We start from the raw sequence: 115,343 nt of genomic DNA, 5'->3' as shown, positions 1-115,343 counted from the left end.
TACTCTATTGTTAGATGCTGGTGCTGGATACGCCACTTATCTTTGGTCAACAGGCGATACTACCCGAACAATTAAAATTACTCAAAATGGGAAATATGCAGTAAAAGTTGTTGATTCGCTTGGTTTTATTGCCATCTCTGATACAATGAATATTTATTTTATGACATATCCTAAACCTCTCATCAATGGATTAAGCATTGTCAAACCTGGAATGGCTTACGAATATATTGTAGAAGGTTCACCTGGGAGTACTTTCAATTGGATAATTCAAGGTGGCGTCATTCTTTCTGGTCAAGGTAACGACACGATTTCAGTGCGATGGAATAATACACCAAATGGCTCACTTCTCGTCGAAGAAACTACTCGCGAGGGATGTGTGATTTTCTCTGATGTGTTCGATATAGACATTAGCGGCATTTTTAAACCAAAAATTCGTGTGCTTGGTTCGACTACTATTTGCGAAGGTGATTCCGTTCTTCTTGATGCTGGTTATGGCTTTTCTTATTATCGTTGGAACAACGGAAGCAACAAACGTTTTATTTTTGTCTCTTCTGCTGAAAATTTCTTCTGTTATGTACGCGATAATTATGGTTTCGAAGGGTATACTGATACCATTAAAACATCTATCATAGAAAGACCGCCAAAACCATCCGTGAGTGTATTCGGAAATCGATTTACTTGTTTAATTGATTCATTACCAATTCAATGGTATTTTAACAACCAGATAATTCCAAATGCAAACGGAACTTTATATATTGCAGATATACCTGGACTATACAAAGTTTGCGTTCGTGGGTATAATGGTTGCACAAATTGCTCAGATGTTATTTCTTATCTTGTTTCAGTTGAAGAACATAACAGTAGTATTTTGATATATCCAAATCCTTGTGATAATATTTTGTATGTAAATTTGGGCATTAATTCTTCAATACATTCAAAAATCAGTATTTATAATGTGATTTTTGAAAATGTGTTTATTCAAGAATTTTCTAATAACTCTATTTTGCAATTAGATGTCTCCTCTTTCCCGTCGGGTGTCTATTTGCTTGTTGTAGAAAATAATTTGGGTGTTAAACGATTTTTGTTCCTAAAAAATTAATTGAAACTTTTATTTCGGATAAACGTATAAAGACAAAACATCGAAAATGGAATATGAATTTATTAAGCAATATTAGTAAGCCTATTTATCTAAGTTTAGTTGCTATATTAATATTTTTGCGCTTTTCAGTTGATACAATTTTTTATTACATTTTGTCCCAAGATAGTTTTATTTTCTCCTATTGGACATTCTTTTCTTCTATTCTAATTTTATCTGCTTTCATTTATTACTTTTTTTCTGAACAGTTTGAAAAAAATAATATTGAGTATCCTAACGAAAAGTTTGTATATGATTTTACTCGTATTTTTTATTTACAGTTATTCTTATACTTATTAGTTATTTTTCTTCCCAATAATGATAAATTTTATAGTTTCGAACTACCATATTTTAAATTTTTAATCTCTGATGTTTCAACTATTTTCTTTGCCCTGGTGACAATTTATTTAGCCTGGTTTATGTTTATTTGGCTCATTCGGAAAAAACACAAAAGAACAAAATTATATTTGAAGATTATTGCAATTTTAATTACTTTTTTGCTTGTTGCTGAATTGGCAAACTATGTTTTTTTTAACTCTCTATTTTTGAATGATTTAATTTCTATATATTTAAATGATTTAATATCTATCTTTCTTTTAACAATTTACGTATTGACACTTTTAGTTACTAAAAAAAACAACTGGATTACTCAACTTGATCGCAAACCCAAAATACGCCTTCTATTGGTCTCCCTTGTTAACTTAATTCTATCTTTACTTTTAGCTGTTTCTGTAATTGATAGCGATGGATTTTTATCAAGAAATACAATAAATTTCCTATCTGGTGCCAATAATTTTTTGGGTGCTGTTGTTTTAGCTCTGAATGCTTTTTCTTTGAGAATATTTCTTGCTGTGATTGTTTCGCTTCCAACAGCTACAATTGTCGAACGAAAAACATCTGAAGTTTTTTCGCTTACATATCTAAACAAATTTATTGCTGAAACTACATCAAAGACTGCAAACGAAATTCTTAGGATGGTTACTCAACTTGCTCTGAATGCTTCCGGTAGCACCGCTGTGTGGCTCGAAGTTTATAATAATGGGACTATTGATATTGGTGCAACCGCTCAAATTTCCCCAGAGCTAATCAAAGACTTTCATTCCGACAAGCGAATTGGGAATATTTTTACTACTATCGAAAAACCTGTTTTAGTTGAATCTGTTCCAGAAAATGATGAAATTAAATCTTTTTTAAATTACTTTCCTTTTGCAAATACTTTAATTGCAATTCCACTATTTCAAGGTGCAAAAAGATTTGGAACTATTGTAGCAATTGATTCGGAAGAATATGGATTCGAACCCGAAGATGTTGCTGTTCTTTCGGCTTTTGCTGATAATGTTAATTTAGCACTCGAAAATCAACGACTTTTACAAGAATCCATAGAAAAAGAGCGTTACCGTAGCGAAATGCTTATTGCTAAACGCATTCAAAAAGAGCTACTGCCACAAAATCTTCCTGAATTTTCTAAATTTCAACTTGCTGCATATTCTTCTCCTGCCGAGGAAGTTGGAGGTGATTATTATGATGTTGCTCGTTTTGCCGATGGAGCACCTTGTGTTCTGGTTGGAGATGTATCTGGCAAAGGAATGAGTGCTGCTTTTTATATGGCTCAGCTCAAAGGTGCTGTTCATTCGATTACTCCACAAGTTAATTCTCCGAAAGATTTGTTGATAAAACTTAACAATATCCTTTTTGGTTTGATGGATAAACAAAGTTATATTACTCTTGTTTGCCTCAAACTCGATGAAAACAACGATTCCGTTACTTTTGCTCGAGCTGGTCATCCACCTCTTTTCTTGAAAAAATCCTCCAATCTCCAAACTATCAAGCCACAAGGATTAGGGATTGCTCTCGTTGGGAATGAATTGTTCAGTAATTATATAGAAGAAGTCGATATTAAGCTTTCTGATGGTGATATTATAATGTTGATAACTGATGGTGTAAATGAAATTCGTAATTCATCTGGCGAAGAATTCAATTTTCAACGTGTCTCTGATTTTCTTCTCTCTCATAATTCTTCGGCTCAAAAATTGCTTAAACAATTTTTACATAATATTGATGAGTTTAAAGATGGGGCATCTCAAATTGATGATTTAACTGTATTCACTATTTCATTTGGTTGTTACAATAATAAAAGAGGTTAATAAATGAATAATAGCAATTTCAAAATTGATAAAAAGAATATCGATGATTTTGTTATTCTATCAATTTCTGGTTATTTAGATGCTCATACCGCTCCTTTACTTGAACAGGAGTTAGAAAAATCAGTAAAAGATGAGTGTTACAAAATTATAGTTAATTTTTCTGATTTGGATTATATTTCAAGCGCGGGTCTTGGGGTGTTTATGGCTTTTATCGAGGATGTTCGTCAAAATGGTGGCGATATAAAGCTGACAAATATGAAAGAAAAAGTCTTTGCTGTATTTGATTTGCTTGGTTTTCCATTGCTTTTTGATATTCTTAACGAAGAAAACGAAGCTATTGCTAAATTTCAAGGAAACTAAATGCTTTTGAATGTTAGAAATAATAATTTCATTTGTATTAATGCTGATAGTGCTGAACTCGAACGAATTCGTAAATTTGTACTGAATTTTGCTGAAAAATTTGGTTTCGACGATATTACTGCTAACAAAATTGCTTTAGCTGTTGATGAAGTCTGCACAAATCTAATCAAACATTCTTATAAATATGATAGTTCTCGTGAGATTTGCCTGCAAATTTCAACCGATAATAATCAATTTTCCGTTCTCATTCTTGACGATGGGGCTTCGTTCAACCCAAGTTCTGAAATTTCATTGGATATGAGAGATTATCTTGCTAATTTTCGTCGAGGTGGTCTAGGACTGCATATAATTAATCTTGTTATGGATAAAATTCAATATATTCCACGTTCTGACGACTTTCCTAAAAATAGATTAATCCTTACAAAATATATCAAATAAATTTCTTTTGAAAGTTTCCTTTTTGCTTTCACAAAAAACAGATATTTTTGTATTTCGTTAATTGTTCATTTTCTTAACAATTTAAGGATTTTTAATGACTTCGAAAGAAATACGCAAATCATTTTTAGATTTTTTTGCTTCCAAAGCACATAAAATTGTTCCAAGTGCCCCAGTTATTCCTTATGGTGATCCAACCTTGCTTTTTACTAATGCGGGAATGAACCAGTTTAAAGACGTTTTTCTTGGGCAAAGCAGTCGCGATTTCTCTCGTGCTGCTGACACCCAAAAATGTATTCGTGTCAGTGGCAAGCACAACGACCTTGAAGAAGTTGGAGTAGATACCTATCATCATACTTTTTTCGAGATGCTTGGTAATTGGAGCTTCGGTGACTATTATAAAGAAGAAGCAATTGAATGGGCTTGGGAATTGCTTGTTAAAATCTGGGGACTTCCGCCAGATCGTCTTCACGCTACTGTTTTTCGTACCGACGATGAAGCATATGAAATATGGAAAAAATACCTGCCAACTGAACGCATCCACCGTTTCGACGAAAAAGACAATTTCTGGGAAATGGGGGAAACTGGTCCCTGCGGTCCTTGTAGCGAAATCCATTTCGACCGCACTTCCGACAAAAACGGTGCTCATCTTGTCAATGCAGGTTCGCCAGATGTTATTGAAATTTGGAACTTAGTTTTTATTCAATATAACCGTCTAATTGATGGCACTTTGCAACCACTCTTGAAAAAACACGTTGATACAGGTATGGGGTTTGAGCGTATTTGTGCCGTTCTTCAAGGAAAAAATTCTAATTATGATACTGATGTTTTTACTCCAATTATTTCAAAAATAGAAGAATTGTCCCACAGAAAGTATTCAACAGAATTATCGAATAAAGATGGAATAGCAATGCGCGTAATTGCAGACCATTTGCGTGCATTGTCTTTTGCTATTGCAGATGGTGCATTTCCCGGGAACGAAGGTAGGGGATATGTTCTTCGTCGTTTGTTACGTCGTGCTGCTCGCTTTGCTCGTGAACTTGGTTTTAAAGAACCTTTTATTTATAAGCTTTTGCCTACTTTAATTGATATTATGGGTGATGTTTTCCCAGAACTTAGTACTCATAAAAATACAATCGAAAGAGTGCTTCGTGCAGAAGAAGAAGGTTTCCTTCAAACGCTTGAACGTGGACTTGAAAAGTTTGAAGAAATCAAAAACGAACTTTTTCAAGCCAATTCTAAAGTTATTCCTGGAGATCAAGCTTTTCTTCTTTATGATACTTATGGTTTTCCACTGGATTTGACCGAATTGTTGGCTCGTGAAAATTCTTTGATTGTCGATACTAATGAATTCAATCAAAAGATGACCGAACAGCGTGAGCGTAGTCGTGCATCCCGCAAAGTTCATACTTACGAAAATGAACTCCCTTCTTTAGATTTTCAAACTACATTTGTTGGTTATAAGAATTTTGAAGTGCAGTCAAAAGTTCTATATGCAAAAGATAATTATTTAGTTTTGGAGCAAACTCCTTTCTATGCTGAAAGCGGTGGTCAGGTCCCCGATATTGGTGAAATTATTCTTGCAGGTGAAATTTACCAAGTCGTTGATGTCAAAAAATCAAATAATGCAATCATTCACATAACGGATAGGGAAGTAGAGCCTCTCGAAGGTGAAACTGCTCTTGCACGTGTTTCTCGATCTCGACGTCTTAAAACAATGCGAAATCACTCTGCTACTCATCTGATGCACGAAGCATTGCGACAAGTGTTGGGCGAACACGTTCAGCAAGCAGGTTCACTTGTTTCTCCCGATTATTTGCGTTTCGACTTCCATCATTTCGAAAAAGTTTCCGAAGAACAAATAAAAAACATTGAAGAAATTGTAAACCATAAAATTTATGAACAAATACCAGTCGATGAACAAATTCTTACACTTGAAGAGGCAAGGAAAAATCCAAATATTAAAATGTTTTTCGGTGATAAATACAGCGATACTGTTCGTTTGATCGTTATGGATAATAAATTTTCGCTCGAACTTTGCGGTGGAACTCACGTGCGTAATACTTCGGAAATTGGGATTTTCAAAATTATCTCTGAAAGCTCAATTGCTTCCGGTGTCCGACGAATTGAAGCAATTACAGGTGATGCTGTGTATCGTTATATTTGTCAGTTAAATGACACTATTTCTTTAAAAAATGATGAAATTGCAAAGCTTAAAGAAAATAATTTGCAACTCGAAAAGCAAATTAGTCAGTATAAACTACAATATTTGTATTCATCAATACCAGAATTAATTAATAACGCTGTAAAAATTGATGATATTTCTGTACTAATTCATCAAAGCGAGTTGAATAATATTGATGAACTACGACTTTTTGCTGAAAAACTAAGAGATACTTTTGGGAAAAACGGAATTTCTCTAATTATCTCTAAACAAGATGATAAAATTACTCTTGTTTGCTCTGTTACGGACGACTTAAAAGGTAAAATTCCCGCAGGCAAGCTTGTTGGTGATGTCGCTCGAATTCTTGGTGGCGGCGGTGGTGGAAAACCTCATCTTGCAACTGCTGGCGGTAAAGATATTGACAAACTTCCCGAACTAATAAACGGTGGTTTTATAGAAATCGTGAAAAAATATTTATAAAAGATATAATTTAAATTTTCTTGTTATTACTCGAAATGGCTGTTTCAATAATTGAGCCAGCCATTTTTTAATTGGCCAATATTCAACTTGAAATAAAAAGACTGTCCTTTTGAGACAGCCTTTCTTAAAGAAGCAATTTATTGTAAAATAATAATTTACAAATTAATAGCGGCGGTTTCCATTGAATCTTCTTTCCATTGGACGAGCATCTTCGCGTCTTTCTTTTGCTTCATTAACTTTAATTGTTCTGCCACCGAATTCGATTCCGTTCAAAGCTTCGATAGCTGCATTGCCATCTGCTTCATCCATTTCGACAAAACCGAACCCTTTGGGTCTGCCTGTTACACGGTCGCGAATCAATTTTACATTATGGACATCGCCATATTGGGAAAACAAGGTTGAAAGTTCCTCTTCTGTAGTTTGAAACTTGAGGTTTCCAACATAAATCGTAATCATAAAAAAACTCCAAAAAACAAAAAAATTAGTTAAAACTTAGTTCTCAGAAAACTCAACAAAATAGTTAAATTTTTCAATTTAACTCTTGATTGGATTTCTATCAAAACCTAACAACAAATATATGCTAATTATTTAACATAAACAAATAAAATTATATAATTTTCCCATCTTTCATTTTAAGAACTACATCTGATATGGAAGCAATTTCAGAACTGTGTGTTGCTATTATAAATGTGGTTGAAAATTCAAACTGAATTTGTTTTATCAAATCTACAAACGACATAGCGTTTTTAGCATCTAAATTTCCAGTAGGTTCATCTGCCAGTACAATTTCTGGCTTGTTTATTAGAGCACGTGCAATTGCAATACGTTGCTGTTCGCCGCCACTTAGTTCCATCGGTTTATTATTTTGTTTATCAGCAACGCCTGTTAATTCAAGTAATTTTATTGCTTCCTTTTTTGTATCACTTGGTTTACTCCCTGAAATAAGTTTTGGAAGCATAACATTTTCCAGGGCCGTAAATTCAGGCAATAAATAATGAAACTGAAATACAAATCCAATAGTTTTATTACGAAAAATATCTAACTCACTTCGGTTAAATTGAGACAATTTTTTTGGTATATTGTCAATGTTATATATTATTTCGCCGCTATCCGGCTCATCAATTGTTCCAATTATATGCAATAAAGTACTTTTCCCAACTCCAGAAGGTCCAACCAGTGCAATGATTTTTGAACGCTCAATCGAGGTGGAAACGCCTTTCAGCACAACATTTTTTTCTTTTTTGTTGTTTGAGTAACTTTTAGTTATGTTATTTATTTCAATTATCACACTCATTACATTTTTCGTAATTGTGCGTTGAATTTGTTTTCTATTGCTTTGATCATCTGATTAATTGTGTTATCAACTTCTTCATCAGTTAAAGTTCGCTCTGATGATAAAAAAATAAGGCTGAATGCAAGGCTTTTCTTGCCTTCTGGAATATTCCCTCCTGCATATACATCGAAAATAACAACGTTTGATAGCAATTTGCCGCCATTTGAAAGAATTTCGTCTAATATTTTTTTTGCGTCTGTATTTTCATCAACAATAAAAGCCAAATCTCTATCAACTGTAGGGAATGGACTTACGGGTATATACTTGCTTTCAACTGTATTGAAATGCGTAATTTGTGAAAAATCAATTTCAGCAAGCAATACATCTTCCTCAATATCATAATTTTTGAGTATACCTCTATTCAAATATCCACAACAACCAATGGTAGATTTGTCTAATTCAATTTTAACAGAATTTGGTGAATATATACTATTCTCCACAATTTTTGAGAAAGTGATTGGTAGGTTAAGGAAATCAGCTAAATCCTCAATAAATCCTTTTAAATCGTAGAAATCGAATTGTCGTTCTTTTTCGCTCCATTGCTTGGGAAATGTTTTGCCGACAAGGCTAATAGCAAGTATTTCTCTTTCTTCGTAGCCAGGAAGCACCACATTATTATCGTCGGAATGTTTGAAAACTTTACCAATTTCAAAAAGTTTCAGATTATTATTCCCGTGTCTAATATTTAAATTAATGGTTTTCAGAATTGATGGGACAATTGATGGTCGCATAATCGATAGTTCTTCTCCAAGTGGGTTCGCTATTTTAACAGGGTTTGAAGTGAAAAGTTCAGCTGAACGAGAATCAATCATATTTTGAGTTAGAATTTCTGTAAATCCATTCGAAACTAAATAATTACGGATTTTGTCTTTGAAAGGAAAGATTTGTAATTTTTTGTCGACTATATTTTCACTGAATGTGATTGAAGAAACATAATTAGGTTCAATATTGTCATAATTATAAAACCGAGCAACTTCTTCTATTAGATCAATTTCCTCAAAAATATCATTTCTTCGATGCGGTATTCTGTATTTAGCGTAATCATTCGTTTGTTCTATTTTTTCAAAACCAAGATTTTCAAATACTTGCAACATAAACTCATTTGAAATGTCGCAACCAATAATTTTTCGAGCACGGTCAAAACGTAAAGAAATCTCCTTCAATTTTATAGATTCAGGATAAACGTCGATCTCCGAACCAACAATTTCTCCACCGCATAGATCAGCAATTAGTGATGCAGCCCTGTTTAAAGCAGGTATGACATTTTCAATATCAACTCCACGTTCAAATCTATAAGATGAATCACTTGATAACCCCAATTTCTTTGATGTTTTGCGGATAAGTGAAGGATTAAAATATGCGGATTCTAATAAAATATCAGTTGTATCGCCTGCTATTTCTGAATTTGCTCCACCCATCACACCACCTAATGCAATAGGTTTTTTCTCATCAACAATAACTATCATATAATCATCAAGAATTCGGGTTTTACCATCGAGAGTAACAAACGTTTCATCTTTTTTTGCTCTACGAACAATGATTTTTTTACCTTCGATTCTGTTATAATCGAAAGCGTGAAGTGGTTGACCCATCTCATACAAAACATAGTTTGTTACATCAACCGCTGCATTGATAGGACGTATTCCAAGCTTTGTGAGAGCATTTCGCAACCAATTAGGAGATGGCTTGATCTTTAAATTTTTTATGATGCGAGCAGAATATCTTGGACAAATGTTTGTGTCTTCAATAGTAATACTTGCATAATCAGCAACGTTTTCATTATTTGAAACTATGTTGATTTCAGGGTAACGAACCTGTTTGTTCAATTTTGCGGCAATTTCTCTTGCTATTCCAAGATGGCTTAAACAATCAGCTTTGTTAGGGGTAATTCCAATTTCAAAGACTACATCATCTAAACCGTAATATTTTGCAAATTCCATTCCTACTGATGCATCTTCGGGAAGCACCCATATACCAGAGCTATCTTCCCCTAAATCTAATTCTACTTGGCTACAAATCATTCCGAATGATACTACATCTCGAATTTTTCTTTTTTCGAGTTTGAAACTACCATTAGGAACAACAGCACCAATAGTTCCAAATACTACTTTCTGTCCTTTTCTTACATTTGGTGCTCCGCACACGACTTGTACAGTTTCACTGCCAAAATTAACTTGACAAAGAGACAATTTATCTGTATTTGGATGCTTTTCACATTCCAATACTTCTGCCACGAAAAAACCGGAATATTTTTTATTGTAATCGACTATACCTTCAACCTCAAGGCCTAACATAGTCAAAGTATTATCGAGCTCTTCAATTGTCAATTCAAAATCAACAAACTCACGAATTTTCTTTAATGATACTAACATAAAGATTAATTATTTGAATAATTAGACTTACTATTTAAACTTTGCAATATAATATATTGGCAAGAGAAATAAAAATATTAGTTGTAATATCGAGCTTTGAGAATGCTCCAAGAAGGGTAAATAGTGTCATTTGATGTTTGAAAATCAGACCAACGAACAATTTTATATGTACCATCATTAGTTTGAGAGATTGTCAGTAGAATTTTACCATTATATTTTTCTAAATTTAAAGGCTGAACAACTGGCAAATTAATTTCATAGTTTGCAGTATAAATAATTGAATCAGGTGAGATATATTGATACTGACTTTTTTCAAAATTAAGAAATATTGTATTTTCTCCACTTACTGCTGAAATTATTGATTTAAAACTTCTTTGCTCATCAGTAAAAGACCAATTTTGGAAGATTGATTGATAAGTTGCAAAAGCATCTTGTGCTGGTATAAAATTGAATTTGCCATCACCGATGAAACATTCCGAATAATTTTGCAAACTCTTGTATTTAACAGAATTCAAAAAATTTTGCATTAATACTTCCACACTTGTTGCCGGAAGAAAGACAACAGGACTTTGGTCAGGTTCTTCGGGAGAGCGTGTTTCAAAAATGTCACAAGAATATAGAAAACAAAGTAATATTAGGAAATATTTTCTCAAAGCGCAATACGTCCCTCTAATGCTCTAGATAATGTTGCTTCATCAGTCCATTCGAGTGAAGAACCAACGGGCAAACCACTTGCAATTCGTGTAACTCTGATATTCAATGGTTTTATCAACTTTGCTATATATTGTGATGTAACTTCTCCTTCCACAGATGGACTTAGTGCAAGAATTACTTCTTCTGCAGAAGATACTCTTTCTATTAGCTCCCTGATTTTCAAATCTGAAGCATTGACGCCACCAATTGGATTAATTAGTCCGTGAAGAACGTGATAGACGCCTCTAAATTCATTGGTTTTTTCAATTGCAAAAACATCTTTAGGGTCTTCTACAACACAAATTATCTTTGAGTTTTTACTATTTGAAACACAAATTGGACAAATTTCGTCGTCAGAATAATTGTAGCAATACTTACATAGTTTTACATTGCTTTTCAAATTGCTCAATGCATAAATAAAATCATCTATATATTCTGGATTTTGTTTCAGAAGAAAATACACCAACCTTTGAGCAGATTTTCTACCAATAGAAGGGAGTTTAGCGAATGTAGCAATAGCTTTTTCTATTGTTTGAGATGTAGATATCATAAGCCCAAATTAAACCCTGGAATATTTGGAAGCATACCTGTGGCTTTACTCATTTCTGCTGCTGCTAATTCGGCAGCTTTCTCGCTTGCAATATTTATTGCAGCAACAATTAAATCTTCTAATATCTCTACTTCATTAGGATTTACCAACTCTTTTGCTATTCTTACTGATATAACTTTATTTGCACCATTCATTGTTACGCTTACCATTCCACCGCCACTTTCGCCTGTTACAGTTTTGTCAGCAAGCTCATTTTTGATTTTTTGAATTTCTTCCTGTATTTTTTGCGCTTGTCCAAGCAACGATTGTAAGTCAAATTTCATTTCTTCACCCAATTTTTTTTTTCAAATATAACATTTTTTAGTTTAATACGTATTAAATAATGATTTATTAATGTTTTTATTTTACAACATTATTCAAGAGGTAAAAATGAGCATATTCAAAAGAATCGCTGACATCTTCAAGGCAAACGTTAATGATGTTCTCGACAAAGCCGAAGACCCCGAAAAGATGCTCAAGCAAATGGTTATCGAGATGGAGCAATCAGTCAATAAAGCCACTTTGGCTGTTGCACAGGCTATTGCTAACGAAAAAAGTTTAGAGCGTAAATTAGAGAAAGCTCGTAAAGACAAAGAAGAATGGGAACACAAAGCTATGGTTGCTTTGCAAAACAATAGGGAGGACCTCGCTAAAGCTGCTTTGGAGAAAAAAGCAATTGCCGAACGTAACATCAATGACTTAGTGCCTATTTTAGAGCAAGCTCGCCAAACATCCAACAAACTTCGTCAGCAACTTGACCAATTGAAATCCAAACTTGATGAAGCTCGCACCCGTCAAAGTACGCTCATTGCTCGTTCACAAGCCGCCAAAGCTCAGAAGCAAATTGCTCAATCTTTCAGTGGTGTCGGAACTGACGCTTTCAGCAAGTTCGATAAATTCGAAGGTAAAATCGAGAAACTTGAAGCAGAAGCTTCTGCTTTTGAGCAACTTGCAGGCGAAAATACATCATTAGATGAAGAATTCAAAAAACTTACTTCTTCCAAAGATGTAGAAGATGAATTACTCGCTCTAAAAGCCAAAATGGGTATGCTGCCACCAAACCAAGAAAATCAATAAAAGGTGGAATATGGAAATATTAATTAATAAGGAGAAAATTGATATGATAGAAACTCCCGTGGAACTTATCCAATCCACAGTTAATAAAGTCGAAAATTATTTAAAAGATATTTTCCCTGATTATATCTCATTCGGTGATGGTTCTTTTACTGTGAATTATGGCTCTTCACAGATTATGATTATTGTTAGGCCATTTACTGAAACTGAAACTTGCGTTGAAATTGTTTCCAACGTGGTTACTAATGCAAACATTACTCCTGAACTGATGAAATTTTTGCTTAATAAAAATGCTGAAATTCATTTTGGTGCTTTTGGGCTATTGTTCGACAATACTATTACTTTTCAGCATTCAATAGCTGGAACAAATATGGACAAAAATGAATTTGAAACTTCTCTAAAAGCCGTTGCTCTAATTTCTGATTATTATGATGATGAGATTATTAAAATTGCTGGTGGAAAACGTGGAATAGATTTACTCGGAGAAGAAATCGAATAATCAGTTCCACTTAACGTTTATTTTTTGAAAAGTAGGAAAGGCTGAAATATAAATGGGGCTGTCGAATTAGAAAGCCCCATTTACATAATAAGTGTATTAGAAAAATGGTTATATGTCTAAATTTTTAACATATTGTGCATTTCGTTCAATAAATTCTCTACGAGGTTCAACTTTATCGCCCATAAGAGTTTGAAATATTATAGCTGCTTTTTCCGCATCTTCAATATTTACACGTAATAAAGTTCTTTTTTCGGGGTTCATTGTGGTTTCCCACAACTGTTCAGGGTTCATTTCTCCAAGCCCTTTAAAACGCGAAACAACAATTCCACCCTTTAATTTTACTTCTTCATTCCCCTCGTTTATTTCTTCTTGTTCCTCATTGGTTTGTATTTTTGAATTAGGACTATCTTTCATCAATCTTTGGATAATACTATCTCTTTCTTCTTCATTATTTGCATAGTATTCCAATTTCCCTTTTTTTATTTTGTAAAGCGGAGGTTGAGCAATGTAAAGCATTCCTTTGTTTATTAGATCACGCATATATGTAAAAAAGAAAGTCAGCAATAATGTTCTAATGTGAGAACCATCCACATCTGCATCCGCCATTAGTATTATTTTTCCATATCGAACTTTTGATACATCGAAATCTTTTTCTTTACCATTTCCATTGCCATTTGAACTGCCATTCTCTTCACTATTAGGCTTGTGAGAAAAACCAGCTCCAATTGCAGCGATAATAGTTTTAATTTCGTCATTTTCTAAAATTTTATGTGGAGTCGCTTTAATTACATTTAAAATTTTACCTTTCAGAGGGAGAATAGCCTGGAAACGTCTGTCTCTTCCTTGTTTTGCAGAACCACCAGCAGAATCGCCCTCAACAATAAATAATTCAGTATCTTCGGGAGAATTGAGTGAACAATCTGCAAGTTTCCCAGGCAAAGTTGAATTTTCGAGTGAATTTTTTCTGCGAACAAGTTCACGTGATTTACGTGCCGCAATGCGCGCCTCAGCTGCAGAATTAGCTTTTTCGATAATTTTTTTTGCTTCGGAAGGATTAGAATCTAAATATTCTCCTAATTTCTCATTTACAATTGACCTAACAATACCTTCAACTTCTGCGTTGCCTAGCTTGGTTTTGGTTTGTCCTTCGAACATTGGGCTCGAAACTTTTACAGATACAATAGCAGTCAAACCTTCCCGGAAATCTTCTCCCGTAAGTTCAAACTTATTCATCTTGTTGTTCTTTGCATAATCGTTCAGCGTGCGAGTAAGAGCTGAACGGAAACCACTAACGTGCGTACCACCTTCTATTGTATGAATATTATTTACGTAGCTCAAAAGAGTTTCACCATAAGAGGTGTTATATTGAAAACAAATTTCTACCTCAACATTTGGATTGTCGTTTTTTCCGTAAATGTACACTTGCTTTGTTATTGGAGTGTTGGTGCTATCGATATAACTAACAAAATCTTTTAAGCCGCCTTGGTATCGGTATTCTTCTTTAATTTCTTCTCTTTCATCTATTATTGAAATTTTTACTTCTGGATTTAGAAAAGCAAGTTCACGAAGCCTATCTGCAACGCGTTCAAATTTAAAGATTACAGTTTGAAATATTGACGGGTCTGGATAAAATTGTATTATTGTCCCAGTTGAATTAGTGTCGCCAATAATTTCCACATTTGTAACTGGAATACCTTTTTCATAGATTTGTTGAAAAATTTTTCCTTCTCTTTTTACTGTTGCAATCAATTTAGTTGATAAAGCGTTTACACAAGACACACCGACACCGTGCAAACCACCAGATACTTTATATGTATTATTATCAAACTTTCCACCTGCGTGCAAAGTGCACATTACGAGTTCTAATGTAGAAATGTTTTTTTCTGGGTGAATACCTGTAGGAATACCTCGTCCATCATCTTCTACTGAACAAGATCCATCTGAACGAAGAGTAACAAATATATTTTTACAAAATCCTGCAAGCGCTTCGTCAATCGAGTTGTCAACAACTTCATTAATTAAATGATGCAAGCCTCTTTCGCTAATATCGCCTATATACATTGCAGGACGTTGCCGAACAGCCTCTAATCCTTCTAAAACTCTGATGCTTTCTTCGGTATATTGAGAGTTTGAATTCTTGTTTTCTAATTCGAGTTCTTGGAAATCGTTTACCATATTTTCTCTAATTCACAATAATTTATTTACAAAAATACGAAAAATCAGCGAATTTTAATAGATTTAATAATGTTTTTTCCACAATAGGAATTGAGCTTGTCTATAAGCAGTTGTTTCCGAATAAGCATTTCCGTTCGCCAGGTGGACGAATCAGCTTTTAAATGAAGTACACCATCTTTAAGTTTCAGTGGTGCTATATGTTCAGCGAAGTTTTCACCAACAGTTTTTATCCATTCTTCCTTTATTTTAGCAAATGCGATACCTTCGCCCCAGTCGTTTAGTTCAATTAATTGATTAATAATTTCCTTTAATGAATGAATATTATCAGAATTCATTATTCATCAACGCTTTCGAAAAGATTAATTATTTCGTCGGGTGTTTTGCTATTCAAAATTTTTTCTCTGAATTCATCGTTGTTAAGAAATCTCGAAATTTTGCTAAGCAATCTCAAATGCATGCCAATATTATTTTCTTTTCCCAAAAGCAGAAAACAAATATTTACGGGTTCACCATCGAGAGAGTGAAAATCAATAGGAGCTTTCAGTGTTGCCATTGCAGCAACTGGTGCTTCGATATATTCAGTTTTAGCGTGTGGCAGGCAAATGTTTTTACCAATACCCGTAGACATTATTTTTTCACGTTCCATTATGCTTTTCAGCACAGCAGCTCTATTTGTGATTTTTCCTGAATTCATTGCCAAATCTGTAATTTTTTCAAGCAAATCTTGCTTGTCTTTTGCTTCAAGACCAACTTGAATACAACTCTTCGACAGCACTTCGTTGATTTTCATTTCACACCTCAATAGTGAGTTTTCGAATATACAAAAATCTGAATTTAATTTTGATTATCAAAAAAAATGTTACTATGTTTGTTAAATTTTTTTCAACATTTAATCCTTGCAATGAATACATTTGGTCGTATATTCAAAGTAACGATTTATGGCGAAAGTCATAGTTCTTATGTCGGAATTACAATCGATGGTGTGCCTGCCGGTATTTCGCTTGCACCAAATGATTTCACAACTGAGTTAAGTCGAAGAAAAAGTGGGGCTTTTGCTACAACTCAAAGAACTGAAAACGATATTTCAATTGTTACTTCCGGTGTATTCAATGATAAAACTACCGGGACACCTTTGAATATCGTTTTTGAAAATAACAATATAGATTCAGCAAATTACACTATCGAACAATATAATAAACCAAGACCGGGACATACCGATTTTGTATCATTACATAAGTATTTTGGGTTTGCAGATTACCGTGGAAGTGGCCATTTTTCTGGTCGACTCACAGTTGCTCTTGTTGCTGCTGGTGTTGTAGCAAGAAAAGTTTTTCCTTGTAGTGTCAACACAAAAATTATTGAGATTGGTGGTCAACAGGATTACCAGCATTTATTAAATCAAGCTGTTGAAGAAGGTGATTCATTGGGAGGAGTTCTCGAAACTGTTATTAATGACGTCCCTATCGGATTAGGAGAACCTTTTTTTGATAGCGTTGAGTCATTAATTAGTCACATTGTTTTTTCTATTCCTGGAGCGAAAGCAATTGAATTCGGTGCAGGATTTAATTCCGCAAAAATGTTTGGTTCAGAGTATGCTGATTCGATAATTAATTCTGATGGGACTACTAATACTAATAATTGTGGTGGAGTAATTGGTGGAATTACCAATGGAAATAATATTGTTTTTCGTACTGCATTTCATCCACCAGTCAGCATAAGAAAAAAATTACAAACTTACAATTTTGAAAATAAAGCGATAGATGAAATACAAACATCGGGACGCCACGATAGCTGCTATGTCTTACGTGTTCCGCCTATAATTGATGCTTGCGTTTCTATTGTTTTGGCTGATTTGTATTTAATTAGACAAACTCAAATTTTGCAGAAATAAATTTTTTATATTATCTTACAAGTATGAAATATTATAGATATATATTTATTCTACTGATTATTCTTATTTTTCAAAAATCATACTCTCAATTATTTAATTGGGAAAAACCTGAAAATATTTCTACAATTAATACAAGTAAAGATGAATTTGCACCTTTTTTCGATAATCGTTCTTTAACTTTGTTTTACAATTCCACTATAAGCGGTGTTTCTCAACTTTATTGGGTGCAAACAAAAGATAACTTTGCTTTTGGGAAACCTGTTTTACACAAAAGCAAACTCAACAATTCTAAAGAAAATCGTTCTTATTTCTATTTTAGCGATAATGGGACTATTTATTTGTCAAAATTTCGTCAAACTTCAAAGTTCCCAGTGCTGAATCTTGCTATTTCTGAAATATATCGAAATAACTACTCTGAACCAACATTCATAGAACAACTAAAATGTGATTGTTTTGTTTCTCATCCTACTTTATCAAAAGATGGAAGAATGCTTATTTTTTCATCTAATCGTAATAACAAAACAAATTTAGATCTCTTTATTTCCTTTAAAAACAACGATGCTTTATGGAGTGAACCAATAGAACTTTCAGAAATTAACTCTGATGGGAATGAAATCACACCTTTTCTGTATAACGATAGTCTTCTATTTTTTGCTTCCGATGGGTTGTACGGTATTGGAGGTTATGATATTTATTATAGTGAATTTTTGGAAGGAAGTTGGCAAAAACCTATTCCACTTAACGAGATAAACACCGAATTTGATGAGAGCGATTTCATTATGCTCGAAAATGGATTTGCTATTTTTGCATCAAATAGGCCATTCGGTGTGGGAGAATTAGATTTATATCTGCTAAGACCCAAAATTAATAAAGTAGATGAAAGTAAAAATCCTGCTTTACTTGTCAAATATAGTCCATTGGAAATAAAAGCTAAAAGAACTATATCTTATATTTCTCTTGATTTGTCTATGCCACTTACTTATTCAAATGATTACTTTAAATTTGATAATAGTATAAATTGTGTTGATAATGAAATTGAATTTAATTTTTCAAAATATTCACCAATTAGTTATTTATTTCAAATTGCTCTTCTTTATTCAAAATATCGAAATGATATTCTGAGTATTTATGTTTCAAAAGCTATACCTTATGAAAATTTCCAAAAAATACTAAATGATTTCTGCAATAAAATTGGGTTTAATGAAAATAAAATCCAATTTATTCAGGATAATAGTATTTGTGAAAATTGTTTTAAAATAGACGTCAAAGAGAAAATTACTTTACGAAATACTACTGTAGAGACTGAATTTTCAAAATTATACTTAGAATTCGAAATAGAAAATATTCCAATTAACAGTGAATTGATTGTTTCTTCAGATAACTTGAAAAAAGATATTCAAACTTTTAAATTAAATTCGTCCAAATTAACCAATGAAATAGACATCAAAGAACAAATAGAAGATTGTAAATTTGACGAATCACTCGACTTTAGTTGTTATGCTATTATTAATTCTGACACGCTATTATTATCAAATTTGAGCATTCCTGTTTTAATAAGTACTGCAAAAACTCCAATTATGATTAGAAAGAATGATAAAATATATTTCTATTATTTATTGAAATTTTCTGATGATTATGATAAATTTATTAAATCTAATGATAATGAATTAAATATGATTAAACAAAATTATCAAATTGCAAGTTCTATCGATATTCTTTTTGATGGTTTTAATAGCGAAAAAATAAAAAAGATTATGAATGAGAATAGATTGTTCCCTAACAAAATAAATTTTTTACAAATAGATAGAAACCGAGATGATGTATTTTTCGAATTCCCAAATCATTTTTGGATAAGAGTTGAGGTAAAAAATTAATAAACTTTTTAGGAGTTTTTATGAACTGGTATGTTGTAATTATTTTATTGTATTTAGTTGCTTTAACAATTTATAACTTTTCTCAATCTAAAAAAGTCAAAAGCAAAGACGATATGATGGTGGCAGGGCGTAGTTTAGGTGTAACCAAAATGGTTTTCACTCTGGTGTGTACGTGGATTGGTTCAGGCACATTTATAGCAGGAGCTGAATTTGCATATCGTGCAGGTTGGAGTTCGCTTTGGATGCCAGCTGGTGCTTGGGCAGGAATAGCTATTATTTACTTTTTAGCTGCAAAAATTAGAACATTTGGGCAATATACCATTGGTGACATTTTAGAAGAAAGATACGGCAAATTTGCTCGACTTTTTGGAGCAATTGCATTGATTATAGCTTTTACTACTATTGTATCATATCAATTTCGTGCTGGTGGTTACATTTTAAATGTCATTACAGATGGAGCTGTATCCGTCGAAGCTGGTCAGGCTATTGCAGCAGGGTTTGTTATTTTATTTACTGCTTTGGGTGGTATGATTGCTGTTGCTCATACAGACTTACCAAATGGAATAATTATCGTTTTAGCTTGTATTGTTAGCGTGCCGTTTGTTGTAGCTGCATCGGGTGGCTTGTCTGCACCAGCAGAAATATTACCACAATCTCATTTTGAAATTTTTTCTTCTGAATTTGGTCGTTTTCCCGCGTTGAAAGGGTTCTCATACTTTTTAGCTACAATGTTCTTATTACTTGGCGTTCAGAGTATGTATCAAAAGTTCTACAGTGCTAAAACTCCGGCTGATGCAAAAAAAGCAGTATCATTATGGATTATTGGGACCATTGTAGTTGAAACAGTGGTGATTGTGATTGCTATCTATGCTTCTTCATATTTTTGGGGGAAAAGCGATTTTGATCCGGCTTCAATAGTGCTCCAAGCTGCAAAGTTCTTAACGCCTGCTCCTGTTGGTTTGTTGTTACTTGCGGCAGCAGTTGTAGTTGTCATTTCTACCGGAATGAATTATTTATTAAGCCCTTCCACTAATATTATCCGTGATATTTATCAAAGATTTATAAATCCAAATGCTGAAGATAAAAAAATTGTGGCTTTACAAAAAATATTTATTGTCATTATCGGCTTTGTTGCATTTTTAATAATTTTTATTCCTACATATTATAAAATGAATTTGTCTGTGTTAAAATATGCATATTTTGCTTATACAGTATATGGTGTTGCTATTACTCCATCATTGATTGCTGCATTAAGCTGGAAACGTGCTACCAAGGCTGGTGGAGTTGCAAGTATTATTTCAGGAACTATTTCGGTGATTATTTTAGATATTGTTATTCCTGCTATCTTTCCATTTGTTATCTATGATGGTGATCCTTGGGGAATTCCAAGTATCTACCCCTCAATTATTATTTCGGTTGGGACTCTATTTATTGTTAGTCTCTTAACTCCAAAACCTTCACCTGAACAACTCGCGAAACTATTTACTGAAAAATAAACATGGATTAATTAGACAAAAAAATATAAGAGGCTGTCTAATTGCAGCCTCTTTCTTATTAATTTATGTTCTATATTAAATTATTTGTTAGTGAGTGTTAACTTAATTTATTTATTAATTGTCAATAAATTCACTAGCACCGTGGCATTTTTTATATTTTTTCCCGCTTCCGCACGGACAAGGGTCGTTTCTACCTACTTTTACTTGAGTATTACGAATAGTCTTTGTCGTAGATGCTTCTGGTGATTGTTGTGCTTGGGGAGCTCCCATAATAAATGATGGTACTGTTGATGAATGTTCATATTGAACGTTTCTTTGCGAATAAGTAGTATTTCTGTACGTCGGAACAGATTTGCGTCTGTCTTCTTCGTTAGAACGCACAATTTGAGGAAAATATCTAAATGCAAATTGAATAAATGATTTATTAATATCCTTAACTAATTCCAAAAACATATCGTGTGCTTCTTGTTTATATTCGAGTAATGGATCTTTTTGTCCGTAAGAACGCAAATGTATTCCTTCTTTTAAATCGTCCATACTCCTTAAATGATCACGCCATTTTTCGTCAATTGTTTGCAATATCGCAACTTGTTCCAAACGTGCCATAAATTCACTGCCAAGCATTTCTTCCTTTTTACTATAAAATTCCAGAGCAATAGATTTTGCACGTCGAACAAACTCATCAATTTTCATTTTTTCAAAGTCTTCCTCACTCATCGGAATATCACAAAGCAGAGTTGTGCGTAAAGAATTTCGTAATCCTTTCACATCCTTATTCGGATGATGAATTTCATACAAATCAATTAAGTAGTCTTCAACATATTCGAATATTTCACCTTTTAATCTATCACCTCTAAGTGCAGCACGTCTCCTTGAATAAATCACCTCTCTTTGATGATTCATTACATCATCATATTCTATTAATCGTTTTCTAATGGCAAAGTTGTTTTCTTCGACTTTTTTTTGAGCATTTTCCACTGCCTTTGTAATCATTGGATGTTGAATTGGTTCGCCTTCGGGTATTTTTATTTTTGACATAACACTGGCGATTCTATCGCTCTGGAATAATCTCATCAAATTATCTTCAAGAGAAATAAAGAATTGCGAACTTCCTGGGTCACCTTGACGACCTGCTCTTCCTCGTAGCTGCCTGTCAATTCGTCGAGCATCGTGGCGTTCTGAACCAATAATTGCCAAACCTCCGTTTTTCTTTACATCGTGGTCAAGCTTAATATCAGTTCCACGGCCTGCCATATTAGTTGCAATTGTAACTGCACCTTTTCTACCGGCTAAAGCAACGATTTCTGCTTCGCGAGCGTGATGTTTTGCATTCAAAACATTATGCTTAATTCCTTGACGAGTAAACATTTTGGAAAGTATCTCTGAAACTTCAACGGAAGTTGTTCCGACCAGTACAGCTCGACCTTCTTGAAGAATTTTTTTTGTTTCATCTAATATAGCGTTGTATTTTTCGCGTTTTGTCCTATAAACTAAGTCATCATGGTCAATTCTAATAACAGGTTTGTTTGTTGGAATAACAACTACTTCAAGGTTATATATTTTTTCAAATTCAGCAGCTTCGGTTTCAGCTGTTCCTGTCATGCCGGCTAATTTTTTGTAAAGACGAAAATAATTTTGAAGTGTGATAGTTGCAAGAGTTTGAGTATCTCGCTCTACTTTTACTCTCTCTTTGGCTTCAATTGCTTGATGAAGACCATCTGAATATCGGCGTCCTTCAAGAATTCTACCGGTGAATTCATCTACTATTAGAACTTTTCCATCTTGAACAACATATTCAACGTCTTTTTCATAAAGAGAATAAGCTCTAAGAAGCTGAGAAATTGTATGAATTCTATCGCTTCTTTCAGCAAACAGATAATACACTTGATCGATTTTTTGTTGCTTTTCTTCTGATGTAAGTGTTTCATTTCCTTCGATAGCGCTAAGTTCGGCAGCTATATCTGGAATTACAAACATATCGGGATCTTCTTGACTTTGGCAAAGAAGCTGTCGCCCTTTTTCCGTAATATCAATTTGATGATTTTTTTCATCAATTGTGTAATAGAGTTCTTCATCAATCTCTGGCATTCGAGCGCCTTTATCACGCAGGAAGAAAAGCTCGGTTTCCTGGCGCAATTTTAGATTTTCTGCATCTTGCATCAATTTTAATAATTTCTTGTGCTTTGGCAATCCTCGGTGAGCACGAAATAAAAGCACACCAGCAGCATCGCGATCCTCTTTTTTCCCAGTTGTTAGTAATCGTTCTGCTTCAGCTACAATTTCGTTTACCAACTTGTTCTGAGCTTCAACAAGTCTTTTAACTCTTGGGTTCATTTCTTCGAATTTTTGGTCAGCAGAAGGAACTGGTCCAGAAATAATAAGAGGGGTTCTTGCTTCGTCAATCAAAACTGAATCGACTTCATCAACAATTGCGTACCAATGTGGTCTTTGAACAATATGTTCAGGATCGACCACCATATTATCGCGCAGATAATCAAAACCAAATTCATTATTAGTGCCATAAGTAATATCACAATTGTAAATACGCTTTCTTTCCGAAGGTTCCATATTTGATTGGATTGCATCTACTGTAAGTCCCAAAAATTCATATACAGGTTTCATCCATTCACAGTCACGTTTTGCAAGATAATCATTGACTGTAACAAGGTGGGCACCTTTCCCAGCAAGAGCATTTAAATATAGTGGCATTATCGCAACAAGAGTTTTTCCTTCACCAGTTGCCATTTCAGCGATTTTACCCTGATGCAATACTATTCCACCAATTAACTGCACATCATAGGGAACCATATCCCATATATAGTGTTGCCCGGCGTAAGTATATGCATATCTCTGGTCAGCAAGACGCTTGCAAGCTTGTTTTACGACTGCATAAGCTTGCGGTAGTAATTCATCTAATTTTTCTTCAATTCTTTCAAAAATTTCTCTATCAAGCTTTTTAATCTTGTCATTAATTTCAATTACCTCATCAGCTGTTAATTCGGACGATTTGAGCTGATTTCCGAGTTCCAGCTTTTGATTTTCGAAATCAGATATGGCAAATTTAATGATTTCTTGAAATTCAAGCGTTTTTGCTTTAATTTGCTCATCAGTTAGACTGTTAAATTCATCATAATATCGATTGATTTCTTTGACAATTGGCATTATTTCTTTAATGTCTTTGTCGCTTTTACTTCCAAATATTTTTTTTAGTATACCAAGCATTTTCTTTAATTCCAATAATAAACAACTTACTTAAAACGAATAATAGAACATTATCATTTAATTATAAAAACAAAAATAACAGTTTTTTAATTAATACTATTATAATGTTTGTAAAAAAATCATAAAAGTATTATTTTACCAAAACTTTCGGCATAATTATTGCACTTGTTGATAATTAATAAGTATTTGAGGTTGAAATGAATAATGCTTTAAATAGGTTACAATTCGAAAATGATTTACCTTATGGTTTTTCAAATAAAAAAGCTACTGGCAGAATGCCAAATCCATTACCAGATAGAGTATTTTTGAATTTAGGGTGTGGCAAAGATATAAGAGATGGCTTTATTAATATAGATTTGTTCAGCGACGATCCACGTGTTGTCTATGGTGATGTTCGGAAACTCGAACTACCCGATAATTCTGCTGATTTGATATTAGCAAGTGATATTTTGGAGCATTTTTCGCACCGTGAAACGCAGAGCATTTTAAATGAATGGGCAAGAGTTTTGAAACCGGGCGGTGAACTGATTATTCGTTGTCCGTCTTTGAGATTGCAAGTAAATGCTTATGTCAATGGTATTTGGAACGCAGATGTTGCTTCATATATGATTTTTGGAGGACAAACTAATCCAGGTGATTATCATTGTGTTGCTTTCGACGAACAATCAATAAAAGATAAGTTGCATAAATCTGGATTAATTGTTACAGAATTTTACGAAGAAGACACTCCTCAAGACAGAGGATTTATTAATTTAAATATGACTGTTCGGGCAATTAAGAGGAAAATTGATCAGGAATTGTTTGAAAGCACTCCACTTCCTGAGGTAATTGCTAAGGAAGAAAAGCAAGAGAATACTACAAACGAAGATTTTTTTGATATTGACGACTTAATGAATTTATCAAATGATTTTTTAGTATCTGAAATTGATACTCATAATGTTCCAATAGAAGATGCCCAAGAAATTGCTACTACCAAACTACAATTAAACATAGTTTGGGAAGGTTCGCAATTTGTATATCATTCTCTTGCTTTAATTAATCGAGAACACTGCTTAAATATTATCGAAACAGAAGCTACAAACCTTACAATTGTCCCTTACGAGCCTGACGCTTTTTCGCCCGATTTATTCCCAAAATATAAAAAATTGAAAGAGAACGATATTCGATATAAACAAGATGTTCCTGATGAAGTTGCTCGGCTACCATATGTCTGGATTCGTCATCAATGGCCTCCAAAAGCTGAGCCTCCGAAAGGTGCAAAATGGATTATTATGCAACCTTGGGAATACACTGCTCATCTTATTGATTTTGTTGAAATTTTCAAACAGGCTGTCGAAATTTGGACACCTTCTAATTTTTCTCGTCAAAGTTTTATTAATTCAGGGATTGATTTTGATAAAGTCCAAGTTATTCCTAATGGTATTGACCCAGTACTATTTAAACCTTATGGTGAAAAGTATCAGCTTAATACCACAAAGCGAATCAAATTCCTATATCTTGGAGGGACAATTTATCGGAAGGGCTTTGATATCTTATTATCAGCATATATGCAAACTTTTACTGCTAATGATGACGTATGTTTGGTAGTGAAAGATATGGGAGGCGATAGCTTCTATCGTGGTCAAACTGCTAAAGATATGATATTAAGAGCGAAACAAAATCCAAATGCACCAGAAATCATCTACATTGATGATTCAATGAGTGAGGAAGAAATAGCTGCTCTTTATCGTGCGTGTGATGTATTTGTTAGTCCATATCGTGGTGAAGGTTTTTCACTACCTACTCTTGAAGCTATGGCGTGTGGTTTGCCAGTAGTAGTTACTCGTGGAGGTGCAACTGATGACTTTACCGATGAAAAATGTGCCTGGTATTTACCTGCTGAAAAAATAAATATTGGGAAAACACTTGATGGTAAATTATTTACAAATGAAGCATATCTCCTCGAACCAGACCGCGACCATCTATCTGCAACTCTAAAATATATTTTTGCTAATCCGACAGAAGTCTTTTCTGCTGGATTAATTGCTTCTGTAAAAGCAAGAAAATTCTGGACCTGGCGGAATTCTACCATTAAACTTCTATCAAGAATTGACTTCTTGCAAGGAACAAATTTAGCCCAAATTGCAGAGAAAAAATTGCCTGTCTTTGCTGATGATTACATTATCTTGGGTTTTGCAGAGAATGAATTTATTTCAGGTAATTACGAGAACGCTATTGGACTTTTCTCTTCCTTAATGGAGGAAAGTTCTATTCTTGATGAATTGGGCAAAACTCATGTATTAAATCGGATGGCACAATACCAATTGTTAAAGGGAAATATTGAAGAAGCCGAGAAAACAGTAAATACTATCAAACAAAACTATCGTCCAAATTTAGACACCGATTATCTATATGCTAAAATATTAAAAGCAAAAAGTAGAAATGATGAAGCTTTTGAACTGTTGACACAAATTTTTGATAGATGGACAAAAGAAAAATTCAACTGCACGCTTGGAGAAAAACTTGATGATATATTAACTTTTTGTGGCGAAATGTCACTTGAAGAAAATGATTTAGAAGGTGCACATCAATATTTCTCTGCTGCATTGAAATTAAATCCAGAAAATTCACTGGCCTGCCTGGGAGCTGGTAAGTGCTTTGAAAGGATTGGACACTACGATTCTGCGAAAACTATGTTTGAATGGGCAAAAAAACTTAATAAAAGCTATTAAGATTAAAATATGGAACGTCGGGAATTTGTTAAGTCAATTAGTAGTATTGGAGTATTTGCTTTAGCTCAGAACTATTATAATAGCGATATTCAAAGTGTATCAGATTCTACTTTGATTAAGCCTAAGTGTCTTAAAGGAGGGGACAAAGTTGCTATTGTTGCTCCAGCTACAAATGTTTGTGACTCTGATGATATACGGAAAGCCAAAGAAGTATGCAATCATTATAAATTACAATCTGTTTTTAGTTACTTGCTGTTTGATGGTTCCGGATATAGAACAAAATCAAGAAAAGAAAGAGCAAACGAACTTAATAAGTTTTTTGAAGATAAAAATATTAATGGTATCTTTTGTATTCGCGGCGGATATGGTTCTCCTGAAATATTAGATTTACTTGATTACGAGCTTATAAGAAACAATCCAAAAGTATTTACAGGTTATAGCGATATTACTGCAATTCACATTGCAATACAAAAATATTCACGTTTAGTTACTTTTCATTCGCCAGTTCTACTCTCTTCTTTTACTGATTTTACTGCGTCTTCCTTTGAAAAATTAATATTTAATAATGAACCAATTGGAGTTTTACAAAATCCCGCTCAAAAAAGTGGTATTCGCGAGCAATTCCCAATTAGAACCATTAAAAGTGGCACAGCGAAAGGCAAATTAACTGGTGGGAATTTATCAATTATTTCATCTTTAATGGGTACTCAATTTGAAATAGATACAAAAGACAAGATATTATTTCTGGAAGATGTTGCAGAAGAGCCATTTAGAATTGATAGAATGTTAAATCAATTGCGGCTTGCTGGCAAATTTGAGCAAGCAAAAGGCATAATTTTTGGCTTTTGCAGTGATTGTACAATTAAAACTTCACCATCAACCTGGGATCTGCAACTTGGAGAGGTATTGGATAAATATTTTTCATCACTTCCCATACCGTCTTTTTATGGGTTAATGTTTGGACATACTAACGAACAAATTACCATTCCATATTCTATTGATGCCACAATTGATGCAAATGCTGGCACATTGTCAATTAGTGATTCGGCAACTATCTAGCTATATAAAACCTAACAGTTTATTTATCAAATATTAACATTGAAAAAGTAATTTTGAAAATTGTTGGGATTTATTGACGTAATTTATGAAAATCAAAATGTCTCTTTTTGGCAAAATGATTCTTCTTAGCGGGTTTATTGAATTAATAATGTTACTTATAGTTATTTTTTCAATGTATGCTCTTTATCTAAATGAACGAAATTATAGGTATTTGCTTCTGGAATCTTTGATTATTGAATCCAGTAATAAAAGATTGGAGCTGTTGGTCAGAAGAGATACAAATTTCAAATCCTTATTCATACATAATAAAGATTTAGTATTACACAATTTACTCAAATATTATGAAGTTTCTCAAAAAATACCCAACAATAATGATAAAATTAAATTAGATAGTTTAAAGAATATTTATAGTAGATATTTTAAAAAATATACATCGTTGCTTGAAGAATTCGGTTTGGATGAAAATACAGGTATAGAAGGAGAGTTTCGGAGTAAAATTCACCAGATTGAGAGTTTTTTAAAATCTATCAATAATTATTATTTACTTGCACTTACTTTGGAAGCACGCCGAAGAGAAAAAGATTATATTATGAGAAAGCGTGACGAATACGTAAAAAAAGTTCACTTCACAGTTGATAAGATAAAAAGCGAACTCAAATATTTGAACCTTTCTGATGACGAAAAAACGAAAATGAGGATGCTGATAGATAATTACATAATTGCTTTTAATGATTTTGTTAGAATTTCGAAAGAGATAAAAGAATATGAAAGTAAAATGAACGAAATTGAATATCAAATGAAAAGAATAATAAACATACAAGTAGAAAAATCGAAGCATGAAGCCGAAAGCTATCACTCATTTATTGTGCCATTTTTTGTCGTTTCAATAGTTTTCAGTTTGGTTATGTCAATTTTGATTTCAAGAAGCATTACCAATCCTATTGTCAGGTTAAAACACGCAACTATTAAACTGGCAAGTGGCGACTATCGTATTAAAGTAAAAGTCGAATCAGAAGATGAAATTGGAGATCTTGCCAATTTCTTTAACAAAATGGTTGATAATCTATCTTATGCAAATGAAACTATTGTCGAGCAACAAAAAATTCTTCATCAACAAAATATTGAACTCAAAGAAAGTAATATTACAAAAGACAAATTCTTTTCTATCATAGCACATGATTTGAAAAATCCAGTTAGTGCTTTTATGGGTGTATCGAATTTCCTTTCACAAACATTTCACGAGTTATCCAAAGAAGAATTAAAAGAATTTTTAGATGATGTTAACAACTCTGCTAAGCAATTATATGAACTTCTTGAAAATTTACTTATGTGGTCACGTTGTGAACGTGGTCTTGTTCAATATCAACCAGCAGTCTACGAATTAAAACAATTTATCACAAGTAATATTAATCTGCTTAAAATGAATGCGAATAATAAGAACATTTCAATTGATTATGATATGGATCAAGAATACAAAGTGTTTACAGATGCAAATATGTTGAATACAATAATAAGAAACCTTTGTACAAACGCAATTAAGTTTACCCACGAAGGAGGTTCTATTAAAATAATTTGTCGAAAAGAAGATGAAAATTTCTGTCGTATTAGTGTGTCTGATAATGGAGTTGGCATACCAGAAGAAAATCTGAATAAATTATTTAGTTTGCAAAATAGTGTTTCAACTGCTGGTACGAAACAAGAAAGCGGGACAGGATTGGGGTTGATTTTGTGTCGCGAGTTTGTCGAAAAGCACAGTGGCAAAATATGGGTTGAAAGCACTGTTAATGTTGGCACTACTTTCCACTTTACTATTCCATTGCGCACAAACAATTCTGCATCAGGAGAACAAAATGGTTGAAAATCAAATACTTTCCACAATAAGTTTTGATGATTTTAAGGACTTTATTTTTAACAACTCTACTGATATATTTTGGATATTAGACGAAAATTTACAAACCACATTTATTAGTAGCTCAATTGAAAATTTTACTGAATATTCAGTGAGTGAGTATGTGAACCTTTCATTAGAACAGAAATTTTCAGAAAAATCCGTTGCTCAGTTATATGAACTTTTCGACAAATTCAAGTATATTGACGATTTCAAGAATGTAATTTTAGAGTATAGAACCAAAAATGGATCAATCAAACACGCAAATATTAGTGGCATCGTTGTAAAAGACGACTTTGGAAGGATAAAAAGCGTATATGGCATTAGCGTCGATTTAGAAGAAAAGATTATTCTTGAAAAAAACTTGATAATTGAAAAGCAAAAAAATGAAGAAGCCCAAAAATTCAAATCGATTATTTTGGATTTAATTGGTCATGAATTTCGCACTCCGCTAATTGGAATATTGGGTTTCATCAAAATCTTGCTAAATAATGCAAAAGATGAGGATGAAAAAGAAATATTAAATTATATATATCATTCATCTCAAAGATTGAATTCGTCTCTTAATTCAGTTATTACTCTTGCAGCAATAGAAAGCGGACAAATGGATATTAATTTTAAGAGCATAGACCTAATGGAATTGATTTTCAATATTTATAATTCATTTGAACCAATTGTTAAAGAAAAAAATATTACTTTTGATATAAATTTGAAGAATTATTCATCTAAAATTGTTTTCGATGAAAATTGCTTATATCTTATCCTATCGAATTTAATTGATAACGCTATAAAATTTACAGAAAAAGGTAGAATTTTTCTCGATTGTGGCATAATTAGAAAAGAAAATGGCAAACAAATTTTAAATATTACAATTCAAGATACAGGCATCGGAATGGATTCGAGTAAATTCGATATTATTTTTGAGCCATTTCGACAAATTAGTGAAGGGCATAAAAGAGTTTATGAAGGTTTAGGTCTGGGGCTTACTGTAACAAGAAAGTTAGTTGAAAGATTCAATGGTTCAATTCAAGTAGAAAGCAAATTAAACGAGGGGTCTATCTTTACAGTATTGCTTCCGCTGCCATAATTCATTTCATAAAAATACCAACTTTTATTAATTTACTTATTATTTTTTCATCAAAATGGAGAAATTATGAAGAATACTATTTTTTTCATTATTGCACTAACTTTGGGAACTAATATGTCTGCTCAAACATTACCAACGCGAGATGAAATCCCAGATAAATACAAATGGGATTTAACTCATATTTACAAAACCGATGCAGATTGGGAAAAAGATTTTCAAGTATTATCGAAGGACATTGCAATTATTTCTAAGCACAAAGGAAAAGTTACCAAATCATCAAAGAACTTATTAGATGCCTTCAATGATTATTATTTATTAGAAAAGCGTCTTACGAAACTTTATTTTTATAGCTCGATGGCAAGAGACTTGGATATTACAAATGGTAAATATCAAACAATGTATCAAAAAACACAGGAATTGTATAGCAATTTTGCTGCTGCTTCGTCATTTTTAATGCCAGAAGTTATGGAAGCCAACGAAGAGGCCATCAGACAATACATAAAACAAGAAAAAGGCTTGCAAATTTACTTCCAAACTCTCGACAATATGTTGAGAATGAAAAAGCACACATTGTCTGCAAAAGAAGAAGAACTATTGGCTAAACTTTCACCGATAATGAGTATTCCAAATGAAACTTATGGAATTTTGAATGATGCTGAGTTACCCTTTCCTACTGTGAAAGATTCGAAAGGTAACGATATTCAAATCTCACACGGAAGATTTCGTTCCGCTTTATATTCCAACGATAGAGACTATCGCAAACGTATTTACAAAGCATATTATGAGCCATATCGTCAATTGATTGGCACTTTTGCTTCATTATACAATGGTCGTCTGAAAACAAGAAAAATTAACGCTGAGATTAGAAACTTTTCCTCACCGCTTGAAGCCGCATTATTCGACGATAACGTTCCTGTTGCTGTCTATGAAAATCTAATCAAAGCTACTCATGATAATATTAAGCTATTGCACCGCTGGGGTGAAATCAAGAAAAAGGTTATGAAAATTGACGAACTTCACCCTTATGATACTTATGCTTCGTTATTTCCATCATTGACAAAAGAATATACTTTCGATGAAGCGAAGGAAATTATTTTGAAAGCACTTGCGCCATTAGGCGAAGAGTATCAGAAAGTGCTTAAAATGAGTTTCGATAATCGCTGGATTGACGTTTACGAAACAAAAGGTAAAAGAAGTGGTGCATATTCAAATGGTTGTGGATGTGGTGTCCATCCTTACATTTTACTTAACTGGAATAATACATTAGATGATGTATTCACATTAGCCCACGAATTAGGGCACAATATGCATTCATACTTTACAGAGCTTAAACAACCGTATCATTATGCAAATTACTCAATTTTTGTTGCTGAAGTTGCTTCGACAACTAACGAAGCGCTTCTGCTTGATTATCTTTTAGAAAATGCTAAAACAAAAGAAGAAAAAGCTGCTCTTATAGAAAAGTTCTTGCTTAATATTCAACAAACATTTTTTAGACAAACTCAATTTGCTGAATTTGAAAAAATCACTCACGAAAGAGCTCTTAAAGGCGAAATTATGACTGCTGATGATTTATCAAAAGTATTTGGTGATTTATATCAGCAATATTGGGGACCTTCAATGGTAACCGATGAAGAAGAATATATTTCCTGGGCAAGAATACATCATTTGACTAAATATAATTTCTATGTTTTTCAATATGCTACCGGCTTTGCAGCAGCCCAAACTTTTGCTGAAAATATTAAAAAGCAAGGGAAACCAGCTATAGATAAATACCTCGAATTCCTATCCTCGGGAAGCTCTATGTATGGAATTGACGTGCTGAAACGTGCCGGTGTCGATATGACAACCCCAGAACCAGTAAATAAAACATTGGAAAAAATGAATAAATATTTGAATGAGCTTGAAATGCTTCTTAAAAGCTAAATAATTTAAAAGCTAAATATGGGGGGACAGGTTGTTATACGACCTGTCTCTTTTAATTTTTTGCGGATAACAATAATTTGGCAATCATTTATTAATAAAAAATCTCAAATTGTTTTGATAAATTGCAGCAGGTAATGAATACAATATGAGAAAAAAATGAAAGTATTGGTTACTGGTGCTACTGGTTTTATTGGTAGTCACGTAGCTGATAAGCTTCTTCAAAAAGGATATGAAGTCCGTTGTATAGCTCGCAAATCTAGCAACTTACGTTGGTTGAAAGGTAAAAACTTTGAAATTGTTGAAGCAAACTTAGATAATCAAGATAGCTTAGTGAAGGCAGTAGAAGGTGTAGATTATATTTATCATGTTGCAGGGCTTACTTTTGCCCGCAATTATGAAGAATTTTTGCGTGGTAATAGGGATGCCACTGCAAATTTACTCAATGTAACCGAAAAATATGCTCCTAAGATAAAAAGATTTCTTTTGGTTAGTAGTCAAACAGTTACTGGACCAGCGAAATCATTGAATGAACCAGTTGACGAGACTACCCATTGTCACCCTATCACTTCTTATGGTAAAAGTAAGAAAGCAGCGGAAGAAGTTGTCTTTTCCTATTCGGGGAAAATACCTTTTACTATTGTCCGTGCTCCTGCTGTTTATGGACCACGCGACACAGCGATATACGACGTATTTCGCACTGTCAAAATGGGGCTGGGTGCAATGGTCGGATTTCGCGATAAATATATAAGTTTAATCCACTCCGAAGATCTCTCACGCGGAATTATCGAAGCAGCAGAAAGCGATAATACTTCTAATGAAATATATTTTGTGTCAAGCGATGAATTTTACACATGGAAGCAATTAATAAATCTGATTGCTGAAGAGATGGGTAAAAAGTTTGTCTTAAAATTAAGACTTCCACATTGGGTTGTTCTAACTGTTGCAGGTATTTCAGAGTTTTTAGGAAAATTCTCAGAAAAACCACCTGTATTCAATTACGAAAAAGGTATTGATTTTATTCAAGATTTCTGGATTTGTTCCACAGCAAAAGCAAAACGTGATTTTGGCTACAAGCAACTAATGTCAATTGAAGATGGAATGAAAAATACAATAGATTGGTACAAACAAAATAAATGGTTATGAAGAATACTTACAAAATAATTATAATTGCTTTTTGCTTAATAATTCTTGCTTTTTCATTTATTAGTTTTTTAGTTAATCTTAAAAATATCTCTATTAATCAAAAACTACAATTTACAAAAACTATTCAATTAATGGATACTGTAAAAATCTACGCTAATAATTATGGCATTCCATGTATAAAGGCTCACAGCGATAACGATTTGTTCTTTGCGGTTGGTTATTTTCACGCAAAAGAAAGGCTATGGCAAATGGATTTAGCGCGTCGTGCAGGGAAAGGGAAATTGTCTGAAATTTTTGGTGAAAAAACATTGAAATATGATGTATTTCTTCGTTCTCTCAACTTAGAAAGCACAATTAGAGAAACTAAAGATGTTCTAACTCGAAAATCTTTAGAAATACTCACTTCTTATTCAAATGGAATAAATTTTTACATTCAAGAAAATAAAAATAGATTAAGCTTTGAATTCGGGCTCCTTTCTTATGAACCAGAAAAATGGACAATTGATGATTGCATAATCATTAGCAAAATGATGGCATTTGAATTAAGTCTCGGTTTTTACTACGACGTCGCATTTGGAGAAATGACTAATTCATTCGGATACGAAAAAGCAAAAAAACTAATTCCCTCCTATCCTTCTAATAGTCCATTTGTTCTTGATGAAATAGTTAAAATAAGGAACTATTCAATTCCTCAAATTTCTATTGATACAACAAAGAGTGATAGTTCCAACATAAATTATTCTTCTCATATTAGATATGATAATGCTCAAAGTAAAGAGATAATGTCGATATTTAACGTTATTTCCGAAACAAGAGATTTTTTGGGGATGTGGGGAATGTCCATTGGAAGTAATTCCTGGGCAAGAAATAAAAGTTTTAATCATAAAACACCTGCAATATTAGCAAACGACACTCATCTGCCAATCGGGTTGCCTGCAAGATGGCTGCCAATGCATATTAAATCTGACGAATTGAATGTTTTTGGCTTTTCTATACCTGGAATACCATTGGTGATAATAGGGCGTAACGATAATATTGCTTGGGGAATTACTAATGTAATGCTCGACGATGTAGATTTTTTTGTTGAGAAAGTAGATGATTCTGGGAAATTCTATTACGCAAATGATTCTATAAAAAAAGAAATTACTTACGTTTTGGATACTATTAATATTCGGGGCAAAGAAAACTATGTTTATTACAAAAAATACACCGAAAGAGGTCAAATTATATCTGATTCGCATATTTTTTATGATGAAAATAAATCTCAAAATAAATATCTTAATAAATTTCATTTGACATTTCGTTGGATTGGTAATGTCGCGAATGATGATTTTATTAATATGTACAATATAAATAAAGCAAAGAATTGGCAACAATTCACCGAAGCATTAAATTTATGGAGCACACCAGCTCTGAATTTCACATATGCTGATAAGCAAGGTAATATTGGTATTGCTCCAAGTGGATTTATTCCAATACGTGATGTTAATTGCAATCCCAATTTCCCAAATAACGCTTTTGAAAATAAAACTGGTTGGTTGGGAATTGCTAAGGGAGGTGTTTTCGGTAAGCTATATAATCCTCAAAAACGTTTCGTTGCATCAGCCAACAACAAAACTGACGACGGAATTCCTTATCATATTACTTCGTTTTGGGAACCTTCTTCACGAATTGAAAGAATTGAAGAATTATTGTTGATTAGTGATGAATACACTGTAAGAGATGCCCAATATATGCAAATTGATTATTATTCGATGTATGCAAAACAAATGTTTATGTATGTTATCCCTGTACTTGAAAAATATAATAATTTGTTGGATTCCAATGAATCTAATATTTTTAACTATTTCAAAAAATGGGATTTCGTCTTGAATTCAGAAAGTTTCGAATCTACTATTTATAATCTTTTTATTGAGCGTTACTTATATAATACTTTTTTTGATGATCTTGGTGAAGGATATTTTAGAAAATATCTTTTGCTTAGTGGTATTCCTCTTAGAAAACTAATGGAAATAACCGCTGACAATTTTAATAAACTTTTTGATAATGTAAATACTTCAAATGTTGAAAGACGTGATTATCAAATTGTGAAGAGTTTCAAAGAGGCAGTAAAAAAAACTAAAGAAACATTCAATAGCGCAAATTATAAAAGCTGGAAATGGGGAAAACTTCATTCAATTAATCTCAAACACAAACTTTCAGAAGTTGATTTTGTTGGTTCAGTAGTAACAGTTGGGCCATTTCCAATCGGTGGGAATAGCACAACAATCAATAATACAGAATATAGAATATGCAGTAATTATGAGACAGTAATTGCCTCATCTGTGCGTTTTATTGCAGATATGGGAGATGATATTATCTATTTTTCACTACCAGGTGGCGTAAGTGGCGATCCGCTTAGCCCAAATTATTCCAATTTGGTTCAAATTTGGTTAAATGGTGGATACATTAAATATTATTTCAATAATTTTTATTCAAATGATTTAAATCTATCAATTGTAATTGAACCAATATTATCTGAAAATTGAATAAAATAAAAAAATATTATTTTCGATTTGTTATTTTTGTATTCATTAGAAATTTCATTATTTCATTTTATAAATGTGAGGTATAAGAATGTCGAAAGAAAAAAAATCAAAAACTAAAGCTCCAAAATATGTATATTATTTTGGTGGTGGCAAAGCCGAAGGCGATGCAAATATGAAAGAACTTCTTGGTGGTAAAGGTGCAAATCTTGCTGAAATGGTAAATATGGGGTTGCCTGTTCCAGCTGGTTTTACTATTACTACCGAAGTATGTACATATTACTATCAAAATGACAAAACTTATCCTAAAGAATTATACAAGCAGGTTGAAGAAGCCATAGAAAAATTAGAGAAGGAAATGGGTGCAAAATTTGCAGACCCAAAAAATCCTTTATTAGTTTCCGTTCGTTCGGGTGCTCGTGCATCAATGCCAGGGATGATGGATACAATTCTCAATTTAGGCTTAAATGATGTTACTGTTCAAGGATTAATAGAACGTTCCGGCAATCCTCGTTTTGCCTATGATTCATATCGCCGTTTTGTTGCGATGTATGGCGATGTTGTTCTTGAGATGAAACCAGAAAGCAAAGATGAAGAAGACCCATTTGAAGTGATTTTGGAAAGAAAAAAACACACTCGTGGAGTAAAACTTGATGTTGAACTTACAGCAGAAGATTTGAAAGAATTAGTTTCAGAATTTAAGCAAGCAATTAAGCAACGTACCGGTAAAGATTTCCCAGAGGACCCAAAAGAACAACTTTGGGGTGCAATCGGCGCTGTTTTCAATTCTTGGATGAACCCAAGAGCTATTGTTTATCGCAAACTTAATAATATCCCGGAATCTTGGGGAACTGCTGTAAATGTTCAGGCAATGGTCTTTGGTAATATGGGTGAAGATTCTGGTACTGGCGTTGCATTCACTCGTGATGCTGCAACTGGTGAAAATTATTTCTATGGTGAATTTTTAATGAATGCTCAGGGTGAAGACGTTGTAGCAGGTATTCGTACTCCACACAAGATTGAATTATTAAAAGAAATTGATCCCGCCTCATATAATCAACTTGAAAAGATTCGAAAAATTTTAGAGAAGCACTACCGCGATATGCTCGATATTGAGTTTACAATTCAGAATAAAAAGCTCTATATGTTGCAATGTCGCGTTGGGAAGCGCACAGCTATGGCTGCTATGAAAATAGCGGTTGATATGGTTAATGAAAAACTCATTAAGCCAAAAGAAGCATTAATGAGAATAGAACCCGACCAACTTAACCAATTGCTTAGACCTGTATTTGATCTTAACGAAAAGAAAAAAGCACTTCAAGAAAACCGCTTGTTAACAAAAGGACTTAATGCCGGACCTGGTGCTGCAACTGGTAAAATTGTATTTAATGCAGAAGATGCTGTTGCAGAAGCAAAAAAAGGTGAAAAAGTTATTTTAGTCCGTATTGAAACTTCACCAGAAGATATTGCAGGAATGAATGCTGCAGAAGGTATTCTCACTGCTCGTGGTGGTATGACTTCTCACGCTGCACTTGTTGCAAGACAAATGGGCAAAGTATGTGTTGCTGGCTGTGGGAGCTTAGTAATTGATTATAAAGCACGTACCTTGAAAGTAGAAGGGTCTGATGTTGTTTTGAAAGAAGGTGATTGGATTTCTATAGATGGCTCAACTGGTGAAGTTATAGCCGGCAAAGTTGAAACAAAACCAAGTGAAGTTATTGAAGTTTTATTGCAAAAGACTTTGAATCCACAAGATGCACCTACTTATAAAATTTACGAACAAATAATGAATTGGGCTGATGAATACCGTCATCTGAATGTGCGTACTAACGCAGACCAGCCTGATCAGGCTGCCAACGCAGTTGCATTTGGTGCCGAAGGTATTGGCTTGTGTCGTACCGAACATATGTTTTTCGGTGAAGGTAAAATTGGTCCGATGAGAGAAATGATTTTAGCTGATAATGTTGAAGACCGCAAAAAAGCTTTGGCAAAGCTTCTGCCATTCCAAAGAGCAGATTTCGAAGGAATATTTGAAGTGATGGACGGTCGTCCAGTTACTATTCGTACAATTGACCCACCACTTCACGAATTCTTGCCACACGACGAAGCTGGACAAAAACAAGTTGCCAAAGAAATGGGAATTGATTATAAGAAAGTAAAAGAAAGAGTTGAGGCACTTCACGAGTTCAACCCAATGCTTGGCTTTAGAGGCTGTCGTCTTGGTCTGATCTATCCAGAAATTACTGAAATGCAAGCACGCGCTATTTTTGAAGCAACTGTCAATGTTATGAAGCGCGGTAAGAAAGTTCTTCCAGAAGTGATGATCCCACTTGTTGGAAATGTTAAAGAATTGAAACATCAGGAAGAAATCGTTCGTAGTGTTGCAAATAAAGTAATGGAAGAAACAGGCGTTCAGTTTGAATATTTAGTCGGCACAATGATTGAAGTACCAAGAGGTGCAATTACTGCAAAACAAATTGCTGAAGTTGCAGAATTCTTTTCATTTGGAACAAACGACTTAACACAAACTACACTTGGTTTGAGCCGTGATGATTCTGGAAGATTCTTGCCTGAATATGTTAATCGTGAGATTTATGCAGTTGATCCATTCGTTTCAATAGACCGCGAAGGTGTTGGTTTCTTAATGAGACACGCAGTTTTAGAAGGACGCTTAGCTCGACCAAATATTAAGCTCGGTATATGCGGCGAACACGGTGGAGATCCTGCGTCTGTGGAATTCTGCCACGAAATTGGCTTGAATTATGTTTCTTGTTCACCGTTCAGAGTTCCTATCGCTCGTTTAGCCGCTGCTCGTGCCGCAATTCGTGAAGAATTAGCTAAAAAAGTTGAGAAAAAAGTTAAGAAAGAAGAAAAAAAATCTGATAAAAAGAAAGAGAAAAAAGAAAAGAAGTGAGAATTTGCAATATTATTGTGAATAAAGTTTAACTTGCTGTTTCATAACCTTCGAAAGGTTGCGCAACCTTTCGAAGGTTTTTATTTTAAAAATTCCATTTACATATAATCACCATTATTAAAGTGCTGTCTGAAAAGCAATGTCTTCTCTCTTTTCTCGGATTTTGCAAAAGCACGTTCTTAAAATATATAATGTAAACAAGATAATTTATTATCCTGAACAATCATTAAAATTATACAATTTTCTCTATTTTGAGATATTCACTTTTTTATTATACTCAAATTCAATTTTTTTTTGAATGAATGTTGAACTGATTTAAAATTATTATAAATACTATTCTTGCACTTTTCTATTCAAATTTTTTTATTAATTTTGAAAATTGTTCAAGCGTAAATTGTTTTGAAATGGCAATTTTTTTAAAAAAAATAGCATTTCCTTATAAGAACCTCATTGAAACTCATTGGAGTGACGGTTTTAGGTCAGTTACCAAACTCGAAATTTTACGTAATAATTGTCCTTGTGCAGATTGCCAGAAAAATAAAAGCCAAACTGGATTTATTAATTTGAATACTTTCAAACCAGGAAAATTCATTATAAAAAAGATAAATGTTGTTGGCAACTATGCGATTAATCCAATATGGGAAGATGGGCATGACACCGGAATTTATCCATTCGATTTTTTACGTAATTTATTTGAAAATTATAAACTTACTGATGAAGAAGTTGATAAAATAATAAAAATTAATAATCAATCGAAAAATAATTAAAGGAGTGTTATGAGAACAGTAAAAGTCCCCAAAGGAACTCAACTAACTTGTAAAAACTGGCAAATTGAAGCCGCATATAGAATGATACATCATAATTTAGACCCGGAAAATGCTGAAAAACCATCTGAATTAATTGTTTACGGTGGTTACGGCAAGGCTGCTCGCAACTGGGAGTGCTTCGATGCAATAGTCGATTGCTTAAAAAACTTGAATGAAGATGAAACTTTGCTTGTTCAATCAGGGAAACCAGTTGGTATTGCTAAAACTTACGCATCTGCACCAAAAGTAATTATTGCGAATTCTAATCTTGTTCCCAAATGGGCTAATTGGGACGAATTTCGTAGGCTTGATGAGCTTGGTTTGATAATGTACGGACAAATGACTGCTGGAAGCTGGATATACATTGGAACCCAAGGTATTTTGCAGGGTACTTACGAAACATTTGCAGAATGTGCCCGTCAGCACTTTGGTGGTGATTTAGCCGGTCGTTTCTTGCTTACCGGTGGAATGGGAGGAATGGGAGGAGCTCAACCTCTTGCTGCTACTTTTGCTGGCGCAGTTTCAATAACAGTTGAAATTGATGAATCTCGCGTCGATAAAAGAATTCACGATGGTTATTGTGACATAAAAGTAGAAAACCTGGACAAAGCTCTTGAACTTGTTGAGCAATATAAAAAAGAAAAAAAAGCAATTTCAATCGGATTAATTGGTAACACTGCTGAAATTCTTCCCGAAATATTACGTCGCGGAATTATTCCTGATGTTGTAACAGACCAGACAGCTGCTCACGACCCGCTCAACGGTTACTATCCTGCTGGATATTCGAAGCAGCAGGCTGATGAATTAAGAAAATCAAATCCGCAAAAGTATTTAGAAGAAGCCTATAAATCAATTGCAATTCACGTTCAGACAATGCTTGAATTCCAAAAACACGGTTCAATAGTTTTTGATTATGGCAATAATATTCGCGGTATTGCAAAAGATTATGGGAATGTTCAAAATGCATTTGATTTTCCAGGATTTGTTCCTGCTTATATTCGTCCACTCTTTTGTGATGGCAAGGGTCCTTTTCGTTGGGTTGCTCTTTCTGGAGATCCAAACGATATTAAGAAAACAGATGAAGCGATAATGGATTTATTCCCAAATGATACTGCCTTGCATAGATGGATCAAAAATGCTCAACAACGGGTTCGCTATCAGGCTTTGCCTGCAAGAATATGCTGGCTTGGCTATGGTGACAGAATGAAAGCTGGATTGCTTTTCAACGAACTGGTTAAAAATGGTGATGTAAGCGCACCAATAGTAATTGGTCGCGACCATTTAGATTGCGGTTCTGTTGCTTCTCCTTATCGTGAAACAGAAAGTATGAAAGATGGCTCAGATGCTATTGCTGATTGGGTCTATCTAAACTTTGCTTTAAATGCAATTGGTGGTGCTTCTTGGGTCTCCTTACATCACGGTGGTGGTGTTGGTATGGGACTTTCGCTTCACGCTGGAATGGTTGTGGTTGCAGATGGTACCAAAGAAGCAGATGGGAGGCTATCCCGCGTGCTTACTTACGACCCATTAATGGGTATTCTACGTCATTCTGACGCCGGTTACGAGCGTGCTATTGATAATGCAAAAAAACATAATATTGTAATCCCAATGTTAAAATGATATTAAAGTTTGTTCAAAAATTTACGATAAAAAAAATGTAACTTATTTGTTTTATATTAGTATATTGAAATAAAAGGAGGTGCAATTCTAAATAATTTTATTCTTTCATTATTGTAACTTTGAAGGTAATAGTTGTGGGAAGAAAAAAGAAAATAGATACGTTACAAATAACAGCGAATGGGAGCCATTCGGAGGATGTAAAAAATGGTAATGAAGTTGCAAACACAAGTTCAAATTTAACGGAACAAATCGAACAACTTTTTAAAACTGATAGAAAAAAGTTCTTAGGCTTCATTCGCCAAAGAGTTCGTAGCCAAGAAGAAGCGGAAGATATTTTGCAGGACGTTTTTACTAACGTTTTGGCAGCTTCAGCAAACGTTCAGAAGCCAATTGAAAATATTGCTTCGTGGGTGTTTACTGCTGTTCGTAATCGTATTATTGATTCTTACAGAAAAAAAAGAGCCGAAACCTTTACAGATATGCAAACACAAGGTCAAGCCGACGAAGGTGTGGATTCATTTGAAAACTTTTTAGGTGATTTATCTACAAGCCCGGAAAGCGATTTGATTAGGAAAACTATTTGGGAAGCAGTTCTTGAAGGTTTGAACGAACTTCCCGACGAGCAAAAAGATGTTTTTGTGAAAAATGAATTCGAAGGAATATCTTTCAGAGAAATGTCCGAAGAAACAGGTGTAAATATCAACACATTGCTTGCGCGTAAAAGATATGCTGTTTTGCATTTAAGAAAAAAACTTAAAGATTTGTATAAATCTGTAAATAATTCATAAAATATTCAATAATATATAGTACATTTCCCCAATATTGAATTTGTCTATATTGGGGATTTTTATTTGTTTTGATAAGTATTTACCGAGAAGTTCTGGATGTTAAATCATTTAATTCATTAATAAATAATGTATTTATGTAAAAGTACAGCATTATTATTAACTAATTTACGGATAAATTGGTAACGATAAAAAAATATCAATTAATTTTATTGTCATATATTTTTCATTTTAATATATATATTATTCATTTTATTTTAACTTAAAGTTCATAAATATGATAAATACTTATAAATTATAGGTTTAGGTTTGTCTAAATTTATTTTTTCTTTGTTTTATTCTTAAATATCTCTTTATTTTGTATTGATTAGAAGGTTACTTAATATAAATTTATTAAGGTAGTATATGGCAAATGTTCTTCAGAATTACGAAAATCTAAAGAAAGCTCTCGAATTTGCTTCAACCGACGCTGATAACACTGGAAAAATCATTATTCAGGTTGGTTCAGCAACTTGCGAAAAAGCTGCTGGCTCTGATGCTATTCGGGACGAATTCATCAAGCTTATTAAAGCTTCTGGTCGAGATGATATTGTTGTCAAGCAGACTGGTTGTACTGGTCGCTGTTCGCAAGAACCAATCGTTGGTGTGTTTATTCCCAAACAGTTCCCTGTAAAGTATTCACAGGTGAAAGTTGAAGAGGTACTAGAAATCTTCCAAACACACGTTCTTGGGCAGCAACCTGTTGCTAAATTTATGCTCGATAAAACTACAGACACACTTTACAAACACGTTGTTACCATTTGTTCATCGAGTCGATGCAATACTGATGACAAGTCTTGGATCGATGTGTTTAACAGACTTATCAAAGAAAAAAATCTTTCGCCAACAGAAGTAAAAGTGCTACAAGGGGGGTGCATTGGCTTGTGTACAGAAGAACCAAGCGAAATTAATCACGGCGTTATGATGGTATTTCCTGAAAACGTTATATATAAATTTCATAACGAAGATGAATTATCCAAAATCATTGATATTCATGTAGTTGAAAAAGGTCGTGCCCGTGATTTTATGGTTCATACAGATAATTTGACAGAAGTTTATTTCAAATTTTATGGTGATGTCTCTTTCTTTAATAAGCAAACAAGAATTACTTTAAGAAATTGTGGGATTATTGACCCCGAAAGCTTAACTGACTATATTCACGCCCAAGGCTTTGAAGCGCTTGCAAGAGTTCTTTATAAAAGTGACCCCGAATTTGTAATCAATGAGATTATTAAGTCTGGGTTAAGAGGTCGTGGGGGAGGAGGCTTCCCAACTGGTATAAAATGGCGTAATACACGTACAATGAATCCCGACCCTATTAAATATGTAGTTTGCAATGCCGACGAAGGCGATCCAGGTGCATTTATGGACAGAAGTGCTCTCGAAGGCGATCCATTCTCTATTATTGAAGGTATGATTATTGGCGCTTATGCTATTGGTGCAACAAAAGGCTATGTATATATTCGTGCTGAATATCCTCTTGCTATTCAACGTATAGAAAATGCTATCTGGAAATGCCACAAAATGAATTTGCTTGGCAAAAATATTCTTGGTTCTGGATTCGATTTTGATATTGAAATTAGATTAGGTGCTGGTGCTTTTGTCTGTGGTGAAGAAACTGCTCTATTGCAATCGATTGAAGGGAAACGCGGGCAACCCGTAATTAGACCGCCTTATCCGTCAGTCAAAGGTTTATGGGGACATCCTACTTGCATCAATAATGTAGAAACCTGGGCTAATGTTCCTGCTATTATGTTGTATGGTGCTGATTGGTTCTCCCGTATTGGTACAGAAGGAAGTAAAGGAACAAAAGTTTTTGCTCTTGCTGGCAAAGTTAAAAATACTGGCCTTATTGAAGTTCCTATGGGAACTACGCTTCGTGAAATTATTTTCGACATTGGAGGCGGAATTCCAAATGGTCGTCAATTGAAAGCTGTGCAAACAGGTGGTCCATCTGGTGGCTGTATTCCAATGAGTAAAATTGACACACCTGTTGATTATGAAACTCTTAAAAGTATTGGCTCAATGATGGGTTCCGGTGGTATGATTGTCCTTGATGATTCAGACTGTATTGTTTCTACCGCAAAATTCTTCCTTGAATTTACAAAAGATGAGTCCTGTGGAAAATGCTTACCTTGCCGTGAAGGTACTTTCAGAATGCTCGAAATCCTTGAAAAAATTACGTCCGGGCACGGTGAAATGGAAGATTTAGATAAATTGGAAAGACTTGGGCGAGTGATTCAAAAATCTTCTCTCTGTGGGTTAGGTATGTCTGCTCCAAATCCAGTTCTTTCAGCGTTAGAGCATTTTAGAGAAGAATTCGAAATTCATATCAAAGAAAAACGCTGCCCTACTCAAAGATGTTCTAAACTTATTACATACAAAATTATTCCTGAAAAATGTACTGGATGTACTCTTTGTGCAAGGCGTTGCCCTGTTTCTTGTATTCGTGGATTTGCTAAAAAACCACACGAAATTATGCAAGAGCATTGTATTAAGTGCGGTGAATGCTACAATGCTTGTAAGTTTGATGCAATAGAGAAAATTTAAGGAGGAAAATAAATGAAATATGTAAATGCAATTATAGATGATATTCCAGTTTCTGTAGTAGAGGGTACAACTATTATGGAAGCTGCGGATAAAATTAATGCTCATATTCCGCGATTGTGTTACCATCCATTCCTTTCTACAGAAGGTGCTTGCCGTATTTGTGTTGTTGAGGTTGAAGGTGCTCGCAATTATTTGCCAGCTTGTGCTACTGCTATTCAGGAAGGAATGGTTATTCGTACCAATTCACCACAAATTCGTCAAACTCGTAGAGATTTGGTTGAATTATTATTAGATAATCACCCACGTGCTTGTTTGACTTGCGTTAGGGATGGCAATTGCGAACTTCAAAACCTTGCTTATAAGCTTGGGGTGAGAGATAGACTTTACGCGGGAGAAAGAAAGCGTCATCCAATCGAGAATTCAAGTGTTTCAGTTATTCGCGATGCTGAAAAATGCATTCTTTGCCGCCGTTGTGTTCGTGTTTGTTCTGAAATTCAAGGTGTTCACAATCTTAGTCAAATGCATCGTGGTTTCCGAACAGTTGTTACTCCTGCTTTTGAAGCACCTATGGATGATTCCGTTTGTATCAAATGCGGGCAGTGTATCAATGTTTGTCCTACAGCTGCTTTTATTGAGCAAGATGCAACTGAAGTAGTATGGAAGGCATTAGAAAATCCAGATTTGCACGTTGTCGTTCAGACTGCACCCGCCATTCGTGCTGCTATTGGTGAAGGTTGGAATCTACCACCAGGAACTTATGTAACAGGTAAAATGGTAACTGCTTTACGTCGCCTTGGTTTTGATGCTGTATTTGATACTGATTTCGCTGCTGATCTAACTATAATGGAAGAATCTCACGAGCTCATCGAGAGAATTAAAAAAGGTGAAAACTTACCTTTAATTACCTCCTGCTCGCCGGGATGGATAAAGTTTTTAGAGCATTTTTATCCTGAGCTAATTCCAAATGCATCTTCTTGTAAATCTCCTATGCAAATGGAATCAACGCTTCTTAAAACTTACTACGCAGAAAAAATGGGCATAGACCCAGAAAAGATTTTCGTTGTTGCAATTATGCCTTGCGTTGCAAAAAAATATGAGGCTAAAAGACCAGAACATTATATGAAAGAAAATGTTCCATATACAGATGCTGTTCTGACAACTCGTGAACTTATCTGGATGATTAAAGCTTATGGTATTGACTTTGTCAATCTCCCCGATAGTGATTTTGATGCTCCATTAGGTTATTCGACTGGTGCAGGAGACATCTTTGGTTCTACTGGTGGTGTAATGGAAGCTGCCCTTCGCACGGCTTACGAAAAAATCACCGGTGAAAAAATTCAAGAACTTGAATTTACTAATGTCCGTGCAATTGAGGGATTGCGTGAAGCAAGTATTCAAATTGGTGATTTATCATTGAACGTAGCGGTTTCTAACGGATTAAATAATGCTAAAAAGATTTTAGAAAAAATCAAGTCAGGTGAAAAACAATATCATTTAGTTGAAATTATGGCTTGCCCTGGTGGTTGTGTTGCTGGTGGTGGGCAACCACTTGTAAATGCAGGTGAATATGTATATCCATTAGACCCAGAAACTGTTCGTAAACGTCAAATGGTTCTTTATCGAATTGACGAAAGCAAAGAATTGAGAAAATCTCACGAAAATCCTTTCATTATCAAATTGTATGAAGAATTTTTAGGTGAACCTGGAAGTGAAAAGGCTCATCATCTTCTTCATACTACTTATGAACCAAAATTACCAAGGGGGATTAAATAATGGAACAGCCAATTTATACATTAGATCAGGATATTCAGGATTTCATTGCAAATTGCCTGAATTTAGAACATCCCGAAAGTTATCTTATTGCAGTTCTGCATAAAGTGCAAGAACGCTATGGTTATCTTTCTGAAAAACATATGGACGAAGTGGCCCATTTGTTGCAAGTGCCTACTTCAATTGTTTATGGTGTTGCTACTTTTTATCATTTCTTCAAGCTCAAACCTGCTGGTAAATACAAAATTTCAATCTGCCTTGGAACTGCTTGCTTTGTAAAAGGTGCTGATTTAGTTTTGGATGCTTTTAAAACTGAACTTGGATGTGGAGTTGGCGAAACAACCGCTGATGGAATGTTCTCAATTGAAGGAACTCGTTGCCTTGGAGTTTGTGCATTAGCACCTGTCGTAACGATTAATGAGCAGGTCTTTGGCAATGTGAAACCTACTCAGGTTACTGAAATTTTGCATAAAATGAAAGAAGCAAAGCCAACAGGTGCAAAAACTTATTAATAAAAAGTCTTTTAAATTAAACGAGCCACGCCTTTCTATGTGGCTCGTTTTTTATTCTTGTTTTACAGTAAGGCTTTTTTTTTATAAATTAATGTTTTTAAATGTTGCAAATTTTAAAATGATTGATGTTAATTCTTCTATTGGTGTCTTTGATTCAGGGATTGGCGGGTTGACAGTTCTGAGGCAACTCATTCGTTTTATGCCAGATGAACACTATATTTATCTTGGTGATACAGCTCGTGTTCCTTATGGAAATAAATCGCAATCGATTGTTCGTACCTATGCCGAGCAATTTACTCGCTTTTTAATTGCAAAAAATGTAAAATTAATTGTTGTAGCTTGCAATACTGTTTCCTCAGTTGCTTTGGATACTGTAAGAAATATTGCAGGTGATATTGAAGTTATTGGTATGATAGAACATACATCTTATGCTGCTTTGCGAACGACTTTGAACAATAAAATTGGTATTATTGGCACTCGTGCTACTATTAATAGTAATGCTTACATGGAGGGAATTAAGTCAATCCCTGGGGGAGAAAATATGAAAATCATTTCTCAAGCTTGCCCTCTTTTTGTCCCAATTGTTGAGGAAGGATTAATTAATCACCAAATTGCATACCTTGCTGCACAAGAGTATTTATCAAATTTAATAAGCGAAAATGTAGATACAATAGTTCTTGGTTGCACTCACTATCCTCTGCTGTCTCGTGTGATTTCTGAAATTGTTCCTGGTGCTACATTAATTGATTGTGGTGAACATTCCTCTGTTGCAGCGTTGAGAATTTTAGCTGAGAAAAACTTATTGCGTAAACAATCTGCGTCAATAAATCAAAAGCCTGAAATTGAATTTTATGTTACCGATATACCTTCTATTTTTTACGAGCAAGCTCAAAGATTTTTAGGATTTCCCATTGATACACCTAAAACAATTGATTTCAAGGATTTAGTATAAATGGAGAAATTAATCTTAAAGAAAAATGCCGACGAAAGAATAAAACACGGTCATCCATGGGTTTTTAGTAATGAAGTGGCTCAACATCTTAATTGTAATGACGGTGAAATCGTAGAAATTTTATCTTCAACCGGGAAATCTTATGGATTAGCATTCTACAATTCACATAGTTTAGTTTCTGCTCGGTTGCTATACACCGAGAAATTTGACTATTCTATTATTTGTGAAAGAATTCACCGTTCGCTTGAATATCGTAAGTTTATATTTCCTGATGAAAATTCATATAGAGTTGTTTTTGGGGAATCTGATTTGTTACCTGGGCTGATTGTAGATAAATATTCAAATTACCTTTCTATCCAATTTCTTTCTGCTGGGGTGGATAAATTAAAAGATACAATCATTAAAGCACTTTTAGATGTTATTCCGAATGTTGAAGGTATAATCGAAAAGGATATTTCCACTCATAGAAAGTCTGAAAATTTACCAGAAGTCGAGACTGTTCTCTATGGCAATATCGCGGATAAAACTCGCTTTAGTGAAAATAATATATTTTTCGATGTTTCTCTCAAAGAAGGTCAAAAAACAGGTTATTTCTTAGACCAGAAAATAAATCGCAAGTTTCTTCAAGATATTGCAAAAGGGAAAACTGTACTCGATTGTTTTTGCAACCAAGGTGGATTTGCACTAAATGCGGCCAGATCTGATGCTGCTTATGTATTAGGAATTGATGTTTCTCAATCGGCTGTTGATGCATCGCAACATAACGCAAAAATAAATAACTTTCATAATGTAAATTTTATTAAGGACGATGTTTTTGATTTTCTGGAAAAAGAAAATTCAAAAGGGAAGAAATGGGACATTATTGTTCTTGATCCACCTGCATTTACTAAAAATCGTAAAACTTTACCGAAAGCAAAAGCTGGATACGCAAAAATTAATCGTTTAGCTTTGAAATTACTCAATCAAAACGGTTTCTTAGTTACTTCTTCTTGTTCTCATCACTTGAAAGAACAGGATTTTCTTGATATAATTCAACGTGAAGCGTCAAAGCCAAATATTAAATTAAGGCTTGTTTATCGTGGTATACAATCGCCAGATCATCCAATCCTTGTTTCAATGCCAGAAACTCAGTATCTTAAGTTCTTTGTTTTTCAATTGATTTGATGTTTCTAAACATATTAAAAAATAAAAAAATTAATCTAAACTAAAATAATATTAAAAAAAAATACTCTATATAATTTGTGTAATGTTGCGAAACACAAAAAGGATGTATTTATGGCAAAGAACGTGAAAAAAAATATAATTGCAAACAATAACTTCAAGCCTATCAATCCAGGGCTGAGGAAAGTAATAATCAATGGCAAAGAAACAACTGTTGAAATCACCTGTAAATTTGATATTTCTGGTTTTGATAGAGCCACAATCCTTGAATGGTATAGAATTATTAATTTAGGTAGACGTTTAGATGACAAAGCTGCTTTATATCTGAAAATGGCAAAGGGATGGTCCTACCACGCACCTTTTGGGGGACACGATGGCATACAACTTGCAATTGGATTATCTTTCCGTAAAAACAAAGATTTTTTATTTCCATATTATAGAGATATGCTTACTTCATTGGCGGCGGGTATTACGCCTGAGGAAATCATTTTAAATGGACTTAGCAAAGAAACAGATGTGGCTGGTGGCGGAAGACATATGAGCAATCATTTTGCAAAACCTTCTATTCGAATTCAAAATGTTTCTTCTTGTACAGGCAATCACTCCTTACACGCAGCTGGTGTTGCTCGTGCTATTAAGAAGCTTGGTTCAAGCGAAGTCGCGATTTGTTCAAACGGTGAGTCCGCTTGTTCCGAAGGCTACTATTGGGAAGCAATCAACGTTGCTACTTTGGAAAAATTACCTGTTGTGTTTGTTATTCAGAACAATAAATATGGTATTTCAGTGCCGTTAGTGGATCAAACAGCGAATCAAATTGTTTCTGAAAATTATAGAGGAATGAAGGATTTACTTATTATCAATTGCGATGGTCGCGATCCTTTTGATTCTTACCGTGCTATGCAAAAAGCAATTGAGTATGCTAAATCGGGCAATGGCCCCGCAATGGTTCATGCTGATTGCGATCGAATAGGTTCACATTCAAACTCTGATCGCCACGAAGCTTATCGTTCAGACGAAGAACTTGAAACTGTACGTCAGCGAGATCCTATGCTTCAATTAAGGACTTTTATTATAGAAAGTGGAATTGCAACAGAAGACGAAATTATCAAGATTGAGGAAGCAAACAAAAAAGAAGTTTTCGAGGCGGCAGACAAAGCGGAAGCAGCTCCTAACGCAAATGGTAAATCATACGACCAATTTGTATTGCCTGAACCATATTTCAAAAATGAATTAAATGTGGGCGAATTTATTGATCCTTCATCCACTCTAGTTAGCTTTCTTGAAGCTATCAATCTAACACTTAAAGAAGAATTTCGCCGTAACCCTAAAACTTTTCTTTGGGGACAGGATGTTGGAAAAGGCGGGGTATTTAATGTTGTAAAAGGTATGCCACAAGAATTTGGGAAAAAACGTGTATTTAATGCTCCTATTGCAGAAGATTGTATTGTAGGTACAGCCAACGGTTTTTGTCGTTTCGATAAAGATGTGCGTGTAGTGGTCGAAGGCGCTGAATTTGCAGACTATTTTTGGCCTGCTATGGAACAATTAGTTGAATGTTCACACGATTATTGGAGAACTAAGGGGCAATTTACGCCAAATATTGTAATTCGTTTGGCAAGTGGTGGTTATATTCAAGGTGGATTGTACCATTCTCAAAATTTAGAAGCCGTTTTTACCACTTTACCAGGAATTCGAGTTGTTTGCCCGTCGTTTGCCGATGATGCAGCTGGTTTGCTTCGTAATGCTATACGCTCAGAAGGTGTTACTCTATTTCTTGAACCGAAGTTCTTATATAACTATAAAGGTGCTTATTCTCATTTTCCTAATGAGAACTATTTCGTTCCTTTTGGTAAAGCAAGAACTATTAAAAGTGGTACTTCTCTGACAATTATTACTTATGGAAACGCAACCCACGTATCTCTGAATGCTCTGAAAGAACTCGAAAAGAATAATATTTTGCCAGAAATTATTGATTTGCGCTCTTTGGTTCCATGGGATAAGGAGACAGTTTCCAAATCAGTTAAAAAAACTGGTCGAGCACTTATTATCCACGAAGATAAAGTGTTCGGTGGATTTGGTGGTGAAATTGCTTCTACTATTTCTGATGAAATGTTTAAATATTTAGATGCTCCTGTAAAAAGAATAGGCTCTAAGAATACACCAGTTGGTTTTGCCAAATCTTATGAAAATGAAATACTATTGAGTGTAAAAGACGTTGTGGAGGCTGCTACAGCTTTGATGAGATATTAATTGAGTTATATTTATTTTGTATTATAGTTATTAAAAAATCTAAAAAATCAAATGAACTGAATAACCAGTCATTCGATTTTATTTATAAAATTTTGTATTTATATGCTTTCGTTTGTGAAAATCAACTGGTATGTATATGCGTCATCTAATTTTTGGCGCATTTTCAAAAAATTAGTAATATACTGTCCGCAATTGCTCCCAATCTTGTTTTCTTCCATTTCCCCAATGCTTAATATAACATTATATCCAGATACTTCAAATTGTCTAACTAAATTGAAAACATTGGAATTAGAAAAGACTTCTGAAACAATGTTGTTATTCTTTGAAGCAGCTGTTGGATTGACGGGGGTTAATTTAATTAAAAATATATCTGGACTAAAATACTTTCTAATAGTATTTACATCAACTTCAGCCTCTTTAAATAGAGCAAAGTTAAGTGTTATCTTTCTGTTATTCCCACTATAAAAATTTTCACCATATTTCGCTATTTCTTCGAAATTCATTTTTTTGACAGGTATTATTTTGTCTCTCTGAGCGTAGCTTGTAGAATGTATTGAAAATTGTAACTGAAACGTATCATCGTATTTTCTTTTTTTGATTTCAAGCAATCTTTCAAAAAAATTATCTCTTCCAATCGGAGCAACTGTTGATAAAGAAGGGATAAAGTTCTTAGCTTTAAAATGTTGGTCAAATTCATCTAACACGTTGAGAACATTTTCGTTCAATGTTGGTTCGCCCATTCTTGAGAATTGTATTTTAAATTTATCTATGTTTATTTCGCGTGTTGGGAAGCGTTTTGCAACCATATAATCAATTTGTTGAAATATTTCGTGTTTAGATAATTTCCCAAAATACTGCCAACCTGAATCGCAAAACTTACATTCAATTGGGCAACCAAATAAGGTGGATACAATTAATACCCATTTTTTTTCTCTTGGGATAGGTGGCTGAGTTGATTCAACGAATTCTAAATATTTACCTTGTCCAAACTCCGCAATATACACTGTTGCAATATCTGATTTTTCTGTTTCTGCTATTACTCTCATAGTTAATCCTTATTCGCTAAATACACTTTCATTGCAACTTCAATACCATTGCCTGCTGCTATTGATGCTTGCCTAATGTTTTTTCCCGAAGCAACATCTCCAATTAAAAATAATCTATCTGATTTTAAAGCTTCTTCAGTTATCTCTGGTAGATTTTTTTCTCTACCTATTGCTACAATCAAATAATCAACTTCAAAATTGACTAACTCGTTATTCCTTATGCAATTTAACAACAATTTTTCATTTATTCTAATAATATTTATTAACTGAATATTTTTTTCTAATGAAATATTCTTAATTTTTTTACAAGTGTTAACCAATGTTCGAATTGCTTTGAAGTTTTCTCCTCTCATTAGTATTGTAACAGTGTTTCTATCTGATAACGAAACTGCATAATCAAATGCTGCATCTCCACTTCCTAAAACAGCTATTTTACAATCTGAAATTTGTTGTTTTAAATTAGCGATTTCGTAGTATATTAAATTGTTCGCTTCTTTTGCTATCATTTCATCCGGAAGTTTAACAGGCTTAGTTCCAGTGGCAACAATACATATATCGCTTGTTGTTGTATTCTTTGTTAGTGTAATGATAAATTTATTGTCGATAAAATCAATATTTGTCACTTCATCAAAAATCACATCAATAACAAGTTTATTGATATGTTCTTTTATCAATTCGCAAAACCTCTCTCCAGTGATACCATTTGGAAAACCCAAATAATTTTCTATTAAATTTGCATTTTGCACTAATCCGCCAACTCGATCTCGCTCGATTAATTCGATATCCAATCCAAATCGTTTTAATTGTATGGCTGCGGCACATCCTGCTGGACCTGCACCAATAACAATTGCCTTCAAATATTTCTCTCCAAATAGTTTATCAATTCGCTTGTTGTAGGAGTGGAATTAATTGAAAATGATAGATTAACTAATGATGATAAATGCAAATCAAAATTATAAGTAGCAGTTGCATCAATTGGTACTATCGTGTAGAACCCGTTTACAAATGCAGAACGTGCAGTAGTTTCTACACACAAGTTGGCAATCACACCCGTAATAATTAATTGCTTTATTTTTAACTCTTGTAAAATGTTCAATAAATTAGTGCAATAAAATGCGTCATATTGATTTTTATTGATTAAAATTCCTTTCCTTTTATCAATTTTATCATAAATTTTATTTAAAATACCAGTTTCAGGTGTTAAATGTTTCCAACGAGCAGCCATTTGTTTTGCATTCTGTTCATTATTAGAGTGTTTAGTAAATATTACAGGAAAATTATTGCGATTGAATATTTGTATCAATTTATTAATGTTTGTAACAATTGATTTTGCTGCTGGAACAAACGCTTGAGATTTTTCCAGTAGAAAATAATTTTGCATATCAAGCACTAACAAAGCAGTCTCATCGATTGAAAACTCTTTGAATTTGCCTAATTCTAAATGTTCAAGCCTGTTCTTAATGTCAGTTGCTACTTCTTCAATATTATTTTCAGTAAAGTATTGATGTTTTTTCATTGTAATTACTTATTCATATCTTAATGCTTCTATAGGGTCAAGCTTTGCTGCTTTCCAGGCAGGATAAGCTCCAAAGATAACTCCTAACAATGTGCAAATAATAACACTAAACACAACCCATCCAACAGGGATTGAAAATGTCCCACCAATCAATAATCCAAATGCGCCACCTGCGATTACTCCAACAACTATACCAATTGCTCCACCAACCTGGCATAATGTTATCGCTTCAATGATAAACTGATACATTATCCAGCGTCGTTTCGCGCCAACCGCTTTCCGCACACCTATTTCACGCGTTCTTTCTTTTACAGAGACTAACATAATATTCATTATCCCTACCCCAGCTGCAATTAGTGCAATCCCTCCACTGATAAATCCAAACCATTGCAAATATTGGGTAAGCCCAGAAAACTGTTCTTTAATTGATTCATTTGTCTCAATTTCGAAATCGTTCTCTTCCCAAGGTTTTAGATTTCTAACCAACCTCATAACACCAATTGCTTCGTCAATTGCCTGATTAAATACATCTCTGGAACGTGCTCTTAATACAATCTGAACAGAAGATTCCCAAAACGAAGCAAAGTAATTAAGCAAATGAGTGATCGGAATTAAGACCATATTGTCCTGGCTTTGCCCGAACATTGCTCCTTTTGGTTCAAGAACGCCTATTATTTCATATTTCTGATTTTTTATTGTAATCATCTTACCGATGGGGTTGATATTGGGAAATAATTTGACTTTTACGTCATTTCCAATAACTGCCACATTCCGATTTGCAATAATATCACTTTTTACAATATTTCTTCCTTCTGAAAAATTTCGATTTTCCAGAATAAAATAATCTTCATCGACGCCAATCAAATTAACATCTGGATTTGTTTCGCTATTACCAAATTTTACAGTTTGTCCCGAAGAAACTGAAACAGCAGAAGCAAGCGACACAAGCGACAACTGATTTTTCAGTTGTTGATATTGTGAGTAAGTAATAGGCTTTCTTCTTGCATATTTTCTCCAGGAATTGCCCATTTGTATTTTAGGTTCTTTGAATATATAGAAAGTAGTTTCCCCAAGTGCCTCTATTTCTCCTTCAACTGTTGAATTAATGGATGCGACGAGCGACCCGGCTCCAATAATAGCAAATACTCCAATTGAGATACTCAATAGAGTTAAAAAAGTTCTGAGCTTGTTAACTCTAATTGAATCAATTGCTAATTTTACACTTTCAAGAATGTTCATATCACCTCTCAGTATTCATTTCAAATTTACGTAATTAACAGAAATTGGTTTCAATTTTATTAATATTTTTTATAAAATAATTCATTAATGAAAAATTCATTTTTATTTCATATAATTATTCAAATTTAAATGAGATTTCAATTCCGCATTCGAAAATGAAAACTTGTTCAAAATTGAAAGATATATTTTAGTTTCGACTAAAACAAGTATCTTTTTATACATCAATTAATTATTCGAATGTTTTGCTTTTCTTTTCGAATGGTATGTTAATTGTATGTATTATGAATAATGATTACTACACTATATGATTACTATTTGGGAGGTAATTATGAGAATACTTATTGTTGATGATGATAACTCGACACTCGAAATGTTAAAAAATGCATTAGAAATTAATGGTTACGAGTGTGATGCATTTGATGATGCGAGAGAAGCTCTCGATAGCTATATGCCATACAAATACGATGTTGTGCTTTGTGATTACTTTATGCCAAATATTAACGGTATTGATTTACTCAAGAACTTAAAAGCAATGAACGATGATATAGTCTTTATCTTATATTCAGGCTCACCAAACCAGGCTATAATTAAAGAAGCATTTAATTTTGGAGCTACTGATTTTCTTAATAAACCTATGGATTGGAGTGTCTTTATTGAACTTATTCAATTTTATGAATGTAATTCCGATATTTAACTGATATGAATGAAATGATTGGCAGTATAAATGAAATATCAAATTTAATGTTAGATAATACTATCTATTCTATTGATATTTTTTTTAGTTATAGTCCTATCCCTATTATTTTGTTCGACACAAAGTGGCGTATTGTTAAGTGGTCCAACAAAGCCCAAGAAATTTTTCTTTGGGAAGAAAATGAAGTAATTGGTAAGTCGGTTTTTGAAATTAACTTTGTTTATGAACAAGACTTTGGTTTATTTCAAAAAGTAATTAATGAATTATCTTCGAAAGACAATTGCCGTAGTAAAAATCGTAATTACAAAAAGGATGGGTCAGTTGTTGTTTGTGAATGGATTAACGTTAAATATTGCGACAAAAGCAGTAAAACAATAGGTTATCTTACTTTTTGTCAAGATGTTACGGAATTCGAAGAAAAAAACTCTCTAATTGAGGAAATCAAACATTATTTCAATGTCTTTTTTGATTCTATTCCTATTCCAGTTATCTATTTGAATGATAATCTTATAATAAAAAATTCGAATAGTGCTTTTAATAAAATTTTTCAAACTAATTCGAATATACTGCTGAATAAAAAATTATCAGAAGTTGGGTCAAACTCTCAGACTTCTTTACTTCATTTAGAACAGCAAGTTGCTAATTTTTATATCTCAGATGATTTATCTTTTATTATTGATATTTCGATATTAATCAGCGAAAATAATGTTCGAGATTTTTATATTTCATTTACAAAGCATTTAGATAGAAACAATAAAGTAGTTGGTGTTTTTGGATTTTTCATTGATATTACTAAAATTAATGTTTTGTCGAGGGAGTTGAACGAATCAATAAAGCTTTATCAAAATTTGTTCCATACTAGTTCTGACGGCATTATTTATGTTTCTAATGAGTGGAAAATAATTGATGCAAATAAGACTTTTTGCGAAATGGTTGAAATGACTTATTCTGAAGTTAAAGGAAAATTAATACAAGATATTATTAGCTCAATTCAAACTCTTGATATTGATAAAGAATATAGTTTTATTGACGAAATATTAATTTATAAAAAAGATGGTAGTAAGATTATTCTTAATGCTAAAATTTGGACAAAAAAAGATTTTTTCGGCAATACTAATGGGTATTGGTTGATATTTCGAGATATTACTGTAGCTCGAGAATTAAGAAAACAACTAATTGAAACTCAGCAAAGATACGAGCTCGCTGTTGAAGGTTCTAATGATGGTTTATGGGATTGGGATGTCCAGCAAAAACAATTTTGGTTGTCCCCTAAGTTAAAGAGTATGCTTGAAATTGATGCGGAAGAAAGCCTTTTCAATAATTCTTATATATTAAATTTAATTCACCCTGACGATATAAATTATGTAATTGAGACTGTTCGAAATCATTTCATCCAGTTCTTGCCGTTTGTTTTGGAATTCCGTTTGAAATCGAATAGTAATAATTATAGGTGGTATTTGGTTAGAGGCAAAATCATAAAAGAAGGAAATGATATGCCAACCCGGGTTGCTGGCAGTTTGCAAGATATTCATGAAAGAAGAATACTCGAAGAGAAGGAAAAAATATTATTGAGCAAACTCTTACGTTCAAATGAAGAATTGCAGCAATTTGCTTATGTTGCTTCTCATGACTTGCAAGAACCTTTACGGATGATTAGTAGTTTCTTGCAACTTTTCAAATCGCGATATTTCAGTTCACTCAGCAAAGAAGCTACTGAATTTGTTGATTTTGCAATTGATGGTTCTATACGAATGCAGCAAATGGTGAATGATTTGTTGTCCTATTCGCGGATTAATACCCGTCCCGGGAAATTTGAACCTGTGAATATGAACAATCTTGTCAGCAAGGTTATCGATAATTTAAAATTAGTTATTAGAGACAAAAAAGCATGTATATATTTCAATGAACTTCCGGAAGAAATAATTTGCGACGAAGGGCAAATTTTTCAGCTCTTATTAAATTTAATCAACAATGCCCTGAAATTCTCAAAAAATGATGTAAGACCCGAAATTTTAATTTCTTCTGATGAAAACGATAGTGAATATATTTTTAAAGTACAGGATAACGGTATTGGAATTGACAACCAATTCAAGGATAGAATATTTAAAATTTTCCAAAGACTACATACTCGTGATGAATTCCCTGGCAATGGAATTGGACTCGCTATTTGCCAACGTATCGTTCAACGCCATAATGGTTGGATTACCTTCGAATCCGAATTAAACAAGGGGACTACATTTATTTTTTCTATTTCGAAAAACATTAAGGATAATTTCTATGAATTATGATTTACGTTTTGCTGAAATTTTATTAGTTGAAGATAATATTGGCGATGTCCGTTTAATCGAAGAAGCACTCAAAGACACCAAACTGCTTAATAATCTGCATACTGTTTCTGATGGTGTTTATGCAATGGATTTTTTACGAAAGCAAAATGGCTTCGAAAACGTTCCTACACCTAACCTTATTATACTTGACCTTAATATGCCAAGGAAAAATGGTTTCGAAGTCTTGCAAGAAGTAAAACAAGATGAAAAATTAAAGAAAATACCCATTGTTGTAATGACTGTTTCTAATGATGAACAAGATATTCTGAAATCATACAATCTTTACGCAAATTGCTATGTTACAAAGCCGTTGGATTTTAATCAATTCTGTGAAATTGTTAGAAAAATTGAAAATTTCTGGTTTTCAATTGTAACACTTCCGAAGAGGGAAGAATGAAAATATTAATGATTGAAGATAGTAAATCTGATTATTTTTTAGTTAAAACGCTTATTGAAGGGTATTCCAATGAGAATGTTGATATTAATTGGCAAATCAGATTGGAAGATGGATTAAGTGAGTTAAACAAAGATAATTTTGATTTAATTTTACTCGATTTAGCTTTGCCTGATTCATTCGGAATTAATACTTTTCTAAAAATGCAATCGCTTGCCAAAGGTATTCCAATTGCTGTGCTTACTGGCAATCAGGATGAAGACTATGCTATTCTGGCAGTGCGAAATGGTGCAATCGACTATATCTCGAAAAATAACTTAAATTCCAGCGTTTTACGACGAGTATTGAAATATGGATTAGAACAAAACAGTAATTGTGAAGCATTGCAAAAGTCGAAGCAAGCTTTTCAAAAATACTTTGATTTTTCTCATGATGCTGCTTTTGTTATGGATTGCAACACTGGAATTGTTTATGATATAAATTATACAATGTATAATCTTCTTGGATATAAGAAAAAACCCAATATTGGGAAACACTATTCAAAGATTTTTTCTAATACTAAACTTTTTCTTCAGGATAACTTCCTTGAAACAATTAAAATAAATGGTTCAATTTATAACTCTGTAAGTTTTCCGAAAGCAAAAGGCGGTTATCTATTTGTTGATGTTTCTGCTTCAATAGTTCCTTGGGGAATGAATAAGGCAATACTTTTCCTATTACGCGATGCAGAAAAAAGGCTTGAATTAGAAAAATGTTTGATTGAGATAAATGTTCAGCTTGAAAACCTTATTAAAAAAAGCATTAATAATAAATCTAATAAGGAAACATTGGAAATTCTTAAATCAAGTGCTTCCCAGAAATTTCAGCAAGCAAAAGAAGAAATTGCTTCATTCAGTGAACAAGAAAGACAATCAAAAAGTTTGCGTAAAGCATATATAGAGGAAGTTAAGAAATATTACGGTCTTATAGATATTAATTATTTAGAACCAATCGATGAAAATTTAGACGAAATATCTAAAAAGCACCTACAAAACATTTTCGAATTAATTGATTCGTTGACTAAATCTATGGAAGTCGCAAGCCTGATAGAACAAATCCATTCTGACAGAGAATTTTCTTTTAAAAAAGATAAAATTGTGTTACCTAAAATACTTCATTCTATCGAACAGTCTATTGTGAATAGCCCTCTTAGCTACCGAAGTGTTAAAATCAATTATGAAGGAGGTGATGAAATATTGCTTCATAATGGGTTAATTATTCGTTCACTACTTAATAATCTGATTGATGTTATCTCTAAAATTTCCATTGATGAACAAATAACGATAACGAACAGAACTAGAGATGATTTTTATGAAATAAGCATTTTAGGAGAGTTTTCGCCTAATATTTTTCAATTTATTAATACAAAAATGATAAATAATTCTGGTTTTTTTCAAAGCATTTCTATTAATCTAAAATTAATTGATTTTATCATAAAATCTATTAATGGAAATATAAAAATACAACCCTATAAAAATAACAAATCTCAATTGTCCATATTTGTACCGCAAAATTATACGTAAAAAATAAGCACATCGGTTTTTGCAGATGGTTTTGATTTGATCTATAATTTTATAAGGCTTAAATAATGAGGCTTTGCTGATTATTTAAGTATTTTTTTGTAATTTTATAGTGTTAACAAATTAATTTTGTTAATTTTCGTCAAAGCTTTTTTATGATTTGAAGGAATTAAAATGAAAAAAATAATTTTGGTAATACTGCTATTCTACTGTTTCTCTGCCAACTTGATTTCTTCCAATATCGAACTTTTAAATATTTTGAAAAAGGAAATGCTAAGAAGTCAGGAAGAACTATCATTGCAAAAGCTGCCACCATATTTCATTTCATATTACGTATTAGAAACTCAAAAATCAACAATACAAGCATCTTTCGGGAAGATAAGTGTAAATAGTTTTGACCTATCAAGATTTATGGATATCGATATCAGAGTCGGTAGCCATAAGTTTGACAATACACATATAATTAGAGGGAATCCTTTTGATTTCTCGTCAAGTGTTAGTAAAATATCGCTGCCATTAAATAATGATGAAGCTTCAATTAGAGATATTATATGGTATGCTACCGACCAAATATATAAAAATGCTATTGAGCGATACGAAAAAGCACTTACAAACCAGGCAGTAAAAGTTGCCGAAGAAGATACTTCAGACGATTTTTCTAAAGAAAAGCCAGTTCGAGATATTCAAGCCTGGAAATATATCAATTTATCTCAGAGCGATAATCAACATTATTATTTGGATACAGTAAAATGGGCAGGTGTATTACGTAATTTATCAGAAAAATTTAATTCTCATAAATGGCTACACAATGCTACTGTCTCTTTTTCATTTGAAGTTAATAATAAATTAATTCTTAATACCGACGGATTTGAAGTCGCCACTAGCGAAAGTTTCGCTCGAATTTTTGTTTATTTGAAAACTAAAGCAGACGATGGAATGAGCCTTCCACTACACCAATCGTATTTCGCCTTTACTCCTGACGGATTACCTCCCGAAGATGAAATCTCAAAAAAAATTGATGAAATGATTGTTTTACTCGATAAATTACGTAATGCTTCTCTTGCTGAAACTTATTCAGGACCTGCAATTTTGTCAGGAGAGGCAGCTGGTGTGTTTTTCCACGAAATTTTTGGTCATAGAGTGGAGGGGCATCGTGAAAAAGATCCTTCCAGCAGTCAGACTTTCAAAAGTTCTCTGGGAAAGAAAATTTTACCTGATTTTATTAATGTAATTTTCGATCCTAATGTATCTGAAATTAATGGAAAAGCAATCTCAGGTTATTATCAATACGACGACGAAGGCATTCCAGCTCAAAAAGTAGAAACAGTCAAAAATGGTATTTTCAATGGCTATCTTATGTCTCGAATTCCTATCGAGAACTTCCCTAATTCAAATGGTCACGGTAGAAAGCAAATTGGTTATCAGGCGATTTCACGCCAATCAAATTTAATCGTCGAGGCTACTCAAACAGTTTCTAAACCTGAGTTAAGAAATAAACTTATCGAAGAAGCTAAAAAACAGAACAAAGAATATGGATTGTTTTTTGAGCAAGTTTCAGGCGGTTTTACTTTCACTACGAGATATATTCCAAATGCTTTCAATGTTACTCCAATAATTATCTATAAAGTGTATGTCGATGGGCGTCCTGATGAACTTGTTCGAGGTGTTGATTTAATCGGAACACCTCTTACTACTTTTTCTAATGTAATATTAGCAGCTGATGATATTGGTGTTTTCAATGGCACTTGTGGAGCTGAATCTGGTGGAGTTCCAGTGTCTGCTGTTTCTCCAAGTTTATTAGTTTCAAGAATAGAAGTACAGAAAAAAGTTAAATCTCAAGCTAAACCCCCAATTTTGGAGGCACCCGATTATGAAGCATTTTCTCAATGAAAAAATTGAATTTTATGAAATTCAAAAATTTAAACAAAAACCTTTAATTGTATTAGTAATTATTGCGGCACTGTTTCCGTTATTGTTCTTTGTTTATGGATATTATCTTCAAGCAGTTAAAAATATCCCTTTTGGAGATAAGCCATTATCAAATCAAGGATTGTTAATATCAATGGTAATTTCAGTTGTATTCGCGGTTGGTATTCTTTTGCTTTTCTTTTCAAGTAAGTTGGAGACGTATATCACAAAATCTGGAATTCACGTGAGACTATTCCCGTTTATGAAATTTAAAACATATAGTTTTGATAATATTAAACGTTTTCAAATTCGTCAGTATAGCCCAATTCTTGATTATGGAGGTTGGGGAATTCGTGTCGGACCCGCTGGACGTGCATTTAACGTCTACGGTAAAATAGGCATTCAACTGTTTTTCGAAGATGGTGCTCGGTTGCTTATTGGTACTCAAAAACCAAACGATTTCTATAATACTTTATCTAAATTTTGCAATCAAAACGAGGTTCATAAATGAAAAAAATATTTTTGCTTCTTCTATTTTTGGCATTTATTTCTAATTTGTTCGCAAAAGATGAAATTATGCAAGCAATGCGAGACGAAATGGACCGTTCAATGAGAAATCTAAAAATAGAAAATTTGAAAATACCATATTTTATTGAATATAAACTTGAATATTCAACAAATATCAATGTTCAAGCAGTTTTAGGGAACACTACCGATTTGCAAACTGCACCGATTGCTCGACTTACTGTTAATGTCAAAGTTGGAGATTATCAGTTTGATAACTCAAATTATATTGATTTTGGATTGAATTTATTTGGTAGTAGTGATGACGAAGAACAATTTATGAACCGTCGCCTTCCTATTGAACTTAGCTACCATAACCTTCGAAAAAATTTGTGGCTTGCAACTGATGCTGCTTATAAGAGAAGTGCAGAAATTTTCACAAAGAAAGAAACTTCGCTTAAAAATAAAATAAGAAGAGATACAACGCCCGATTTCCTTAAAACTCCATCGTATAAGTCTATTGATACTAATTATCTGGTTAAATTTGACATTAATAAGTTAGAAGAAATTGCTAAGAAAGTTTCCTATGTTTTTAGAAACTATAATAATATTGATGTTTCCAGAACTACAGTTGAAGGTATCGACGAATTTGTTTACTATATTAACAGTGAAGGAACTGAATACATCAAAAGAAATACTCAGTGTGGGGTAGAAGTTATTGCAGCAACTCAATCTACTGATGGTATGCTTGTTTTTGATTTCTTCTCCTCCTATAGCAGAACACCTGAAAAACTGCCTTCACTTGATTCACTTATAAACGGTGCAAAACTTGTGGCCCAGAATGTTTCACAATTGAAGCAGGCATCAACAATAGATGAGGCTTACAACGGTCCCATATTATTTACTGAACAAGCTTCTGCTGAATTAGTGGCTCAAATTTTTGCTCCAAATCTTGTTGCTCAAAGAAAACCTATAATGGACGGTGGCTTTTTTACTGATGATGTTCAGTTCTCTCTCTTTCAAAATAAAATTGGTGGTAGAGTCCTGCCTGAATTTATTTCTGTTTGGGCAAAACCTAATCTTTCTGATTATAAGGGCACTCAATTATTTGGGTATTACAAAATTGATGATGATGGGATACCTGCACAAGATGTTCTATTAGTTGAGAATGGTTACTTAAAATCTTTGATGTCTTCGCGTGTGCCTACTCGTCGTGTCAAGCAGAGTAATGGACATAACAGAGGTGGTTCCGCTATGATTAGTAATCTTATTTTATCAGCAAATAAGAATCAGCTATCTTACAACGAATTGAAAAGTAAATTAATAAAACTTATAAAAGCTCGCGAACTGCCTTATGGTATTATTGTCAAGAAAATACAAAATCTTAATATTCTTTATACTGGTTTATATGGCTTAACTTTTGGGAATATTGATATTCCGCGTGGCGGGAATAAATTACTAATAACTCTTGCTTATAAAGTTTTTCCTGATGGCAAAGAAGAACTAATTCGTGGAACTTTTGTTAATAATATTTCTGCTCAATCTTTTAAAGATATTATTTTTGTTGGGAAAAATCAATTTGTTTATAATTATTTAGCAAACTCTGTTGCTAATCCATTTATGACTGGTGGTAAATCGTATCTCCCCGCCAGCATAACTACTTTTGACATATTACTTGAAGATGGTGAAATTAAATCAAGCGATGACGATTTCAAAAAACCACCAATTTTGTCTAAACCTGTTGTTTTGAATTGATTTGTTTTTTATTTATTTGAACTATTATGAATTTTATAAATCCATTGTTTCTACTTGGCTTAATTGCTGCTTCAATACCAGTACTATTACACCTTCTTAATTTACGGAAGCTAAAGAATATTGAATTTTCATCTTTAAAGTTTTTAAAAGAACTACAAAAGACAAAAATTAAAAGATTGAAAATAAAACAAATCATTTTGTTGATACTACGAACCCTTATAATTACTTTTACTGTTCTTGCATTTGCTCGACCAATTATTGAAGGTTCAATTCCTGGATTTGAGAATTACGCTAAATCAAGCATTATTATTCTAATAGATAACTCTTACAGTATGGATATATCTGATGAGTTCGGTAATCGATTTATTCAGGCAAAGAAAAGTGCCGAGAAAATTATTAATTCTATGAAAGAAGGAGACGAAGCTCTCATTATTGAAATGTCGAGTATGAATAATACTTTTCAACCTGCATTTACGAAGAACAAAGATTTATTAATTCGGTCGCTTTCTCAGATTAAATTGCATCCTATACCTGCTTCATTAGATAATTCAATGAGATTAGCTGCCAAATTTTTTCAAAATGCTAATAATTTTTCGAAAGAGTTGTTTATTATTTCAGATGCACAGAAAAATGTTTTCCATTCAGAGGATTCCTTAAAACTTAATAATAGAAACATTGCTATTTACTTCATTCCGATTGGTTATTCGTCAAGTAGTAATTTTGAAAATCTATCTGTTGATTCGATAGATGTTCTTACCAAATTTTTCTCTATTGGAAAAACAGTTGAGCTTTCCGTTACTGTCAAAAATCATTCTGATAAAGATGTAAAAGGTGCTTTAATTAGCCTTCTATTCAACAAACAGAAAGTTGCTCAAAAAACATTTGACATTCAAGCTAATGCTATAAAGTCAATTCCTATCGCCGCACAAATTCAAAAACCAGGAGTCGTATCCGCAGCTATTGAACTTGAAAATGATGCTTTCATTCCTGATAATAACCGTTATTTTGGGTTTATTATTCCAGAAAAACCTAACGTTGCAATCTTTGGTGAAACTTCTAACAACTTCTTTTTAAAAGCTTTGTTTTCAACAGATGATGCTCAAAATCAAATAAATACATCTTTTTATGATGAAAACTCGGTTAATAATCTTGATTTAAATAAGTTTGATTGCTTAATACTCAATTTTTCAAATTTTTCTGAAAGCAATAGAAATCGAATAAGAGAATACGTATCCAGCGGCGGCTCAGCGATATTTTTCCCATCCGACCCAATAAATGAAAACTATCGTAATTCCCTTGCAGAATTTGGATTTGCTCTATCAGAAAAAAAGAATTTTTCAGAAAAATCTCCTGTCAATTTCTCTAATTTAGATGTAAAGCATCCAATCTTTGATGGAATGTTCAAACTTGCAGGCGATGGCGTCAACCTGAACCAAATTGACAATCCAAAAATATTTACAATTTTACCTGTGAATACAGGTGTTCCAATAATTGAATCCCAAGATGGCTATTTCTTATCTGAGAATCAATATGGAGATGGAAAATGCCTGTACTTTGCTGTTGCACCAAATTTAAATTGGAGCAATTTCCCGTTGCTTTCACTATTTCCATCGCTGATTTTTAGAAGTGTCTTTTATTTGTCTTCTTCTATTACATTAGGCTATTCTTTTGATGTTGGGAGTAAGCAAACTGTAATGATACCAAGAAAATTATCTCCTAACCAAAACTTTAAGCTAATTGACCCGTCGGGGAATCAAACTGTAGTTCAACTTCCTTTGCTGCAATCTGGGGCTGCTTTATCACTTGAATTATTCAATGAAGCAGGTGTTTATCAACTCATTAATTCACAAAACAAAATTGCTTACGTTTTTTCATTGAATATGCCTAAAAATGAGTCTTATATTCAAAAACCCGATGTTTCAAATATCCTCTCATATCTAAATTCGAGAACTATTCATAACAAGAACATATTTATTCTCACAAATTACTTTCAATTGTCACACGATTTGAAGCGAGCAAGAATTGGGACTGAGTTATGGAGTATTATGCTACTACTAGCAATTTTATGTGCCATTGCTGAAATGATTGTGCAAAAAGTGTCAAAAAATCAAGAATTTTCTGAATAATACTAATATTTCAGAGTAGTTATTTATTGGTTTGCTATTATGGTTATTTCTTTTTCAATTCCTCAAATGATAAATCCATCAAAGGATAATTTTCCCAGCCTTGGTAGTCGAAATGCCACCATTCTGTTAAGTAATGAGTAAATCCGAAATGAGACAAAATATTAAAAAGGAATGAGCGATTATTAATTACTTCATCAGGTAAATTCGGATAGTCAGGGTGTGCTTTTTCTGTAAAATCATCGAATGATGTTGGTATAGGAATTTCATTGCCTGTTGATAAATTAATCAAAGTTAAATCAATTGCACATCCACGATTGTGTCGGGAACCAAATTTAGGATTTGCTACAAAATTGTTATCGGGATAAACTTCATAAAATTTTAAAGTTGCTAAATAAGGTCTGTATGCATCATATATTTTTAACCCTAATCCTAATTTGTTTAATGAATCTTGAAGATGTTTAAGAGCCATTGCAACAGGTTTGCGAGCATAAGCCTTAGCCGTTGTGTAAATTATTTTGCCTGTAAAATTGTTTTCAGTTGCATATCGTATATCTAATTTTATATTCGGTATATATTCCTCTAAATCAACTAATTCCATATTTGGATTTTGCAACACCAATGAATTGTAATCTGAAATACATTGTATTAATGGTAATTTGTATGGATTTGGCTTGTTTCTACAATCGTTAGTGTTTCCAGAATTGCAACTGATTGAAAAAAGCAAAAATAATGCACCAAAAAATGCATTTCTAAAAATAACTTTAACATTCATTTGTTTACCAAATGAAAATCATTTTCAACTATTAAATAATAGTTAATATAAGTAAATCAATAGAATAAACCAAATTATACTTTCGCCATTTTGCTTATTCCTTCAATAATTGTGCTGTTTTCTTTAGCAAAGCACAATCTTAACATTGTTTGTCCTTCCTCGCTTTTTATATAAAACACGGAAGGGGGAATTGTCGCAACTCCGTAATCTTTGACAAGCTTCATTGCAGTGTGAACATCATCAGTAAAAATATTGGATGGAATATCTACCATTATGAAATAACTTCCGAGCGGTTTGTGTGGAATAAATTTAGTTTTTAACAATTCGTTATATATTAAATTTCGTTTCTCCTGATATAGCTTTCGAAATTCAGGCAAATAATCGTCCAATTTTGAAAAAGCATAAGCCATAGCGTGTTGAGCAGGAGTATTAACAGCAAAAGTTGTCCACTGATGCACCTTTTGAATAGCAGCAGCAAGAGTTTCATTTGCAATTGCATAACCGATTTTCCAACCTGTCATACCAAAAGTTTTGCCTGTCGATGAAATTGTAATTGTCCTTTTTTTCATTCCTTCAATTGAAGCCATTGGAATGTGAGTAGAATTATCGAATGTTAAAAATTCATATACTTCATCTGTAAGAACAAGCAAATCGTACTTAATTGCAAGTGAGGCTATATATTCTAGTTCATCTTTTGTAAAGATTTTGCCAGTTGGATTGTGAGGTGTGTTAACAATTATCATTTTTGTTTTATCTGTAATAGCAGAGGCAAGTTCATCTAAATCAAATAAGAAATTAGGTTTTTTCAGAGTTATGGCAATAGGATGTCCTCCTGCAAGAGTAATATCAGCAAGATATGAATCATAAAATGGTTCGAAAATAATTACTTCATCATCCGGTTCGATGAATGCCATAATTGTAGAGAACAAGGCTTCCGTTGCACCAGCAGTAACAATTACTTCATCCTGCGTCCAATCTAAATCGTAATATTTTTTATGATAATCGATAATTGCTTTTTTCAGAGAAAAAATACCTGAACTTGGTGCATATTGATTTTTCCCTGACTTCATTGCCTCATATGCAGCATCCATAAGCCATTGTGGTCCATCAAAATCAGGAAAACCTTGTCCTAAATTTGTTGCTTTATAATCAAATGCAAGTTTGCTCATTGTAGCAAATATCGAAGTTGTCATTGAAGAAATTCTATTAGCATTGAATATTTTGCCCATAAAAATACCCTTTTACAAATAAATACTTTCAAAATTACAAAAAAATATAAATATATAAATTAATCGAGAAAAAATATTGTATTTAGAATAATTAATTATTACTTTTGCAGTAGTTCTCGTTATTTCCATTTCAAAAAGGTGAATCTATGAAAATTCGTAAAGAAGATGCCTTACTGTACCACAGTATGGGGCGTAAAGGCAAAATTGAAGTTGTTACTACAAAGCCTTGTGTTACACAAAGAGATTTATCCCTTGCTTATTCACCAGGTGTGGCTGAACCTTGTCGCGAAATTTATCGTGATGAAAGTTTAGTTTACGAGTACACTGCCAAAGGTAACCTTGTTGCTGTTATTTCCAATGGTACTGCTGTGCTCGGTCTCGGAGATATTGGCCCTCTTGCTGGGAAACCTGTTATGGAAGGAAAAGGAGTTCTTTTTAAGTCTTTCGCTGATATTGACGTGTTTGATATTGAACTTGCTTCAAAAGACGTAGATGAATTAATAAGAGTTATTGAAGTAATTGCTCCGACTTTTGGTGGAATTAATCTCGAAGATATAAAAGGACCCGAATGTTTTGTAATAGAAGAAGAGCTGAAAAAGCGCCTTGATATACCTGTTTTTCACGACGACCAACACGGGACAGCGATTATTTCTGGTGCTGCCTTGCTAAATGCTCTTGAAATTGTTGATAAAAAAATTGATAAAGTTAAAGTTGTGTTCAATGGCGCTGGTGCTTCTGGTATCGCTTGTGCAAAATTTTATGTTTCACTTGGTGTAAAGAAAGAAAACATCATTATGTGCGATTCACAAGGAGTGATTTATAAAGGTAGAACTAAAGGGATGAATGCTTATAAGGAAGAGTTTGCTGTTGAAACAGATGCTCGTATTCTTGCAGACGCTCTTGTCGGTGCAGATGTTTTTGCAGGGCTATCACAAGGGAACGTTGTAACAAAAGACATGGTGCGTTCTATGGCGGACAACCCAATTATTTTTGCTATGGCAAATCCTGACCCTGAGATTTCATATGAAGATGCTCTTGAAGCACGGTCGGATGTTATTATGGCAACAGGACGCTCTGATTATCCAAATCAAGTCAATAATGTTCTTGGGTTTCCTTTCATCTTTCGCGGTGCATTGGATGTACATTCCAAAGCGATTAATGAGGAAATGAAACTCGCTGCTGCATATGCATTAGCTGCTCTTGCAAAAGAAGAAGTGCCAGACAGCGTAAAACGTGCTTACGGTGTAAAAGAAATGAAATTTGGGCGAGAATATATTATTCCAAAGCCATTTGATCCCCGAGTCCTCACGTGGGTTGCTCCGGCAGTTGCTAAAGCTGCTATGGATACTGGAGTTGCTCGCAAAAAAATTGAAGATTTCGAAGAATATAAGCGTCAACTAAATATTCGAATGGGAAGAGCACAAGTAATAATGACCCCTATTTTCAAAAGAGCAAGTCAAAATCCAAAGTCAGTTGTGCTGCCCGAAGGTGACAATCCAAAAATTATGCGTGCAGCACTGAATGCTATTGATTCAAAAATAGCAAAACCTATTCTTCTCGGTAATCCAAAAGTGATCGAAGAAGTAGCACAGGAACACGGAATTGATATTTCCGATATGCAAATTATTGACCCGATGAATTTTGACGATCTTAATAAATATATTGATGAGTTTTTAGCTTTGCGTCAAAGGAAAGGTATTATTCGGCAAGAAGCTTTTGATAGGTTGCGTTTTCGTCGGAATTACTTCGCTGCTATGATGGTTCATCTTGGTGATGCTGATGCCATGGTTACAGGTGTTAGCACTCACTATCCAGATGCTGTGCGTCCAGCGCTTGAAATAATTGGCAGAGATCCAAAGTATAGCCACGCTTGTGGCTGTTATATTGTCTCATCTAAAAATAAAGCCTTTTTCCTCGCGGACACAACACTTAATATTGATCCTACTCCCGAAGCTATTGCCGATATAGCACTTGCAACTGCTGATTTTACTGCTAATTTCGATATTATTCCGCAAGTTGCTTTGCTCACTTATAGTAATTTCGGTTCTGCTTATGGTGTATCGCCTGAAAAAATGCGTAAAGCTTTGGAAATAATTCGCCAAAAATCACCTGAATTAGTAGTTGATGGCGAAATGCAGGCAGATACAGCAGTCTCTCCTGATATCATTAGTGAAACTTTCCCATTTAGCATTCTGAAATCAGGTGCAAATGTTCTAATTTTCCCAAATCTTGACGCGGGCAATATTGCTTATAAACTGCTTGGAAAGATAGGCGGTATGAGACTAATCGGTCCTGCTTTGCTTGGTATGGAACGTTCTGTTCATATACTTCAGCGTGGTTCTGATGTAGATGATATTTTCAATATAATTGCAATAGCAGTAGCTGATGCTATTCATAAAGAATGAAAGTTAAAGGTTTATCTTTTTTCGAAGTTACCTATTAGGAGTATATGCTCTTAAGAGGTATTCTTATATTATATAATTTGAAATTATATAATATTTCTGTAATTTTGTAGTATAATAATACTAACGTTCTTTAAAATATGTTATTATCTGAAATTGAATTATATCCGTTAAGCAAAAGTAAAAAAATCACTGGTTCGCGACGGCTTGTTAGAGAAAAAGTTTTGCAAATTTTGGTTGCTTTTGAAGTTTCAGGAAGTGATTTAGATTTTCTTTTTACCAATATTTTCTATCGAGATTATACATTTGAACCTGCTAATCCACCACAGGGTGTTCTTCTTAAACAAGAGCAAATTATTGAATTAGAATCTGATATTCCAATTCTCTGGAAAGAAGATAATATTAATTTTGCTAAAAGCCTAATTAATGCTTCAATTGAATTGAAAGATTTTACAATTAATCTAATTAAAGAAGAAGTTCGTCACTGGGAAATAGAGAGAATTGCTCTTATAGATAGAATTCTCATTAATATGGCTCTTGCCGAATTTATTTATTTTCCAGAAATTCCGGAAAAAGTTACAATTAATGAAATTATTGAAATTTCCAAAAATTATTCAACTGATAAAAGCAACATTTTTATTAACGGTTTGCTTGATAATTTTAGAAAGAAACTTAAAGGACAAGGCAAGATAAAGAAAAGTGGAAAAGGATTATTAGAAAAGTAGAAGTGATTATTTGTAAGTATTAAATATGAAAGAGCCGCTTTGTTTTCGAGAAGCGGCTCTTGTGTTTTTTATCAAGCATAAATTACTGTTTTTCAATGATTTCTTTAAATTTAGCAGTAGGAAGTGATTTTGGTCTGATAATTGGCAAACCATAAGCACGAGCAATAATATTCTGCGCACAAATACCCAAAGCACGGGATACAGCAAACAGAACAGTGTAATAGCTAAATTCCTGTATTCCATAGTGATATAGTAACGCACCTGAACCTGCGTCAACGTTTGGCCATGGATCCTTAATCTTTTTAACTTGTGATAAAACATTTGGAACAACGTTGAATACTCTTGCAACTGTTTTAAATACGGGATCGTTTGGCATATACTTTTTGCCAAATTCCAAAAAGGCTTCAAATCTTGGGTCGGTTATTCTCAATACAGCGTGACCATAGCCAGGGATAACTTTCCCTGAATTTAATGTATCCCAAGCATACTTTTCAAGTTGTTCTTCGGTAGGTGCTCCACCAAATTTTCCCATTGTATCAAGTACCCAAGCCAGGCACTCTTGATTTGCAAGCCCGTGAAGCGGTCCGGCAAGCCCGTTTAAACCTCCTGATAGTGCATAATACAAATCAGACAGTCCAGAATTAATAGTAGCAGCAGAGAAAGACGAGACGTTTCCACCTTCGTGGTCGCAATGCAACGTTAAATATAATCGTATTAATTGACGGAATTCACCGTTGGGGTCATCAATTCCGAGCATATAAGCATAATTAGCCGCCCAATCTAAATCATTGGCTGGTTCAATACGTGGTCCTTTATTAAATCTCTTTCTATAAACGTAAGCAGCGATTGAAGGAAGTTTAGCAATAATATTTAGAGCATCTTCCAGTGTAGGTATCCAATACTCTGATTTTGGCAATCCTTCTGAATATCTTCTTGCAAATTCAGATTCAATCTCCATTACAAGAATTGCGGTATTGAACATTGCCATTGGGTGAGAATTTTCTGGCATTGAGTCAATTACTTTCCAAACGTAGTCTGGAACTCTCTGACGTGCTAATAATTCGTTCTGCAAATCGCGTAATTCAGTATCATTTGGCATTTCACCTGTGAGTAACAACCAAAATACTTCTTCCGGAAGCTTATCAACTAAGTCTTTCAGTGGTATCCCGCGTATTATAAGACCCTTGTCTGGTGGAACTTCTGAGGTATCGCAAACTAATGCCTTTACTCCTCGCAGTCCACCATATACCTGTGCTAACTTAACATCGGAGACAATTCTATCTCCGTACTCGTTTAAAAATTGTCTGATTTCTTCTACCTGTTTTGGTAGAATTTCACCAAGTCTTTGTTTTAATATGGACATAGAAATACCTTAAAATTTGGAAACAATTTAATAATGTTGAAAAAAATAGATGCTACCTTAATTTAAAGAATTTTTCTTTTTATTCAAAACAATATTTATTGATTTTTCAACTATTAAACCATTTTTTACGTATAGTAGAGAAAAATAATAATTATGCCATTTCGTTATCTAATTCGTATTTTAACAGTTGTTTGATATCTTTGATGAATAATAATGAATATAAGCTATTTTTTCTTTATTATATTGTCTGTACTTGCGGTTGCTTCTGCAATTGTAACAATTTCAACAAAACATCCTATCCGGTCGGCAATAGCGCTTGTTGTTCATTTTTTTATGTTGGCAGGACTTTATCTTACTCTTAATGCTCAATTTGTTGCTGTTATGCAAATTTTGGTTTATGCTGGTGCTATTATGGTGCTTGTTGTCTTTGTTATTATGCTTCTTAATTTAAGCAAAGATCAATCTTTTGAAAAGAAAATAACATTTAATAATTTTGGTGGTATTGTATTAGCAGGTACTTTTGGATTGGCTGTTATCTATGCGTTTATTAATCTGCATCCAGAACCTACATCTTTCCCCAGTCATAATTTGAATTTTACAACTGTTCAAGTCATTGGACGTTCGTTGTTTACAAACTACATAGTTCAGTTCGAAGCCATTGGGCTTTTGCTAACTGCTGCAATAATTGGTGCTGTGTTACTTGCAAAACGAAAACTAATGTAATGAGGAACATTATGCTAATCACTAATATACCTTTGGAATTTTATTTAGTGCTTTCGGCAATATTATTTGTTATTGGTGCTGTTGGTGTTCTTACTCGTAGAAATGCTATCATTATCTTTATGTCTATTGAAATTATGTTGAATTCTGTCAATTTAACTTTCGTTTCATTCTCTATATATTTTGGTGATACACTTGGCCAATTGTTTGTTTTCTTTGTGATGGCTATTGCAGCTGCTGAAGCAGCTATTGGACTTGCAATCGTGCTTGCTCTATATAGACTCAAACAAACCGTTTTTGTTGATGAAGTTAATTTGCTTAAGTGGTAATTTAAATTATTTATTTTATTTGTAACTTTGTTTGGATATAATATTATCAAAATTTAATTTTATCTATAGTGATATTGAATTGAATAATAGGTATTTCAGTTGTTTCTATATTATTTTTTCTACTTTTTTCAGCGTTAATTATAAGCAATGATGAAGCTGTTCCAATCATTGCGCCTGCAATTATATCTGAAAACCAATGTTTATCGAAATAAATTCTTGCCATTCCTGTTGAACCAGCCATAGCATAATATATTATCGATAATAATGTACTTCTGCTTCTATACGATAATATTGTTGCCATCGCAAACACCATAGAAGTATGTCCAGATGGCATCGACATGAAATTATCATCTTTGTATGTAAAATGCTCAAAACGTGAATTGCCTGATTCGACATATGGTCTGGCTCTTCCAAGAGTTGTCTTTAATATTCCGGTTATTAATCCATTTAGCAATACGCTTTCGTACATAAGCCGGCCGGTTTTTCTCATTGCTTTAGAGTTGAAGATATGGCCAGAGCCATATACAAGTCCAGGAAATACACAAAAAGAAATTGGTTCTCCTAATTGATTAGCAACTATTTGAAATTGATTGAAATTATTATCATCAATAGATTTAAAAATATTTCGAACTTCTTCATCGAATTGAGCTGCAAGCAAAGAACTTAAGACAATTGCAGAGGGTGCTGCTAAATCTTTTAACTTGGTATTTGAAACATTTCTAAATAATTGGTGGTAGTCTTCCCTAAATTCTTTCCAATCATTAGAGAAATTGTTTGAATATAAGTTGCTGTTGGTTAAGGCAACTATCATGAATATTATTAGTATTTTCTTCACTTTTCAATTATTTTTACTATTTTTGTCTATTAATTTATGCATATTTTTTAAATTAATTGAAATTCTTATGAAAAAGCTTTCGGACTTACTCAAAAAATTATCTTATAGTGAAATAATAAATTTAGTTGACAGAAAGATATCTTCAATTAGTTATGATTCAAGATTGGTCTCCTCCGGTACACTTTTTGTTGCTATGCAAGGCGCAAAAGTTGATGCTCATAGTTTTATTCCTGATGTTATAAAGCAAAACTGCAAAACAATTGTTTGCGAAAAAATTCCAGAATTATACGATGATGTTACTTTTATCAAAGTAGATAATTCACGACAAGCACTTGCTGAAATTTCACATTGGTGGTTTGATGATCCTACCCGTTATATGAAAATGATTGGTGTAACTGGAACAAATGGGAAAACTACAACTACTTTTCTAATAGCTCAAATTTTAGAAAAAATGGGGCTAAAAGTTGGGATTATTGGCACTACGGGGATTTATTTCCTCAATCGTTTTTATAACGCGACGCACACAACTCCTGAATCTTTTGAACTTTGCCGTATCTTTAAAGAAATGGCAACAAATGGAGTTCAATGCGTTGTTATGGAAGTATCATCTCACTCATTAGAGCAGAAAAGAGTGTTTGGTATTGACTTTGATGTTGCAGTATTCACTAATCTTACGCACGACCACCTGGATTATCATAAAAATATGGAGAATTATGCGTCTGCAAAAAAAATTCTATTCGATAATTTAAAGCCCGAATCTATTGCGGTTGTGCAGGGTGACACCGAATGGGCTAATTTTATGGTTTCAAATTGTAAATGCAATAACATTGTTTTTGTTGGTAGGAATAATACAAATAAATATTTTATATATAATGAAAAAATAATGCGGGATGGAATTTCTTTCCAAATGTCAACAGATATTTTCGATTTGAATATAGAAACCTCACTTTTGGGGAAATTCAATATTGATAATTCTTCACTTGCTGTTGCTGCTTGTATTGAGCTTGGATACAATCCAGATGATATTTCAACTGCTATGAAAGACGTATCTCCTGCCGAAGGTCGGATGTCCTCAATTAAATTGCGAACAGGTGCCATAGGAATTGTTGATTATGCGCATACTCCCGATGCACTCGAAAAAGCTTTGCTCACCTGTAGAGAAATTCTTCAAAACTCTGGACATCAAAACTCTAAACTAATTTGTGTGTTCGGGTGTGGGGGAGATCGTGATCGTTCTAAACGGCCTAAGATGGGCAATATTGCATCTCAACTTGCAGATATTGTTGTCGTTACTGATGATAATCCTCGGACAGAGGAACCTGCAAGCATTAGAAAAGATATTATTGATGGAATCCCGATTGATAATAAATCAAAGGTTGTTGAAATTGCCGAACGTTCTGAGGCAATACGCTATGCAGTAAATAATTCAAATAATGAAGATATTGTGTTGGTTGCAGGCAAAGGTCACGAGAAGTATCAAATTATTGGCCAAACACGCTTTCATTTTGATGATTTAGAGCAATTAAAAAAAATATGAAATAGTTATTCAACGACGATTACTTCTCGTTCAAGCAAAATCCCAAATTCATCTTGAACAGATTGTCTGATGTTCTCAGAGAGTTGAAAAATTTCTTCTCCTGATGCATTTCCGTAATTAACTAATATTAATGAATGATGGTCGTAAACACCACAATTTCCTGAGCGGTATCCTTTCCAACCGCATTTTTCAATTAAATATGCTGCTGGAATTTTATATTGGTTATCCAATTGAAAATAGGGAATGTCTGGATATTTTTCTTTTAAGGTATAAAAATATTGTTCATCGACAACCGGATTTTTAAAGAAACTTCCCGCATTCCCAATATCCGAAGGTGCAGGCAATTTGTTTTTTCGCACTCTTTTTACTGTATTCATCACATATTCTGCATCAGGCTCCACAAATGTGAATTTATCCAGTTCTTGCTTGATGTCTTTGTAATTGATGTTGGGTTTCCATTCTCTTGAAAGCTCGTAATACACATTCGTTATTATGGCTTTGTCTTCAAGCTCGTTTTTAAAAATTGAACTACGGTAATCAAATTTACATTCTGCTTGATGTAAAATTACAATTTTGCCAGTTGAAATATCGAAGTATTCTACTTTGTGAAGAAAATCTTTTTGTTCTACACCATAAGCACCAATATTTTGCACAGGTGCAGCTCCAACTTTGCCGGGAATATAAACTAAGTTTTCTATGCCATACAAACGGTTTTTTACACAAAGTTCAACAAATTCATTCCAGTTTTCCCCTGCTCCAACTTTTAAAATTGTACTTGATTGAGTTGAACCTTGGTAGTGGACGCCTTTGATTTCGACCAAGATAATTATTCCTTGAAAATCGTGTCTAAATAATAAATTGGAACCTCCTCCTATAATTATTCTACGATTTTCCTGAAAATGCTTTGTTTGCAGTAAAGCAGTAAGATCGTCTATGCAGCGAACTTTAACGAAATATCTTGCTTTGATGTCTATCCCAAATGTATTATAATGTTTTAATGATATGTTCTCTAAAATATTTATCATTCTACAAAATAAATTCCATTATAAGAAAATGAAAGAAATAATATTATGATAGTAATCCATCCAATCGTTTTCCGAACTGCTCCAATATCACATTCATGAAGCACCGGTGGGTGATCTAACTTAACAAAAAATCTCGTAACCAATGCCCATACTAACCATCCAAACCACGATTGAAAAATAAAAGGGAAGTGTGAGTCAACAAAAGATAGAGAGGGCAATAATAAGTCTTGAAACCATATAATGATTTTGTTGGGGTTATCTACTTTTAGTGTTTCGTATAAAACACCGAGTAGCGAAAATAGACCCAGGATCATCAAAATGCCCCAGAATGTTCGAGCAATTTTAGCGTGCTTAGATTTTCCAAACATCGCATAAACAATATGTCCGCCATCGAGTTGACCAATTGGAAGCATATTTAACGTAGTAACAAATAAGCCAAACCATCCTACATTTAAAAAAGGGTAATGATATATTTCATTCATTGGGGGTAAAAAACCATTGGAGTTGGCGAATATTTTAGCAAGTATCCAAAAAAGTATAGTATCTCCGAAAAACAAGCTTTTATTAGGTATTTCCCCTCCGTAAAGCGTAATGTATTCTGGATGAATTGAATAAAGGTAATCAATAGATGGAAGTGTCATAAAACCATAGATAAGAAAAATTAATGACACGATAAATCCAGCAATCGGTCCTGCCGCTCCAATATCGAAAAGTGCCTTGCTACTTGGAATAGGTGAACGAGTTTTTATAACAGCACCAAAAGTTCCGAAATTTGCTGCAATAGGTATCGGAAATGGTATATAATATGGTAATGTTGCATCTACTCCATGATACTTTGCAGCAAAATAATGCCCAAATTCATGGGCCGACAAAAAAGTGAGAATCAAGATTGCATAAGTAAAACCAAAGTGCCAGTTTAATATTTCTGTAAAATCAACATTAGCCCACTGTGTACCAGCAATTGAGCAGGTTATAAATGTAACAACAAAAAGACCAATATTAATAAAAATTGAGTTTTTTGTTGCTTTATTTATTTTAAAGTAATCGTTCATTTTTATTTGTTTTTCTCGGGTCGCATCATAGGAAATAGTATGACATCGCGTATTGAACTTTCACCAGTAAGTAGCATCACAAGTCTGTCAATTCCAATTCCTAAGCCCGCTGTCGGTGGCATCCCAACTTCAAGAGAGTATAAAAAGTCCTCATCAACAACCATCGCTTCTTCATCTCCTGCAGCTCTAATTCTTGCTTGTTCTTCAAGACGTTGCTGCTGGTCTCGTGGGTCGTTAAGTTCGCTGAAAGCATTTGCAAGTTCATTCCCATTTACAAATAATTCAAAGCGCTCAACAAGACCTTCCTCGCTTCTATGTTTTTTGGCAAGTGGAGACATTTCAAGAGGATAATCTATCACAAAAGTTGGTTGTAAAAGATGTTCTTCAACTTTTGCACCAAATATTTCATCAAGTATTTTCATTGATGAGGCATTATCATCTACATCAACGTTTAGTTTCTTTGCTATTTCGAATAGTTCATCACGCGATTTTCCTTTAAGCTCGTATCCTGTATATTGCTTGAATAAATCAAACATCTTTGCTCTACGAAACGGTGGTTTTAAACTAATTAATTTACCGTCAAATTCTACTTCATAAGAACCATTGACTTCTAATGCAGTTTTTGAGATTAGTTCTTCTGTTAAATCCATCATCCAGTTGTAGTCTTTGTAAGCAACGTAAAGTTCTAACATTGTAAATTCAGGGTTATGAGTGCGGTCCATCCCTTCATTACGGAAGTTTCTTCCAATTTCATATACTCCCTCAAAACCGCCTACAATCAGGCGTTTCAAATATAATTCCACTGCTATCCGTAAGTATAATGTAATATCCAGAGCATTCAAATGTGTAATAAATGGTCTTGCTGTTGCTCCACCATATATAGTTTGCAGAATAGGTGTATCAACTTCTAGCCAACCTTTTTCATCAAAAAACTTTCGTATGTAAGAAATAATTTTCGAACGTTTGATAAATGTATTTTTAACATCCGGATTTACAATTAAATCAACATATCTTCGACGGTAACGTAACTCTTTATCAGCAAAAGCATCATATACAATCCTATTGCCTTGTTCATCAATTTCTTCTTTTACAACCGGTAATGTTCTCAGACATTTTGCAAGAAGAGAAACCTTTCTTGCGTGAATAGTGATTTCACCAGTCTTAGTTCTAAATGTAAAGCCTTCAACTCCAATAATATCGCCTATATCAAGTAATTTTGTGTTTTCGTAAAAATCAGGTAAATCATCTTTTTTCATATAAATTTGAATTTTACCAGTTTCATCTGCAATGTGGAAAAAGCTTGCTTTCCCCATTCGTCTAATTGCAGAAATACGTCCAGCAACACCGACATTGAACAATTCTTCTGATTTTTCGTCATTAAAGTTCTTTAAGATAAATTTAGTAGAGTGAGTTTTATTAAAACTATATGGATAAACCTCAATTCCTGCTTTTTCGAGCAGTTCGAGTTCTTCGAAACGTCTTAAATCTTGCTCATTCAATTGTTCTGCCATTATTAACCTCAAATTTGCATAATATGATTTTGCAAATTAATAATTTTTTGCGATTTATCAGATAAAATGATAATTACACAAATTGTATTTTGAATGCAATATTTTTTTTTGTATTATTGAATAATTAACTTAAACAGGATTGCGCAATGAACCAAGATAATTCATATAACATAGAATTCTTATCTAATGAAACGAAAATTGCAAAAATTTTATTGAAAAAGCAAGTTCTTGGTGGGAATGATGCATTAGAATTTAATCTTGCTATTCAAAAATGTAAAGAACAAAATGTTAGTGCTATTATTGCTGATTTATGCGAAGTCGAGGTTATCAATAGTACAGGTTTAGGTATGCTTGTTGGAACAATGAGCACATTGCGCAATTCGGATATATCTTTTGCTTTGGTAAATGTGCCTGAAAAAGTTAAATATTTACTTGAAGTTACTCATTTACATAAAGTTCTTCGTATCTTTAACAATATTGAAGAAGTAATCTCAACAACTTAAATAGAGTTATTTATGGATACAATACAAGAGAAGATTGCTCATGTTAAACTGAATTATGAGCATTGTTCACATTTAGAGTTACAGCAATTTGTTGATGAATTTATTTCCCTTCTGAATCAAGGGAAGATTCGTGCTGCAGAAAAAATTAATGAGGAATGGATAATTAATACTTGGGTGAAAGAAGGTATATTGATACTCTTTCGGTATGGGAAATTAATTGATATGTCCATTTCAGATGATTTTTGTTTTTTTGACAAGCATACTTTGCCATTAAAACAAATTTCTCTACAAGATAATATTAGATTAGTTCCTGGTGGTTCTTCGATTAGAACTGGTGCATACATTGCGAAGGGTGTTATTTGTATGCCCCCTATGTATATTAACATTGGTGCTTACGTAGATTCTGGTAGTATGGTTGATTCCCACGCGCTTGTTGGCACTTGCGCTCAAATCGGGAAAAATGTGCATATTAGCGCAGCTGCTCAAATTGGCGGTGTTCTTGAACCAATAGGCGCTCGTCCCGTGATAATAGAAGACAATGTGTTAATTGGTGGCAATTGTGGTATCTACGAGGGTGTGCTTGTCCGTCAAAACGCAATTATTGCGTCAGGAGTTATTTTAACAGCATCTACTCCAATATACGACATTGTTCATAATCGAATTATCAAAGGTTCGAACGATAAACCTTTGGAAGTCCCACGTTCCGCTGTTGTTGTTGCAGGCAGCAGAAAAGTTAAAGGTTATTTCGCTGAAAATTATGGACTTGGTATTTATACACCGATAATTGTGAAATACAGAGACGAACAAACAGACGCACGAGTTGCTTTGGAAGATATATTAAGATAAAATTTTATAATTAGGATTGTGAATCAATAATTGCTTTTTCTAATTTAACTCGTAAAAGCATATATAAACCTATAACAAAAAATACAAGTAGCGATAATATTGCCAGCCGATATGATGCAGTAAATTGGTACACCAAACCAAAAAGCAATGGTGCAAGCCAGCTTGTCCCACGTTCACTAATTTCATAGAAACTGAAATACTCTGCTTCTTGATTTTTAGGAATGATTTTGGAAAAAAGCGAACGACTCAAAGCCTGGGTGCCACCCATTACTAAGCCAATTGTCAGCCCTAAAATTAAAAATTCAGTTTTTCCGTATAAAAATCCAAATGCGAAAATAATTGCGCAGATCCATATAGTAATGCTTGTTGCTAATGCTTTTTTTGTTCCTAAATAATTGGCAAGTTTACCGAAAAATAATGCACCACCAAAAGCAACAAACTGAACAATCAATATTACAAATGTCAAAAAAGACATTTCCAGACCAAGTTCTTCCTGTCCAAATTGTGCTGCAAGTGCAATTACTGCTTGCACTCCATCGTTATACATCAAATATGCAATCAAAAAATATAGCGTTCTTGGATATTTCTTGGCATTTTTGAACGTATCAATAAACTGCTCGAAACCACCCTTTAATATTTTTATTGGTTTTTTATTTTGTTTCTTTATCTGATTTTTGTATTTTCTTATCCACATTAAAGGAAATACAGTGAAAACAGACCACCAGGCTCCTGCTGATGCTAGGCAAATACGGACAGCATCTGATGTGCTTATTCCAAAATTTCCCGCATTGTTAAAGAAAACAAGATTAATCAGAAGCAGCAAACCACCACCGATGTAACCGAATGCCCAGCCTTTCGATGATACGTTATCTCGTTCGTCGATTGTCGAGATATCATTCAAAATTGAATTATAAACTACAATCGAAGCACCAAAAGCAATATTGGCAATTACAAACATCCAACCACCCAAAATATATCTATTCCCATCCAAAAAAAACAAACATAGTGTTGCCAATGCTCCTATATAAGCAGTGATACCCAATATTAATTTTTTGGCTTTTGTTTTATCAGCAATACTTCCAATTATTGGCAGGAAAAATACTTGAAGAAAAACTGAAATTGAAACTAAATATGGATAGTATGAACCACTTGCAATTGCTATCCCATAAACATTTATCTGTCCATTTACGGAAACGTTGTTTGTTATTGAAGTTATATATGGTCCTAAAAAAACTGTAATTACAGTTGTAGGAAAGGCTGAGTTAGCCCAATCATAAAAATACCAACCCAGCCTTTCTTTTTTACTTGAATTGGACATTTTATTTTGAGTTTAAAAATTTCAGAAATTCATCTTTATTTGGAGTGTATCCAATTTGATTAATTATTTCACCATTTGCATCCATCAGCACATAAAATGGAATTGCCACCGTGTTGAAATTCTCCATTTGGTATTTTTTATTCGAAATGTATGGTTCTTCTCGCAAATCTGTTATTAACTTAACTTTGACAAGCTCATTTAATTTTGCAGAAACTTCTGGTAATGTGAATATATTTCTTTCCATAAGCCTGCAATTTGGGCAGTGCTTACCAGTGAAGTCAAGTAATAGAAGTTTATTTGAGCTTTTTGCTTCAATTTTTGCTTGCTCAATGTTGTCAAACCATTTTTGTTTTGTTTGGGCGGTTCCAATAACATTGGAGATTGTTTCTGATGCAGGCAAAAATGCTTCGAGAAAGCCCATTGATGGGCTGAAAAATCCAGTTGAAATATACAAAGTAATGCTTGCAAATAGTATTGCAAAAGTTAAACGAGTTGGACTCACTGAGTCAACAGGTGCATCGTGCGACATTTTGAATATGCCAAGTATATAGAGAGTAGCAAGCGCAAGGCAAGCAATCCAAATAGCTAAAAATACTTCGCGACTTAATCCAATTCCCCAATCAGCAAAAGCATTATTCAAAAATTTTAGCGTTGCAGCAATTACGAGAAAACCAAGCACAACCTTGATATTATTCATCCATCCACCCGCACGTGGCAAAGATGAGAGAGCAGTTGGGAATAATGCAAGCAGAAAAAACGGTGCAGCAAGAACTGTTGAAAATCCAAGCATACTGATAATTGGATAGAACCATTCACCAGATGCCGCACTTACCAGTGCAGCTGCAACCAATGGACCAGTGCAAGAAAAAGAAGCCAGCGAAAATGTAAGTCCCATCAAGATTACACTAAAAATACCTTCTCCCTGCATACTCTTTTGATTAAGTTTGTTCGTTATTGATGTTGGTATTTGTAACTCGAAAGCACCAAACAAACTATATGCAAAAACAATAAAAATAATTGCAATTACAAAATTTACCCACGGACTGGACGTGAAATCCTGTATTCCACTTGCACCAAATAAAATTGAGAATAAGAAGCCAAGTCCTGTAAAAGTGAAAATAATACCAAATGCATAAACTAATGCATCTCTAAGTCCTTTTCCTTTGTTTTTTTCAGCTCTCTTTGTGAAAAATGAAACCGTAATTGGCACCATCGGGAAAACACAAGGCGTTAATAACGCCAGTGCCCCTGCTGTCATAGAAAACCATAAGAATGATAATATCCCTTGCTCTTTTTTTTCTTCTAACTCAGATTTTGTTCCTGATTTATAATGCTCAACCTTGGTAATTGTATCTTTTGCTGTGTCTTTGATACTCACGGTCAAATTATTTGAAGCAGTATCTATTCCTTGTTCATATGCTTCTTTTTCATTGTCGATATAGGTTTCGTTGGATACTATCGCGACATAATCCTCGGGTGGAAGGCATCTTTCGTCCTCACAAAGTTGCATATTTGCAATTATTTTTACTTTATCTGTGGAAAAATTTAAATCCTTTTTAGCTATTAATGGTACAATAAAGTTTACTGTTCCTTTATGATATAATACATCAATTTCAAAGGCTTTATCAAATTTTTTTTTCGGCTTTGGTTCTTTGACTTTGTCGGATAATTCGACTAAACTATTTGGTTCTGCACTAATAACGGTTGGCATTGGACCTAATCCATCCGGTCCTACAACTTCAACAAGTGAATAAGAGTACCAATGTCCATTGAAAGTCATAGTAAGCTGAACATTAAATTTTTCGCCTTTTTTGACTTCTAATTTTGAGGGGTTTGCAACTAATTTAACAGGAGCATTAGCATTTAAATTTGTATGTAATCCAATTAAAAGAAAGAAGAATAACAAAAATAATTTTTTCATAATTAATATACCTCGATATATAACTTTCAATTATTCATTATCGCCTTGGAAATAATTTATAAGCCTTTTATCCTGAAAATTTCTTTGTGGTCCAGCGGAACGTTTTTTTATTGCATCTTTGAGATTATCTGTAAATACTTTGGCTGCATTATATCCATAAGTGCGCAATAGATAATTTATCGCTATTACTTCGGCAATCACTGTGATGTTCTTGCCAGGAATAATTGGCAGTTTGACCATTGAAATTTCTACACCCATGATGTTTGCATAAGTCTCATCTAATCCTGTTCTTGTATATTCTTGATTTTGGGACCACTCTTCTAATTCAACAATTATTTCGAGCCTTTTCTGAAAGCGAATTGCACGGATACCAAACATTTGTCTGACGTCTATTATTCCCAATCCGCGAATTTCCATAAAATGTTGGACTAAACTTGTTCCCGTTCCCATTATTATTGTTTCACGTTTCTTTGTTAGCATAACTATGTCGTCTGCAACAAGTCTATGACCACGCTCAACCAAATCAAGAGCGATTTCACTTTTTCCAATACCGCTTTTGCCAACAAAAAGAACTCCTACGCCGTAGACATCAACAAATGAACCATGAACAACAACGTGTGGTGCAAACTGATCATCTAAATATTCTGATAAAAGATTAAATGCTTTTGTAGTATTATAATCAGTCGAAAAAATAGGAATATTATGTTCTTTTGCAATCTGTAAAAATTCTGGGAAAAGTTCTCGTCCATTTGTAATGATAACACAAGGTATATCGAATTGAGCCAGGTTTTTTATTGAATTAATCCTTTGTTGCTTTGTTAAACTTTTTAAATAGAAATACTCTGTATTTCCAATAATTTGGATTTGATTATGATTAAAAAGCTCTACAAAACCCGCCAATGCAAGTTGCGGACGATGCAAATCTTTGTTCTTAATTAATTTATCTAATCCAATATTTCCCGTAAGAAGCTTTAATTTAGCAGGAGAGCTTAGCAAAGATTCGACAACGATACTTTCCTGCGTTATTTCTTCTAATTCTTCAAATTTCATCTTACAATTCTATCTCAGTTTTAGATGAAGTTTTGGTAAATGAAGGATTGCTATTTAATACATTTCTAACTTTTTCTTCTAATTCGTTCATTAACTCAGGCCTTTCTGATAATATTTTTTTTAGTCCATCTCGTCCTTGCACTCTTTCATCTTTGTAAGTGAACCAAGAACCGCTCTTTGTTATAATTCCGTGTTCAATTGCAACATCCATTAAATCTCCAATTTTTGAGATACCTTCATTATAAAGAATATCAAATTCTACTTCTTTAAATGGTGGAGCGACCTTATTTTTGACTATTTTTACTTTTGTTCTGCTTCCAATTGCCTCTTGACCATCTTTGATAACTTCTTTACGGCGAATATCAATTCTGACAGAAGCATAGAATTTCAACGCATTGCCACCTGTAGTTGTCTCAGGATTGCCATAAACAACTCCAAGCTTACTTCTTAGCTGATTTGTAAAAATAACAGTAGTTTTTGTTTTTCCTATTGCAGCATTTAATTTTCTCATTGCTTGCGACATCAACCTTGCCTGCGAGCCCATTTGCGCATCTCCCATTTCACCTTCGATTTCTGCACGTGGAGTAAGCGCTGCAACGGAATCAATTACAATTACATCAATTGCATTGCTTCTAACAAGCGTTTCAACAATTTCTAAGGCTTGTTCACCGAATTCTGGTTGTGCAAGTAACAGATTATTTAGATCAACTCCGAGACGTTCAGCATATTTGACATCAAGAGCATGTTCTGTATCAACAAATGCTGCTATTCCGCCTCTCTTTTGAGCCTCAGCAATTATGTGCAAGCAAATAGTTGTTTTACCAGATGATTCAGGACCAAAAATTTCCGTAATTCTTCCTCTTGGCACTCCTCCAATTCCAATAGCCGCATCAAGCGATAAGCACCCGGTTGGAATTGCTTCCACTTGTACTACGTTTCTATCGCTCAATCTCATTATTGAGCCTTTGCCATAGTTCTTTTCGATTTGTTCAATTGCTAATTTTACAGCTTTTTGTTTTTCGTCACTAATTTTTTGTATTTCTTCTTTTGCCATTTTGTTTTTTATTGTTTATTTAACAAAAATTTTATTATACAAAATATTAAATAATGCGTAAAATATGAATAAATTTTTATAAAAATCGCCTAATTTTTTCTAGAATATCTATAACATTAATTGGCTTTAAAATATAATCATCATAACTTACTTCCAAAGCTTTTTTCTTATCTTCTGGTGAAGTTGAAGCAGTAATGAAAATTGTTGGTACTTTAAAACCTTTTTCTCGTAGTATTTTTGCAGCTTTTATTCCATCTGTATTTGGCATCTTAATATCCAGCAAAATAAGGACTAAATTTTTTATTTTTTCTACTTTTTCTATAACTTCGTCTCCATTCATTGCTTTAACAATTTCAATGTCGTGAAAGTTGTTTGATAATATTTTTTCTAATAAAGTAACATTTGTTATATCATCGTCCGCGATTAATACTTTTCTTTTTGAAATATTCTGTTCCGGTATTTCATTATCATTATTTTTAGTAATATCCACTACGGTTAATTTTTCAATCGGAATAATAAAATAAAATCTACTTCCTTTTCCCTTAAATGAATTTAAATACATTTTTCCACCAATCAATTCTACTAATCCCTTTGCAATTGTAAGTCCTATTCCTGCTCCTTCATAGCTTCTTGTAAAAGTTGGGTCCTCCTGGACAAAAGCCTCAAATATTTTTTCTTGATTTTCCTCAGAAATCCCTATTCCTGTGTCTTCAACAAAAAACTCAATATTATTTCCTTTTTTCCAGCATCCGAATTCAACGCTTCCATTTTTTGTGAATTTTAGTGCGTTATTAATAAGTTTATCTAAAATTGTAAATAATTTTCTCTCATCCGAATGAACAACTACATTCTCTATTTCTTTATCAATGAAGTACTTGAATCCGATTCTCTTTTCTTTAAATTTTATTAAATACGACTCATAAAGTTCAGTTATCAAGTTACTTAAGCTAAACGATGAATAGTTAATCTCTAATTGTTCTGTTTCAATTTTAGATAATTCGATGACATCGTTGACTGTTTTTAATAGTCTTTCAGAACTGTTGTTGAGCAAAACTGTATATTCTGTTTTTTCTTTATCAGATAAGTTTTGTTCAGAAAGCAAATTAGCAAATCCAAGAATTCCATTCAGTGGTGTCCGTATTTCATGGCTTAAGTTAGATATAAATGCACTCTTTAATCTATTGCTTTCTTCGGCTTTTTCCTTTGCTATTAATAATTCTTCTTCTAAAATTTTATTTATTGTAATGTCGCGAGCAGATGCTATTACTACTTCTTCACCAAAATAATCTCCTTTCGATAATATTATACTTTTCGGGAAAATACTCCCATCAACACGCTTCCCCCAAAATTCAAATTGCTGATTTATTCCTTCAAATGCCAAATCTATCATTTCTTTTACAGCGGTTAAATTGTTTTTTCCTTCAGCTGATAAAAATTCAGGAGTTTTGTCAACGAAATCTTCAAGGCTATACCCATAAAATTTTTCTGCAACTTTATTAACAAAAATAAATTTATGTTCTCTATTTAATATGTACACGGCTTCATTTAAGCTGTTAATTATTCCAAAATAAGTCTTCATTGAATTTAACAATTCTGTTTCCAAGCGTATTCTATCAGTGATATCGTGTATAATCCCCATTACTGCAACTTCACCAGCAGATGAAAGTGATACAGTAGAAATCTCGACTTCTTTCACTTCACCAAATTTGGATAATAGTTGAGTTTGGTACTTGCTAGGGACATATTCACCTCTCAGACGTGCTTTATAACGTTGTTCGACAATTTCCTTGCTCTTTTCTGTTAGTAATACGCTAAAATCGAAATCAGGAGAAGTAACTTCTTTCAAAGTATACCCTAGTAAATTAACAAATTGTGGGTTTACATAGCTATAATGTCGTCCTTCTAAAATGTATATGGCATCATATGAGTTTTCTATTAACTGCACAAATTTTTCATCTAGTTTTTCTAACTTTTCCTTTATTTGTTTTTGTTTATGAATATCTTCGAAGATTACACAAAGTTTATTATTCTCAAATTTAAATAGTTTTATTTTGAAGATAAATTTGGAGCCATTAATTATATAGTTTACATCGTCTAATTCTCTAATTCTTTCTGTCTTTAAAACACTTAGAAATTTATCTTTTAATTTAAGAGTATCAGAATTTTTCCAAATGTCACTAAAATCTTTTTTAGCCGTCAATTTCTCGCAGTCAATTTGCAAAATATCACCAGCAAACTTATTGCAGTAAACTAATTCTAATGAATCCGGTTCGTTAAATTGGTAAAAAAGTATTCCATATGGAATAAATTCCAGAAAATTAGCAATATTTTCTAAATTCAATATATTAGCGATGTTGAGATGTACATAAGTCATTTTATTATTAAATTAAAAATGTGGAAAAATTTTTTGACTATAAGATACGAAACAAACAGTAATTGTAAAATTAATAAATAATAAAAAAAAATTAATTAAAAACACAAAATGGTTTCAAAAACATAACGTATAATACACAAATGATAGGTTGTTTTAGATTTAAGATGATTTCTTTAAATTTACTACCGCAAACATTATATTCCATTTGAATTGATAGCAGAAAAGTGGACATTTAAGATTCCTTTGTTATGTCGATTCGAAATCTTCTGAGATAATTTTATATAAGTCATAAAGATTTTTGCAGAGCAGTTTCGCAGCATTGTGAAGCAATTTTTAATCATTATAGTTCGTGAATTCCAAAAAAATTCAAAAGCTTACTGTATCATACAACTGCCAAAACATTGAACAAAATGAGATGTCGGAGTGACTACGAGTCTCTGAAAAGCGAATTTAATTTCGATTTGAAGAGCAAATGCAAGCAGCTATGTGGATGATTAGGTGGAGTGCGTTCGAGAACGCCGAGAAATTTATTGAGCGAACTGCAGAGCAGCTTGTAACCAATTTATTTACAAGCATAATTAGCCAATTCTTCAAAAATGTTTAGTTGTTGTATTTCGTAAGTAGCGAAGATGAGAGAAGCACCGCTGGCGTTCTTGAGAGCAGGCAATACCAATAAGCTCTTGTTTAGGATTTTGCAGACCAAACAATCTGATATTTAACAATATTCTGTAAAATTAAATTTAAATCATTTTTTTTATAATGCCATTAATTTTACACTTGCAAAAAGCACATATTTTATTTATATTAACGAATAATTGTTTTTATATATTAAATTGATGAATATGGATATTGTTACTAATGGTTGAAAAATTAGTCAAAGTTGTTAATCGTTCAGGCATACACACTCGACCAGCAGCAAGTATTGTAAAATTGGCTTCTAAATTTAAGTCTGAGATATATTTAATTAGAGATAAGTTTGCAATAAATGGTAAAAGTATAATTGGAGTAATGACGCTTGCAGCAGAACAAGGTAGTGAAATTAAGGTGCGTGCCGAAGGACCAGACGAACAAGAAGCAGTAGATGAGATTGTTAAGTTATTTGAAAGTGGTTTCGGTGAAATTTAATGGCTCCTCAAGAAGTAATATATGGCAAAACAGATTATAAACTACTTAAAGAACAGTTTGTTCTGAAAGGGATTCCATCTTCGGCGGGTATAGCGTTAGGCAATGCTATAGTTTTGCAACCAGAATCGTTAATTAGTCCATCAATTAAAATTCCAAGTGAAGAAATATCAAATGAACTATTAAAATTTGAAAAAGCGCATACAAACTTAGTTCATCAATTTATGCAGAGCCTGCATAAAGTTCGTTCTCTCGGTAGTAATGTTATTGCTATACTTGAGACTAACTTGTTAATTCTAACCGACCCCATTTTATACGATGGGATTAGAAACAGGATTAAAGATGGTTTCAGTGTTGAAAGTGCTATTGTTTCTGAATTCGACAATCAGAGAAAATTTTTTCTAAATGCTTCAGATGCTTTGTTGCAAGAACGAGCCAACGAAATTGATAATATTAAACGTAAGCTTCTTGCATCGCTAAAAGATCAATCAATAGATTATGAAAAAAGTCAGCAATCAATAGTTGTTGCTCAAGCTTTAACAACAACTGATATAGTGAATTTCAAGGAAGCTGGAATACTTGCCATAATTACTGAAGTTGGTGGAGTAACCTCTCATGCTTCAATTCTGGCTCGTTCCTTTGACATCCCAGCTGTAATTGGTGTACATAATGCAACAGATGTTATTAAAAATGGGACAGAATTAATTGTCGATGGATTTGCTGGTATTGTTGTAGTGAAGCCGAAGAAAGATGTTAGAGATGTTTATTTACAAAAGATTGAGGCATTAGAGGAACACAAAAGAAATCTTGGAGCATTAGCAAAGCTTCCCTCGGAAACTTTTGATGGGAAGAGAATTTCTTTGCTTGGCAATGTGAATTTCTTAGATGATGTACGCTCTGGAGAAATCAATGGAGCTGATGGTTATGGACTTGTCCGTTCTGAGAATTTGGTCATGGAATTGAAAGGTTTCCCCGATGAAGAAACTCAGTATAAATGGTATAGAGAAATTTGCGAACGAGCTTATCCAAAACCAGTTACAATAAGAGTTTTTGATTTAGGTAGCGATAAATTTGTTGAAGGTTTGCCAATTAAAGAATTTAATCCTGCATTAGGTTTGCGAGGAATTCGTTTTCTACTCTCTCGTCAGGATATATTCAAAGCTCAACTTCGAGCATTACTGCGCGCTTCAGTCAATAAAAACTTAAAAATTATGCTCCCAATGGTAACTTCGTTGCACGAAGTTGAAATTTCTCGAAAAATTTTGGAAAAATGTAAAACCGAACTTCAACAAGATAGTGTTCTTTTCGATAATCGTATTGCTCTTGGAGTGATGATAGAGACACCTGCTGCCGCGATTATTTCTGATGGATTAGCAAAAGTAGCTGATTTTTTCAGTATCGGTACAAATGATCTTACACAATATACTTTGGCTGCAGATAGAAATAACGAACTTGTTTCTGATATTTTCGACGATTTCCATCCCTCCGTTCTGCGATTAATTGATTTTATCATAAAAACTGCTCACAAAAATGGTGTTACTGTTTCCATATGTGGAGAATTAGCTGGGCATGCTGCAGCTACTCAATTGCTTATTGGAATGGATGTAGATGAATTGAGTGTTGCGCCTTCTCTTTTGCTCGAATTAAAAAACAGGATTAGATCATTGACCTATTCAGAAGCAAAATTAATTGCCGAGGATATTTTGAACTCTAATGATTATTTCGAAGTTAAAACGAAACTTGAAAAAGCAATAGGTCGTCATAGCATAACTGAATTGAATGAAATTTAGTTAGTCCTTTAATTCCTTCTTATCATTTAATTAATTTAGTTGTTTTATCTACATCTAAATATTATATTTGAATTAATAATTCATTAATTTTTGGTAATGAAATTTTTTATATACATATTTATTGCAATTTTTCTTTTTTCCTGCGATGGCAATAATGATTTCGCGATTTCATCAGGTTCACCAAAGATCACAAGTCTTTCTAATCATATTACGTATCCAACAGATACATTAATTATCTTTGGGAAAAATTTCCCATTAAATTATGATAGTGCAGCTATTATTTTTAATGATAGCGTTGTTATTAGAAAAAATGACTGTCTTTATTGGCGAGCTAATTCTATCGGTCTAATTATTGATGAGCAAATTCCCAGCGGTTATTTTTATATCGTATTCGGTAAAGATACGAGTGAAAAAATCAATTTAACTGTACTGCCGTATCCTCCATTAGAAATCATAACAGTGAGTTCAGGTTATTTTAAAATGGGCAGTACAACAGGTCTTGAAGATGAGTTGCCTATAAGAAACGTTTATCTTACTAAAACAATCGAAGTGTCAAAGAAAGAAATAACACAAAGGCTTTATGAGTTTATAACGAAAAACAACCCAAGTACTATCAAAGATTATGCACTTCCAGTTTACAATGTATCTTGGCTGGATGCAATAATTTTTTGCAATAAATTATCTGAAAAAGATGGATTAAAAGCTGTATATTCTATTAATGATACTATTGTTGTTTTTGATACTACTGCAAACGGATGGCGTTTGCCTACTGAAGCCGAGTGGGAATATCTGGCAAGAGCGGGCAGCACAATGGATGTCCCTGTGAATATTTATTCATCTGTATGGTTTATTGAAAATTCTGGTGGTATGCCTAAAATTGGAGGGCAGAAATTACCAAATGCCTTTGGATTATTCGATATGTCAGGTAATGTATGTGAATGGTGCTGGGATGCTTATGCTAAATATAACCCATTTGATACAATTAATCCTATCCAAAATCAAGGCAAAGAACGGATAAGTCGAGGTGGATGCTTCCTTGATCCGAAATCTTATGCTCGATATAGTTCCCGGCGTAGTCCAAATAATATTGTGGGAATTAGATTAGTTAGAAACAAGTGAACGTCGCTTAATTTTCCTTTTTTTACTAAATTAATAATTACACAAATACGTTAATGAATTAGACTAAATTCTTAATATTTTTTCATAGGTGTGTTATGATACTCGATATTGATATGCTTCGTAAGCATTATAGTTCAATTGCGGAAAAAGTTCAGATTGTAAAATCAAAAATTAAGCGACCACTTACTCTTACTGAAAAAATCCTTTACACGCATTTGTTCGATATTAATTCTATCAAAGAATTTGAACGAGGTGTCGATTATGTTGAATTTGCTCCTGATCGCGTAGCGATGCAAGATGCTACCGCTCAGATGGCTCTCTTGCAGTTTATGCAAGCTCAGAAAAATAAAGTAGCAGTACCGACAACCGTTCATTGCGATCATTTGATATTAGCTCAGATCGGAGCTAAAAAAGATTTAGAATCTGCTCTTGAAGCAAATAAAGAGGTATACGATTTTCTTGAATCCGTTTCTAATAAATATGGGATTGGTTTCTGGGAGCCTGGGGCAGGAATCATTCATCAAGTAATTCTTGAAAACTATGCCTTTCCAAGTGGTATGATGATTGGAACTGATTCGCATACTGTTAATGCTGGTGGTCTTGGAATGGTCGCTATTGGTGTTGGTGGAGCTGATGCAGTGGATGTTATGGTTGGTATGCCGTGGGAATTAAGATTCCCTAAGCTAATTGGGATTAAACTTACTGGCAAGTTGTCGGGATGGACCTCTGCAAAAGATGTGATACTTAAAGTTGCTGGTATTCTTACTGTAAAAGGTGGAACCGGATATATTTTAGAGTACTTTGGGGATGGTGCCAAGTCCATATCTGCTACTGGCAAAGGAACCATATGTAATATGGGAGCAGAAATTGGTGCAACAACTTCTATTTTCGGTTATGATGAAAAAATGAGTGAATATTTAATGGCTACTGGAAGAGAAGAAATTGCTGACTACTGTAATTCTATGCTTGAATGTGTAACAGCCGATGACGAAGTTTATCAAAACCCAGAGAAATACTTTGATCAAGTAATTGAAATTAACTTATCCGAACTGGAACCGCATATTAATGGTCCTTTTTCACCTGATCTGGCTAATCCTATTTCAAAATTTTCTGAAGAAGTAAGGAAGAATGGTTGGCCTATCGAGCTTTCTGCTGGATTAATAGGTTCTTGCACTAATTCATCTTACGAAGATATCGCTCGCTCGATTTCGATTGTCAAACAAGCTATTGATAACAAATTATCTGCTAAATGCGAATTTACGATAACTCCTGGTTCTGAGATGATTCGATATACAATTGAGCGAGATGGGTTCATAAATATGTTTGAACAAATTGGTGGGGTAGTGCTTGCAAATGCTTGTGGCCCCTGCATTGGGCAATGGAAACGACTAAATGCTAAGGAGCAAGAGAAAAATTCCATAATTACCTCATTCAATAGAAATTTTGCAAAAAGAAATGATGGAAATCCAAACACTCACGCTTTTGTAGCTTCACCGGAAATTGTTACAGCCTTTGTGCTTGCTGGTCGGCTTGATTTTAATCCTATGAAAGATAAGTTGGTCAATGCTGATGGCAAAGAAGTTTTTCTTAAAGAACCGGAAGGAATCGAATTCCCGCCATCGGGTTTTGACGTTATTGAAAATGGGTATAAAGCACCGGCCGAAGATGGCTTCAACCTGGAAATAATCATCAATCCTAATTCAGAGAGGCTTCAAATTATCCCTCCTTTTGAAAAGTGGGATGGAAACGATTTTCTTGGATTAAGACTTCTAATTAAAGTTAAAGGAAAATGCACTACAGATCATATTTCTATGGCTGGTCCTTGGTTGCGATATCGCGGCCATTTAGATAACATATCGAAAAACACACTTATCGGTGCTGTTAATTTCTTTAATGATAAAACTAACTATGTCAAAAATCAAATTACTGGTGAATATGATGAAGTTCCAAAAGTTCAGCGTTATTATAAATCGCTTGGTATTGGTTCAATTGTTGTAGGTGATGAAAATTATGGTGAAGGTTCTTCTCGGGAACACGCTGCTATGCAACCAAGATATTTGGGAATTAAAGCTATATTAGTTAAATCATTTGCACGTATTCACGAAACAAATTTGAAAAAACAAGGTATGCTCGCTCTTACTTTTATTGATAAAAATGATTATAATAAAATATTAGAGGACGATACTATTGACATCATTGGACTAAAGGACTTTGTTCCGAACAAACCTTTAAAAGTTGTTCTTCATCACAAAGACAGTAGTACAGAGAGTTTCGAAGTAGCACATTCTTATAACGTCCAGCAGATTGAATGGTTCAAAGCCGGAAGTGCATTAAATTTGATTAAGTAAATCTATAAATTTTATGTTGAATATTTTAGATAAAAGATGAAAATTCAAATTAAACGTTTAGATAATCAATATAGTGATTTACCCTTACCGACATATCAAACTCCAGGTTCAGCTGGAATGGATATTTATGCGGCAATAGAGGAACCAATTACAATCTTTCCACATCAAACAGTACTTATCCCAACTTCTATTGCGATGGCTTTACCAGATGGATTCGAAGCACAAGTGCGTTCGCGAAGTGGATTGGCTGCTCGGTTTGGTGTTTTCGCATTGAATGCGCCTGGAACAATAGATAGTGACTATCGTGGCGAAATAAAAATTATTTTGGCGAATTTCGGAAATGAACCGTTTGTGGTTAATCGTGGTGATAGAATTGCTCAAATAGTAATTGCTCGTTACGAAAAGGCTGAATTTCAACTGGTCGAGGAACTTCCCCACACTTCTCGAAGTGATGGAGGATTTGGTAGTACGGGTATGTAAATTAAACTTTTTTAATTAATGACAACTTTTTGCTATATTACAAGAGTTGTTTATTAATTTTTGAGATTGAATATGAAAAAGTTTATGCTTGTAGGTGTTTTGCTCATTATTGCAAACTCATTATCATTTGCTCAATACTGGATAAAAGTAGATGGTGTTAATCCCTACATCAACAAAATTTTTTCTCCAACTGATGAACCGGATAGAATTATAGTTGCTTCAAGTGGTTTCCCTACCGATATTCTTCAAAAAAACATTGAATTTCCATTTATTGGTAATGGTTACCAAGAAAGTGTTGATTCTGGAAAAACATTTACAAAATATCAATTGAACGAACGCTCTGTGTACGATATATATCAGTCTAAAAAAAATCCTAATAAATGGTTTGCCGCAGTGAGACATTTTACTCGTGGTGGGGTGTTATTATCAACAAATCGTGGAGAAGATTGGAGTGAAGATATTTTATGCGAATCTTCCAATCAATTATACCGCATATCTTCAAAAATTATTAATGAAAATGAATTCTTCGTTGCTGCTGCCATTAATACAAGTGAAGGATTTGTTTATTCAGATAATGATTTCATTACTTGCAATTTGTCATCTTATAGTGTTGAAACTCGTTCTGTCGCTTTTTCGAAAATATCTAATCTCCTATTTCTCTCGGGAGATGCATCATCACAAGGTAGAGTTCTGAGGTCATACGATAATGGTCGAACCTGGATACGTGAAAGCAGCGGTTTAGAAGGGTTACGTGTGCTATCTATTTTACCGTCATCAATCAACTCATCTATTGTGCTATGTGGAGTGGATTCGTTAACTGTTGATGGTTCGAGTATTGGGAAAGGAATATATATAAGCTTGGATACCGGTAATACCTGGCAATATTTTACTGGTGCAGGCAATCAAATTTTTGAATTTGCTGAACATCCGCGTTTCCCGCATCTTGTTGCTGCTGCAGCTGGAAATGCCGGAGTTCTTGTTTCTTCTATTTATGGACATTATTTCGAAGCATTTAATAATGGTTTGCCAGAAAATAAATCTGTTAGAACAGTTATGATACCTAACTGGGATACGGCTGAGGCTGGTTTTATGATTTTTGCAGGTGTGCATAATGAAGGCTTATTCAAATCCACTTATCTTAAAACAAGTGTCAATGATAGTCAGCGACAATCAGACTTTAAAATTTTGTCCATTTCTCCACAACCTGCTAATGATATTCTAAATGTTCGAATTAATTTGCCGTACGCTCAAAACTGCACTATTAAAATATTTAATTCATTTGGGCAAGAGATTTATAAATTAACAAATGTTTTTTTTAATGCTGGGGAAAATTCGTTTGATTGGAATGCTACCGACTATCAATCTGGTTTATATTTCATACAACTACAATTCGATAACCAGATTTTGAGTGAAAAATTTGTTATTAGACGTTGATGTTCATTTATAAGAATAATAGAATTCCTTTTTTCTCGGTTATTCTTACAACTTATAATCGAGGTTATATTATTGATAGAGCAATAAATTCCGTCCTTAATCAAACAGAGCAGGATTGGGAGCTTCTTATAGTTGATGATGGTTCGAAAGATAATACTTTTGATATTTGTTCCAAGTATTTCAGTGATATAAGGATACGTTATCTATTTCATAAAAATAAAGGATTGCCACTTTCGAGAAATGTTGGGATTCTATCTTCTTCAGGGATTTATTGCACTTTTCTGGATTCCGATGATGAATATAAGAACAATCATTTGGAACTTAGGCGTAACATTCTTTTGCAACATCCTGAGGTTGACCTTCTCTATGGAGGTGTCGAGATAATTGGCTACCCTTATGTTGTGGATTTTTATGATAATTCAAAGCAGAAACATATAGATGAATGCTATGTGGGTGGCTCTTTTTTTGTTAAGAAAAACGTCGCAATTAATCTTGGTGGCTTTAGAAATATCAAATATGGTGATGATACTGATTTTGCTAAAAGAGCAATTGAAGAGAATTATTGTGTGGCATCGGTTGAATATAGAACATATATCTATCATAGAGATATGAACGATTCAATTTCTAAGCTTTTTGCCCAATCTATTCAAGGTTAGAACGGAGAAATTATGTATAGATTATTATTATTTTTCATTTTCTTGTCAATCATTAGTCAATCACTACATTCTCAACTGTCAAAAATTCAAGATGGAACAGAAGCTTTTTTCTTTGATGCTGTGATTTTCAAAGGTGATACGGCAAACTATGCTAGAGTTGATTGTTATGTATTAGTGCCATACCAATCGCTAACTTTTGTCAAATTTGAAGATAATTTTATCTCTAAAATCACTGTTTTCTTAACAGCTTATGATTCTCTTGGTAATGCTGTTGCATCGAAAAATTACGACAGAGTATTCGTTGAAAAAGACTACAATATAGCTCAAGGTGCAACAGCCAAATTCGATGTTCGGCAGTTGCAATTTTTATTAGTACCTGGGAACTACCAAATTAAAGCAATTCTTACAGATGAAAACTCCAAGACTGAATATTCTCAATCGCGAAGTTTAAGCGTCGTTGATTTTACAAAATTTGACAATGTTATGAGTAGTTTGTTATTAGTTAGTTCTATTGAGGAAGATAAAGGACGATGGAAAATTACACCTCATATTTCAGACAATATTGGCAGTTTAAGAGAAGGCTTTTTCGTTTTTTTTGAATATTACTCGAATTTAAACCAGAAGGTTGATTTTTTATATCAAATATTTGAAAATGACGAACTGATTGAGCAAGGTTCTAAAATTCAAAAAGAGATTGAAATTGGAACAAATAGATTATTTATTCGTGTGAAGAAACCTGCTAAAATTTCAAGGAATAATTATACTTTGAGATTATTAGCGTTAAAGCCGAATAATTCTGATGATTATGAAATAGAGGATATACTTGCAGTTGCTCAGCGTTCTATGAAATCAATCACTCGTTTAAGTGGTTTTATTTTAAACGATCTGGATAAAGCAATTAGACAGTTGAGGTATGTCGCAAATTCTGACGATATTAATTACATCCGTTCTGCAAAAACAGAAGATGAGAAATTTAGACGTTTCAATGATTTTTGGAAATTGTTAGATCCAACGCCCAATACAGAACGTAACGAAGCTTTTGAGCAATATTATTTACGTATTGCTTATGCTAATGATAATTTCCGTTCATATACAGAAGGTTGGCTGACTGATAGAGGTATGGTTTATATTATTTTTGGGCAACCATTTTCAGTTGAAAGGTCTAATCCTATGAGTGATGGACGAGTTTACGAACGCTGGATTTATACAGATAATCGGGAGTTCCTTTTCCTTGATAATACTGGATTTGGAGATTTTCGTTTAGTCAGACCAATCTCAGTTATAGAAAAATATCGTTATAAGAATTAGTTATTATATCTTCTCTTCTCGCTCAATTTTTCTTTTATTTGAAAAGAAAAAAATGTATATTACACTTCACAAATTTTTTTCTCAACAACAAAAAATATAGGAGCTAGTTATGAAGCGTTACAAAATTGCCTGGTTACCAGGAGACGGTGTAGGAAAAGAGGTATTAGAAGCTACACAAATTGTTTTCGACAAATTAAACTTTAATGCCGAATATATTCACGGCGATATCGGATGGGAATTTTGGTGCAAAGAAGGCGATGCTCTTCCACAAAGAACAATTGATCTGCTTAAAGAAGTTGATGCCGCTATGTTTGGTGCTATTACTTCTAAACCCGTAAAGCAAGCCGAAGCTGAACTCATCCCTGAATTACAAGGAAAAGGCTTGGTGTACCGTTCCCCAATTGTTAGAATGCGTCAGCTTTTTGATTTATATACTTGTTTGCGTCCATGCAAAGCTTATAAAGGCAATACATTGAATTATCGAGATAATATTGATTTAGTTGTATTTCGTGAAAATACTGAAGACCTTTATGCGGGTGTAGAATTTCATCCTGTCCCACAAGAATTATTAGATATACTAACAAAATTATCCAGGCCATTTGGAGCCTTTGCAAATCTCGATGCGAATGATTTTGCTATTTCTTGCAAAATAAATACAAAAAAAGGTTCCGATAGAATCATTCGTGCTGCTTTTGAATATGCTCGTAAACACAATAGAAAAAAGGTTACTGTGATTCACAAAGCTAATGTTGTGAGAGCTACTGATGGACTATTTCTTGAAACTGCTCACCAAGTTCACAAGGACTTCCCAGAAATTGAAATGGATGACGCAAATATTGATGCAATCACAATGTGGCTGCTGAAAAATCCGAATAATTATGATGTTCTGGTTGCTCCAAATCTTTTCGGAGATATAATTTCCGATCTATGTGCTCAAATGGTAGGTGGTTTAGGTTTCGGCTGTTCTGGTAATATTGGGCAAAATCTTGGGGTATTTGAGCCAACACACGGATCTGCTCCGAAATATATTGGGATGTATAAAGTTAATCCAATTGCTACTATCTTAGCTGGGAAAATGATGCTTGAATGGCTTGGAGAAAAAGAATTAGCTGACCGTATTGAAAAAGCAACTGCCGAAGTTATAGCGGAAGGCAAAGTGAAAACTTATGATATGGGTGGTAGCAATACAACTTTAGAAATGGGCAAAGCTATTGCAGAAAGATTGTAAATTATTTAGCATTAGTCACTTCTATATGGGACGCTTTAAAAGCGTCCCATTTTTATTGATATTTTTGCAATTTTTAATGGCAAATTTTTTTGGAAAAGGTGATTTAGAATATAAAAAAGGCTGTCCTTTTGAGACAGCCTAACGCTTTTCGATTATTACTTTTGAGGAATATTCTTAATTAATTCAACAAGGAAGTTCCAAATTCTTTGAACAGATGAGATGCTAACTCTTTCATCAGGAGAATGAACATCACGAAGATTTGGGCCACAGGATAGCATATCGATACCGGGATATTTTTCACCAATAAGCCCGCATTCAAGACCAGCGTGAATGGCTTCGATTTTAGGTTCTTTGCCTAAAACGCTTTTATAAACTTGTTTTGCTACATTTAAAATTTCAGAATTTACATTTGGTTCCCAGGCTGGATAGCCATCTCCAGTTGAGACTTCTGCTTCACCCAATTCAAGGGCTGCATAAACCATATTTTCAACAAATCTTTTTTCGGATTCAACTGAACTTCTCTGAGAAGTCAAAACATAAATTTCATTTTCTCTTGTTTCGACAATTGCAAAGTTAGTTGATGTTTGAACAAGTCCAGAAATATCAGGACTCATTCTGATTACACCGTGAGGCATTGCCACAAATGAGGAGAGTACTTTATATGCTAATTCAGATCTAAGAATTTTATTTGGCATTTCAGCATCCTCATAGAAGAAATCCAGATTAGGCTCTTTTGTCGCATATTCTTTTTTAAAGATGGCTTTATATTCGTTTATTAAATTATTGAATTCATCAACTTTTTCGTTGGGAACTAGTACGGTAGCAAAAGCTTCGCGAGGGATAGCATTGTGCTTGTTGCCACTGTTGAATGAAACAAACTTTATCGGCAATTTTTGGATCGCATTCCATAAAAAACGTGATAACAGTTTAGCAGCATTAGCACGTCCGTCGTGTATTTCAATACCTGAGTGTCCTCCACGCAAACCTTTCAGTGATAATTTAAAAGGCGAATGATTTGAGGGGATTTCTTCGGCTTCATATTTAAAAATACCAGAAGTATTTAATCCACCCGCACATCCAATTGTAAATGCATCTTCATCTTCTGAATCGAGATTAATTAATATATCAGCAGTTACTAAATCAGTGCCTAATTGAATAGCCCCTGTAAGACCTGTCTCTTCGTCCAATGTGCAGAGAAGCTCTAATACTGGATGTTCAATATCATTTGATGCCATCAAAGCCATTCCCATAGCAATTCCGATACCATTATCTGCACCAAGAGTGGTCCCATCAGCTTTTACCCAATCACCATCAATATACACTTTTAGTGGGTCGTTATCAAAGTCAAATTCAACATCACTATTTTTTTCACAAACCATATCAAGATGACCTTGTATGCATACAGATTTACGATTTTCCATGCCAGGAGTGGCGGGTTTTTTAATAACGAGATTACCAAAAGCATCGGTTTTGTATTCAAAACCAAGAGATTTTGCCCAATTAATCATATATTCTCTAATTTTTTCCTCTTTTTTAGAAGGGTGAGGAACTTGAGTAATCTCTTCAAAGTATTTCCACACTAACTCTGGTTTCAAATTGCTCAGTACTTTAGACATTTTTTTCTCCTTTTTTTAATTCTATAAAATGTATAAAACCATTATGATACAATTGAGTCAAAAATAAATTAAGTCGAGGATAAATAGGTTCTGCTTTGTCTCCAAAATCATTTTTTAGGCATTCGGCAATTTCATAGACTTTTGTTTTTCCATCAATTAAGCACCAAACTTTTGAGCCAATTTCGTCCAGATTTGCACGTATATATAAACTTCTTCCTTTTGGAATGAATTTTTGCATAAACGTGCTTTTAAAACGAGGAACTAATACATCTACTAATCCATCTTCATTAACCTCGTGAGGATGATTTTTTGTCGGTGTTAACTCTAATAGATTGATTTCATTTCTTCTTTTAAACATAAATAATATCATTCATTATATTAATGCTCAAATATAATTAAAAAAGAATAGACTAAAAAATAAAAAAAGGTATTGTAAGTAGAGAATAAAAATGATTAATGAGTATTCTCCAACGGTCAATTATTTGATTTTTATTGATAAATATTTCTTGTTTTGTTTCGTTAATTTATATAATTTAATATCAATAATTCATTTGTAGTATATCTAAATTTTCTGTTTTTAAAACAGTTCAATTAAATCTATCTATTAATCAAAAATTATGAATTAAATAAAAAATGTGTGTGATTTTTAATAAAAGCGAGAAAATGTTTGTTTATGATAAAATAATTCATTAATTTTGTATCGATAATATTTTATCAATACAGCATTACTGATTAAAGGAGCTGTAAAATGTTAACTAAAAAAAACATTGTTGTAATTCCTGAGCCTACTTTAAGAAGGCTTCCACACTATTTACATCTACTGCTAAATTTGAAAGAACAGGGTGTGAAAAGTGTGTCATCAACATTTATTGCTAACGAGCTTGGTTTGGATTCTACACAAGTTCGTAAAGATGTTCAATATACTAATATTATTGGCAAGCCAAAAACTGGGTTTGATGTCAATTCATTAATCAATGCTATTCAAACATGTCTTAACTGGAACCGTTATGAAAATGCATTTTTAATAGGTGCTGGTAGTTTAGGCACTGCTATGTTAGGCTACAAACAGTTCAAAGACTACGGGCTAAATTTTGTTGCTGCATTTGATAATGACCCGGAAAAAGTTGGACAAAAAATCCACGGTATTGAGGTGCTGAGTATTGACAGATTACCAGTGTTAGCTCAGTTGATGAAAATTCATTTAGCTGTGCTTACTGTACCAGCGAAAGCCGCGCAAGAATGCGTGGATATCATGCTAAAAGGAGGAATTGTTGCTATTTGGAATTTTGCTCCGATGCAAATTAAAGTTCCCCAAAATGTGATAGTTGAGAATGCTCAGTTCTCTCAATCTTTGGCTGTGTTAACAAGGAAACTATCTGTTTATAAACAAACATTGTTATAATAAAAAATAATTTTTTGTGAAAATTAATTGGAGAAAGTGTGATGAGTTCGCACAACGGGGATTCTTTGCCTGTCCGTAAATTTGAAAAAGTATGCGAAATCTTAAAAAGTTACAATTATGATTCTACTAAACTAATACCAATTCTTCAAACCATACAAGAAGAATATAGGTATTTGCCAGAAGATGTGATGATATTTGTTGCTTCTTCGCTGGATATTTCCCCAGCTAAGCTTTATGGGGTCGCTACATTTTATGCACATTTTGCATTAGAACCCAAAGGCAAATACGTGATTAAGGTGTGTGATGGTACTGCATGTCACGTCAAAGGTTCTAATCCTGTTGTTGAGGCAATTGAATTAAAGCTTGGACTTAATGATAAAAAACATACTACTGACGATTTGCTTTTTACTTTGGAAAAAGTTTCCTGCCTTGGTGCCTGTGGATTGGCACCTGTCGTTGTTATTAATGAAGATGTTTATTCGCAGGTTAATCCGCAAACAATAGTTGAAATTATTGATAAAATAATAACTATGGAGAATAACAATGCTCAAGTCGCTTGATGAATTAAAAGAAATAGCAGTAAAATACAATAATAGCAGTAACATATTGAAAAAAAGAGTGATTGTTTGTGCTGGAACTGGTTGTGTTGCCAATGGTTCACTTAAAATTTACAATCAGCTGGTAAAGAAAATAAAAGAAGCTGGAATTGACTGTATAGTTGAATTAAAAATGGAAGAATCTAATGAAAGTAAAATTTTAGTTTCTGAAAGCGGTTGCCAGGGTTTCTGCCAGATGGGACCTCTTGTAACTATAGAGCCTGATGGTATTCATTATGTCAAAGTTAAAGTAGAAGATGTGCAAGAAATTGTTAACCACACATTAGTTTTAGGGAAACCAATCGATAGATTGTTATACGTTGATCCATTGACTGGTGAGCATTGTGTTCATACGCAAGATATTCGTTTCTACAATCGTCAGTCAAGAAAAGTTTTAGGTTTGTGTGGACATATTAATCCTTCTGACATTCATGAATATATTGCAAAAAATGGTTATCAAGCAGTATTCAAAGCATTAACTGAAATGACGGACAAAGATATTTGTGAAGAAATTACTTATGCAGGACTTCGCGGAAGAGGAGGAGGAGGTTTTCCAACAGGTCGTAAGTGGGAATTAACAAGAATTCAAAAGTCTGAAAAAAAATATGTGATATGCAATGGTGACGAAGGTGATCCAGGCGCGTTTATGGATAGAAGTGTGATGGAAGGCAATCCACACTCTGTAATTGAAGGAATGATAATAGCTGCAAAAGCGATAGGTGCTGACGAAGGATATATCTATGTTCGTACTGAATATCCTTTCGCTGTAAGAAGGCTTAAAATTGCCGTTAAACAAGCAGAAGAACTTGGACTGCTTGGCGAAAATATTATGGGCACAGGATTTAATTTCAAACTTCACGTTATGGAAGGCGCAGGTGCGTTTGTATGCGGGGAAGAGACCGCTTTAATGTCCTCAATTGAAGGGAAAAGAGGTATGCCAAAGCCCAAACCACCATTCCCTGCTCAATCTGGATTATTTGGTAAACCAACAGTGATAAATAATGTTGAAACGTTGGCATCTGTTCCGCAAATTATTCTCTATGGAGCAAAAGAATTTAGAAGCTGTGGTACGGAAAATTCTCCCGGTACAAAAACTTTTGCTTTGACTGGTCACGTTGCAAATACTGGGTTGATAGAAGTACCATTTGGTTCTACTATTCGCGAAATAGTTTATAATATTGGTGGCGGTGTAACTTTATCAGATGGAACAATTTCCAGTAATGGACTTAAAGCTGTGCAAATTGGCGGCCCTTCTGGAGGTTGTTTGACAACAGAACATATGGATATGCCGCTTGATTTCGATTCATTAAGTGGTATTGGTGCGATGGTCGGTTCCGGTGGGTTGGTTGTTATGAATAAAGACACTTGTATGGTCAAAATGGCTCATTTCTTTATGCAGTTTACTCAAAATGAATCATGTGGTAAATGTATTCCTTGCAGAGAAGGAACCAAGCAAATGCTTGCATTGCTCGAAGATATTATTGAAGGACGAGCAACAGGAGAAACATTGGACATTCTGGAAGAATTAGCAAAAGCGGTGCAAAAAGGTTCTTTGTGCGGACTTGGCAAAACTGCTCCTAATCCGGTACTTTCGATGATGACACAATTTCGTGAAGAATACGAAGCACACGTTATTCAAAAAAAGTGTCCTGCTAAACAATGTAAGGCATTGCTCAGCCCACAAATCATTCCAGAAAAATGTAAAGGCTGTGGATTATGTGTGAAAGTTTGTCCGGTTAATGCTATTTCCGGTGTTCGTAAAGAAGCACATTATATAAATGAAGAATTGTGCATCAAATGCGGTGCTTGTTTAGAAACTTGTAGATTAAATGCAATTGTAGGAGTGTAAAAATGAAAAAGACTTTAGAAATAAATGGTAAAGCAGTAGAATTTAATGGTGAGAAAAATTTATTAGAAGTTATTAGAAAAGAAAACATAGACCTCCCGACTTTTTGCTACCATTCAGAGCTTAGTATTTACGGTGCTTGTCGATTATGCGTTGTCGAAGTTGATGGGCGAGGTGTTCAAGCGTCTTGTTCATTAGCTCCTGAATCTGGAATGAAAGTCCGAACTAATACCGAACAATTAAGAAACTTGCGTAAGATATATATAGAATTACTACTTGCAAGCTACAATCACGATTGTCCAACTTGTGCAAAAAACAATAATTGTAAGTTGCAAGAATTAGCGTATAAATTAGGTGTTCGAGAAATTAGATTTAAGCGTAATCAAGAACAATTACCAGTCGATAATTCTTCTCATGCACTTCTTCGCGACTCAAATAAATGTATTCTTTGTGGTGATTGCGTTAGAGCCTGTGAGGAAATACAAGGTATTGGCGCAATTGATTTTGCATTCCGTGGTGCAAAGTCAGTTGTATCACCCGCTTTTGGGAAAGGACTTTCTCATATAGATTGTGTTGATTGCGGGCAATGCAGTAGAGTTTGTCCAACTGGTGCGATAGTTCCAAAATCAGAAGTTGCTGAAGTATGGAAAGCTATAGAGGACAATTCAAAAGTAGTAGTTGCACAAATTGCTCCTGCTGTTAGAGTAGCAATTGGCGAGGAATTTGGTTACAAATCCGGAACAATTGTTACTGGACAATTGATAGCAGCATTGAAAATGTTAGGCTTCGACAAAGTATTTGATTCTTCATTTACAGCTGATTTAACAGTAATTGAAGAAGCCAACGAATTTATTGAGAGAAAAACTAAAAACGAAAACTTACCTTTGTTTACTTCTTGCTGTCCCGCTTGGGTTAAATATGTAGAACAATACTTCCCCGAATATTTACATAATTTATCTACTTGCCGTTCTCCACAACAAATGTTTGGCTCAATTGCGAAATCAATTTTACCTGATTTGTTAGGTAAAAAACGTGAGGACATTGTTGTTGTTTCAATAATGCCTTGCACAGCAAAGAAAGTAGAAGCACGCAGACCAGAATTCTCAACTGATGGACTTCAAGATGTTGATTATGTGCTTACAACTCAAGAACTTGCAAATATGATAAAGCAAGTAGGAATAAAATTCGAAAATCTCTCACCAGAAGCATTCGATTTACCACTTGGTTTCAAAACTGGTGCAGGCGTTTTATTCGGAAATTCAGGTGGTGTTTCAGAAGCTGTGCTCAGATACGCATACGAAAAAATTAGCGGACAAATTCTGGATAATGTTGATTTCAAAGAAGTTCGAGGAAAAAATGCAATTAGGGAAACTTCAATCCAAATCAATGGACAAATGATTAATTTATGTATAATTCACGGACTTAAAAACGCCAAAAATATTGTTAAACAAATTCAAAACGGTGAAAAGCACTATGATTTAATTGAAGTTATGGCTTGTCCTGGTGGTTGTATTGGTGGTGCAGGGCAACCTGTTTATTACGACGAAGAGACGCGTAATAACAGAACAAAAGGTATCTATGATTGTGATAAAATGTTGCAGTTGCATAAATCCCAAGAAAATCCTTATGTTGCTGATTTATATAAAAATATTCTCAAAGAACCCAATAGCGAAGTTGCTCATCATCTATTACATACTCAATATAAGAGTAAAAAGCGTATTAAAGAAGGTGCTATGGAATTAATCACAAGTGATAGTTCTAAACTTCAGGTTAGTGTATGTGTTGGTACAAATTGCTTTATTAAAGGTTCACAGGAAATATTGAAGAAGCTAATTAATTATGTTGAACAAAATAACTTAACTGATGTTGTAGATATAAAAGCCAATTTCTGTATGGAAAATTGTGATGAAGGTCCAAGCGTCACAGTAGGTGATAAATTAATAAAAAAATGCAGTGCGGAATCTGCGATCAGAACATTAGAGGCATTAGTTTCTCAAATAGCTTAAATAAATAACCATATACTACCTTAACGGAGGCTGTGTTTGGCAGCCTCTTTTTTTTATTCAATTATTATTTACTAATATGTTATGCATATTTAAATTCTTATAAGATATGATTTGATATGATTTGAAATTATTTGATAACGAAAGAAATATTTTATTTTTGAAAGTTGCTTTTAATTCCATTATTCATTAAGATAATTATCTTTGAAAAAATAAAGTTGCCAAATAAGGCAACTTTAAAACAATCTTCTTTAAGTTTTTCCCCTAATTATTTGTTTGCAATTATTTTCACTTTGAAAATAATATCATCTTTAATCATTCTATCACCTAAATTATCAAAAAATTTTCCGGATCCATATCGAATATCCCATTTAGTTCTATCTATTTTGAATTCAGCACGTGCTTCTAATCTATTATTTTTGATATTAATATTAGCAGGGAATTTTATTGAATGGGTTATTCCTTTTATTGTCAAATTTCCTGTAATTTCGTATTTATTATTTTTATTATCTTTTACATCTTTTATAACAAATTCAGAAGTTGGATATTCATCAACGCTAAAAAAATCTTCAGAACGCAAGTGCCCTTCTAATTTGGATTTTCCTCCTTTTTCATCTAAATCTAATACAACTATACTATTCATGTCAATTACAAAACTGCCACCAGAAAGCTTATTGTTTTTGAATTCAAGATTACCGCTTTTGATAAATACATCTCCCCAATGGCCCCCTACAATTTTTCTGCCTTCCCATCGAATAACACTTTCTTTGGTGTCTGCATTGTAAATATCCTGAGCAAACAATGCAAGGACCGAAGAAAACAATGTGAATAATGTAAGCAAAAGTAATTTTTTCATTGTTAGCCTCTTAAAATAATAATCATAACTTAAATATTTAGACGAAACTAAATATTAAATATTTTGTAATTATTTGGTCGTGATTACTTTATGAGTAAGAAAAGGCGGTTCAATTCTCAAAAGTGAAACATTGGAAGGCAAATTAATTACTGGTTTTATAATACCAGTTGTATCGTTAATAATTTTTTCGAATTCAATAAATGCAGAAATATCAAATTTTGTAATTTCTGATAAAACGTCTACTCCTCCTTGTATAACAACAGAAATAATTGGTGGCTGAATGATATGTCCAGCAGGTAAAGAACCATTTATAGTTTCCACTGGAATATCATCAATTATAATTTCGGCAGATTGTTGGACGTCTGCCTTTATTATTACTTTTTTGGGAGTAACTGAAACAACACCCTTCAAAGTATCAATAAGGTTTACACTTGTAAATAATGGAGAATTTACATTATCAAACAATATGTTTTCAGTCTCCCACTTATTTATTTTCGAAACAATTCTATCATTCCCTTTTATCTTCACTTTCAGTGGGTCAATTTCAGGTTTGCCAACCAAAATAAAACCTTCGCGTGGGATAATGGTAATTTTGGGATTTACCAATACTTCATATTCTTCGATTTTTCCAGTAATTAACTGTACGTTTTCTGGTAAAACATTAATTGGATTTACATTTTTAAGATATTTTAAGCTTCTTTGTAAGTCAATTTTGCTAATTCGGTAAATACTATCCAAATACGCTTCTCTGGATAGATCAATATTGCAAATCTTTGCATTATTCAGAAAAATTAAATAAAACAGATTCCAACCAGTTCCTTTAACATCGACGAAAACATTTTCAGGTGGGATGTTCTCTAATGCTCGATTAGGCGGTAAGGTTATCTTTAAAGGAATTTCGACAATAGTTTGATATTCTGAATTTAATGAAGTATAACTCCATAGAGCAATTGCAAAAAGCAATGAACCCCAAAACGACTTCGACTTATACCACGCTTTCTTTTTAGTTTTTTGCATATGCTCTCAAAATAGAAAAGGACGTTTTTAAACGTCCTTTATTTAAGCAATTTATTAAATGAGCGAAAGAGCTTTATCCAACGCATTAATCAGATCATTTACGTTTTCAATACCTACGGAAATTCGAACCAGTCCATCGGTAATTTTTGCTTGCTTTCTTGCTTCTTGGGTCATTCCCGCGTGTGTCATTGATGCTGGATGTTGGATTAAAGATTCAACCCCGCCCAATGAAACTGCTAACCCGAAAATTTCGATATTGTTCATTAATATTTTGCCAGCTTCTATACCGCCCTTTAATTCGAAAGCAATCATAGAACCTGGACCTTTCATTTGTTTTTGAGCAATATCATATTGGGGATGGGACTTCAAACCAGGATAACGTACCCATTCGATTTTGGGGTGATTATTCAAATATTCTGCAACTTTTTTAGCATTTTCTTGTTGTTGCAGCACTCTAATTTTTAAAGTTTTTAATCCACGATGAACTAAAAAAGAATTAAATGGATCAATAGTGCCGCCCAAATGATTTAATATTTTTCTAAAATGAGGGTATTCTTCCTCATTTTTGAGAATAATAACACCAGCAACGACGTCAGCGTGCCCATTGAGGTATTTTGTCATACTATGAATAATATAATCTGCACCAAGTTCGAATGGCTTTTGCAACACAGGACTCATAAAAGTATTATCAACGGCTAATTTGGCACCTATTGATTTGGCAATATTTGAGAGGGCTTGTAAATCACTGATAATAAGAGTAGGATTGCCAGGAGTTTCGGCATAGATCATTTTTGTATTAGGTTGAACTGCATCTTTCACTTCATCTAAATTTGAAGTGTCAACAAATGTAGTAGTTATACCAAAATAGGGCATTATGTTTGCAAGCAACGTAGCCGTTGCTCCATAGCAAGATTCGCTACAAATAATATGATCACCCGATTTCAGAGTAGCGGCAAATAAAGTATGAACTGCTGCCATACCAGTAGCACATCCTAATGCTTTTGCTCCACCTTCAAGTATTGCAACAGCATTTTCCATTGCTTCAACTGTCGGATTTCTCATTCGAGTGTAAATATAACCTTCTTCTTCTCCTTTAAATAATCTTGCGCCATGGTCTGCATCTTGAAATTTAAAAGTTGAAGTTTGATAAATGGGTGTAACTACTGCTCCTTCTTGTGTTTCTTTGAGCCCTGCGTGAACACATTGTGTTTCGATTTCATAGCTTCTTATGTTTTTCAAAACTACCTCCAGTAATGAAGAAATTATATTCTACAAAATTATCAAATCATTGCTTGGGAAGCAAATTAATTAAATTCATAAACTAACAAAATCAAAAATAAAATAACTATTTTTTATATGGATTATTCAAATAATAGCGAGCAGCTTCATGAGAAGAGTTATAATCTTTCATTTTTAATATTTTTTCATATTGCTTAATTGCAAAATTGCGTTTACCTTGAATGTCTAAAATTTTTCCGGCATACAAATTAGCCATTACCATAAATCCTGATGGTCCATTCTTGTCTAATATTCGTGAACCTTCATCGCATTTATAGAAATATTTTAAAGCGTTTTCGTAATCGCCTCGTTCAAAAAGCGCTATTCCAATGTAATACATAGCTTCCCTTGCTGTATATCGTTCATACCCAAATTGTTTTGACATACATCGCTTCAGTATTTCGCGCCAGGTTTGCTCAAAATCGTAATAATTACCACGTCTAACTTGTATTCTACCTAAATACCTATGAAAATAAGGATTATCAGGATATTTAGAGTATAACTCATTAATAATTTCTTCTGCACGGTAAATGTCATTTTCAAACGAATAATAAATTTGCAAGAGTACAACTTTGGCTTCAATATTAGCATATTTTGCTGAACGTGCCGCAGCATTTAGTTGCAAAATTCCGAGTGCTCGGTCGCCACGTGGAAGAAATGTAGCGAGAGGCTTAATTATTGGGTATTTATCAGGTAGGACTGCCGCAAAGTAATTGTATATGCCAGTTCCAAGCATAATATCGTGATTACCAGGTGCAATTTTTAAACACTCAATCAATAAATCATACCCTTCTGCTCCATCTTTTACTGCATTTAGCCAACTTTCACGTTGTGTATAGTACCGGCCTCGAAAACCTATTGCTCCTGCTTTGAAAAAAAGTGCATTAATATCTTTTGGATTTTCTTTTAATAAAGTATTGCTTATATCAATTACTTTCTGAATTTTATTTAAAAATATCTTATCGTATTTTGTTTCATCTTTGAGCAGCAAAATTTTCCACCATTCTACCATTGCATCAAGGAAATAGCCAACGGGATGTTCTGGATATAGTTTTTGAACTTGTCTAAAACAATTTTCAGCATCCAAAAATTTTACATTATATATATAATCAACGCCTAATTGAACTAAGCTATCGGCATCGCTCTTCATTATTGCCCATTGGGAATACCCGATAGAGGGAATTAATAGAAATATTAGACATAGAATTATTTTAATTTTGTTAGTTGTAATTCTCATTTGATTTATTGATAAGTTTTAAAAATTCTTCTTCATTTAGAATTGTAATGTTTAATTCTTTTGCTTTTTGGAATTTGGAACCGGGATTTTCTCCAACAACTACATATGAAGTGTTTTTTGAAACGGATTTTGTTTCTCGTCCTCCAAGTTTTTCAACTATTTTTGCTGCATCTGTTCTTGTCATTGTGCTTAATTCGCCAGTAAAGACAAAAGTTTTACCTGCAAATTTATCAGAAATATTAGTCGGATCATTATCAACATCATTATCAACACTAAACTTTATACCTATTTTTCTAAGATGATTTATAATTTCAATATTTGACGAATTTTTCAGGAAATCGTAAATAGATGAAGCAATTTTGTCGCCTATCTCATAGATTGATGAAATATCCTCTTTAGTTGCACTTATTAGACTATCAATATTCTTAAAATGTCTACATAAAATTTTAGCGACAGTTTTACCGACAAAACGAATTCCAAGTGCGTAAAGCACATTTTCAAATGGTTGGTTTTTGCTTTTTTCAATAGCTTTTAGTAAATTATTAACTTTCTTCTCGCCCCAGTTTTCTAAGCTTATTAAGCTGTCTCGTTTCTCTGTTAAATCATAAATATCAACAATTGAAAAAATTATGTTATTCTCGATTAAAGTTTGAATTATTTTTTCTCCCATACCTTCTATGTTCATAGCATCTCGACTAACAAAATGTTCAATTCTACGCCTTAATTGCCAAGGACATCTCGGTTCGATACAATAATAATTTGCTTCGCCTTCGCTACGAATTAATCTACTTTTGATTTTGCAAGGACAAAATTCAGGGAAAATATATGGCTTTATATCAGGTGACCTTTTTTTAACCACTGGTGCAACAATTTTGGGAATTACTTCGCCACCTTTTTCTACTATTACAATATCACCGATGCGAATGTCACGTTCACGAATGTAATCATAATTGTGCAATGTAGCTCTGCTAATTGTGCTACCTGCCAAAAAAACCGGTTCAAGTTCTGCAACTGGCGTTACAGCACCTGTTCGACCGACTTGCAAAGTAATATCTCTGAGAAGTGTTTCTTTTCTGTTTGGTGGGTATTTAAACGCGATAGCCCAACGCGGTGTTTTAGATATTGCTCCAAGTTTCTCTTGTTGTTTAATGTTATCTATTTTAACAACTATTCCGTCGATTTGGAAATCCAGTTCAAATCGCTTATCCTTCCATTTGTTAATATAATTAAAAACATCTTCTAAAGTTAAACATTTTTCAACATAATTGCTTGCTGGAAGACCTAATTGTTTGATTAACTGATAATTTTCGAATTGACTTGATAGCTCAACTTTATCTGAATATAGGTGATAACACACAACTTGCAAAGGTCTCTGAGCAACAACTTTTCTGTCGAGCGTTTTGATTGTTCCCGATGCCAAATTTCTTGGATTTGCAAATAGTTTCTCTCCCTGTTCTTCCCTTTGACGATTAATTTCAAGGAAATCACTTTCTTTTATATAAACTTCGCCACGAACTTCAAAATTTTTCAATGGTGTTTTATTGTACATAACTTTATTTACAACCAAAGGGATAGATTTAATAGTTATTATGTTTTGCGTAATATCGTCTCCTATTATTCCATTACCACGAGTAGCAGCATACTTTAATCGAAAATCTTCATAAACCAGTGTAATTGCAGCACCATCATATTTTAGATCAGCTGTAAATGTAATTTCTTCGTTTTCAAGAGATTCTTTACATCTGCGAACAAAATCCTCAATTTCGGCAATCGTATATGTATTAGCAAGTGAAAGAAGAGGTATTTTATGTTCAATTTGTCTAAATTCTCTAAGAGGTTCCTCTCCAATTTTATGTGTTGGGCTATCAGTTCTGACAAGGTCGGGGTTCTTCCTTTCCAACTCAATTAGTTCTTGATAGAGTTTATCATATTCATAATCGCTAATTAGTGGGTCATTTTTTTGATAATAAGCTTCGTTATATTTATTTAGTAAATCAACTAACTCATCTATCCTTTTTTTACTATCAATATTTTCAAATAAACTCTCCATACTATTCCTCGTCAATTACCAGGGATTTTTACTTTTTGGCGTTTCAATCTGTAAGTTATTGAAATACTTTTTTTTAGTTTCTTGTTCTTTAGCTTTAACTACATTTAAAATTTGTTCAGATGCAATATTTCCCTCAATTTTATTACTTGTTGATTTTGTCGTTTCAGTATTCGAAGTTTTTTGCGTGTAATTTATGATTGATTGGTGCTTCAGTTTAGCATAAACATAGTTATATTTTGCTTCATAATTGAATGAATTTAATAGTATTGCTTTTTCAAAGAATTTCATTGCGCTGTCATATTTATGTTGTGCTAAATAAATACAGCCTAAATTAAATGAAGAGCGAAAAGATATATTGGTATCCTTGTTTGATAGAAGTTTATTATAAACACTTTTTGCAATATCTAAATTTCCTTTTTTGTGATGTTGAACAGCATAATTATAAGTTTCGATTGCATTTTCAAAAGAAAAAGCAACAATGAAAGTAGTCAATAATAATAATAATTTAATTTTAGAAATCATGGCTTGATTAATATCTTTTTTATTTCATAATCTTCATTTGGATTATCTGTATTGGTAATTTTGAGCAAATATACACCTGGTTTAAGCTTATTTCCCAACCTATCTTGCAAGTTCCAGCGATAACCGCCGTCAGCATCTTGTTCTTTGAGCGTATTTAACACTTCGCC

Annotated in this window: 90 protein-coding genes (1 of these 90 running past the window's edge); 56 read left to right on the top strand and 34 right to left on the bottom strand. The window is 33.5% G+C overall.

Going from position 1 to position 115,343, the window contains the following annotated elements:
- The 5 genes from AC6QZF_RS00525 to alaS all read left to right on the top strand — a co-directional run.
- Window positions 1–1,099: the final stretch of an SBBP repeat-containing protein gene (locus AC6QZF_RS00525; protein ID WP_499797928.1), read on the top strand. The gene continues 2,627 nt to the left of window position 1, outside the view; 1,099 of the gene's 3,726 nt are visible here — the last part of the coding sequence; its start codon lies off the left edge, out of view; it ends in the stop codon at window positions 1,097–1,099.
- A 503-nt stretch (window positions 1,100–1,602) separates the two neighbouring features.
- On the top strand, window positions 1,603–3,279 hold the full coding sequence (locus tag AC6QZF_RS00520) for a GAF domain-containing SpoIIE family protein phosphatase (RefSeq protein ID WP_499797927.1): 1,677 nt from the start codon (window positions 1,603–1,605) through the stop codon (window positions 3,277–3,279).
- Between the two features lie 3 nt (window positions 3,280–3,282).
- Window positions 3,283–3,639, top strand: a complete 357-nt coding sequence (locus tag AC6QZF_RS00515; RefSeq protein WP_499797926.1) for an STAS domain-containing protein — start codon at window positions 3,283–3,285, stop codon at window positions 3,637–3,639.
- Window positions 3,640–4,077: an ATP-binding protein gene (locus tag AC6QZF_RS00510; RefSeq protein WP_499797925.1), complete on the top strand. Its 438-nt coding sequence runs from the start codon at window positions 3,640–3,642 to the stop codon at window positions 4,075–4,077.
- A gap of 94 nt (window positions 4,078–4,171) precedes the next feature.
- Window positions 4,172–6,718 (top strand): alanine--tRNA ligase, encoded by a 2,547-nt coding sequence (gene alaS / locus AC6QZF_RS00505; RefSeq protein ID WP_499797924.1) that lies wholly within the window; start codon window positions 4,172–4,174, stop codon window positions 6,716–6,718.
- 162 nt (window positions 6,719–6,880) lie between these two features.
- Here the strand turns inward: alaS and rbp are convergent, their stop codons facing one another.
- The 6 genes from rbp to AC6QZF_RS00475 all read right to left on the bottom strand — a co-directional run bounded on the left by rbp (window position 6,881) and on the right by AC6QZF_RS00475 (window position 11,989).
- Window positions 6,881–7,174, bottom strand: coding sequence for an RNA-binding regulator (gene rbp, locus AC6QZF_RS00500; protein ID WP_491815912.1), 294 nt, complete (start codon window positions 7,172–7,174; stop codon window positions 6,881–6,883).
- 151 nt (window positions 7,175–7,325) lie between these two features.
- Window positions 7,326–8,012, bottom strand: coding sequence for an ABC transporter ATP-binding protein (locus tag AC6QZF_RS00495; protein WP_499797923.1), 687 nt, complete (start codon window positions 8,010–8,012; stop codon window positions 7,326–7,328).
- On the bottom strand, window positions 8,012–10,423 hold the full coding sequence (pheT, locus tag AC6QZF_RS00490) for a phenylalanine--tRNA ligase subunit beta (RefSeq protein WP_499797922.1): 2,412 nt from the start codon (window positions 10,421–10,423) through the stop codon (window positions 8,012–8,014). The genes AC6QZF_RS00495 and pheT overlap by 1 nt, the downstream gene beginning before the upstream one ends.
- 77 nt (window positions 10,424–10,500) lie before the next feature.
- Window positions 10,501–11,076 carry a hypothetical protein gene (locus AC6QZF_RS00485; protein ID WP_499797921.1) on the bottom strand — a complete coding sequence of 192 codons (576 nt, stop codon included), beginning with the start codon at window positions 11,074–11,076 and terminating at the stop codon, window positions 10,501–10,503.
- Complete coding sequence (gene recR, locus AC6QZF_RS00480; RefSeq protein WP_499797920.1) at window positions 11,073–11,666, bottom strand: recombination mediator RecR; 594 nt, start codon at window positions 11,664–11,666, stop codon at window positions 11,073–11,075. Before recR ends, AC6QZF_RS00485 begins: the two co-directional genes overlap by 4 nt.
- On the bottom strand, window positions 11,663–11,989 hold the full coding sequence (locus tag AC6QZF_RS00475) for a YbaB/EbfC family nucleoid-associated protein (protein WP_499797919.1): 327 nt from the start codon (window positions 11,987–11,989) through the stop codon (window positions 11,663–11,665). Before AC6QZF_RS00475 ends, recR begins: the two co-directional genes overlap by 4 nt.
- 106 nt (window positions 11,990–12,095) lie before the next feature.
- On the opposite strand from AC6QZF_RS00475, the gene AC6QZF_RS00470 reads away from it, so the two are divergent.
- Window positions 12,096–12,782 carry a PspA/IM30 family protein gene (locus tag AC6QZF_RS00470; RefSeq protein WP_499797918.1) on the top strand — a complete coding sequence of 229 codons (687 nt, stop codon included), beginning with the start codon at window positions 12,096–12,098 and terminating at the stop codon, window positions 12,780–12,782.
- Window positions 12,783–12,792: 10 nt separating this feature from the next.
- Window positions 12,793–13,278, top strand: a complete 486-nt coding sequence (locus AC6QZF_RS00465; protein WP_499797917.1) for a T3SS (YopN, CesT) and YbjN peptide-binding chaperone 1 — start codon at window positions 12,793–12,795, stop codon at window positions 13,276–13,278.
- A 108-nt stretch (window positions 13,279–13,386) separates the two neighbouring features.
- Here the strand turns inward: AC6QZF_RS00465 and gyrB are convergent, their stop codons facing one another.
- Genes gyrB through AC6QZF_RS00450 form a run of 3 tightly spaced genes read right to left on the bottom strand, consistent with a single transcriptional unit; the run spans window position 13,387 to window position 16,243 of the window.
- A complete protein-coding gene (gyrB, locus tag AC6QZF_RS00460) occupies window positions 13,387–15,453 on the bottom strand; it encodes a DNA topoisomerase (ATP-hydrolyzing) subunit B (RefSeq protein WP_499797916.1) in 2,067 nt (688 codons plus the stop codon).
- 44 nt (window positions 15,454–15,497) lie between these two features.
- Entirely contained in the window at window positions 15,498–15,788 is a 291-nt protein-coding gene (locus tag AC6QZF_RS00455) for a DciA family protein (protein WP_499797915.1), read from the bottom strand.
- Entirely contained in the window at window positions 15,788–16,243 is a 456-nt protein-coding gene (locus AC6QZF_RS00450; RefSeq protein ID WP_499797914.1) for a PTS sugar transporter subunit IIA, read from the bottom strand. The genes AC6QZF_RS00455 and AC6QZF_RS00450 overlap by 1 nt, the downstream gene beginning before the upstream one ends.
- Window positions 16,244–16,354: 111 nt before the next feature.
- Here AC6QZF_RS00450 and AC6QZF_RS00445 point away from each other — a divergent pair, with 111 nt between their 5' ends.
- The 3 genes from AC6QZF_RS00445 to AC6QZF_RS00435 are packed head-to-tail and all read left to right on the top strand — an operon-like array spanning window position 16,355 to window position 20,714.
- On the top strand, window positions 16,355–17,344 hold the full coding sequence (locus AC6QZF_RS00445; protein WP_499797913.1) for a chorismate synthase: 990 nt from the start codon (window positions 16,355–16,357) through the stop codon (window positions 17,342–17,344).
- Window positions 17,345–17,367: 23 nt separating this feature from the next.
- Complete coding sequence (locus AC6QZF_RS00440; RefSeq protein ID WP_499797912.1) at window positions 17,368–19,218, top strand: hypothetical protein; 1,851 nt, start codon at window positions 17,368–17,370, stop codon at window positions 19,216–19,218.
- 20 nt (window positions 19,219–19,238) lie between these two features.
- Window positions 19,239–20,714, top strand: a complete 1,476-nt coding sequence (locus AC6QZF_RS00435; protein ID WP_499797911.1) for a sodium:solute symporter family protein — start codon at window positions 19,239–19,241, stop codon at window positions 20,712–20,714.
- A 114-nt stretch (window positions 20,715–20,828) separates the two neighbouring features.
- Here the strand turns inward: AC6QZF_RS00435 and secA are convergent, their stop codons facing one another.
- Entirely contained in the window at window positions 20,829–23,936 is a 3,108-nt protein-coding gene (gene secA, locus AC6QZF_RS00430; RefSeq protein WP_499797910.1) for a preprotein translocase subunit SecA, read from the bottom strand.
- Between the two features lie 197 nt (window positions 23,937–24,133).
- Between secA and AC6QZF_RS00425 the strand changes: the two genes are divergently transcribed.
- From AC6QZF_RS00425 to AC6QZF_RS00345, 17 genes are all read left to right on the top strand, one after another.
- Window positions 24,134–26,647, top strand: a complete 2,514-nt coding sequence (locus AC6QZF_RS00425; protein WP_499797909.1) for a glycosyltransferase — start codon at window positions 24,134–24,136, stop codon at window positions 26,645–26,647.
- A 9-nt stretch (window positions 26,648–26,656) separates the two neighbouring features.
- Complete coding sequence (locus AC6QZF_RS00420; RefSeq protein WP_499797908.1) at window positions 26,657–27,706, top strand: S66 peptidase family protein; 1,050 nt, start codon at window positions 26,657–26,659, stop codon at window positions 27,704–27,706.
- An 85-nt stretch (window positions 27,707–27,791) separates the two neighbouring features.
- Complete coding sequence (locus tag AC6QZF_RS00415) at window positions 27,792–29,564, top strand: ATP-binding response regulator (RefSeq protein ID WP_499797907.1); 1,773 nt, start codon at window positions 27,792–27,794, stop codon at window positions 29,562–29,564.
- Window positions 29,557–30,681, top strand: coding sequence for a PAS domain-containing sensor histidine kinase (locus AC6QZF_RS00410; RefSeq protein ID WP_499797906.1), 1,125 nt, complete (start codon window positions 29,557–29,559; stop codon window positions 30,679–30,681). Before AC6QZF_RS00415 ends, AC6QZF_RS00410 begins: the two co-directional genes overlap by 8 nt.
- A 66-nt stretch (window positions 30,682–30,747) precedes the next feature.
- The gene (gene pepF / locus AC6QZF_RS00405; RefSeq protein ID WP_499797905.1) at window positions 30,748–32,607 is read left to right on the top strand and encodes an oligoendopeptidase F; all 1,860 of its coding nucleotides are present in this window, start codon (window positions 30,748–30,750) and stop codon (window positions 32,605–32,607) included.
- Between the two features lie 156 nt (window positions 32,608–32,763).
- On the top strand, window positions 32,764–33,750 hold the full coding sequence (locus AC6QZF_RS00400) for an NAD-dependent epimerase/dehydratase family protein (protein ID WP_499797904.1): 987 nt from the start codon (window positions 32,764–32,766) through the stop codon (window positions 33,748–33,750).
- Between the two features lie 131 nt (window positions 33,751–33,881).
- On the top strand, window positions 33,882–36,278 hold the full coding sequence (locus tag AC6QZF_RS00395; RefSeq protein WP_499797903.1) for a penicillin acylase family protein: 2,397 nt from the start codon (window positions 33,882–33,884) through the stop codon (window positions 36,276–36,278).
- Window positions 36,279–36,366: 88 nt separating this feature from the next.
- Complete coding sequence (ppdK, locus tag AC6QZF_RS00390) at window positions 36,367–39,189, top strand: pyruvate, phosphate dikinase (RefSeq protein ID WP_499797902.1); 2,823 nt, start codon at window positions 36,367–36,369, stop codon at window positions 39,187–39,189.
- 404 nt (window positions 39,190–39,593) lie between these two features.
- On the top strand, window positions 39,594–39,956 hold the full coding sequence (locus AC6QZF_RS00385; RefSeq protein ID WP_499797901.1) for a DUF971 domain-containing protein: 363 nt from the start codon (window positions 39,594–39,596) through the stop codon (window positions 39,954–39,956).
- A 9-nt stretch (window positions 39,957–39,965) separates the two neighbouring features.
- Window positions 39,966–41,615, top strand: coding sequence for a urocanate hydratase (gene hutU, locus AC6QZF_RS00380; protein ID WP_499797900.1), 1,650 nt, complete (start codon window positions 39,966–39,968; stop codon window positions 41,613–41,615).
- Between the two features lie 134 nt (window positions 41,616–41,749).
- On the top strand, window positions 41,750–42,403 hold the full coding sequence (locus AC6QZF_RS00375) for an RNA polymerase sigma factor (RefSeq protein WP_499797899.1): 654 nt from the start codon (window positions 41,750–41,752) through the stop codon (window positions 42,401–42,403).
- 750 nt (window positions 42,404–43,153) lie between these two features.
- Window positions 43,154–44,989: an NADH-quinone oxidoreductase subunit NuoF gene (gene nuoF, locus AC6QZF_RS00370; RefSeq protein WP_499797938.1), complete on the top strand. Its 1,836-nt coding sequence runs from the start codon at window positions 43,154–43,156 to the stop codon at window positions 44,987–44,989.
- 12 nt (window positions 44,990–45,001) lie between these two features.
- The gene (locus AC6QZF_RS00365) at window positions 45,002–46,762 is read left to right on the top strand and encodes an NADH-dependent [FeFe] hydrogenase, group A6 (RefSeq protein ID WP_499797898.1); all 1,761 of its coding nucleotides are present in this window, start codon (window positions 45,002–45,004) and stop codon (window positions 46,760–46,762) included.
- Complete coding sequence (gene nuoE, locus AC6QZF_RS00360) at window positions 46,762–47,271, top strand: NADH-quinone oxidoreductase subunit NuoE (RefSeq protein WP_499797897.1); 510 nt, start codon at window positions 46,762–46,764, stop codon at window positions 47,269–47,271. The genes AC6QZF_RS00365 and nuoE overlap by 1 nt, the downstream gene beginning before the upstream one ends.
- A gap of 118 nt (window positions 47,272–47,389) precedes the next feature.
- Window positions 47,390–48,223 (top strand): glutamate racemase, encoded by an 834-nt coding sequence (murI, locus tag AC6QZF_RS00355; protein WP_499797896.1) that lies wholly within the window; start codon window positions 47,390–47,392, stop codon window positions 48,221–48,223.
- Window positions 48,224–49,387, top strand: coding sequence for a class I SAM-dependent rRNA methyltransferase (locus AC6QZF_RS00350; protein ID WP_499797895.1), 1,164 nt, complete (start codon window positions 48,224–48,226; stop codon window positions 49,385–49,387).
- Window positions 49,388–49,603: 216 nt separating this feature from the next.
- The gene (locus AC6QZF_RS00345) at window positions 49,604–51,634 is read left to right on the top strand and encodes an alpha-ketoacid dehydrogenase subunit alpha/beta (protein ID WP_499797937.1); all 2,031 of its coding nucleotides are present in this window, start codon (window positions 49,604–49,606) and stop codon (window positions 51,632–51,634) included.
- A gap of 98 nt (window positions 51,635–51,732) precedes the next feature.
- Here AC6QZF_RS00345 and AC6QZF_RS00340 read toward each other — a convergent pair whose 3' ends face one another.
- The 4 genes from AC6QZF_RS00340 to AC6QZF_RS00325 are packed head-to-tail and all read right to left on the bottom strand — an operon-like array spanning window position 51,733 to window position 55,435.
- Window positions 51,733–52,680, bottom strand: coding sequence for a radical SAM protein (locus tag AC6QZF_RS00340; RefSeq protein WP_499797894.1), 948 nt, complete (start codon window positions 52,678–52,680; stop codon window positions 51,733–51,735).
- A gap of 2 nt (window positions 52,681–52,682) precedes the next feature.
- Window positions 52,683–53,537, bottom strand: a complete 855-nt coding sequence (locus AC6QZF_RS00335) for an NAD(P)/FAD-dependent oxidoreductase (RefSeq protein ID WP_499797893.1) — start codon at window positions 53,535–53,537, stop codon at window positions 52,683–52,685.
- Window positions 53,534–54,196 (bottom strand): cysteine hydrolase family protein, encoded by a 663-nt coding sequence (locus tag AC6QZF_RS00330; protein WP_499797892.1) that lies wholly within the window; start codon window positions 54,194–54,196, stop codon window positions 53,534–53,536. The genes AC6QZF_RS00335 and AC6QZF_RS00330 overlap by 4 nt, the downstream gene beginning before the upstream one ends.
- A gap of 9 nt (window positions 54,197–54,205) precedes the next feature.
- Entirely contained in the window at window positions 54,206–55,435 is a 1,230-nt protein-coding gene (locus AC6QZF_RS00325) for an ABC transporter permease (RefSeq protein ID WP_499797891.1), read from the bottom strand.
- Window positions 55,436–55,763: 328 nt separating this feature from the next.
- Between AC6QZF_RS00325 and AC6QZF_RS00320 the strand changes: the two genes are divergently transcribed.
- The 8 genes from AC6QZF_RS00320 to AC6QZF_RS00285 all read left to right on the top strand — a co-directional run bounded on the left by AC6QZF_RS00320 (window position 55,764) and on the right by AC6QZF_RS00285 (window position 66,702).
- Complete coding sequence (locus AC6QZF_RS00320) at window positions 55,764–56,129, top strand: response regulator (protein ID WP_499797890.1); 366 nt, start codon at window positions 55,764–55,766, stop codon at window positions 56,127–56,129.
- A gap of 14 nt (window positions 56,130–56,143) precedes the next feature.
- Window positions 56,144–58,417, top strand: a complete 2,274-nt coding sequence (locus tag AC6QZF_RS00315; RefSeq protein WP_499797889.1) for a PAS domain-containing sensor histidine kinase — start codon at window positions 56,144–56,146, stop codon at window positions 58,415–58,417.
- Window positions 58,407–58,853, top strand: coding sequence for a response regulator (locus tag AC6QZF_RS00310; protein ID WP_499797888.1), 447 nt, complete (start codon window positions 58,407–58,409; stop codon window positions 58,851–58,853). The genes AC6QZF_RS00315 and AC6QZF_RS00310 overlap by 11 nt, the downstream gene beginning before the upstream one ends.
- Window positions 58,850–60,412 carry a response regulator gene (locus AC6QZF_RS00305; RefSeq protein WP_499797887.1) on the top strand — a complete coding sequence of 521 codons (1,563 nt, stop codon included), beginning with the start codon at window positions 58,850–58,852 and terminating at the stop codon, window positions 60,410–60,412. Before AC6QZF_RS00310 ends, AC6QZF_RS00305 begins: the two co-directional genes overlap by 4 nt.
- Window positions 60,413–60,583: 171 nt before the next feature.
- Window positions 60,584–62,299 carry a metallopeptidase TldD-related protein gene (locus AC6QZF_RS00300; protein WP_499797886.1) on the top strand — a complete coding sequence of 572 codons (1,716 nt, stop codon included), beginning with the start codon at window positions 60,584–60,586 and terminating at the stop codon, window positions 62,297–62,299.
- Window positions 62,280–62,828: a hypothetical protein gene (locus AC6QZF_RS00295; protein ID WP_499797885.1), complete on the top strand. Its 549-nt coding sequence runs from the start codon at window positions 62,280–62,282 to the stop codon at window positions 62,826–62,828. Before AC6QZF_RS00300 ends, AC6QZF_RS00295 begins: the two co-directional genes overlap by 20 nt.
- Window positions 62,825–64,576, top strand: a complete 1,752-nt coding sequence (locus AC6QZF_RS00290; protein WP_499797884.1) for a metallopeptidase TldD-related protein — start codon at window positions 62,825–62,827, stop codon at window positions 64,574–64,576. The genes AC6QZF_RS00295 and AC6QZF_RS00290 overlap by 4 nt, the downstream gene beginning before the upstream one ends.
- 26 nt (window positions 64,577–64,602) lie before the next feature.
- Window positions 64,603–66,702: a BatA domain-containing protein gene (locus AC6QZF_RS00285; protein ID WP_499797883.1), complete on the top strand. Its 2,100-nt coding sequence runs from the start codon at window positions 64,603–64,605 to the stop codon at window positions 66,700–66,702.
- A gap of 43 nt (window positions 66,703–66,745) precedes the next feature.
- Here the strand turns inward: AC6QZF_RS00285 and AC6QZF_RS00280 are convergent, their stop codons facing one another.
- The gene (locus AC6QZF_RS00280) at window positions 66,746–67,474 is read right to left on the bottom strand and encodes a M15 family metallopeptidase (protein WP_499797882.1); all 729 of its coding nucleotides are present in this window, start codon (window positions 67,472–67,474) and stop codon (window positions 66,746–66,748) included.
- Between the two features lie 74 nt (window positions 67,475–67,548).
- Window positions 67,549–68,703 carry a pyridoxal phosphate-dependent aminotransferase gene (locus AC6QZF_RS00275; protein WP_499797881.1) on the bottom strand — a complete coding sequence of 385 codons (1,155 nt, stop codon included), beginning with the start codon at window positions 68,701–68,703 and terminating at the stop codon, window positions 67,549–67,551.
- 146 nt (window positions 68,704–68,849) lie between these two features.
- Between AC6QZF_RS00275 and AC6QZF_RS00270 the strand changes: the two genes are divergently transcribed.
- Together AC6QZF_RS00270 and nusB are read left to right on the top strand one after the other, a co-directional pair.
- Window positions 68,850–71,108 carry an NADP-dependent malic enzyme gene (locus AC6QZF_RS00270; protein WP_499797880.1) on the top strand — a complete coding sequence of 753 codons (2,259 nt, stop codon included), beginning with the start codon at window positions 68,850–68,852 and terminating at the stop codon, window positions 71,106–71,108.
- A gap of 137 nt (window positions 71,109–71,245) precedes the next feature.
- The gene (gene nusB / locus AC6QZF_RS00265; RefSeq protein ID WP_499797879.1) at window positions 71,246–71,830 is read left to right on the top strand and encodes a transcription antitermination factor NusB; all 585 of its coding nucleotides are present in this window, start codon (window positions 71,246–71,248) and stop codon (window positions 71,828–71,830) included.
- 82 nt (window positions 71,831–71,912) lie between these two features.
- Here the strand turns inward: nusB and AC6QZF_RS00260 are convergent, their stop codons facing one another.
- The gene (locus tag AC6QZF_RS00260; protein ID WP_499797878.1) at window positions 71,913–73,193 is read right to left on the bottom strand and encodes a citrate (Si)-synthase; all 1,281 of its coding nucleotides are present in this window, start codon (window positions 73,191–73,193) and stop codon (window positions 71,913–71,915) included.
- Window positions 73,194–73,406: 213 nt separating this feature from the next.
- Between AC6QZF_RS00260 and AC6QZF_RS00255 the strand changes: the two genes are divergently transcribed.
- Both AC6QZF_RS00255 and nuoK read left to right on the top strand, forming a co-directional pair.
- Window positions 73,407–73,916, top strand: coding sequence for an NADH-quinone oxidoreductase subunit J family protein (locus AC6QZF_RS00255; protein WP_499797877.1), 510 nt, complete (start codon window positions 73,407–73,409; stop codon window positions 73,914–73,916).
- An 11-nt stretch (window positions 73,917–73,927) separates the two neighbouring features.
- Window positions 73,928–74,242, top strand: coding sequence for an NADH-quinone oxidoreductase subunit NuoK (gene nuoK, locus AC6QZF_RS00250; RefSeq protein ID WP_499797876.1), 315 nt, complete (start codon window positions 73,928–73,930; stop codon window positions 74,240–74,242).
- A 46-nt stretch (window positions 74,243–74,288) separates the two neighbouring features.
- Here nuoK and AC6QZF_RS00245 read toward each other — a convergent pair whose 3' ends face one another.
- Window positions 74,289–75,053, bottom strand: a complete 765-nt coding sequence (locus AC6QZF_RS00245) for a phosphatase PAP2 family protein (RefSeq protein WP_499797875.1) — start codon at window positions 75,051–75,053, stop codon at window positions 74,289–74,291.
- A 91-nt stretch (window positions 75,054–75,144) separates the two neighbouring features.
- On the opposite strand from AC6QZF_RS00245, the gene AC6QZF_RS00240 reads away from it, so the two are divergent.
- Window positions 75,145–76,614, top strand: a complete 1,470-nt coding sequence (locus AC6QZF_RS00240) for a UDP-N-acetylmuramoyl-L-alanyl-D-glutamate--2,6-diaminopimelate ligase (protein WP_499797874.1) — start codon at window positions 75,145–75,147, stop codon at window positions 76,612–76,614.
- A 5-nt stretch (window positions 76,615–76,619) separates the two neighbouring features.
- Here AC6QZF_RS00240 and murB read toward each other — a convergent pair whose 3' ends face one another.
- The 3 genes from murB to lysS are packed head-to-tail and all read right to left on the bottom strand — an operon-like array spanning window position 76,620 to window position 80,202.
- Window positions 76,620–77,639, bottom strand: a complete 1,020-nt coding sequence (gene murB, locus AC6QZF_RS00235; protein WP_499797873.1) for a UDP-N-acetylmuramate dehydrogenase — start codon at window positions 77,637–77,639, stop codon at window positions 76,620–76,622.
- Window positions 77,636–78,691, bottom strand: coding sequence for a site-2 protease family protein (locus AC6QZF_RS00230; RefSeq protein ID WP_499797872.1), 1,056 nt, complete (start codon window positions 78,689–78,691; stop codon window positions 77,636–77,638). Before AC6QZF_RS00230 ends, murB begins: the two co-directional genes overlap by 4 nt.
- A 2-nt stretch (window positions 78,692–78,693) precedes the next feature.
- Window positions 78,694–80,202, bottom strand: coding sequence for a lysine--tRNA ligase (gene lysS, locus AC6QZF_RS00225; RefSeq protein WP_499797871.1), 1,509 nt, complete (start codon window positions 80,200–80,202; stop codon window positions 78,694–78,696).
- Window positions 80,203–80,348: 146 nt separating this feature from the next.
- Here lysS and AC6QZF_RS00220 point away from each other — a divergent pair, with 146 nt between their 5' ends.
- Both AC6QZF_RS00220 and AC6QZF_RS00215 read left to right on the top strand, forming a co-directional pair.
- The gene (locus tag AC6QZF_RS00220; RefSeq protein WP_499797870.1) at window positions 80,349–80,705 is read left to right on the top strand and encodes an STAS domain-containing protein; all 357 of its coding nucleotides are present in this window, start codon (window positions 80,349–80,351) and stop codon (window positions 80,703–80,705) included.
- Window positions 80,706–80,717: 12 nt separating this feature from the next.
- A complete protein-coding gene (locus AC6QZF_RS00215) occupies window positions 80,718–81,551 on the top strand; it encodes a 2,3,4,5-tetrahydropyridine-2,6-dicarboxylate N-succinyltransferase (RefSeq protein ID WP_499797869.1) in 834 nt (277 codons plus the stop codon).
- A gap of 10 nt (window positions 81,552–81,561) precedes the next feature.
- Here the strand turns inward: AC6QZF_RS00215 and AC6QZF_RS00210 are convergent, their stop codons facing one another.
- The 5 genes from AC6QZF_RS00210 to AC6QZF_RS00190 form a co-directional block, all read right to left on the bottom strand.
- A complete protein-coding gene (locus AC6QZF_RS00210) occupies window positions 81,562–82,869 on the bottom strand; it encodes an MFS transporter (protein ID WP_499797868.1) in 1,308 nt (435 codons plus the stop codon).
- Between the two features lies 1 nt (window position 82,870).
- Window positions 82,871–84,790: a protein-disulfide reductase DsbD family protein gene (locus AC6QZF_RS00205; protein WP_499797867.1), complete on the bottom strand. Its 1,920-nt coding sequence runs from the start codon at window positions 84,788–84,790 to the stop codon at window positions 82,871–82,873.
- A 30-nt stretch (window positions 84,791–84,820) separates the two neighbouring features.
- Complete coding sequence (gene hprK, locus AC6QZF_RS00200) at window positions 84,821–85,840, bottom strand: HPr(Ser) kinase/phosphatase (protein ID WP_499797866.1); 1,020 nt, start codon at window positions 85,838–85,840, stop codon at window positions 84,821–84,823.
- A gap of 1 nt (window position 85,841) precedes the next feature.
- Window positions 85,842–86,894: a recombinase RecA gene (gene recA / locus AC6QZF_RS00195; protein WP_499797865.1), complete on the bottom strand. Its 1,053-nt coding sequence runs from the start codon at window positions 86,892–86,894 to the stop codon at window positions 85,842–85,844.
- 76 nt (window positions 86,895–86,970) lie between these two features.
- Window positions 86,971–89,268, bottom strand: coding sequence for a PAS domain S-box protein (locus AC6QZF_RS00190; protein ID WP_499797864.1), 2,298 nt, complete (start codon window positions 89,266–89,268; stop codon window positions 86,971–86,973).
- Window positions 89,269–89,740: 472 nt separating this feature from the next.
- Between AC6QZF_RS00190 and AC6QZF_RS00185 the strand changes: the two genes are divergently transcribed.
- From AC6QZF_RS00185 to AC6QZF_RS00140, 10 genes are all read left to right on the top strand, one after another.
- Entirely contained in the window at window positions 89,741–89,872 is a 132-nt protein-coding gene (locus tag AC6QZF_RS00185) for a hypothetical protein (protein WP_499797863.1), read from the top strand.
- Between the two features lie 254 nt (window positions 89,873–90,126).
- A complete protein-coding gene (locus AC6QZF_RS00180; protein ID WP_498369150.1) occupies window positions 90,127–90,393 on the top strand; it encodes an HPr family phosphocarrier protein in 267 nt (88 codons plus the stop codon).
- Entirely contained in the window at window positions 90,393–92,180 is a 1,788-nt protein-coding gene (gene ptsP / locus AC6QZF_RS00175) for a phosphoenolpyruvate--protein phosphotransferase (RefSeq protein WP_499797862.1), read from the top strand. Before AC6QZF_RS00180 ends, ptsP begins: the two co-directional genes overlap by 1 nt.
- Before the next feature lie 96 nt (window positions 92,181–92,276).
- The gene (locus AC6QZF_RS00170) at window positions 92,277–93,299 is read left to right on the top strand and encodes a formylglycine-generating enzyme family protein (RefSeq protein WP_499797860.1); all 1,023 of its coding nucleotides are present in this window, start codon (window positions 92,277–92,279) and stop codon (window positions 93,297–93,299) included.
- 95 nt (window positions 93,300–93,394) lie between these two features.
- Window positions 93,395–95,647 carry an aconitate hydratase gene (locus tag AC6QZF_RS00165; RefSeq protein ID WP_499797859.1) on the top strand — a complete coding sequence of 751 codons (2,253 nt, stop codon included), beginning with the start codon at window positions 93,395–93,397 and terminating at the stop codon, window positions 95,645–95,647.
- A 36-nt stretch (window positions 95,648–95,683) separates the two neighbouring features.
- The gene (gene dut / locus AC6QZF_RS00160) at window positions 95,684–96,127 is read left to right on the top strand and encodes a dUTP diphosphatase (protein ID WP_499797858.1); all 444 of its coding nucleotides are present in this window, start codon (window positions 95,684–95,686) and stop codon (window positions 96,125–96,127) included.
- A 72-nt stretch (window positions 96,128–96,199) separates the two neighbouring features.
- A complete protein-coding gene (locus AC6QZF_RS00155; RefSeq protein WP_499797857.1) occupies window positions 96,200–97,561 on the top strand; it encodes a T9SS type A sorting domain-containing protein in 1,362 nt (453 codons plus the stop codon).
- Window positions 97,561–98,217 carry a glycosyltransferase family A protein gene (locus tag AC6QZF_RS00150; protein ID WP_499797856.1) on the top strand — a complete coding sequence of 219 codons (657 nt, stop codon included), beginning with the start codon at window positions 97,561–97,563 and terminating at the stop codon, window positions 98,215–98,217. Before AC6QZF_RS00155 ends, AC6QZF_RS00150 begins: the two co-directional genes overlap by 1 nt.
- Before the next feature lie 12 nt (window positions 98,218–98,229).
- A complete protein-coding gene (locus AC6QZF_RS00145; protein ID WP_499797855.1) occupies window positions 98,230–99,525 on the top strand; it encodes a GWxTD domain-containing protein in 1,296 nt (431 codons plus the stop codon).
- Between the two features lie 109 nt (window positions 99,526–99,634).
- Window positions 99,635–100,753: an isocitrate/isopropylmalate dehydrogenase family protein gene (locus AC6QZF_RS00140; protein ID WP_499797854.1), complete on the top strand. Its 1,119-nt coding sequence runs from the start codon at window positions 99,635–99,637 to the stop codon at window positions 100,751–100,753.
- Between the two features lie 155 nt (window positions 100,754–100,908).
- Here the strand turns inward: AC6QZF_RS00140 and AC6QZF_RS00135 are convergent, their stop codons facing one another.
- On the bottom strand, window positions 100,909–102,369 hold the full coding sequence (locus AC6QZF_RS00135) for an aminoacyl-histidine dipeptidase (RefSeq protein WP_499797853.1): 1,461 nt from the start codon (window positions 102,367–102,369) through the stop codon (window positions 100,909–100,911).
- Window positions 102,362–102,727, bottom strand: coding sequence for a PqqD family protein (locus AC6QZF_RS00130; RefSeq protein WP_499797852.1), 366 nt, complete (start codon window positions 102,725–102,727; stop codon window positions 102,362–102,364). Before AC6QZF_RS00130 ends, AC6QZF_RS00135 begins: the two co-directional genes overlap by 8 nt.
- 390 nt (window positions 102,728–103,117) lie before the next feature.
- On the opposite strand from AC6QZF_RS00130, the gene AC6QZF_RS00125 reads away from it, so the two are divergent.
- Genes AC6QZF_RS00125 through AC6QZF_RS00110 form a run of 4 tightly spaced genes read left to right on the top strand, consistent with a single transcriptional unit; the run spans window position 103,118 to window position 108,219 of the window.
- Entirely contained in the window at window positions 103,118–103,771 is a 654-nt protein-coding gene (locus tag AC6QZF_RS00125; RefSeq protein WP_499797851.1) for a redox-sensing transcriptional repressor Rex, read from the top strand.
- A 41-nt stretch (window positions 103,772–103,812) separates the two neighbouring features.
- Window positions 103,813–104,331 carry an NADH-quinone oxidoreductase subunit NuoE family protein gene (locus AC6QZF_RS00120; protein ID WP_499797850.1) on the top strand — a complete coding sequence of 173 codons (519 nt, stop codon included), beginning with the start codon at window positions 103,813–103,815 and terminating at the stop codon, window positions 104,329–104,331.
- Window positions 104,315–106,216, top strand: coding sequence for an NADH-ubiquinone oxidoreductase-F iron-sulfur binding region domain-containing protein (locus AC6QZF_RS00115; protein ID WP_499797849.1), 1,902 nt, complete (start codon window positions 104,315–104,317; stop codon window positions 106,214–106,216). The genes AC6QZF_RS00120 and AC6QZF_RS00115 overlap by 17 nt, the downstream gene beginning before the upstream one ends.
- A gap of 2 nt (window positions 106,217–106,218) precedes the next feature.
- The gene (locus AC6QZF_RS00110) at window positions 106,219–108,219 is read left to right on the top strand and encodes an NADH-dependent [FeFe] hydrogenase, group A6 (protein ID WP_499797848.1); all 2,001 of its coding nucleotides are present in this window, start codon (window positions 106,219–106,221) and stop codon (window positions 108,217–108,219) included.
- A 265-nt stretch (window positions 108,220–108,484) separates the two neighbouring features.
- On the opposite strand, the gene AC6QZF_RS00105 is transcribed toward AC6QZF_RS00110, so the two are convergent.
- The 6 genes from AC6QZF_RS00105 to AC6QZF_RS00080 form a co-directional block, all read right to left on the bottom strand.
- A complete protein-coding gene (locus AC6QZF_RS00105; RefSeq protein ID WP_499797847.1) occupies window positions 108,485–109,072 on the bottom strand; it encodes a YceI family protein in 588 nt (195 codons plus the stop codon).
- 69 nt (window positions 109,073–109,141) lie between these two features.
- The gene (locus AC6QZF_RS00100; RefSeq protein ID WP_499797846.1) at window positions 109,142–110,089 is read right to left on the bottom strand and encodes a YbbR-like domain-containing protein; all 948 of its coding nucleotides are present in this window, start codon (window positions 110,087–110,089) and stop codon (window positions 109,142–109,144) included.
- Between the two features lie 54 nt (window positions 110,090–110,143).
- Window positions 110,144–111,328: a trans-sulfuration enzyme family protein gene (locus tag AC6QZF_RS00095; RefSeq protein ID WP_499797845.1), complete on the bottom strand. Its 1,185-nt coding sequence runs from the start codon at window positions 111,326–111,328 to the stop codon at window positions 110,144–110,146.
- Between the two features lie 106 nt (window positions 111,329–111,434).
- The gene (locus AC6QZF_RS00090; RefSeq protein ID WP_499797844.1) at window positions 111,435–112,517 is read right to left on the bottom strand and encodes a tetratricopeptide repeat protein; all 1,083 of its coding nucleotides are present in this window, start codon (window positions 112,515–112,517) and stop codon (window positions 111,435–111,437) included.
- A gap of 70 nt (window positions 112,518–112,587) precedes the next feature.
- Window positions 112,588–114,654 (bottom strand): NAD-dependent DNA ligase LigA, encoded by a 2,067-nt coding sequence (gene ligA, locus AC6QZF_RS00085; RefSeq protein ID WP_499797843.1) that lies wholly within the window; start codon window positions 114,652–114,654, stop codon window positions 112,588–112,590.
- Between the two features lie 15 nt (window positions 114,655–114,669).
- Window positions 114,670–115,176: a tetratricopeptide repeat protein gene (locus AC6QZF_RS00080; protein WP_499797842.1), complete on the bottom strand. Its 507-nt coding sequence runs from the start codon at window positions 115,174–115,176 to the stop codon at window positions 114,670–114,672.
- Window positions 115,177–115,343: the final 167 nt, after the last annotated feature.

Source organism: Eximiradius sp., from assembly GCA_937127445.1.
GTDB lineage: Bacteria > Bacteroidota > Ignavibacteria > Kapaibacteriales > UBA2268 > JAKIZO01.
This window is presented reverse-complemented; position numbering and strand designations above follow the sequence as displayed.

Bases quoted from the DNA above. Each gene is read 5' to 3' on its own strand.
- AC6QZF_RS00465 (WP_499797917.1), top strand. From the start codon at position 12,793: ATGGAAATATTAATTAATAAGGAGAAAATTGATATGATAGAAACTCCC.
- hprK (WP_499797866.1), bottom strand. From the start codon at position 85,840: ATGAAATTTGAAGAATTAGAAGAAATAACGCAGGAAAGTATCGTTGTC.
- AC6QZF_RS00125 (WP_499797851.1), top strand. From the start codon at position 103,118: ATGTTAACTAAAAAAAACATTGTTGTAATTCCTGAGCCTACTTTAAGA.
- AC6QZF_RS00100 (WP_499797846.1), bottom strand. From the start codon at position 110,089: ATGCAAAAAACTAAAAAGAAAGCGTGGTATAAGTCGAAGTCGTTTTGG.
- AC6QZF_RS00425 (WP_499797909.1), top strand. From the start codon at position 24,134: ATGAATAATGCTTTAAATAGGTTACAATTCGAAAATGATTTACCTTAT.
- recR (WP_499797920.1), bottom strand. From the start codon at position 11,666: ATGATATCTACATCTCAAACAATAGAAAAAGCTATTGCTACATTCGCT.
- AC6QZF_RS00440 (WP_499797912.1), top strand. From the start codon at position 17,368: ATGAAATATTATAGATATATATTTATTCTACTGATTATTCTTATTTTT.
- AC6QZF_RS00415 (WP_499797907.1), top strand. From the start codon at position 27,792: ATGAAAATCAAAATGTCTCTTTTTGGCAAAATGATTCTTCTTAGCGGG.
- pepF (WP_499797905.1), top strand. From the start codon at position 30,748: ATGAAGAATACTATTTTTTTCATTATTGCACTAACTTTGGGAACTAAT.
- AC6QZF_RS00165 (WP_499797859.1), top strand. From the start codon at position 93,395: ATGATACTCGATATTGATATGCTTCGTAAGCATTATAGTTCAATTGCG.
- AC6QZF_RS00260 (WP_499797878.1), bottom strand. From the start codon at position 73,193: ATGTCCATATTAAAACAAAGACTTGGTGAAATTCTACCAAAACAGGTA.
- AC6QZF_RS00115 (WP_499797849.1), top strand. From the start codon at position 104,315: ATGCTCAAGTCGCTTGATGAATTAAAAGAAATAGCAGTAAAATACAAT.
- AC6QZF_RS00515 (WP_499797926.1), top strand. From the start codon at position 3,283: ATGAATAATAGCAATTTCAAAATTGATAAAAAGAATATCGATGATTTT.
- AC6QZF_RS00150 (WP_499797856.1), top strand. From the start codon at position 97,561: ATGTTCATTTATAAGAATAATAGAATTCCTTTTTTCTCGGTTATTCTT.
- AC6QZF_RS00290 (WP_499797884.1), top strand. From the start codon at position 62,825: ATGAAAAAAATATTTTTGCTTCTTCTATTTTTGGCATTTATTTCTAAT.
- AC6QZF_RS00295 (WP_499797885.1), top strand. From the start codon at position 62,280: ATGAAGCATTTTCTCAATGAAAAAATTGAATTTTATGAAATTCAAAAA.
- AC6QZF_RS00385 (WP_499797901.1), top strand. From the start codon at position 39,594: ATGGCAATTTTTTTAAAAAAAATAGCATTTCCTTATAAGAACCTCATT.
- AC6QZF_RS00145 (WP_499797855.1), top strand. From the start codon at position 98,230: ATGTATAGATTATTATTATTTTTCATTTTCTTGTCAATCATTAGTCAA.
- nuoF (WP_499797938.1), top strand. From the start codon at position 43,154: ATGCTCGATAAAACTACAGACACACTTTACAAACACGTTGTTACCATT.
- AC6QZF_RS00510 (WP_499797925.1), top strand. From the start codon at position 3,640: ATGCTTTTGAATGTTAGAAATAATAATTTCATTTGTATTAATGCTGAT.
- nuoE (WP_499797897.1), top strand. From the start codon at position 46,762: ATGGAACAGCCAATTTATACATTAGATCAGGATATTCAGGATTTCATT.
- dut (WP_499797858.1), top strand. From the start codon at position 95,684: ATGAAAATTCAAATTAAACGTTTAGATAATCAATATAGTGATTTACCC.
- AC6QZF_RS00285 (WP_499797883.1), top strand. From the start codon at position 64,603: ATGAATTTTATAAATCCATTGTTTCTACTTGGCTTAATTGCTGCTTCA.
- AC6QZF_RS00205 (WP_499797867.1), bottom strand. From the start codon at position 84,790: ATGAAAAAATTATTTTTGTTATTCTTCTTTCTTTTAATTGGATTACAT.
- rbp (WP_491815912.1), bottom strand. From the start codon at position 7,174: ATGATTACGATTTATGTTGGAAACCTCAAGTTTCAAACTACAGAAGAG.
- AC6QZF_RS00110 (WP_499797848.1), top strand. From the start codon at position 106,219: ATGAAAAAGACTTTAGAAATAAATGGTAAAGCAGTAGAATTTAATGGT.
- ppdK (WP_499797902.1), top strand. From the start codon at position 36,367: ATGTCGAAAGAAAAAAAATCAAAAACTAAAGCTCCAAAATATGTATAT.
- secA (WP_499797910.1), bottom strand. From the start codon at position 23,936: ATGCTTGGTATACTAAAAAAAATATTTGGAAGTAAAAGCGACAAAGAC.
- AC6QZF_RS00170 (WP_499797860.1), top strand. From the start codon at position 92,277: ATGAAATTTTTTATATACATATTTATTGCAATTTTTCTTTTTTCCTGC.
- AC6QZF_RS00365 (WP_499797898.1), top strand. From the start codon at position 45,002: ATGAAATATGTAAATGCAATTATAGATGATATTCCAGTTTCTGTAGTA.
- AC6QZF_RS00240 (WP_499797874.1), top strand. From the start codon at position 75,145: ATGAAAAAGCTTTCGGACTTACTCAAAAAATTATCTTATAGTGAAATA.
- nusB (WP_499797879.1), top strand. From the start codon at position 71,246: ATGTTATTATCTGAAATTGAATTATATCCGTTAAGCAAAAGTAAAAAA.
- AC6QZF_RS00400 (WP_499797904.1), top strand. From the start codon at position 32,764: ATGAAAGTATTGGTTACTGGTGCTACTGGTTTTATTGGTAGTCACGTA.
- gyrB (WP_499797916.1), bottom strand. From the start codon at position 15,453: ATGGTAAACGATTTCCAAGAACTCGAATTAGAAAACAAGAATTCAAAC.
- murI (WP_499797896.1), top strand. From the start codon at position 47,390: ATGATTGATGTTAATTCTTCTATTGGTGTCTTTGATTCAGGGATTGGC.
- AC6QZF_RS00455 (WP_499797915.1), bottom strand. From the start codon at position 15,788: ATGAATTCTGATAATATTCATTCATTAAAGGAAATTATTAATCAATTA.
- AC6QZF_RS00320 (WP_499797890.1), top strand. From the start codon at position 55,764: ATGAGAATACTTATTGTTGATGATGATAACTCGACACTCGAAATGTTA.
- AC6QZF_RS00340 (WP_499797894.1), bottom strand. From the start codon at position 52,680: ATGAGAGTAATAGCAGAAACAGAAAAATCAGATATTGCAACAGTGTAT.
- AC6QZF_RS00220 (WP_499797870.1), top strand. From the start codon at position 80,349: ATGAACCAAGATAATTCATATAACATAGAATTCTTATCTAATGAAACG.
- lysS (WP_499797871.1), bottom strand. From the start codon at position 80,202: ATGGCAGAACAATTGAATGAGCAAGATTTAAGACGTTTCGAAGAACTC.
- recA (WP_499797865.1), bottom strand. From the start codon at position 86,894: ATGGCAAAAGAAGAAATACAAAAAATTAGTGACGAAAAACAAAAAGCT.
- hutU (WP_499797900.1), top strand. From the start codon at position 39,966: ATGAGAACAGTAAAAGTCCCCAAAGGAACTCAACTAACTTGTAAAAAC.
- ligA (WP_499797843.1), bottom strand. From the start codon at position 114,654: ATGGAGAGTTTATTTGAAAATATTGATAGTAAAAAAAGGATAGATGAG.
- AC6QZF_RS00475 (WP_499797919.1), bottom strand. From the start codon at position 11,989: ATGAAATTTGACTTACAATCGTTGCTTGGACAAGCGCAAAAAATACAG.
- AC6QZF_RS00140 (WP_499797854.1), top strand. From the start codon at position 99,635: ATGAAGCGTTACAAAATTGCCTGGTTACCAGGAGACGGTGTAGGAAAA.
- AC6QZF_RS00185 (WP_499797863.1), top strand. From the start codon at position 89,741: ATGCAAGCAGCTATGTGGATGATTAGGTGGAGTGCGTTCGAGAACGCC.
- AC6QZF_RS00495 (WP_499797923.1), bottom strand. From the start codon at position 8,012: ATGAGTGTGATAATTGAAATAAATAACATAACTAAAAGTTACTCAAAC.
- AC6QZF_RS00245 (WP_499797875.1), bottom strand. From the start codon at position 75,053: ATGATAGTTGCCTTAACCAACAGCAACTTATATTCAAACAATTTCTCT.
- AC6QZF_RS00435 (WP_499797911.1), top strand. From the start codon at position 19,239: ATGAACTGGTATGTTGTAATTATTTTATTGTATTTAGTTGCTTTAACA.
- AC6QZF_RS00330 (WP_499797892.1), bottom strand. From the start codon at position 54,196: ATGAAAAAACATCAATACTTTACTGAAAATAATATTGAAGAAGTAGCA.
- AC6QZF_RS00325 (WP_499797891.1), bottom strand. From the start codon at position 55,435: ATGAACATTCTTGAAAGTGTAAAATTAGCAATTGATTCAATTAGAGTT.
- AC6QZF_RS00255 (WP_499797877.1), top strand. From the start codon at position 73,407: ATGAATATAAGCTATTTTTTCTTTATTATATTGTCTGTACTTGCGGTT.
- nuoK (WP_499797876.1), top strand. From the start codon at position 73,928: ATGCTAATCACTAATATACCTTTGGAATTTTATTTAGTGCTTTCGGCA.
- AC6QZF_RS00470 (WP_499797918.1), top strand. From the start codon at position 12,096: ATGAGCATATTCAAAAGAATCGCTGACATCTTCAAGGCAAACGTTAAT.
- AC6QZF_RS00450 (WP_499797914.1), bottom strand. From the start codon at position 16,243: ATGAAAATCAACGAAGTGCTGTCGAAGAGTTGTATTCAAGTTGGTCTT.
- AC6QZF_RS00215 (WP_499797869.1), top strand. From the start codon at position 80,718: ATGGATACAATACAAGAGAAGATTGCTCATGTTAAACTGAATTATGAG.
- AC6QZF_RS00155 (WP_499797857.1), top strand. From the start codon at position 96,200: ATGAAAAAGTTTATGCTTGTAGGTGTTTTGCTCATTATTGCAAACTCA.
- alaS (WP_499797924.1), top strand. From the start codon at position 4,172: ATGACTTCGAAAGAAATACGCAAATCATTTTTAGATTTTTTTGCTTCC.
- AC6QZF_RS00135 (WP_499797853.1), bottom strand. From the start codon at position 102,369: ATGTCTAAAGTACTGAGCAATTTGAAACCAGAGTTAGTGTGGAAATAC.
- AC6QZF_RS00210 (WP_499797868.1), bottom strand. From the start codon at position 82,869: ATGTCCAATTCAAGTAAAAAAGAAAGGCTGGGTTGGTATTTTTATGAT.
- AC6QZF_RS00410 (WP_499797906.1), top strand. From the start codon at position 29,557: ATGGTTGAAAATCAAATACTTTCCACAATAAGTTTTGATGATTTTAAG.
- AC6QZF_RS00315 (WP_499797889.1), top strand. From the start codon at position 56,144: ATGATTGGCAGTATAAATGAAATATCAAATTTAATGTTAGATAATACT.
- AC6QZF_RS00080 (WP_499797842.1), bottom strand. From the start codon at position 115,176: ATGATTTCTAAAATTAAATTATTATTATTATTGACTACTTTCATTGTT.
- AC6QZF_RS00090 (WP_499797844.1), bottom strand. From the start codon at position 112,517: ATGAAGAGCGATGCCGATAGCTTAGTTCAATTAGGCGTTGATTATATA.
- ptsP (WP_499797862.1), top strand. From the start codon at position 90,393: ATGGCTCCTCAAGAAGTAATATATGGCAAAACAGATTATAAACTACTT.
- AC6QZF_RS00120 (WP_499797850.1), top strand. From the start codon at position 103,813: ATGAGTTCGCACAACGGGGATTCTTTGCCTGTCCGTAAATTTGAAAAA.
- AC6QZF_RS00350 (WP_499797895.1), top strand. From the start codon at position 48,224: ATGGAGAAATTAATCTTAAAGAAAAATGCCGACGAAAGAATAAAACAC.
- murB (WP_499797873.1), bottom strand. From the start codon at position 77,639: ATGATAAATATTTTAGAGAACATATCATTAAAACATTATAATACATTT.
- AC6QZF_RS00275 (WP_499797881.1), bottom strand. From the start codon at position 68,703: ATGGGCAAAATATTCAATGCTAATAGAATTTCTTCAATGACAACTTCG.
- AC6QZF_RS00305 (WP_499797887.1), top strand. From the start codon at position 58,850: ATGAAAATATTAATGATTGAAGATAGTAAATCTGATTATTTTTTAGTT.
- AC6QZF_RS00395 (WP_499797903.1), top strand. From the start codon at position 33,882: ATGGATACTGTAAAAATCTACGCTAATAATTATGGCATTCCATGTATA.
- AC6QZF_RS00280 (WP_499797882.1), bottom strand. From the start codon at position 67,474: ATGAATGTTAAAGTTATTTTTAGAAATGCATTTTTTGGTGCATTATTT.
- AC6QZF_RS00105 (WP_499797847.1), bottom strand. From the start codon at position 109,072: ATGAAAAAATTACTTTTGCTTACATTATTCACATTGTTTTCTTCGGTC.
- AC6QZF_RS00180 (WP_498369150.1), top strand. From the start codon at position 90,127: ATGGTTGAAAAATTAGTCAAAGTTGTTAATCGTTCAGGCATACACACT.
- AC6QZF_RS00130 (WP_499797852.1), bottom strand. From the start codon at position 102,727: ATGTTTAAAAGAAGAAATGAAATCAATCTATTAGAGTTAACACCGACA.
- pheT (WP_499797922.1), bottom strand. From the start codon at position 10,423: ATGTTAGTATCATTAAAGAAAATTCGTGAGTTTGTTGATTTTGAATTG.
- AC6QZF_RS00230 (WP_499797872.1), bottom strand. From the start codon at position 78,691: ATGAACGATTACTTTAAAATAAATAAAGCAACAAAAAACTCAATTTTT.
- AC6QZF_RS00420 (WP_499797908.1), top strand. From the start codon at position 26,657: ATGGAACGTCGGGAATTTGTTAAGTCAATTAGTAGTATTGGAGTATTT.
- AC6QZF_RS00310 (WP_499797888.1), top strand. From the start codon at position 58,407: ATGAATTATGATTTACGTTTTGCTGAAATTTTATTAGTTGAAGATAAT.
- AC6QZF_RS00270 (WP_499797880.1), top strand. From the start codon at position 68,850: ATGAAAATTCGTAAAGAAGATGCCTTACTGTACCACAGTATGGGGCGT.
- AC6QZF_RS00190 (WP_499797864.1), bottom strand. From the start codon at position 89,268: ATGACTTATGTACATCTCAACATCGCTAATATATTGAATTTAGAAAAT.
- AC6QZF_RS00300 (WP_499797886.1), top strand. From the start codon at position 60,584: ATGAAAAAAATAATTTTGGTAATACTGCTATTCTACTGTTTCTCTGCC.
- AC6QZF_RS00445 (WP_499797913.1), top strand. From the start codon at position 16,355: ATGAATACATTTGGTCGTATATTCAAAGTAACGATTTATGGCGAAAGT.